Raw genomic sequence first — 115,343 nt, 5'->3', positions numbered from 1 at the left:
GATATCGTGCAATGTGTCGGGATGTACGGATTCAATTTTGTAGCTTCCTTCTTTTGGATAGGGAATCAAGCGCAAATTCTTGCGCTGATGCTTCTCCACGTCACGCAATACTTGCTGACTGACTAAGGCAGCAACGCCGCATGTTCCGTCACCGGATGGTTCAGCCATGACAAAGTATTTACCGCCGTCTACCTGAAAAGCAGTGGATTCGTAGGATTTGTTCTGCATGATTGAACGACGAGCTGCAGCCAAGCTGCTTTGGATTTGAGGATGGCTCAACAGACTTGTCTGAGCTTTGTCGCCTGTATAGGTGTTAGTCTTCCCGTCCCCAGTGTGAATCCACTGGAGCGTATGAAGATGACTGTGTGATTGCTGTAATGTGTGAGTAAACTTTCTTTTCTGATCGGCAGTTTTACCACTAAGCTCCCGCATTACGTATTGAATGTCCTGCCTTGCGTCCATCCGTGTGAGGGTATCTGTAGTGGACAGGTCAGAAGCCAACATTCCTTTTTTAAGCTGTTGTTCTTGCTGAGGTAACATTTTGGCCGTATATTCGGGCTGCGGTGTGTGGCGGTGATCACGGGAAGGTAGCATCAATGTGATGAGAAGCACTCCGGCAGCTGCTCCGAGCAAGGGTTTTAACCATTTTCGCCGAGACATGGGACCGTCCTCCTTGAGTATTCATAAATTTATGGTTTAGCGTGAGGAGGTTGGCATGTTTTTATACCTTTCAATGCTTATTTGTGGTAGGATAAATACTGAAAATTACAGCTCTTTCGGTTAGAAGGGACTATTTTCGGGTAACCAAATTGATGAACAAGCAACAAATAAGGGGGAGCTGCCTTGATGTCAGCAGTCAACGTACAAAAATTATGTGAGTCGGCGCAGGAGAAACTGAAAAATGCCGTGAAACGTGTGGAAATATTCCTCAATGAGCATGCTTTGCCACAATTGGCTGTGGATGGCAATGAGGAGTCCGTACTTTTTTACAAAGGTTTTTTGTCGGACCTCCGCCATGTCCTTGTTTTTTCCGAAGTATCCTATGAAAAGCTGGGTGTGGCTTTGCGCCGTGCCAACTTTGACGTCGATTTTGCGGAAAAGGCATTGTATAACGTTTACCATGACTGCGTGAACAGCTTTTTTTATCCCAAAAATGAATCTTACGCAGAGGACGGACGCTATGCTTATACGGGACAAGATGCTATCCGTTTCCGTAAAACGCCAGTGCCAGCCGCACGCGAAGTGATCATGGACATTACGAAAAACTTTGAAGAATTGCGTGACGATCTGACTTATTACGAAAGTGATTATTTGACACAGCGTCGGATGCAGACTCGCCGTACTCATGCCTAAAGCATTCAACCAATAACTTCCATTTCTAATCAAAAACTAAAACAAGACAAGCAAGCCGTTTTCTAATTGTTTCCTGCCAGTCTGGAGGAGGCGAAGGAAAGCGGCTTTTTTCGTATGTCACCAACTGCCATATGTCATGAACGCATAGGTGTAGTGCAGTGGGGGGACAATGAATCCGAGGTGATGATCATGAGCCAAGAGGCCAAGCCAATCGTAAAATGTAGCGTAGCAAATTGCCATTATTGGGGAGAAAACAACTTTTGCAAGGCAGATTTGATCATGATTGAAGTAGACGGTCATGCAGAGAAAAAATTTAAAGAAGAATACGCGGGGGAAAGCTTTAGTTCAGAAGAACGTGATAAGGCTGCTTCGTCTGCCGCAACCTGTTGCCACACCTTTAAGCCGAAGTCCCTGTAAATTTATAATGCGATTGATTTCACATTTGGAGGTGCAGTAATAATGGAAGATCATACAAACGACAAGCATAAGCATGAGGACCCTGTTAGCCGCCAACGTGTAGATTATCCCCGTCACGTTCAGGAACGCTCTGCCAAGCGTCATCATCGTGAGGAATATGCAGCAGAGGTTGCGCCTGGCTCGCCAGTGGCGACCCGAAATGAGGATAAGGGTGAAGATCAGGTTATCAACAATAGTGGCCGCATTTCCGGCTATGTTGGGCTCGCTGCTGGTATCGCATCCTTGTTTATGTGGTCTATTGTATTGGGACCCCTTGCTGCAGTGTTAGGTTTTTTTGCTTATGTGAATGGAAGTAAAACCACTGGCATTTGGTCAATAGGTCTTGGTGCACTGGCAACATTGAGTTACTTTGCTTTTATCCCGTTTGTGCGTTAACCCTGCGTAAAGGTTCTGTTATCTTCTGTATATATCTGAGGAAAATTATCCTAGTTATATAATTACATTAAGCTAATTTCTAAAGCTCCGTTGTCTTTTCGACAGAAACGGAGCTTTTTTTCATTAAAAAGTATGGAAGTACATAGTAAAAAGTTGTATCATATCAATAACGACAAGCTATTTGGGATATAACAACTATAGAAAGTTGGGAACACCACATGCAAATTGATCCGCGCGTGTCCAAGTCCATGTTAGACATGCAGCTGTTAAATAATATGAGTGCTACGACCCAGACGGGTACAGCGGATGCTTTTTCCGGATTACTGGAACAAGTAGGTCAGCTGGAAACAGATAATGCTGTCACTCAAGAAAATTCAGGCGATGTTACCAGAGATGAAAACGGCTTGCTCTGGCTTCAATTGGGACCCTCGAGGGGAACGGCTTCGTCATTGACAGTCTATCCTGCTTCTTCCAATACAGCAACGGACGGACCTACAAAAGCTACAGCGTATGATAGTTTGATTAATGAGGCTAGTCAGAAATACGGCGTTCCAGTAGCTTTGATTAAAGCAGTTATTGATACAGAATCTTCATTTAATCCATCAGTTACTTCTTCAGCCGGAGCCAAAGGACTTATGCAGTTGATGGACGCCACAGCTCAAGGTCTGGGAGTTAGTGACCCCTATGATCCTGCACAAAATATTGACGCTGGCGTACGCTACTTGTCTTACCAGATTAAACGTTTTAACGGGCAGGAAAATATGGCGCTGGCTGCATATAATGCAGGTCCCGGACGGGTGCAGCGGCTTGGTGTAAGTACTGATGAGCAGTTGATGTCTGTACTAGACAAGCTTCCGGTCGAAACGCAAAGATATATTACCAAAATACAGAATGCACGTGAAAAATATACAATCTAAGCCCTATAGCTTATGGCATAAAAGTGCGTAATTTCAAATTAGATGAGGTCCGCAGACAGGATCAATATGGGGAAAGGGTGTCGCTGTAATGAAGCGGCCTTTCCCTGTTTTGGTCTTTTTTTGTTGTAGCAGTTGCGGGGCAGAAAGGGGAGTTTAATGAAATATTTTGATTATGCGGCGACAACTCCGCCTTTTGAAGAGGTGATCACAACCGTTGCCGAGGTAATGAGGCGCCATTATGGCAATCCGTCTTCCATGCACCGATATGGAGAAGATGCGGATAAGTTGATCAAGCGCTCGCGCGAAGTATGTGCAACAGCTTTAGGAGTATCTCCTTCGGAGATTGTCTTTACATCCGGGGCAACGGAAAGCAACAATCTTGCCATTAAGGGAGCGGCTTTGCAGTATCAGACCAGAGGCAAACATATCGTTACTGTATCGACAGAGCACCCGTCTGTGTATGAAGCATGCAAACAGCTGACAAATTTGGGTTTTGAGGTTACTTTTCTGCCTGTAGACGAGGAAGGTCATGTGAGTGCCGAACAGGTTTGTGCAGCAGTTCGCAAAGATACGATTTTAGTCAGTATTATGCATGTCAATAATGAGACGGGAAGGATCCAACCGGTGCATGATATCGGAGCTGCGCTGAAGAAACAGTTCCCTCGTGTCCTGTTTCATATTGACGGTGTGCAGGGGTTTGGAAAGCTGCCTGTAGATATCCGGGGCTGGCAGGCTGATCTGTACAGCCTTTCAGCGCATAAGCTGCGGGGACCCAAAGGTACAGGATTGTTATTCGTTCGGGAAGGTGTGGAGCTTTTCCCCTTGCTTAGTGGTGGTTCTCAGGAGCAAGGGGTTCGTGCAGGTACCGAAAGTGTGCCGCTGCTTGTCGGTATGTCCAAGGCGGTACGTTTGGCGGGCGAACGACAAGCAGAGACAGCACAGCGCATGATCGAGTGGAGAGAACGGGTGGCCGCAGAAGTGAAAGCAATCCCGCAACTGCGGCTGAACAGCGGGGAAGAAGCACCGCATATTGTCCACTTTTCGTATCCAGGCATGAAGGCCGAGGTGCTGCTGCATACGCTGGAGCAATTGGGTGTGGCGGTGTCCACCAAATCGGCTTGCTCTTCAAAATTAGCCGAGCCCAGCCGTGTCCTGCTGGCAATGGGCCGCAGTGAGGCCGAAGCATCCGGCGGCATTCGTATCAGCTTTGGTGATGAACATACGGAGCAGGATATCGATGAGCTCATACTCGCACTTCGACAGGCTGTAGCCAAGCTGGAATCCCTTGAAAGGTGGAAACGTTAAAATGCACTATGATATGCTGTTGCTTCGCTTCGGCGAATTTACATTAAAAGGGAAGAATCGCGCTCGTTTTGAAAAGGCTGTATTGAAACACGTAAAGCTGCTGCTTAAGCCGTTCCCAGGTGCTTCACTACGCAAGGAATTTGGACGGATTTATGTGGTTCTCGGAGGAGAGCCTTATGAACAGATCATTCAAGTGTTGCAAAAGGTGTTTGGTATCACGACGATCAGTCCTGTCAAAATGGCTCCTGTTGAGCTGGATGCTATCATTGAGAGCGCTGTGGCTTTAATGCATGAGCTGAACGTGGACGAGGGAACGACTTTCAAGGTCAACGCTCGTAGAGTATGGAAAGGGTTCCCCCATTCTTCACAAGAGATGAATCACTTAATTGGTTCTCCTATATTGCGGAAGTTTCCTGCGCAGAGGGTCGATGTGCGTCAACCTGATATTGAGTTGCGTGTGGAGGTAAGAGAGCAAGCGGCTTATATTTTTAGTGATGTTATTATGGCTGTAGGGGGCTTTCCGTTAGGAACGAACGGCAAAGCTATGCTGCTGCTGTCCGGTGGCATTGACAGCCCGGTCGCAGGATGGTCATCCATGCGTAGAGGTCTGGAAATCGAATGTGTGCATTTTTATAGCTATCCCTTTACAAGCGAACGTGCGAAAGAGAAGGTTATTGACCTGGCAAAAGTATTAGCAGGCTACGCGGGTCAAATCAAAATCCACCTCGTACCGTTTACAGAAGTCCAGACGGCCTTTACACGCACGGGTCAGGATAATTTGATTATTACGTTAATGAGGCGGTCAATGCTGCGAATTGCAACGATGCTGGCAGAGCGAGAAGGAGCCCTGGCACTCGTGACGGGCGACAGTCTGGGTCAAGTTGCTAGTCAAACGTTATCCAGCATGAATGTGATTGGTCGTTCGACGGAACTCCCCTTGCTGCGACCTCTTGTCATGATGGATAAGCAGGAGATTACAGAAATCGCCAAGCAAATTGGAACGTATGATTTATCCATTCTCCCGTATGAGGATTGCTGTACATTGTTTGTTCCCAAATCTCCCACGACCAATCCAAATTTGTGGGTAGTTCAAAAGATTGAAGCCTCTATTCGAGATTTAAATGCTTTGATCGAGCAGGCTGTAGCTACAACGGAGACAATTATCCTTGAGGCAGGCGGAGCAGTAGAGGGGCGTAAAGAGGAAGTTATACAGGAAGATTGGTTTTAACTAAAGAAGGCAGACTCGCAACAATGTTGGGGTCTGCCTTCTTTAGTTGGCGTGTGTTCTTTTGAAACCTGTTTAGACGGCTTTTTCTCGACGGGATACTGCTCTGCGATTTTGAAGATATCCTGTGAGCAAAATACCAGCCATTACGGTAACAATAAACAAGATACGGAGCGCCGGATGCTCTGTAAAATAGGGCTCCAGCTTACGTTCCTCGGTGATCATATTAGAGGCCGTATAACCAAGCACAGCCGATCCTAAATAGATAATCCAGGGGAATTTATTGATCAGCTTGATAAAAAGAGTGCTTCCCCATACAACGATTGGCACACTGATTAACAGGCCTAGCACTACAAGTAGCAAATGCTGCTGGGCGGCGCCAGCAACAGCAATCACGTTGTCCAGGCCCATAGCTGCGTCGGCGACTATAATGGTGCGCACAGCACCCCATAGCGTGGTTCCAGCTTTAACTTCGGTATGGTCCTCTTGGTCCACGAGCAGCTTATACGCGATCCAGATTAGCATCACACCCCCGATAAGTAACAACCACGGTACTTGGAGCAGCCAGAGTACCACAATAGTGGCTGCTATGCGGATGAGCAGGGCACCCCCGGTACCGTATAGAATCGCTTTTTTTTGCGTTGTAGGAGGCAGCTTTCTGGCAGCAAGTCCAATGACAATCGCATTATCGCCTGCGAGCAAAAGATCAATAAATATCACATTAAGCAGTAGCCAAAAGAACTGAAGTCCAGACATTTCAATCGTTCTCATCTCCCTGATTAAACAGCCTCAAAACATTGCATGTTGTTTATGTTAATACCCGTTTATCGGAAATACGATTCATTATATTGCTGTTTGTTATTGGATTCAAGGTTTATACTCAACCAATTTGCCATTAGTTATTACTAAATGAACAATTATTCACGAAAAGCTTGCAAGCATAGCCTCGTCCGATCACGCATACATGTAGGATGGGGGTGTTTGTACATATGGAGCATGTCATCTTGCTGTTGAAAATATTAATGATTAATCTGGTCCTAAGTGGTGATAATGCAGTTGTTATAGCTATGGCGAGCAAAAACCTACCTGCAAGGCAGCGAAGTCAAGCGATATGGTGGGGGGCAGTCGGTGCGGTTCTTCTACGCTGTGTGTTGACTTTTGTAGCTGTTATTTTGCTGGGCATACCCTTCATTCAGGCGGCGGGTGGTTTGCTTCTGTTATGGATTGCGATTAAGCTGCTCTATGAGAATGATGATCATGCGGGGGTAAGGGCTGAAGCAACCATATGGAAGGCGATACAAGTGATACTCGTAGCAGACCTTGTCATGAGTCTGGATAACGTATTAGCTATTGCAGCTTTAGCTAATGGGGACATTGCTATTATTGTCATTGGTATTGCGATTAGTATTCCGATTGTTGTCTGGGGCAGCAACGTGATAGCAATCTGGCTTCATCGGTTCCCGATCCTTGTTTTGCTCGGATCGGCCATCCTGGCCTTCACGGCAGGAGAAATGCTACTGCGTGATCCCAAATTGGGCATATGGTTAACAAGCATGGGCGAGGTCATGCATGCATGGTTACCGGCTTTGTTGGCCGCAGCAGTTGTCATAGCAGGAATATACCAGCACCTACGTGCCCGTCATATTTGAACGTGGTTTTTTTGGAAAACATCGGCTAAACTAGACATAGGGTTTTGCGAATACCGGGGAGTCTGCTCGGTTTTTGTAAAAATTCTATATTCATAAAAGTGAACTTAAAAACAACTATATTTAATGACACAAAAACAAATCCAGCAAACAAAGGAGACCACGATGAATTCCGGAAAAGAGCGTATGATCGGAGTAGGCATTGTTGCCGTAGGATTGATTATTTTGTTGGGCAAATTGGGGATGTTTTCCTTCTTGGGACGAAACCTTTGGCCCTTGCTGATTTTAATACCAGGAATCGTGCTGCATGCAATGTACATGATGCGCAGAGTATCACCTTTTATGTTGCTGCCAGCAGGAATTTTGTCGGTATATGGCTTCCTCTTTTTTCTCTGCAATACTTGGGGCTGGCATTTAATGGCCTACTTATGGCCCTTGTTCCTTCTAGGTATAGCGATTGGATTATGGGGGTATGCCATTAATGATAATTCGCTTTCTCGCAATGTGTATACAGGGGGCGTACTATTAGGCCTGATATCGGTAATTTTATTGATTATTACCTTGCTAAGTACGGGCATTATGTATATTATTGCCGTTTTACTGATCGGAGCTGGAATCTGGCTGGTCGTCAACAACCGTAGCAAACGCAAATGGTAAACCGACAAGCTGTGCAGATTTCATGGCGGTAAATTACGGTACAGGCAATAATGTCTTGCTTTATGACATATTTCTACTATAATATAAGGGATATGATAAGAGCGTCGGAATGATTTCTGACGCTTATTTTAAGGTTTTCACGCGAATCGGAGAGAGAAGCTGTCTGTATAAAGCCTGAAACATATAGAAGGCTGACAGGGAGTGGGCCTAAAGAACGATTGTTAGCCTTGGAATGAGCACTACTTCAGGATAGAGACACTATTTTGATATACGGAAAGGATATGGATACAAACCATGCATGCAAGAGAGAACATTCGCAATATTGCGATTATTGCCCACGTCGACCACGGAAAAACGACACTTGTCGATAAGCTGCTTCAACAGTCCGGAACATTTAGAGAACACGAGGCTGTTCAGGAGCGCGCCATGGACTCCAACGATCTGGAGCGTGAACGCGGTATTACGATTTTGGCTAAAAATACAGCTATCACTTACAAAGATTACCTGATTAACATTGTAGATACACCGGGACACGCCGACTTTGGTGGTGAAGTGGAACGGATTATGAAAATGGTTGACGGTGTTTTGCTCGTCGTTGATGCGTACGAAGGCTGCATGCCGCAAACAAAATTCGTATTGCGTAAAGCGCTGGAGCAAAATCTGACGCCTATCGTTGTAGTCAATAAAATTGACCGTCCGGCAGCTCGTCCGGCAGAAGTTATTGATGAAGTACTGGATCTGTTCATCGAGCTGGGCGCAAATGATGATCAATTAGAATTCCCTGTTGTGTACGCTTCGGCGTTGAACGGAACCTCCAGCTTGGACCCTGAGAAGCAAGATGACAACATGCAAGCATTGTACGAAACAGTGGTAGAGCACATCCCAGCTCCAACTGAAAAAGTAGATGAGCCTCTTCAATTCCTCGTAACATTGATGGACTATAACGAATACCTGGGCCGAATTGCAGTTGGCCGTGTGAACCGCGGTATCATCAAGCAAGGACAAGCGGTCACAGTTATCCAACGTGATGGCAGCAGTAAATCAGCGCGTATTGAGAAGCTGTTCGGCTTCCAAGGACTGAAACGGATTGAAACGGATCAAGCGGGCGCTGGTGACATTGTGGCAATTGCGGGGATTAAAGACATCAACATTGGTGAAACCATTGCCGATCCCAATCATCCTGAGGCATTGCCTGTACTGAAAATTGATGAGCCTACACTGCAAATGACCTTCTTGGTTAACAACAGTCCATTCGCGGGTCGTGATGGTAAGTGGGTTACATCCCGTAAATTGCGTGAGCGTCTTCTGAAAGAACTCGAAACAGATGTCAGCTTGCGTGTTGATGAAACCGATAGCCCGGATGCCTTTATTGTGTCTGGACGTGGTGAATTGCATCTGGGAATCCTGATTGAAAACATGCGTCGTGAAGGTTATGAACTGCAAGTGTCCAAACCGGAAGTTATCGTCAAGGAAATTGACGGTAAGAAAATGGAGCCAATTGAACGTCTCCTCATTGATATTCCGGAAGAAAGCATGGGCGCAGTTATGGAAAGTCTGGGCTCCCGTAAAGCCGAAATGGTCAACATGATTAACAACGGTACCGGACAGGTTCGCTTGGAATTCCTGATTCCAGCACGTGGTTTGATCGGTTACACTACAAACTTCCTGACTTTGACTCGTGGTTATGGTGTAATGAACCATGCATTTGACAGCTATGGACCATTTGTTGGCGGTCAAGTGGGTGGACGTCATCAAGGAGTACTTGTATCTACAGAAAACGGCACCTCGACATTTTATGGTATGCTGGGCGTAGAGGATCGCGGTATTTTGTTCTTGGAGCCAGGAACTGAAATTTATGAGGGCATGATCGTTGGTGAGCACACACGTGATAACGACATTGTCGTTAACATCTGTAAAGAAAAACAATTGACCAACGTTCGTTCCGCAACAAAAGACGATACGGTTAAATTAAAAACACCTGTTATCTTCTCATTGGAGCAGGCGCTTGAATATCTGAATGATGATGAGTATTGTGAGATTACGCCTAAATCCATTCGTTTGCGTAAAAAGATCTTGAACAAAGGTGAGCGCGAGCGTGCGGAGAAACAACGTAAAACAGCACAAGCAAATATGTAATTAATTGGATGGTCTTTAGCCACAGCGGCGACACCTGGGAACGGGATGCGCCGCTGTATGTGTTTTAGGATTGTAAACTTGGAGAAAGCTATATTTTCTCAAAACGCAGGAAAAGGTGTTGAAGCATGAGTAATCTTTCGAACGGATTGCCTCCCCGGACACAAAGCGGGAAAAAATCCGCCAAACCGAAAAAAACGAAAAAGAAAAAAAGCTTTTTCAGATCGTTTATGAAGTTTGTCTTATTTCTGCTTATTATAGGGATCTTGGCGGCAGCTGGTTATACCTACTATATTTACAATCAGGTAGAGGATGTTTTGGATACTGGAATCAACAAGGAAGTACCCAAAACGCAATTGGCTGAGACTAAGCCTTTGACTATCTTATTGCTTGGAACCGACTATCGCCCTGACCATCCAACTTATTTGTCAGACGTTATTATGGTAGCTACATTGAACCCTAATACTAAATCGTCTACCATTGTGTCCTTGCCTCGTGATACGCGTCTAGAAATGGATGGGTATAAACCACGCAAGCTGAATGAGTATTATCCGGTGTTTAAGGCTAGAGAGAAAGAATCTGGCGAAGTTGCTGAAGAGCAAATGAAGAAGATGATCGGCAAATATTTAAACATTAATATTGATTATGTAACGGTTATTAACTTCCAGGGCTTTAGAGATGTAGTAGATAATCTAGGTGGCGTAGATGTAACGGTTGATAAAAACATGTGTTACCGAGACCGTGCTGACGGTACCGATATTAACCTGACAGCTGGGGCCAAGCATTTGAACGGTGATCAGGCTCTTGATTTTGTTCGCTACCGCAAATCGAATTGTCGTCCGAGAACAGCTGAATCTGACGACTTTGATCGCAATCGTCGACAAAATCAGGTACTTCATTCCCTAATTGACCAAATGCAAACCTTCAACGCTTTGACCAAGTTTAGTGCAATTATTAAATCGGTTGATAAGAATATGATGACGGATATCGAATCACAGCAAATGAAAAATATCGTACAAACCTATTGGAATATTTCCAAGCAAAATGTAAGATACACCCCCGTAGCAGGAACGTGGCGTAGCCCTTATGTATACATTGACGAGCAACAGCTCGATTCGGCCAAACAAGCGCTACAAGAGGAATTAGCCAAAAAAGCAAGCGACAGCCCTGAAGCTTCTTCCAATTCCTGAGTATGTATCTTTTTCCCTGCTTATGTTATACTCTCTGCGAGTAAAACTCTTATATAACATAAGGGGGTTGAGGTATGTCTAAATGTAGAGTGAACGCAATCTAGGTCCAGTGAGAAATCACTGGGCCTTTTGTGTCTAATTTTAAAATGTACAGGCTCTGAGACTATCTTCAGCTAGACTTTTCGTTTCCTTATGCTGTTTTGGAGTTCTTTTTTCAGGGAATCAGCAAGTATTGGGTAGCCAGTGAATAGGTATAGGTATGAAACACGAGATTGTCCACGCCGCTTTGGAGGGGATTTAATGAAGAAAATTTTTGTGCTGGATACGAATGTGCTGCTGCATGATCCGAAAGCCATTTTTACCTTCAAAGAACATGAAGTTATTATTCCAGCTGTTGTTCTGGAAGAAATCGACTCCAAAAAACGCAACGCGGATGAGATTGGACGGAATGCCCGCAATGTATCGCGATTGTTAGATGGGTTGAGAGAAGTGGGTCATCTTCATAGTGGCGTTCCACTTCCCCAAGGCGGTAGGCTTAAGGTTGAGTTAAACCACCGGAGCTTTTTGAAAGTTCAGGAGATGTTCGGGGAGGTTTCCAACGATAACCGGATTTTGGCGGTCGCCTTAAATTATCATTTGGAAGAACAGGAGCAATCTGAACCGCGTTCGGTGGTGTTGGTTAGCAAGGACGTATTGGTCAGGATCAAGGCAGATGTATTAGGACTGCTGACAGAAGACTACCTCTCCGATAGAACAGGCGATCCAAGTGAATTGTACCCCGGATACTCGGCAATACAGGTGCATCCGTCCATCATAGATGAATTTTACTCTAACCGTTTTTTACCAATCAAACCACTGAAGCTGCCTTATACGCTGTATCCACATGAATTTGTTATATTGAAAGATGAAATGGGCACTGGAAAATCGGCACTGTTAAAAGTAAATCAGGAGGCAGAACGATTAGAACCCTTGTACTTAAGCAACGAATCGGTATGGGGAATCAGCGCGCGTAATGCTCAGCAACGGATGGCATTGGAGCTTTTGCTTAATGATGATATTCCCCTGGTGACGATTACTGGAAAAGCAGGTACTGGCAAAACGCTGCTGGCGCTGGCGGCGGGGTTGCTTAAAGTAGAGGATGAGCACCGCTTTAAGAAACTGTTAATTGCTCGGCCTGTTGTTCCTATGGGTAAGGATATCGGTTATTTACCGGGAGAAAAGGAAGAAAAGCTTCGTCCCTGGATGCAGCCAATCTACGACAATTTGGAGTATTTGTTTGATGCCAAAAAATCAGGCGATATCGACAAAATTTTGATGGGCTTAGGCAGTATTCAGGTGGAGGCGCTCACTTATATTCGGGGACGTTCGATACCCGGGCAATTTATCATTATTGATGAAGCGCAAAATTTATCCCGACATGAAATCAAAACGATTGTTTCTCGGGTAGGTGAGGGGAGTAAGATTATACTGATGGGAGATCCGGAGCAAATTGATCACCCTTATCTGGATGCAGCCAGTAACGGCTTGACCTATGTGGTGGAGCGGTTCAAGCAAGAAGGGATTAGCGGGCATATTATGTTGGAAAAAGGAGAGCGCTCCAAACTCGCACAGTTGGCAGCTGATCTGTTATAGTCCCTGATCGTTATTACAAATCATTAAGACCTCGGGATGTTCCCGAGGTCTCTTGTTTTATATTATAGTAAGAATAATGCAGATGAGCAAAACTTACTTAAAGCTTAACTCCAGCTTAACTTCAAGAATACCTTTTAAAGCATGTACTTCTGTGGCTTTAACATATGAAATAAGCTGCTGCGGGTAGAAGCCGAGATCAAAATCTTTTTCCAGCTTATTGCGAGTTGTGTCCGGCAGTTCCAGTCCATTAAATACCAGTCGATCTACGTGGAATAAAATTGAATTTTTTGGTTCATTCTCTACTGTATAGTGACCTTCTACTCTTAATTTCATCGTTCCTTGCTGACCTTCTACCACAATCCGATCCTGCACAAAGGAGAAATTGAAGTGATTAAATAATTCACTCTCTGACTTCAAAAAACGGTTAAAATCTTCTTCACGAATGCTTATCGTAATTACTTTTCCATTGGTAACCATTGCCCCTTGCTGTTGTTGAATGAATTGGGGCAAATCCTGCATTGCTTGAGCTAATGCTTTAAAGTGTTTATTTACCTCGTAAACACCCACATTTTCCCAATAAGCTGTCATCTCGCCAATGAGCTTGCGTAAAGTTTCAGGGTTTTCACTGGCACTAACGCCGTCATTTACACGCGACTGGAGAAGGAGAATCCGTTGACGTTGTGCCAGTAAATTTGTTTTAACCGTCTCTAACTCCATCGTGGCTTGGGCGACTTGTTGCTCGGTTTTTTGCATAAATTGATAATTGGATTTGTATTCTTGAAGCACATCCTGATCGTGACTAATCAATAATAAATAATAATCGTACAAAGAGAGAAGTTGCTTTATACTTTTAGCCCCTAGCACTACACTCAGCAGCTTGTCCCTTTCCCCCATATAGTAAGATCGCAGCACGACACCTGCCCGCTTGCGTTGTAGGTTCATTTGCTCCTGTTGGTCAGCTAGACTACTACGCAGTTTCTGCTGACGCTGTAAAAGAGTCTGCTGCTCCTGACTGATTCGCTCGATTTCATGGTCAATCTCTACGATAGACAGGCTATCTTGTAAAATCTGATTTTCTTCAGGAGAGGGAGCGGCGAAAGTAGGACATACATATATGGAAGTCAGCATCACCATGAGGGCCAGCAGCGTGCAGATTGCGATTTTTATTCGTGTATTCATTTATTTTCCCCTTTTATGTATTACGAAAAAGACTAATGGTAATGTATATGTTCCTTTTTTATTCTTTAACCATTCATTTTATTGTACAGCAGTCAGAGCATGCTTGAAACCCGAAACTGCTTACTTCACGTATGAGTTCTGGCAGAAATGGAAATACAATTTAGTATCAAATAGATTCTATGAACTCTACGAGAGGCATAGGAATGAATAAACAGCTTTTATACCCTATTCAAATACCGGCAAGATCGGTTCATGAAGACGGTTATTTCAGGATGTTGTTAGGAGGGCTAGAGGCATGACTGCAATAAGACAAGATGCATGGAGTGCGGAAGATGATTTGATATTGGCGGAGGTGACATTGCGGCATATCCGGGAAGGCGGAACACAGCTGGCTGCGTTTGAGGAGGTGGGACAAAAAATCGGTAGAACCTCTGCGGCATGCGGCTTTCGTTGGAATAGCTGTGTGCGCAAACGTTACGATGAAGCGATTAGCATTGCCAAAGCGCAGCGCCAGAAGCGCAGTTATATTCGCAAGCAGAGCCCGGTAGGTGTATCGCAGGTGGCGACCTTTGCTACACTCGATACAGTCGAAGGGGGATACAGAACAGATGGCACGAGTGAAGATACGTTATCTATTGATGCAGTAATCCGCTTCTTGCGTCAATGGAAGGGGTCTATGCAGGAGACGAATCGGCAGATTAAGATGCTGGAGAAAGATTTGCGGGAAAAGGAAGAAGAATTAAATCAACTTCGCTCCATTAATGACCGGCTGTCCAAAGAAGTAAATGAAGTGCAGACGGACTATCGTGTTGTAAATGATGATTATAAAGCTCTGATTCAGATTATGGACCGCGCCCGGCGTTTGGCTTTAATCACTGAAGATGAGGAAGAACTTAAATCCAGGTTCAAAATGGACGCGAATGGGAATCTGGAGCGCATTGAGTAGCAAGATTACAATGGTTTTTTAAATAAAACGTCAACTATCGCTTGGCCATAGTTGGCGTTTTTGTTATTTCATTGGAGTGCATATGATATAGTAGAAAAAAAGATGGAAGCGAGACGATACAAAGTGATTGATATTATTGGAGCGGGTTCGCTGGGATTGCTGTTTGCCGGGAGATTGTCCGCCTCAGGTGCTGCAATAAGACTATGGACACGAACAATTGAACAGGCATGCGTTATTGCTCGTGAAGGGATTACTGTGCTTGATAAGGAGGGACAGGTGGCTCTTCATGTGTCGGGGGACAAGCTAAAGGTAGCGCCATTGGCAGATTGGCAACGGTTAAATTCACAGACTCCGGCACGGTGGATCATGTTTTTAACCAAACAGGGGGCGATAGGAGAAGTATTGGGACAGATCCAACCTGTAGCTCAAACGGAAAGAGATACAGGGATTATTTGTTTGCAAAATGGAATCGGCCATATAGAACGCATTAGACAGGCGTGGCCAAAAGCTGTAGTATATCCTGCTGTGACAACTGAAGGAGCCAAGAGACAAGGCGCAGCAACAATTGTACATGCAGGAGCGGGCTTGACTGAAATTGGATGTTTAAAGGATAGAGAGGAAGAACATCACAATGATTTCAAGCAATGTGTGCTAAATCGGTTGCTTGTAGCAGGATTTGACGTTTGCTTGTCGAAAGAAATCGAGAAAGGGATCTATCGAAAGTTGTTGATTAACGCTGTGATCAATCCACTGACGGCCGTATGGCGAGTTCGGAATGGCGAGCTGCTATCAGAGCCAGTACGAATACATATGATGCGCAAGCTGTACGATGAAGGCATACAAGTGTATGAAGCTCATGGTATTCGCTGGGAAAGCGAATGGTGGGATCAAATTATGGATGTTTGCCGAGCAACGGCAGAGAATCACTCATCAATGCTCGCTGATGTACTTGCACAGTCCATGACCGAAGTTGCTTCCATTAACGGGCAACTGGTGCAGATGGCAAAGCGAGCTGGAATGAGTGCGCCAACTCATGAGATATTGTGGCAATTAATTGAAGGAATGCGGCTAAAAGAGGGGTGATCAGTTGAGTCTTATACAAGGTACTATTATCACTTTCAGTATTCTTCCCTTTTTTCCGTTTTTAATTGTGTTTGTGGTTTGTCGCTACATTCTTAAAATGGAAAAAAAGAAATCATTGCTTACTTCTATGGATATCACCACTTTGTTTCTGATATTTTCCGTTGCAGCACTTTTTAATGTCCTGTTTACATCGCGATTCGGTTTTTATTTGATTCTACTGCTCCTGTTACTGGCATTGGGTTTAATTGGGGGAGCTCAAAACCGAATAAAAGGAAAGGTTGATGGTAAAAGATTATGTAGAGCGGTCTGGAGACTAACTTTTATGGCGATGACATTGGCGTATACTTTGTTGACTGTAGTTGGTATATTTAAAAATATATTCAACTCTATGTGATATAATGTGACATGAAATGGTGAAAAAATATGAATTAATCATGGTTTTTTGAAAAAAAAGCTCAATTTGAAGAAATGTAATGTAGATTTTTTTGACCGCTGGTTGTATAATCTATAAACATATACCACTTTAGAACTAGGGGGAAAACGCTAGATGAAAAGGAAAAGCTTTTTAGTCCTTTTGACACTCGTTCTTGCAGTTGGCGCACTGCTCGCAGGTTGCGGCGGCAAGAACGATACCAATGGTAAGGGCGCACAAGAAAACACCTCGACTACGCCGGCTGCGGCCGACAAGCAAATTTTGCGCATTAACCTTTCTTCCGAGCCGCCAACCTTCGATCCGGCACAAGCTCAGGATAGTCAAACGAACACGGTTCTGAAAACTTTGTATGAAGGTCTCGTACGTATGGGTCCTGATGGCAAAGAAATTCCTGGCGTCGCTGAATCTTGGAAAATTTCCGATGACGGCAAAACCTACACGTTCAAGCTTCGTGAAAATGCAAAATGGAGCAACGGCGATCCGGTCAAAGCAAGCGACTTCGTATTCGCTTGGCAACGGGTACTGGACCCTTCGACAGCCCCTGCACCTCCATATGCTTACCAATTGTACTATATCAAAAATGCTGAGGGCTACAACCTGAGCACTTCCAAATCCTATAAAGGAACTAAAATAAAAGATTTTAAAGATGTAGGTGTCAAAGCTGTTGATGACCATACATTGCAAGTAGAGCTGGAACACCCGACTCCTTACTTCCTTGGGTTGACTTCTTTCTATACTTACTATCCTGTTAATCCTTCTATTAAAGGAAATGACAAGTGGGCTGTTCAGAAAGATAGTATGATTACTAACGGACCTTTCAAATTAACGGCTTGGGACAGCGGTCAAAAGATCGAAGTAACCAAGAGCGAAAACTATTGGGGTAAAGACGAAATCAAGCTGAATAAAATTACGATGTCCCTTGTAAACAGCGGTGCAACTGAATTGGCTTCATACAGAAGTGGACAACTTGATTATGCTGGTATGCCAAACGGTGAAATTCCTACCGACCAAATTCCGGCTGTGAAAAAAGAATTGCCTAACGAATTTAAGGCAAAAGGAATTGCAAGTACGTATTACTATCTGTTTAATGTAACGGAAAAACCTTTTAACAATGCTAAAATTCGTAAAGCGTTTGCGATGGCTATTGAACGTCAACCAATCGTTGACAGAGTGACTTTGGGTGGCCAAATTCCTGCTTACGGCTTCGTACCTCCAGGTATCAAAGGAGTTTCTCAGGAATTCCGTTCCGAGCATAAAGATGATTATTTCAAAGAAGACTTCACTGAAGCGAAAAAATTGCTTCAAGAAGGTATGAAAGAAGAAGGGATAACTTCACTTCCTCCGATAACTTTTCTGTATAACTCTTTAGAAAGTCATCAAAAGATTGCTTTGGCAATTGCAGACATGTGGAAGAAAAACCTTGGTGTGGACGTTAAAATCCAAAATCAAGAATGGAGCGTATTTATCCAAAATCGTAACAAATTGAACTACCAAATTGCCCGTGGCGGTTGGTCTGCTGACTACAATGATCCGATGACATTCCTGGATATGTGGACAACAGGCAATGGTAACAACAACGCAGGTTATGCTAACCCTGCATATGACTCTTTGATTCAAGCAGCCAAAACAGAAACGGATCCAGCTAAACGTATGGAAGATTTCGCAAAAGCGGAGAAAATTCTGGTTCAAGATGATATGGTATTGCTTCCGATCTACTACTATTCAAATGTTTCCTTAACGAAACCGAATGTAAAAGATATCGGGCTTGACTTTAGTGGAGCAATTGATTTCACAAGAGCGTATATTACACAGTAACTAAAGCTCAATTCTGAAGTTTGATAGTTACTTCGGGATATATATGTGGATTGAACCATATATATCCCGTTTTTTTTGTGTGTCCTAGTCTTTTCCATCATCATGTAACCATGCAAATAAGTAGATTGGACAGTCCAATTCTATTTCGATAAAATCGAATGGTGTCGAAAAAATTTATGGGGGGTGTAAACGGGCAATGACGCGTTATTTGATCAGTAAATTCTTCTATATGTTGCTGTCTTTGTTCATTCTGATCTCTGCGACGTTTTTTCTCATGAAAGCTATTCCGGGTAACCCCTTCATGAGTGAAAAAGCGACTTCTCCTGAGATCCAAGCCCGGTTAATGGAGCAATATGGGCTGGATAAGCCTGTATATGTCCAATATTTTAAATACTTAGGTGATATTGCTTCAGGTGATTTTGGTATTTCTATGAAAAAGCTGAATCAAAGTGTTACTGACATTATCGGACAAACCTTTACGGTTTCCCTTAAACTCGGTTTTGTTGCCATAATCGTGTCGATAATTGTCGGTATCTTGCTAGGGATGCTAGCGGCACTATACCACCGCAGGCTCATTGATAACATTGCGATGATCTTGGCAATTATGGGGATTGCGGTTCCCAGCTTTGTCCTGGCGTCCCTGATTCAGTATTATTTCGCTCAGAATTTGGGATGGTTTAATGTTATGGGATTTGATGGTCCACTGGACTACGTCCTGCCTGTTGCTGCACTGTCAGCTCAGCCGATTGCATTTATCGCTAGGTTAACGCGCTCCAGTATGCTAGAAGTGCTTCACGCAGACTATATTAAGACTGCCAAGGCTAAAGGTTTGCAGCCCGTTGTTATTATGTTTAAACACGTAGTGCGGAATGCCATTCTGCCAGTCGTTACCTATGTAGGTCCAATGGCTGCAAATATTATTACCGGTTCAGTTGTTATTGAACGGATTTTCGGAATCGGCGGTATTGGCAAGGTATTTGTGGATAGTATTACTACCCGTGATTATACAATGATTATGGGAGTAACTATTTTTTACGGTATCTTATTGATGGTAGCACGCTTTATTACAGATATTGCATATGGATTTATTGATCCACGGATTAAGCTTACTGGCAGGAAGGAGGGATAACTTTATGTCTGTGAAAGATAATGCTGTGAACTTGGATAAGCTTCAGGTAAAACCAGAGGACTTTCAAAGAGTCGGAGCGGATGAAAAACAGTTTGAAGTTATTCAGCGTGAAAGCTTATCCGCTTGGCGAGATGCTTGGGAGCGACTTCGCAAAAACAAACTGGCAATGACAAGCCTAAGCATCCTGTTTCTTATTGTCCTTGGTTCGATAGTTGGTCCGATGCTGGCGCCATATGATGACCGCACGAATGATTTGTTGAGCACCAATCTTCCTCCTTCGGCAGAGCATTGGTTCGGAACAGATGAATTGGGTCGTGATATGTTTGTCCGTACTTGGATGGGCGCTCGGATTTCCTTGATTATTGGTTTGGCTGCGGCAATGATTGACTTGATGATTGGTGTAATTTATGGTGGAATTATGGGTTACTTTGGTGGCCGCGTTGATGAAATCATGAATAAATTTTCTGAAATCTTGTATTCCATTCCTTACTTGCTTGTTACAATCCTGTTGCTGGTTGTATTGGAGCCTAGTATCACCACAATTATTATTGCACTCTGTGTAACCGGGTGGATTAACATGTCGTGGATTGTACGTGGTGAAATGCTGCAACTTAAAAACCGGGAATTCGTACTTGCGTCCCGTTCAATGGGTGCTGGTGCAGGTCGCTTGTTGTTCCGTCACTTGTTGCCAAACGCGGTAGGACCCATCATTGTCACATTGACTTTGACAGTTCCAAGTGCAATTTTCTCCGAGGCATTCCTGAGCTTTCTTGGATTAGGGGTACAGGCTCCTCGGGCGTCGCTGGGTTCAATGATTGAAGCAGCTCTGACCGGATGGATGTATTATCCATGGCGGATGCTTTTCCCAGCAGGTTTGATCAGTTTGATTATGCTTGCGTTCAACCTTTTTGGCGACGGCTTGCGTGATGCGCTTGATCCGAAGTTGAAGAAATAGGAGGTGAGATCATGGTGAGCAGCAACAATTTAATTGAGGTTGAAGGTCTTAAAAAGTATTTTAATGTTGGCAAAAACCGTGTGCTCAAAGCGGTGGACAACCTGAATTTCTATATTCGCGAAGGTGAAACGCTAGGGATGGTTGGCGAATCCGGTTGTGGTAAATCTACAGCGGGGCGTACTATTTTGCGCTTATATGAACCTACAGCAGGTAGCGTACGTTTTAACGGTACTGATATTTACAAATTATCACCGAGTAAAATGAAAGCAATGCGTCGGGATATGCAGATGATCTTTCAAGATCCATATGCATCATTAAACCCACGTTTTACCGTATCAGATATTATTGGCGAGGCACTGGATATTCACAATATGGCGGGTAGCCGTGCAGAACGTAAAAAACGGATTGAAGAGTTGCTTGATCTGGTTGGTTTGAATCCTGACCATGCAACACGTTATCCGCATGAGTTCTCTGGTGGCCAACGTCAACGGATCGGTATTGCTCGTGCATTGGCTGTTAATCCTAAGTTCATCATTTGTGATGAGCCAATTTCAGCACTTGACGTATCTATTCAGGCTCAAGTTGTCAATCTGTTAAAAGAGCTTCAAGAACGTCTGGGCCTGACCTACCTGTTCATTGCGCATGATCTGTCGATGGTCAAGCACATCAGTGATCGGGTAGCTGTAATGTATAGAGGCAGAATGGTTGAGCTTGCTGAAAGTTCTGAATTATATGCCAATCCGATCCATCCATATACGAAAATGCTTTTGTCGGCGATTCCACTTCCTGACCCGGAAGTCGAAGCCAACAAAAAGCGAATTATTATGCCTGACGATCAAGGTGGACCGATTCATAACACGTCCGACAATAAAGCAGGGGCTTATAACCTAGAAAATGCCACGCTGATTGAAGTATCTAAAGGACATTTTGTGGCTGAACCCTACGCCTGATCTTGTTAAATATACCAACCGCCGAGTTATTCGGCGGTTTTTTTGTAGGAAGCTTTGACGTGGACATGGGCTTTCGGTACAATCAAGCAGTAAGGTTTTGGTGGAGACAGGAGGCAGACCCATGAAAATAATTCCGGAAATGCTTCGCGGAGGGTCGGCTTTGGCAGAAGACTACATTCAGGGTACAGGACGCGCAAGCGATTTGTATGAATATGATATTCTGCACGCCGATGCTTATGCCCAACGGGCGAAGTGGCTGGATAAGACGGAGCATCTGCGATTAAACCGTAAGGATGTCGTAGCATGTCTTCGTATATACAATGAGCAACACAATTCGCATGAGGCGGTTCATGCTTCATTGGACCGTTTGGAGAGTCCAGATGCTTTAGTAGTTGTTGGCGGGCAGCAAAGTGGACTTTTCACAGGTCCGATGTTGGTCATTTACAAAGCCGCTACGATTATTAAGGCAGCTAGAGAAGCTGAAGAGCGGCTTGGACGTCCGGTTATTCCGGTTTTCTGGATTGCTGGTGAAGATCATGACTGGGACGAGGTCAATCATACATACGTAATGGCAAAAGACCCGCAAGCAGTTAAAATCAAGCTGAATAAGCAGCCTGAACGTCGTTCTTCGGTTAGTGCTATTAAAGTCGATACGGCTGAGTGGAAGCAAGCGATGGCGGATATAGAGCAAAACTTGCCAGATTCAGAACATAAGACCGATATTATGCGTATGATTGAGCACGGTTTAACAGATTCATACGGACTAAGTGATTCCTTTGCCAGGCTGATGGGACGTTTGTTTGGCACCTATGGATTAGTGTTTATGGACTCAGCAGATCCTTCACTGCGCAAGCTGGAGACATCCATTTTTAGACAGTTGGTTCAGTACAATGATGAGTTGGAGACAACTTATCAGACTACCGCTGCGCGAATTATGGATTATGGTTATCATTTACAAGCGGATGTGCATGAAGGGGGGGCGAACCTTTTTTACATTCATGAAGAGGAACGCCTGCTGCTTTTCAAAAAAGCTGGATTATTTACAGATCGGCGTGGTTTGGTCGCGTTTACTGCGGATGAACTGCTTGAAGAGATAGATAGACACCCCGAACGTTTTAGTAACAATGTACTAACCCGTCCTCTCATGCAGGATTCACTCTTTCCGGTGCTGGCATCTGTGCTGGGACTAGGAGAAATTGCCTACTGGGCGATTACACGGGACGCTTTCGGGGTGCTAGGGATGCAGATGCCAATCCTGCTGCCCCGAATGTCTTTTACATTGATGGAGCCAGGTGTGGAAAAGCATATGCTTAAGTACGAACTAACTTTTGCTCAAGTTAGAGACGGGCTTGAGGAACGGAAAAAGCAATGGATTGCCACTCAAGATCAGCTTGGAATGCAGGATCAGTTTTCCGAGGCTAAGGATGCTTTTGTTCGTATGTATAAACCGCTGATACAGCAGGCAGGGATGATAGAAAAGGGTTTGCTACAGCTCGGAGAAACCAACTGCGAGAAAATTCTAGGGCAAATCGCCTATCTGGAGGCAAAGGTGCAGGAAGCACTGCTTCGGCAAAATGGAACAGCACTTCGCCACTGGGATCATATCGAATGGTCGCTTTTCCCATTTGGACAACCGCAGGAGCGTGCGTATACGGTCTATCATTTTCTGAACCGTTACGGTCTCGACCTGATGGATATGATTATGGATGTGCCATTGGATTTGTCAGGAACGCATCGTGTGATTTATGTATAAGGATCATAAACCCATTTAACCAATATATAGGAGGAAACAACGTATGACTTCCCATTCTCTGCAAAATAGCATTATTCACGATCTTAAACTGGCCCCAGAAGGTCATTTGAAAATTGATTGGGTAGAAGCCCATATGCCAGTATTGAACCGTATACGTCAACAATTCGAGCAAGAGCAGCCTTTTGCCGGTCTGAAGGTAACAATTTGTTTGCATCTGGAGGCCAAAACGGCTTATCTGGCTAAAGTGGTACAAGCAGGTGGAGCCCAGGTCACCATTACAGGAAGTAATCCATTGTCGACACAAGATGATGTTTGTGCCGCATTAGTTGAAGATGGTGTTACGGTATTAGCTAAATACAATCCAGATCCTGAGGAATTCAAGAATTTGCAAATCAAGGCGCTGGAAACCAAGCCAGATCTCATTATCGATGACGGTGGCGACCTGGTTACTCTGTTACAATCTGAACGTCCTGATCTGATTTCTACGATCCGTGGAGGAGCAGAGGAGACCACTACAGGGATTATTCGTTTGAAGGCCTTGGAAAAAGAAGGACAGCTTCACTTTCCGATGGTGGCAGTAAATGATGCTTACTGCAAATATTTGTTCGACAACCGCTATGGTACAGGACAGTCAGCTTTCGACGGCATTATTCGTACGACTAATCTGGTAGTGGCAGGAAGTACAGTAGTGGTAGTAGGTTATGGCTGGTGTGGCAAAGGGGTTGCTATGCGTGCAAAAGGGCTAGGAGCCAATGTGGTGGTAACCGAAGTTGATCCAATCAAGGCCGTAGAAGCCCATATGGATGGGTTTCATGTGATGCCAATGGTGGAAGCTGCTAAAGTGGGCAATTTCTTCATTACTGTAACTGGAAATAAAGCTGTAATTACAGGCGAACACTTTGATGTGATGAAGGATGGAGCTGTGCTGTGTAACGCAGGCCATTTTGATGTGGAGGTTAGTAAGCCTGAGCTTGCTAAACGCTCTGAATCCATTCGCACAGTGCGTCGTAATATCGAGGAATACCGCTTTAAGGATGGACGTAAGATGTATTTGCTCGCAGAAGGGCGCCTCGTGAATCTAGCTGCCGCTGACGGTCATCCTGCAGAGATTATGGACACGACATTTGCGCTTCAGGCACTTGGCTTGAAATATGTGAATGATCGTTATAACGAGCTAGGCAAAGCCGTGATTAATGTACCTTATGAAATTGATGAGCAGGTAGCTCGTTTCAAGCTAGATAGCCTGGGGATCAAGATTGATACATTAACAGAAGACCAAAAGGTCTATCTAGATAGCTGGAACGCATAATCATTTTCAGTAACGATGTCCGCTGCAGGAGTGTTGCATTTTTAATGCAAGTGCTTTTATAGGTTGACATATGGATCGAATATAAGCCCTTTATTCCATGTTGTTTCGAAACCTGATGCATATTGTCGGGGTTCGTTTTTGTGGGATAAGGGGCTTTTTGGCATCTTATGACGCAGGGCTACAATAACAGACAGCATGCCATGAATCTAGAATTATCACTTTTTCGTCATGAAAAAGAGGTCTTTGATTTTTTAAAGCGAATCTATTATGCTTAGGTGGTGGAAAGTGGGCCAAAGTGGGAGAATGGGGTAAGGGGTGACGAAACCAATGTTTATGGGGGAGTTCCAACATAGCATTGATGATAAGGGGCGGCTTACTGTCCCAGCCAAGTTTCGTGAACTTCTCGGTGCCTCGTTCGTGGTTACCCGCGGGCTGGATCAATGCCTCTTCGTGTATCCCATGGATGAGTGGGCTGTTATGGAGAAAAAACTTAAAGCACTGCCTCTGATGAAGGCCGATGCGCGGGCGTTTACCCGGTTTTTTTTCTCGGGGGCGACTGAATGCGAATTGGACAAACAGGGCAGGGTAAATTTACCGGGGAATTTGTGCGAATACGCCAAGCTTACAAAAGAGTGCGTCGTATTGGGAGTGTCCACCCGGGTAGAGATTTGGAGCAAGCACACTTGGGAGCAATATTTCAACCAATCAGAAGAAGCATTTAACGACATTGCTGAGAAATTGGTTGATTTCAACTTTGAATTGTAATTTAGGAGGTCAGCCGTTTGTTTCACCACATTACCGTACTCAAGGAAGAAGCAACACAGGCACTAAACATCAGGCAGGACGGGATTTATGTGGACTGCACGTTGGGAGGGGCAGGACACAGTTCCGTCATTGCATCACAGCTTGGTCCTGAGGGAAGGCTCATTGCCTTTGATCAGGACGACTGGGCATTGAACAATGCACGCGAGAAGCTGTCAGCCTATGAAGGAAAGGTTTCATTAGTGAAATCCAACTTCCGCCACTTGCAGGACAAGCTGGCCGAACTGGGATTGCCCGAAAAAGACGGCGTTCCGCAGGTCCAGGGTATTTTGTTCGACCTGGGTGTATCCTCGCCCCAGTTCGATGAAGGGGAACGGGGATTCAGTTACAATCATGACGCGCCGCTTGATATGCGGATGGATCAGAGCAGTTCGCTTACAGCATACGAAATTGTTAATGAATGGCCGGAAGCGGAGATTGCTCGTATCCTGTTTCAATATGGAGAAGAGAAGTTCTCCAGGCGGATCGCGAAGATCATGGTTGAACGTAGAATGAACAAGCCTATTCACACAACGGGGGAACTTGTCGATATTATCAAAGAAGGAATTCCGGCTGCGGCACGCAGAACCGGGGGACATCCGGCTAAACGCAGTTTTCAGGCTTTGCGGATTGCTGTGAATGATGAGCTGGGTGCACTGGAAGATACTTTGCATCAGGCAGTAAGATGTCTGGCTCCAGGGGGCAGAATTTCGGTTATTACGTTTCATTCCTTGGAGGATCGGATATGCAAGCATATTTTCAAGGAGTATTTGGCGAAAAGCATCTATCCGTCTGATTTGCCGATTCTGGATGACAAAATGGTAGGCGATCTGAAGCTGGTGAATCGTAAGCCGATTGTGGCATCAGAACAGGAATTGGAGCTTAATCCACGATCCCGGTCAGCCAAGCTGAGAGTTGCCGAAAAATTGTAAATTTAATGGAGAAGGAGAGGCGACATGGCTTATACACGCGGTAACTTGGCTGTGAAAGAAAGAGCCCGTCAGGAACAGGTTCAGCAACAACGGTATCGTGAAACCACTAAAGTCGTTACACGCCGTAGAGAGCTGCCGATTCGAGAAAAGCTGCTGTATCTATTGACACTTGTAGCATGCATTGTCATTGCTGGGACGTTGATTGGCAGGTATGCTCACATTTATCAAATTAATTATGCAATTAGTACAGCCAGCAAGGACATTTCCAAATTACAGACCAATATCGCCCAACTGAAGATTCAAAAGGAGCGTTTGGAGAATCAGATTGTTCCGACGGCAAAGGAACAGGGATATATCGAACCAACAAGAGAGCCCATTCGTGTGGAAAAGCAGGCTGCCAAATAGTTAAGAGCATAGCATCAAGCTATGCTCTGACATACATTTTTTGCAGAGAGGTTTGAGCTATGGTCAAAAGAATAAAGCTTCGCACACTGCTGATAGGGGGATGTATTACCCTCTTTTTTCTTGTTCTGCTACTTAAGGTATTTTGGATTCAAGTCGTGAGCGGGGAATATTGGCATAATCTAGTAGTTACACAGGTAGAAAAAGACCAGGTGATTCAACCCAAGCGTGGAACCATTATGGATCGTAAAGGGAATGTACTAGCTGCGGATGCACCGGCTTATACGGTGGTTGTCAATCCTAGCATCATTCAGGAGTATGACTTGGAGAATGAGGTTGTAGCCAAGCTTCATCAGCTACTCAAAACGCCCGAGGATGAGCTGAGAAGACATTTATCTGCAAAGGATAAAGAGGGGAAATACTTAAAAAACCGTGAGATTCGTAACGGGGGCTGGAAGGTAGACCCTGAGGTGAAGGCACAGGTGGATACGTTCAAAGAGTATCTAAAGGACAAGTATGGGGTAATTGGAGCTGTGGACACTGTTCAGGAATCCAAACGCTATTATCCGGAAAATAAGCTGGCTTCGCATGTGCTTGGCTATCTGAGTAAGGATGGCAAAGCAGGTATGGGGCTGGAGGCTTATTATGATAAAGAGCTTTCAGGTACGGCTGGCAAGCTTCTGTATCAGCGGGATCGAAAGGGAGTTCCTCTTCAGGGATCGGAAAATATCTATGAGCCGGCACAAAATGGGAAAAATTTAAAGCTGACGATTGATGACACGATTCAGTATTATATAGAGGATGCCATGCAGCAGGCGATTGCAACATATAATCCGAAAACGATGACGGTTGTAGCAGCTGATCCCAAAACAATGGATGTTCTCGGTATGGCAAGCTACCCGAATTTTAATCCCAATACATATGGGAGTGCATCTTTGGAAAATTTCCGTAATAATGCTACACAGTCGATCTACGAGCCGGGTTCTACGTTTAAAATTGTAACCCTGGCCGCAGCGGTTCAAGAAAAGGTATTTAATCCGAATGATAGATACCAGTCTGGTATCATTAGAGTCGGGGGCTGGGATATTCGTGATGTGAGCCGTAACTGGGGAACGTTAACCTATCTTGAAGGTGTCAAGCGCTCAAGTAACGTTGGGTTCGTCCATCTCGGACTGGATAAGCTGGGCGGTGAAAAGCTGAAGCGATATATCGATAATTTTGGCTTTGGTGTAAAAACAGGTATCGATCTCCCAAGTGAGTCTGCCGGAGCTATTACCTTCCATACCCAATATAAATCCGAAGTCGCCACGGCTTCCTTTGGACATGGACGTGTTCAGGTAACGCCGATCCAGCAGGTAGCTGCAATTTCAGCTATAGCAAATGGAGGCAAACTGATGAAGCCTCATTTGGTCAAGGAAATTGTGAATCCGGATACGAATGAAGTGCAGACGATACAACCGAAGGAGGTCCGCCAGGTGATTTCGAAGGAATCGGCAGACCAGACAAGCAACTATCTGGAGCAGGTCGTGTCTGACCAGGAGATTGGTACGGGACGTCTTGCCTATATCGACGGATATCGTGTTGCTGGTAAAACAGGAACAGCGACGAAAGTTGTCGGCAAAGTATATGACCATTCCAAGGATGTCGTGTCCTTTATCGGCTTTGCACCGGTCAATGATCCAAAAATAGCCGTCTTGGTCGTCATGGATGAGCCTAACAAATCGGTAGGCGGCGGTACAGCAGCAGCACCTGTGTTTAAAAAAATCGTGTCCCAATCGCTGCAATATATGGGAGTTCCCAAAACGGGGACCAAATCCAGTAAATCAGATGGGGCTGCGGTAAAGACGGTGAATTTGCCTACAGTGCCACAATTAACCGGTCTGGTAAAAAAGGATGCGCAAAACGCGCTGCTCAAACAGGGGATTGCCTATGTGACGGTTGGAAAAGGCTCCAAAATTGTTCGCCAATACCCTGAGGCAGGCGTCAAAATGAAGCCCGGGCAACGTATTTACTTACTGACTGAGGATGGTGCCACTATGACCATTCCTGACTTTACGGGTGTGTCTTTGCGTGACACACTTCAAGTCTTAACGCTGATGAAAGTTGGCGTTCAGGTAACCGGTGAAGGGTATGTTGCTTCTCAAAAGACACAAATGGTAAATGGCAAGCGGATCGTCAGTGTGACGCTTATGCCAGCCAAAGAAACAGTGACCGGCGTGAAGCTAGAGGAAGCACAGGACTCGACCACTGGAGTTGCAGCTAACCAGTCAGGCAGCTCAACTGGAACAGCGACCGATTCTAAAACCAAAACCGGTGCTACGGCGAATGCTGGAACAAACACGGTGACTCCTAAAGGAGGAATATCTGCAATAGCAGATGAGAAAAGCGCTGCCGCAATTAAAGGCGAAGATAACTGATAGCTTGTTCTAATGTTCGTTCTTTTGAATATTCATGAGGTAAGACATGTCATGAGTATTTGAGGAACGGAGGGGGCGCGTTTGAAAAAATCTAACGTGACCATGCGGCGCAGGCTGGTATGGGGGCTACTGGGATTGTTTGTACTGTTTGCGGCCTTGTCGATCCGGCTCGCCTATGTTCAATTGGGTAAAGGAAGCGAGCTTTCAGCCAAGGCTGAAGATTCGTGGCGCCGCAATATTCCTTTTGCCGCCAAGCGTGGCGAAATTTTGGATCGGCAGGGGACTGCGCTGACCTATAATATCAGCTCGCCGACGGTCATGGCGATACCAGTACAAATTAAGGAGCCGGAAGAAACGGCGCGCAGGCTGGCACCCTTGCTGGATATGAGTGAGGATAAAGTGCTCAAGCTGATTACCAAACGAACAGCAAGCCAAAAACTTCAGCCCGGCGGACGAAAAATTACGATGGAGAAAGCCCAAAAAATTCGTGATTTGAAGCTGCCGGGTATCGTTGTTGCTGAGGACAACAAACGCTATTATCCTTATGGTGATCTGGCGGCTCATATTCTTGGGTTTACTGGAATTGACAATCAAGGGCTGACGGGCGTAGAGAAGCAGCATAACAGCAAGCTTCGGGGAATCGACGGTAGCATCGCGTATTTGTCAGATGCAGGTGGCCGTCTGATGCCTGGTTCTTCTGAAAAGTACATTGAACCGAAGGATGGACTAAATCTGCAATTAACCATTGATAAGTCGGTGCAGTCCATTATGGAACGTGAGCTTGACCAAGCCATGGTCAAATTTCAGGCGAAGTCCGCGCTGTCTATTGCGATGGACCCCAAGACGGGTGAAATATTAGGCATGGCTGGACGACCAAGCTATGAGCCAGCGCTATATAAGCAATATGCGCCTGAAATTTACAATCGAAATCTGCCAATTTGGATGACATATGAACCTGGGTCTACTTTTAAAATTATTACACTGGCCGCTGCCTTGGAAGAAAAGAAGGTCAATCTAAAAAATGACCGTTTTTTTGATCCGGGATATATTGAAGTCGGTGGAGCACGCCTGCGTTGTTGGAAAAAAGGCGGGCATGGCAGCCAGACCTTTCTTCAGGTAGTGGAAAACTCTTGCAACCCCGGCTTTGTAACGTTGGGACAGCGCCTGGGCAAAGAAACATTGTTCAAATACATTCGCAATTTCGGCTTCGGCAGCAAAACAGGAATTGACATGATTGGTGAGGGCAATGGCATTTTGTTTAAGTTACCTCAGGTCGGACCTGTAGAGCTGGCTACTACGGCCTTTGGTCAAGGGGTATCTGTCACTCCGATTCAGCAGGTAACGGCCGTATCGGCAGCAATCAATGGCGGTAATCTTTACAAGCCTCACATTACCAAAGGCTGGATTCAGCCTGGAACGGGAAAGGTTCTAGAAAAAGTGGAGCCGCAACTGGTGCGTAGAGTGGTTTCAGAGGACACTTCTCGACAGGTAAGGGAAACGCTGGAAAGTGTCGTCGCTAAAGGTACAGGTCGTCCTGCCTTTATTGAAGGATACCGGGTCGGGGGTAAAACAGGTACAGCACAAAAGGTAATTAATGGACGGTATTCTTCCTCGGAGCATATTGTATCCTTTATTGGTTTTGCTCCGGCGGATGATCCGCAAATCGTCGTCTATACTGCTGTCGATAACCCGAAGGGCATTCAATTCGGCGGGGTGGTTGCTGCGCCAATCGTGCAAAATATTTTAAAGGATGCGCTGATTGCCTTGAAAATACCACCTCGCACCAATCAAATTGCCAAAGAGTACAAGTATGGCGAAAATCCGATTGAAACGGTGCCCGATCTGGTGGGTGCCACTGCAGCTGATTTATATGAAGATATGAATATGAACTTTATGCTCGTGAAATCCGGGTCAGGCCAGACGGTTGTGAGTCAGGCACCGAAGCCGGGCGCCAGATTAGAGCGGGGATCAACGATCCGTATATATATGGGGGATTGATAGGTTCTTTTTATACCATACTATGAATAATGAGAGAGCAATGGAGGAATGAAAGATGCAGCTTCAACAATTGGCTTCACTGCTGGCCGTCTCCCGTGTGGTGGGTGACGGTACAGTGGATTGCCGAGGAATCGGGGCGGATTCACGTCGCGTGCAGCCGGGAGACTTATTTCTGTGCTTGCCCGGTTTTACAGTGGACGGACATGACTATGCTGGGCAGGCCGTTGCGTCCGGGGCGTCTGCTTTGGTCGTAGAGAGAGAACTGGATGTACCCGTTCCGCAGCTTGTTGTTAAGGATGCGCGACATGCGATGGCGGTTTTGGCAGATTATATGTTTGATTCACCAAGCCGCCGCATGCGTATGATCGGCATAACTGGAACGAACGGGAAAACAACGATAACATATCTGATCGAAAAAATTATGAATGATGCCGGGGTAAACACCGGGCTGATTGGTACGATTCAAATGCGTTATAACGGTCAGTCTTATCCTATGTCCGGTACTACGCCTGAAGCAGTAGAACTGCAACGTTATCTTGGGAATATGGCAGAGCAGGGGGTTCAGTGCTGTGTCATGGAAGTATCTTCACATGCGTTGGAGCAGGGTCGCGTCAAAGGAACAGATTTTCGTACCGCTATATTTACAAACCTGACTCAGGATCATCTGGACTACCACAACACGATGGAGGAGTACCGTGCTGCAAAAGGGCTTTTGTTTTCCAGATTGGGAAATACCTTCTCTAGCGATACATCCAATAGTAAATATGCTGTTCTGAATGCAGACGATCCAGCCTCTTCCTATTTGCAGGCTCAAACTGCGGCCCAAGTGATTACATACGGCGTGGAAAAGGACTCGGATGTGCAAGCTTCTCGTATCACTATAAGTGCCAAAGGAACCTCCTTCCATGTGTCCACTTTTAAAGGAGATGCTGACATTGAGCTTCGAATGGTAGGCAAGTTTAATGTGTACAACGCACTGGCCGCCATTTCAGCTGCTTTGCTGGAAGGAATCCCGCTGGTGGATATCAAGCGGAGTTTGGAATCAATCGCAGGCGTGGATGGACGGGTTGAGCCTGTTGATGCGTGTCAGTCCTTTGCTGTAATTGTTGACTATGCCCATACGCCGGATGGATTGGAAAATGTCCTGCGCACTATAAAGGAATTTGCGGTTGGAAAAGTATGGTGTGTATTTGGATGTGGTGGAGACCGGGATCGTACAAAACGTCCGTTAATGGGGAAAATTGCTGCACGTTACAGCGATCATTCCTTTATTACTTCCGACAACCCGCGAACAGAAGATCCACTGGCAATTTTGCAAGATATCGAACAAGGGTTGATTGATGAAGGCGTACCTGCCGAACGTTATGAACTGATCGTGGATCGCAGAACTGCAATTCATAAAGCTGTTGAAATGGCAAGCCCTGACGATGTAGTATTGATTGCGGGAAAAGGTCATGAGACTTACCAGTTGATCGGAAACACGGTGCATGAATTTGACGATCGCATCGTAGCCAAAGAAGCGATAAGGGGTTTATCCAAGTGATGAAAAGAACAATCGGTCAGATTGTATCCATGTGTGGAGGGACACTTCACGCAGAGGCAGATGCCGAACGGATGGTTGAGGGCGTTTTTACAGATTCACGCAGGCCGCAGAGCCTGGGGTTGTTCGTTCCACTCGCAGGTGAACGATTTGATGGACATCATTATGTTCAGCAGATTATAAGCGATGGAGGGGCTACCGCGTATTTATGGCAAAAGGATCATGGAGCACCCCCGACCGTGAATGCTATTGAGGTTGAGGATACGTTAGAAGCCCTTCAACATCTAGCAGCTGCATACTTGCGCGAAACTGGCGTTTCTGTCGTCGGAATCACGGGAAGTAACGGCAAGACGACAACGAAGGATATTGTAAATGCTCTGCTCGGTACGACTTTTAAAGTACACAAAACCGAAGGAAATTATAACAATCATATCGGATTGCCGTTAACGGTACTGTCCATGCCGCAGGATACAGATATATTGATTCTGGAGATGGGTATGAGTGGGCGCGGAGAGATCCGTCTGCTGGCTAATATTGCTCAACCAGATGTAGCTGTCATAACCAACATTGGTGAATCGCATTTACTTCAGCTTGGTTCCCGCACTGAAATTGCTCGTGCAAAGCTGGAAATCGCAAGTGGGATTAAACCCGGTGGATTGCTTATCTATAATGGGGATGAACCACTACTTCCACAAGTGTTGGCAGAGCCTGAGACGGTCAAGCCTGAGGGATTAAAATTATTCACGTTCGGGTTAGCTACGAACAATGATGATTATCCAACTGAAATTACTTCGGATGGAGAAGGCAGTTTATTCATAACAGCTCAATCTGGCCAAGAGGCTTTCCGAGTTCCCTTGCTTGGACAGCACAATGTTGTAAATGCATTGGCGGCGCTGGCGGTAGCACGTCATTTCAATGTGGATGCAGACCATATACGTAAGGGATTGTCGTCTTTAAAGCTGACGGGTATGCGCATTGAAGTCGTGAAGTGTGCGGATGGACTTACCGTGCTGAACGACGCCTACAATGCTAGTCCGGCTTCCATGAAGGCTGCAATTCAGACGTTGTCTGCATATAAAACGGGTGGACGTAAAATCGCCGTGCTTGGTGATATGCTGGAACTTGGAACTGAAGAAAAGCAATTCCATGAGGAAATTGGGCGTTTTGCTGCAAAGCATAACCTAGAGACAGTGTTTACCTACGGTGAGTTAGGCGCTTCAATTGCGCAGGGTGCGCGTGAGACGATGCCAACTGGCAACGTACATGTTTATACAGATAAGCAAAAGCTGATCCAGCATTTGCAGGCTTATCTCCATGCCGATGATATTGTGCTGGTTAAGGCATCCAGAGGGATGCGATTAGAAGAAATTGTGGATGCGCTGAAAAACGGTCCGCTACAGAACTGATGTTGACGAGAGGGAGACTCCCATGGATATTCAATTATTACTGCTGACGATCGTCGTATCGTTTATACTGGCGGTCATTGCCGCTCCATTGCTCATTCCGCTGCTGCGGCGAATGAAATTCGGCCAGCAGGTCCGGGATGACGGGCCACAAAGCCATCTTAAAAAAATAGGTACGCCTACAATGGGCGGTATTGTAATCCTGCTGGCTTTTACGCTGACCTTTCTTAAGTTCTCAGCTATCAAAAATACGGACTTTTACGTTCTGCTGGTTGCTACACTCGGTTTTGGACTGATCGGCTTTCTGGACGACTATATCAAAATCGTATTTAAACGCTCGCTTGGTCTGACAGCGCGTCAAAAGCTGTTCGGGCAGTTATTGTTTGGAGCGATTATGAGCTGGCTTCTGATTAGCAATGATCACAGCACAGCAATTGGCATCCCGGGCACTTCATGGTCATTTGATTGGGGCGGCTGGTTTTATTATCCGTTCATTATTATCATGATGCTGGCGATTAGCAACGCAGTCAATTTTACAGATGGGCTGGACGGGCTGCTGTCCGGTACAAGTGCGATTGCATTTGCTGCTTATGCTATTGTGGCGATTCAAGCAACCTCGCTTCCGGCTGCCGTTTGCGCAGCGGCCATGATTGGGGCTGTACTTGGTTTTCTCGTATATAATGCTCATCCTGCCAAAGTATTTATGGGTGACACCGGCTCGCTGGGAATCGGCGGCGCCATAGGGGCCATTGCCATCGTTACAAAAAGCGAAATTCTGTTCATCATTATCGGTGGTGTATTTGTAATCGAAATGTTGTCCGTGGTCTTGCAGGTAGCCTCCTTTAAAACACGTGGCAAGCGTATTTTCAAAATGAGCCCGATTCATCATCATTTCGAGCTGTCCGGCTGGTCCGAATGGCGCGTAGTTATTACATTCTGGGCTGTAGGACTGCTGTTGGCAGGACTCGGACTTTATCTCAACAAGGGGTTGTAGACAAATGAATCATCCAGATGCATACCGAGATCAGGAAGTTGTCATTATCGGTCTGGCCAAAAGCGGCGTACAAGTTGCCAAGGTGCTGCACCAGGCCGGTGCCAAGCTCATAGTTAATGATAAAAAAGATAGGGAACAATGTCCCGAAGCTTCTGAATTAGAGGCTTTGGGAATTTCCGTTTTATGCGGAGGTCACCCGGAAGGGCTGATTCATCCTGGAGTGAAGCTGGTTGTCAAAAATCCAGGAATTCCATATACGGCCCCTCCCATACAGAAAGCTGTCGAGCTCGGCATTGAGGTTGTGACCGAGGTTGAGGTCGCCTACCATCTATGTAAAGCTCCGATCATCGGAATTACGGGCTCCAACGGAAAGACGACCACGACTACTTGGGTGGGCAAGCTGTTGGAGGCATCCGGCATGAATCCGATTGTGGCTGGTAATATCGGTACGCCGTTATGCGAGGCGGCTGTGGACGCCAAGTCGGACGAGTGGATGGTTGTGGAGCTGAGCAGCTTTCAGTTAAAAGGAACAAAGGACTTCAAGCCTGCTGTAGCCTGCTTGCTCAATGTAGCTGAGACCCATTTGGACTACCACGGAGGCATGGAGGACTACGTTGCTTCCAAGGCACGTCTTTTTGCCAATCAAACAGCGGCAGATACTGCGGTGGTGAACTGGGACGATCCCGTCTGTCGAGAGCTTGTGCCCTATATTCAAGCAAAGCTGCTTCCTTTCTCCATGACGGAACGTTTGCAGGAAGGGTTGTTCGCTGACCCGCCATACATACCGGATGTGATGGATGATATTGAAAGAAATATCGTTTATCGTGATGGCAATGGGGTACTGCATCCCATTATAGGCGTCAGCGATATTGGTTTACCGGGTCGTTTTAACGTAGAAAATGCTCTGGCTGCTTGCGCAATCGCCATTGCCGCAGGCGCAGAACCAGCAAAACTAGCGGAACCTCTAAGTACTTTTCGCGGCGTAGAACATCGGCTTGAATATGTTTTAGAACACGCTGGAGTGGCTTATTACAACAATTCCAAAGCAACCAATTCCAAAGCGACAATGATGGCCTTATCTTCCTTTAAGGAGCCCATTGTACTCATTGCCGGAGGATTGGATCGTGGCTCTGATTATGCAGAGCTTGTACCGTCTCTACAGGAAGGTGTGAAAGCCGTTGTGCTCATGGGTGAGACACGGCATAAGCTGGCAGATCGGGCTCGCCAAGCTGGAATAGAGCATGTCAAGGTCGTCGATAATGGGGAGGATGCCGCCGCTACGCTCGTGGAGGCTGTATACAAGGCAGCTGAACTTGCTGAGACGGGAGACGTGGTATTACTCTCACCTGCCTGTGCAAGTTGGGATATGTTCCAATCCTATGAAGAGCGTGGACGTATTTTTAAAGAGGCGGCGCATAAATTGTAAGTAGGGGGGTTGGATAAGCCCCTACTTTTATGCAAGGGGTGGCCTCCTGATGAAGCAATCTCGTCCGGCGCCAGATATATGGCTTTTCGTCTGTATTGTAAGCTTGTTAGCCATCGGCATGGTTATGGTATACAGCGCGGGCGCCGTCCTCGCTTTTCACGAGTACGGGGACTCCTACTATTTTGTTAAACGGCAATTGCTGTTTGCGGGGCTCGGCCTTGTAGCCATGTACTTTACTGCCAGAACGGACTATCGGATATGGCGGAAATATGCCAAGGTCGTATTGTTGATCTGCTTGGCGCTACTGGTCGCCGTTTTAATTCCAGGCATTGGTGTAGTAAGAGGCGGGGCACGGAGCTGGCTCGGTATTAGCTCTTTTGGCATTCAGCCTTCCGAGTTTATGAAGCTAGGCATGATTCTATTTCTATCTCAATGGCTCAGTCGTCCTGACTATGATATTAGCTCTTTCACGCGCGGACTGTTGCCCCCGCTTGGGCTGATGGGGCTGGCCTTTGGGCTCATTATGCTCCAGCCTGACTTGGGCACAGGCACGGTAATGATGGGAGCATCCATGCTGATCGTATTTACGGCAGGCGCACGTATGAAGCATCTTGGTCTACTGGCCTTGTCGGGGGCAGCGGGGTTTGCTGCACTGATTGCGGCTGCCCCTTATCGGCTCCAGCGTATTACCGCGTTTCTGGACCCTTGGTCAGATCCACTTGGCGCGGGTTATCAAATAATTCAATCGCTATATGCTATTGGTCCTGGCGGATTGGCTGGTCTGGGGCTCGGTATGAGCCGGCAAAAATACAGCTACGTTCCTGAACCACAGACAGACTTTATCTTTTCCATACTGGCGGAGGAGCTTGGTTTTATCGGTGGAATGACCGTGCTGGGGCTTTTTTTGGTCCTTGTTTGGAGAGGGATGCGTATCGCTATAACCATTCCGGATACCTATGGCAGTTTGCTTGCGGTGGGAATTGTCGGAATGGTAGCGGTACAGGTCGTTATTAATATTGGTGTTGTTATCGGACTAATGCCGGTAACAGGAATAACACTGCCCTTAATCAGCTATGGAGGTTCTTCATTAACCTTAATGCTAACTGCTTTGGGCATTTTATTGAATTTATCACGTTATGCGAGGTGAACGTTTATGCGCGTCGTGTTGAGCGGCGGCGGTACTGGAGGGCATATTTATCCAGCATTGGCTGTAGCCAGACAGTGCGAAGAAATAGATCCAGACGCTGAATTTTTATACATTGGCGGTCAACGAGGACTTGAAAGTAAATTGGTTCCTCAGGAAAAAATCCCGTTTGAAGCTATTGATATCACAGGATTTCGACGCAGCTTGTCTGTGGAAAATATAAAAACGATTATGCGCTTTTTCAAAGGAGTTCGCAGGTCTAAAGCATTATTAAAGAAATTTAAGCCAGATATCGTTATTGGGACAGGGGGATATGTATGCGGCCCTGTCGTCTATGCAGCTTCCAAGTTGGGAATCCCCAGCATAATTCATGAACAAAATGCGATTCCGGGGCTGACCAATGCATTTCTGAGTCGCTATGTGGATACAGTGGCTGTTAGCTTTGAAGGCTCGGAAGGGGCTTTTCCGAAAGCTAAAAATGTACTGTACACTGGGAATCCGCGTGCTACAACAGTTCGTTTGGCTAACCGGGATCGGGGATTTGCTACTATAGGGGTTCCGATGAATAGCTCGGTTGTCCTGGTGGTTGGCGGCAGCAGAGGGGCGAAGGCCATTAATGATGCCATGATTGCAATGGTTCCGCAACTTTCGCAACTGAAAGACGTCCATTTTGTATATGTAACTGGTGAATCTTATTATGAGCAAACGCTGGAAAGCATCCGAAATCAGATCGGCTCATTGCCCAATCATTTACACGTGCTCCCCTATATTCACAATATGCCCGAGGTGCTGGCTTGTACCTCTTTAATCGTTAATCGCGCTGGTGCGTCCTTCCTGGCGGAGATTACATCACTGGGCATTCCGTCCATTCTGATTCCATCACCCAATGTGACGAATAACCATCAGGAAGCTAATGCTCGTACACTTGAAAAGGCAGGGGCTGCTGTCATGATCACAGAAAAGGAATTAAGTGGCCCGGCTTTGTTTCAATCTATAGCGGAAATTATGAAGGATGAGAAAAGACGGAGCCGAATGGCAGAGTTGGCATCTGCGCTTGGCAAACCTGACTCAGCAAATATTTTAGTAAAAGAAATGGAGCGTCTTGCCCATAAAAGGTAGTCCGCAGCGCAGATTTGGGCGGTTGTCACACACCGGACGGTATTTACATAGGATACCCTATAGATTGTGACCATCACCCAGGCTGCCGGTTGTCAGGTGGGAGCCTTATAACTGTGCGGGGCAAGCAACAAGGAGGTTTCAGTACAATGCAGCAATGGATGCCATTATTAGCGGAGCATGATATCGGAAAAGTGCTGGAGCATGAGCCGCTGTCCAAATATACGACGTGGAAGATTGGGGGCCCTGCGGATGCTCTTGTGATCCCGGATACCAAAGAGCAGTTGGCAAGGCTTTTGAAGCTGGCTAGCGAGCACGGAATTCCCTGGATGCAGTTAGGGCGGGGCTCTAACATGCTCGTCTCTGACAAAGGGATTCGGGGACTGGTGATCAAGCTGGGACCAGGATTTGATTATGTTCGTTTCGGAGATGAACAGATCGTTGCTGGTGGAGGCGTTTCACTGGTCAAACTGTGTGTTATGGCTAGCAAGCAGGGGCTGTCGGGCCTTGAATTTGCTGGTGGTATCCCAGGATCGGTTGGTGGGGCTGTCTACATGAACGCCGGTGCCCACGGGTCTGATGTGTCACAAATATTCCAGTCCGCTGAGATTGTGCTGGATACAGGGGAATTGGCTGTGTACAATGCCGAGGATATGCATTTTAGCTATCGTCACTCCGTGCTGCATGAGCAACGTGGAATGGTGACAGAGGCAGTGTTCCAGATGAAGCGGGGGGACCGAGAGGAAATCTCAGCAGCACTTGCGGCTTTTAAAGACCGCCGTAGGCTGACCCAGCCGCTACAGTTAGCTTGTGCAGGAAGCGTGTTCCGTAATCCACCAGGAGACTATGCTGCCCGGCTTATTGAAAACGCAGGTCTCAAAGGCTTGAAGGCAGGAGGCGCTGAGGTATCTGTACAGCATGCTAATTTCATTGTAAATACCGGTCAAGCGACAGCAGAGGACGTGCTTACCCTAATGAAGCATATTCAAAGTACAATATCATCTCAAACCGGCATCAAGCTAGTTCCGGAGGTTTTCGTAGTGGGTGAGCGGTAAACTCGGAGGTGATACATTGGACAAATTGGTGATTGAGGGAGGCCGTCCCCTGTCAGGCACCATACGTATCCATGGGGCAAAAAATGCGGCACTACCTATTCTTGCAGCAAGTTTACTTGCCCAAGGCAAGGTGGAAATTCGGAATGTCCCCCATCTTTTAGACATTAAGGTCATGCTGCGTATTCTAGAAAGACTTGGTTGCACATGCCGACATGAAGAGGAAACGGTATATGTGGATACATCGTCCGTCCGAACGTTCCAAATTCCTGAGGATTTGATGAAGCAAATGCGGTCATCTATCTTTCTTATGGGGCCGTTGCTCGCTAGATATGGAGAAGTTTCCATTTACCAGCCCGGAGGCTGCGCGATCGGCGAGCGCAAAATTGATCTACACCTGGAGGGCTTAAAAGCCCTTGGGGCAGAGATCGAGGAGAAAGACGAGCAAATTACGTTTCGAGCACGCAAGCTGATCGGCTCAGACATCCACATGGATTTTCCGAGCGTAGGCGCAACGGAAAATATTATGATGGCTGCGGCGCTGGCCGAAGGACGAACAACAATTACCAATGCAGCGAGGGAACCGGAGATTCAGGATCTTCAAAACTTTCTGAATGCCATGGGAGCCCGCATTATCGGTGCCGGAACAGACACCATTACAATCACGGGGGTCAGTCAACTCAATCCATGTACGTATGAGGTCATTCCTGACCGCATAGTAGCTGGAACGGTTATGATCGCAGCCGCTGCTACACGAGGTAGTGTGTCGTTGACACACTGCAATCCCTCCCACTTGTCTGCTCTGATTCACGTCCTCAGGCGGGCTGGTGTTCAAATCGGCATCTTGAATGATATAATGACCGTAAGTTGTATGAGCCGTCCCAAAGCGGTAGAGAGGATCGTCACCTCTCCTTATCCTTCATTTCCGACGGATTTGCAGTCTCAGGTCATGGTTCTGCTTTCTTTGGCGGATGGCTTCAGTGTGATGAAGGAAACGGTCTTCGAAAGCCGATTTAAGCATGTGGATGAACTGAATGTAATGGGTGCTGATATTACGGTCGATGCGAATGCTGCTTTTATAAGAGGGGTTTCTCGTCTGTACGGGGCTACAGTAGAAGCTACCGATCTGCGGGCAGGGGCTGCACTGGTTATAGCCGGTCTAGCCGCTCAAGGACGTACCATTGTTGAGCAGGTTCATCACATTGACAGAGGGTATGACCGGATCGAACGTCTTTTCCAGGGATTGGGTGCGCGAATGAGCCGTCAGTCTCCAGTGCCCGAGCAACTGGATTTCGTAAATTAATGCCTATAATGTCCCTCCGTTAACGGGGGGACAAAGGGCTTTTGTGGAGAGAAGCTATGCCAAATGCTCAAATACCTGTTCTTAAAAAGAACAGAACGAAAAAAAGAACAAGCCGGAAGATTGCTATTCTTCTCATTTTGTTGTTTATTGTCCTGCTCGCTGTTCTCTTTTTCCGTTCTTCGTTGAGTAAGGTTTCTGAAATTCATTTTGATGGTAATGTATTTTCGACCCGGGAGCAACTTCTCAATCGAAGTGGTCTGGCTGTCGGAGATCAATATTTCGGAGTCAGTGCATCCGACGTCTCTGAGAAGCTGCGGGAAATTCAGTCGATTCAGCAAGTCACAGTGGACAAGCAGTTTCCAGGTATCATTACGATTCACATTAAAGAGTTTGCTACGGTAGCTTACGAGTTGCAAAATGACGGGAGCCTGCGTGCTATTTTAGCGAATGGGACAAGCGTGGGTGTGGGAAGCAGTGGGATCGCGGTAGAGAAGCCTATTTTGACTAAATGGAAATCAGATGATCCCTACAAAGCGAAGCTGTGTGATGCATTATCACGCATTCCGGGAGAATGGACAGCTGATATCTCGGAAATCATACCTGCACCAATTCCTTCTTTTCCAGACCGTATAAAAATGTACACGCGTTCCCAGTTTGAAGTTATTACAACCGTTTCGCTGTTGAACTCTAAAATTAGCTATTTGAACCAGGTGCTAGAAACAGAAGATCCTGGTGTGATCACAATGCTGGAGGCGGATTCCTACGTTCCCTTCAAACCAGATACGAGCGAAGAGAGCCAAGAAAAAGATACTACTCAGTAATGTGAAAAAATGCTAGAATTGATTTTATGGGTAATAGACTTGCCTCCTTCTTTTTTCTTCAAATTTTTATGTGACTGCAACCATAAATTGGCTTCTAAAAAATTTGTAGAAAAAAGAGGGAAAGCATGGAGTATGTTGAATATGTACAGAGTGTGTTTAAAGAACGAAATTCATTTTGGAGTCAGGAGGTGCCACAGACTTGAGCAACAATGACATCATTGTTAGTTTGGACATCGGTACATCCAAAGTTCGGGCTATTATTGGGGAAATGAATAATGGAACCTTTAATATTATTGGAGTTGGATCTGCCGACTCGGAAGGGATTCGCAAAGGTGCAATTGTAGACATTGATCAAACCGTGCAATCAATCCGTAACGCCGTGGATCACGCAGAACGCATGGTTGGTATTCAAATAACAGAAGTGTATGTGGGGATTTCAGGCAATCATATTGGTCTGCAAAATAGTCACGGCGTAGTAGCCGTATCCAACGAGGACCGCGAAATCGGTGAAGAGGACATTGAGCGTGTACTGAAGGCAGCGGAAGTAATCGCCGTACCACCGGAGAGGGAAATTATTGACGTGGTAGCCAAGCAGTATGTCGTGGATGGTCTTGAAGGAATTCAGGACCCTCGTGGTATGATCGGTGTTCGTCTCGAAGTAGAGGCTACGATTGTTACTGGAGGCAAGACCCCAATACATAATCTGTTGCGCTGCGTTGAGAAAGCTGGGTTGAGGATTAAAGATCTCGTCTTGTTGCCTCTTGGAGCTGGACAGTTGTCTCTTTCGAAGGATGAAAAGGTGATGGGTTCCGTGCTGGTGGATATTGGTGCAGGTTCTACGAATGTGGCCATTTTCCAGGAAGGAACGATTGTAGCTACATCAACACTCCCCATCGGCGGAGAATTTGTAACCAATGATATTGCCTACGGACTGAGAACCCTTACCGATCAAGCCGAAAAAGTTAAACTCAAATACGGCTGCGCTTGGTATGATGATGCAGCAGCCGATGTTGTCTTTAAGGTGACCCGTATCGGCAGCAATGTAGATAAGGAGTTCAACCAACAGGATTTGGCTGCTATTATCGAGCCGAGAGTACAGGAAATTTTCCAACTCATTCAGGCGGAAGTTAAGCGCTTGGGTTACACAGAGCTTCCGGGGGGTTATATACTTACCGGAGGCACCGTCTCCATGCCTGGTGTACTTCAGGTGGCACAAAGCGAACTGGCCGCTTCTGTAAGGATCGCTGTACCTGATTTTATCGGTGTAAGGGATCCGGGATATACGAGCGGAGTTGGTATCTTGCATAATGCTATCCGTTACTATCGCGGGAGATCGACTAGTGTCAGCAACAGTGGCAGTAGTACCAAGAAGCCGACTAACCGAACCAAGAGCAGCAGTCCCGTTGCGGAAGGCGAGCAAAAGCAGGGGTTGATTGAACGATTAAAAAATATGTTCAGTGAATTTATATAACGTTCATTGCTAATTATGCCAATCATGGACGGGCCATCCATGCACATTGAGGGGGAGATGGAATAGTATGTTGGAATTTGATTTTGAAATGGAGAGCTTGGCTCAAATTAAAGTGATCGGCGTCGGAGGCGGCGGCAGCAATGCAGTTAACCGAATGATCGAAAATGGAGTTCAGGGTGTAGAATTCATTACTGTCAATACAGATGCCCAAGCACTTCACTTAGCGAAGTCTGAGCATAAGCTTCAGATTGGCGATAAGCTGACTCGCGGTCTGGGTGCAGGGGCTAACCCTGATGTGGGTAAAAAAGCGGCTGAAGAGTCGCGTGAGCTCATTATGAATACGCTCAAAGGCGCGGATATGGTATTCGTAACCGCGGGAATGGGTGGCGGTACAGGAACCGGAGCGGCCCCTGTCATTGCTGAAATTGCTAAGGAATGCGGTGCGCTGACTGTAGGCGTGGTAACCCGACCATTCACATTTGAAGGGCGTAAACGCTCCAATCAAGCTGAACTTGGGATTGAGGGATTGAAAGAAAAAGTAGACACCTTGATTGTAATCCCGAATGATCGTTTGCTTGAAATTGTGGACAAGAAAACCCCAATGCTGGAAGCATTCCGTGAAGCAGATAATGTTCTGCGTCAGGCTGTACAAGGTATTTCGGATTTGATCGCTGTACCGGGTCTGATCAATCTTGACTTCGCTGACGTAAAAACGATCATGACGGAGCGTGGCTCCGCGTTGATGGGGATTGGCGAAGCGACGGGTGAAAATCGTGCGGCTGAAGCAGCGCGCAAGGCTATCATGAGTCCGTTGCTGGAGACGTCCATAGAGGGTGCACGTGGTGTCATTATGAACATCACTGGCGGCGCCAATCTGTCTTTGTACGAAGTCAATGAGGCGGCTGAAATTGTTACATCGGCTTCCGATCCGGAAGTGAATATGATTTTCGGTGCGATCATTGATGAAGACTTGAAAGAAGAAATTAAGGTTACCGTGATCGCTACTGGCTTTGAAGGTAAACCGAGCCAGCCAGCACCAGGACGTAGACCAGCTGCTAACCCAGCGGCTTCCGAAGCAACGGAAAAGTCCTCTCCTAATCTGCGTCCATTTGGTAACTCACAAAGCAGTGACCAGTTGGATATTCCGACATTCTTACGTAACCGTTCACGCAATAATAATAACGATAACTAGTTTAAATTCAGAAAGCCCGCATACTCCTTGGAGATGCGGGCTTCTTTCTGTTTTCTCCCCCTTCCGCATGGCTAGTCCCTTCTCCTCTTTCCGACAAAATTAGTCGGACCCCGTCCCCACCGTTAGACAGACTTTGAACCGTATGACTACTATACTTAAGCCTATCCTGCAAAATGCTGGGCGGGTGAATCCTTGGTTGTTTATATCGACTTGATATTTTTGGCCAATTTATTCATTGATGCTGTGTTGCTAATGGTTACCGCCTGGATGAGAAAAATTCGTCCGGTGTGGTGGCGATTGATGACCTCAGCTGGAATTGGTGCAATGTACGTAGTCATGATGTTTGTGCCGGAGTTGTCGTTTTTATTTACGTTTCTAATTAAGCTGGCCTTATCGGTCATCATGCTGCTGGTCGCCTTTGGCTTCGGCAGCATGCAAAAGTATCTTCGTACAATGGGTGCCTTTTACATGATCAATTTTGTAGCTGCAGGTGGCATTTTGGGGATGCATTATTTTCTCCAAAATACGGGGGAATTGTTTAATGGCATCTGGTACACCGCTTCAGGTGGAATGTCCTTTGAATTGAAAATCGCATTCTGGTTTATTTTATGCGCATTTGGCGGAGTGATGCTCTTCTTTCGTATTGTTCAGTCCTCCAAGCAGCGTACAGAAAGGATGAGTGGCTTTTTGGGGCAAGTACAGGTGTGGATTGGGCAGGATCATATTGAGTGTACAGGCTTGTTGGATACAGGTAACCAACTGCATGATCCTTTGACCCGAACCCCAGTGATGGTCATGGAGGCGGCTTTGTGGGAATCGTATTTACCCGCCTCCTGGCTCCAAAAATGTTCTGAGGGTAATGCAGACCAACTAGTGATGGATCTGGGCGAGGAATCGTTCAGCTGGCAGGATCGGGTTCGTCTCGTCCCTTATCGTGGGATTAACCGAAGTCATTCCTTTATGCTCGCACTCAAACCAGATCGAGTAGAGGTGGTGATGAATGGAGTCCATTTTGTACATCATCGAGTGCTGATTGGCTTGGACGGAGGAAAGTTATCGGCAGAGGGCAAATACCGTGCCATTATCCATCCAGATGTGACGGCACACGAAGAGGGGGAGGCTGATACAGACCTGAAACGAGAAGCATGTGCTAAGGATCATTTTACTGAATCAGGATAATGGGGAAGAGCACAGGACAAGGTTTACAGACGAAGAGAAACATTCAATGCTGGAATGGACGGAGCTCAGCAAGGCTTGACTTGCACTATTTTCAAAAGGGGGAGAATGATATGAAGGAACAAATGAATTTAAAAATGAAATTTAGGCTAGCATTGCAACTGCAATATTATCGTATTTTATTTTTATTCGGGCTGAAAAGTGAAGAAATTTATTACATTGGCGGTAGCGAGGCGCTCCCCCCTCCGTTAACCAGAGACGAGGAAGAGTATTTGCTTGGAAAGCTTTCTTCTGGAGATGCTGCAGTACGGTCGATGCTCATCGAGAGGAATTTGCGGTTAGTCGTGTATATTGCCCGTAAATTTGAGAATACGGGAATCAATATTGAGGATCTTGTATCCATCGGTGCTATTGGACTCATCAAAGCGGTGAACACCTTTGATCCAGAGAAGAAAATCAAACTTGCCACCTATGCATCTCGATGCATTGAGAATGAGATTTTAATGTATTTGCGTCGCAATAGCAAAACGAGAACAGAGGTTTCTTTTGATGAGCCGCTGAATATCGATTGGGATGGTAATGAGCTATTGCTTTCTGATGTGATGGGCACGGAAAATGATACCATTTACCGTAATATTGAGGAGCAAGTAGACCGTAAATTATTGCATAAGGCACTGGATAAGCTGACGGATCGAGAGCGTTTGATTATGGAACTGCGCTTCGGCTTACAAGACGGAGAAGAGAAGACACAGAAGGATGTTGCCGACCTGTTGGGTATATCGCAATCGTATATTTCGCGTCTGGAGAAACGGATTATAAAGCGCTTACGAAAAGAATTCAATAAAATGGTATAATGCTTGGGGATATCCGGAAGCGATGGAAACGGCGAATAAAAAAATGCCCTCAGGAGATAATGTACATTAATGTTGCTCCTTGGGAGGTAAGACACGATGACCCGAAACAAAGTGGAAATTTGCGGTGTGGATACCGCCAAACTGCCGGTATTAACCAATGCAGAAATGCGCGAGCTGTTCACATCACTTCAGCAAAATAATGAACGATCAGCCAGAGAAAAATTGGTCAATGGCAATCTCCGGCTCGTCCTGAGTGTAATTCAGCGTTTTAACAATCGGGGGGAGTTTGTGGACGATTTGTTCCAGGTTGGATGTATCGGCCTGATGAAGGCGATTGATAATTTTGACCTTTCGCAAAACGTAAAGTTCTCCACTTATGCGGTGCCGATGATCATCGGAGAGATTCGCCGTTATTTGCGGGATAACAATCCGATCCGCGTATCCCGTTCCTTGCGGGATATTGCATATAAGGCGCTTCAGGTGCGGGACAGTCTGACAAATCTGAACTCGCGGGAACCAACGATTTTTGAAATATCTGAGGCGCTGAATGTGCCTAAAGAAGATGTGGTGTTCGCATTGGATGCAATTCAGGACCCGGTTTCGCTGTTCGAGCCGATATATCACGACGGGGGCGACCCAATCTATGTGATGGATCAGATCAGTGATGACAGAAATAAGGACGTCTCATGGATTGAGGAAATTGCTCTCCGAGAAGCGATGCATCGCCTGGGCCAGCGTGAAAAGATGATATTGTCTATGCGCTTTTATGAAGGAAAGACGCAAATGGAGGTTGCCGACGAAATTGGCATCTCTCAAGCCCAGGTTTCGAGATTAGAGAAGTCGGCTATACAGCAAATGCAAAAGCATGTAAAGTCCTAAATGAAATGAGCGAAATGTTTGAATGACCCAGTGATAAAAACGATCCCTTGCGGATCGTTTTTGCGTTTAAAGGACATTTTTTAGGCTCTTTCACTCATATAGTGAAATAAAGGATGTGATGCGTGTGAGTGCACCGGAAACGTCAGTAATAGCCATGAAAATTTCCGAATTTCAAACCAAGGATGTCATTAACATTGTAGATGGACGACGTCTGGGACAAATCAGTGATCTGGAGATTGACGTACGACAAGGGAAAATTGAAGCGATTGTGGTTCCGGGGAGCAGCCGATTCATGGGCTGGTTTGGAGGGGGAAGTGAATTGGTTATTCCGTGGCGCAACATTGTGAAAATTGGCTCGGATGTTGTGCTTGTGCGACTGGAGGGATTGCATGAGCTACCGGATGAAAGGGAGGAAAGATCGTATATCGAACGTCAGGAACGGAATGACCGACGGAGCTTTTGAACAGCAGGTACTCGTAATTTAGTATGTTGTGAAGACACAGCGGCGGCTTTTTGGTACACTGGGCAGTAGAGGTGAGAGCGAAATGGAACCGTTTATAGTGAATACTGGGGCTACAGGGACTACGCCCATGCAAGATGGCGGACGTCCCGTGCCGGAGTTGTTATATATTCAATCCTGGAAGCAGCAGGTTCAGGGAATAACAGCGGGTTTTACAGGGCGTCATGGTGGTGTCAGCGAAGCGCCATACGACAGTTTGAACTGTGCGTTTCATGTAGGGGATGATCCCGAGAAAGTCATTCGCAACCGCCGATTGGTTGCTGAGCAGCTTGGTTTTGCTGTCGAAGCGTGGACATGTGGTGAGCAGGTTCATGGTAATCATGTTGCTATTGTCCAGGCTGCTGACCGCGGGCGTGGCTTTCTGGATCGTGCATCAGCCTTTCAGGACACAGATGGACTTTTGACGAATATACCGGGCATTTTGCTGACGTCCTTTTATGCTGACTGTGTACCCTTATATTTTTGTGATCCCGTGCATCGTGTGATTGGGCTGGCGCATGCAGGCTGGAAGGGAACGGTTGCGGAGATTGCGTTGAAAATGGTGCAGACCATGCAAACCGAATATGGATCTCAACCGTCCGATATACTAGCAGCTATTGGTCCTTCCATTGGTCCTGAATCCTATGAGGTAGATGAGCATGTGATGAACCAAATTCGGGTTTTAGAACATGATTGCCCGGGTAATGATAAATGGGAAGGTTCTGTTTATTTCCCCTTAATGAACGGAAAAACACTACTCGACTTGAAACAATGCAATCGACACATTATGATGAAAGCAGGAATATTGCCGAGCCATATCGAATGTACTACCTTGTGTACGAGTAGCCGCAGCGATTTGTTTTTTTCATATCGCAAGGAAGGCGGCGTTACAGGAAGAATGGCGAGCTGGATTGGTCTGGAAGAGAGGTGAGTCCTCCCGTGTCTTTGGAGGAACGAATTAAAGAAGTCAACGCCCGTATTGAAGCGGCATGTGCCCGCAGCGGACGTTCGCGTGATGAAGTAAATGTGATCGCTGTCACGAAATATGTTTCGGCGGCGGCAATGGCATCGGTATTGGATAACGACTTGGAGCATGTGGGCGAAAATCGCTGGCAGGATGCTGCGGATAAATGGGGCAAGTTGGGTGACCGGGGAACGTGGCATTTTATTGGTCATCTCCAAACAAATAAGGTTAAAGATGTAATTGGAAAATTTAAATTTATACATTCACTTGATCGCTTATCGCTCGCTCAGGAATTGGACAAGAAGGCAGCTGCACTGGGACTGCGAGTTCAGGCTTTTGTGCAAGTCAATATTTCCGGGGAAGTCTCAAAATATGGTTTATCTCCCGAGGCGGTTGCCCCCTTCTTGGAACAAATTCGCGAGTTCAAACATGTGGACGTCATCGGCTTGATGACGATGGCTCCTCATGAGGAAGACCCGGAGCATACTCGACCTGTGTTTCGGGGGTTGCGCGAACTGCGTGATCGGCTAAATGGACAAGCCTTGACTAGAGAACCCATCGTTCATTTGTCTATGGGGATGTCCAATGATTTTGAAGTGGCGGTTGAAGAAGGAGCGACCTGGTTGCGGCTTGGTTCCGTACTGGTCGGACGAGAGGAGGATTTTCAGTGGGCGTAATGAATAAGTTCATGAACTTTCTGGGGCTTCAGGAGGAAGAGGAAGTTATAGAGCGAGAGATTATGAATACGCCGGAAGATCAAGAAATTGAAACCCCAAGCTTTGATAAACGTAAGAACCAGAGGGGCACGAATGTTGTCAGCATCCACTCACAGAAAAATGTGAAAGTTGTTCTGTATGAGCCGCGTTCTTACGATGAAGCACAGGAAATCGCCGATCATATCCGTTCACATCGCACCGTCGTGGTTAACCTTCAACGAATTCGCAAGGATCAGGCCCTACGTATCATTGATTTTTTGAGTGGTACTGTGTATGCACTGAGTGGCGGCATTTCGAAGGTCGGTAACAATATTTTTCTGTGCACACCGGATACGGTTGAAATTCAGGGCTCCATTACAGAAATACTGGCTGACACTGAACAAGAACTTAACAGAATGAGGTGAGCTTTTCTTGATCGAGGTAATTTACTGGCTATTTCAGATTTATTCGTACATGATCATTGCATATGTTCTGCTGTCATGGCTTCCTAATGCCAGAGAGAGTGTGATCGGTGATTTACTTGCTAAATTTGTGGAACCGTATTTGTCTCCTTTCCGCAGATTTATACCGCCTATCTTCGGTATGATTGATATTTCACCTATTATAGCGCTGATTGCTCTGCGTTTTGCATCGTATGGTTTAATTTCTTTAATTGGCAATTTCGTCTAGGAGGATTTATGCGAACTGAGATTTATGAGCATTTTCACCCGGATGAACGGGATTATGTGGATCGCGCTTCCGAATGGATCAGTCATGCGGGAGCTTATCATGAGCAGAAACTGACTGATTTTTTGGATCCGCGACAACAGTACATATTGGAGACACTTGCTTCGAAGGAAGACAAGGTCACGATCAGGGTAGATGGCGGATACACAGCTTCAGAACGAAAGCGGGCGCTGATTGCGCCCGATTATTCGTATTTGGACGATGAAGAAATAGGAATTAAGGTCCTTTCCATTACTTCTGATGATCATAAACTCAATACCCTTGAGCATGGTGATTATCTAGGTGCCATATTGGGGCTTGGAATCAAGCGTGGAAAAATAGGGGACATTCACGTCCTGGATGATGGCTGTCATGTATTGGTAGCATCCGAGATCGGAGATTTTTTGACCATGCATTTGCAGCAGGTGCATCGTGTTCATGTATGGACGGAACTGTTGCCAGTAGCAAGTCTCCGAACGAAGGAAGTTGCATTAGAGGCAATGGATCTGACGGTGGCTTCCTTGCGCTTGGACGGGATTGCTAGCGATGTATACAAATTGAGCCGCAGTAAAATATTAGCACCGATTCGAGCAGGACGATGTCGGGTAAACTGGAAGGTGGAGGAGAATCCATCTACTTCACTTAAAGTGGGGGACGTTATTTCCATGCAGGGATTTGGGCGTTTCAAAATGCTTGAAACAGACGGAATGACAAAAAAGGGTAGATTCCGTGTCAAAATTGGTAAGTTTGTATAGCTGTAGGCAGGATTTATGAGCATTCTGTCGAAAGAATTAACCTATAGCGCAGAACTGGAACGATTTTGCTCTGTACAGTATTCACAAAACGGGTTATGATGACCGATAGATGATAATGAGCGTCGTGACGCGGAAAATGAATTTTTTGTCAATCTTATAGGAGGTGGACGGCATGCCATTAACGCCATTGGATATACATAATAAGGAATTTGCCCGCCGGCTTCGCGGTTATGATGAGGATCAGGTTAATGAATTTTTGGATCAGGTGATCAAGGATTACGAGGGCGTTATTCGAGAAAATAAAGAATTGAGCACCCAGTTGTTAAACGTACAGGAAAAGCTCGACCATTTCGCGACAATTGAGGATACGTTGAGCAAGACAATTATTGTCGCGCAGGAAGCAGCTGATGAAGTTCGCAACAACGCCAAGAAGGAAGCTCAACTGATCGTGAAGGAAGCGGAAAAAAACGCGGATCGTATTGTGAACGAAGCATTGTCCAAGTCCCGCAAAATCGCGTTGGAGGTTGAAGAGCTCAAGAAGCAGGCTTCAATTTACCGAGCACGGTTCCGTACATTGGTGGAAGCACAGCTCGACTTGTTAAGCCAAGACGGCTGGGAAGCACTTGAAAACCGGGAACGCGAAGTGCTGGAACGCGAGCGTGAAATGAAAGAAATTTACTAATTTTGATTTCTGACAAGCTTTTATTCGGTCTTGTTAGGGTTGACTTTTATCTTTAAACAGGCTATAACTGTAAATACTATATGGGATTCAACGATCATCCGTCTATCGGCTGATGGTTGTTATTCAAGGCAACGAAGTTGCTGGTTTGATATTTCGATGAATTTAACATGTTTAATTCGTTGATGGGAACGAGTACGTCATGATTTGTCCCTCAGAGAGTTGGCCTTCCGGTGCAAGCCAACGTTCAGAACATGACTGAAGATCCTCCCGGAGAAGTGGGCTGAAGCGCTTGATTTTATGGCGTGTGTAAGCAATCACCGTCTGCCATGCGTTATAATGGCGCCCTGCTGAAGTTGAGTAGGGCTCAGAGAGTCGTGACCGGATCGTCTTCTTCAGGATGGTCTGTTTACGAAATCAGGGTGGTAACGCGAGCACAGTCTCGTCCCTTTACAGGGATGGGGCTTTTTTTGTTGCTTTTTTTAGTGCGCTAAAACAATCAATGATGAGCAGAGAGGAAGTATGACGTTATGAACAGAGTGGATGTTAAAGAAAAAGCACGGTCCCGTGAACTACGCATCCTGAGCAAATGGAAGCAGGAAGACACATTCCGTAAATCCATCACCAATCGTGAAGGAAAACCTAATTTTGTGTTTTATGAGGGTCCACCAACTGCTAACGGCAAGCCGCACATCGGTCATGTGTTGGGTCGTGTAATTAAGGACTTTGTTGGCCGCTATCAGACCATGAAGGGATACCGTGTCGTACGTAAGGCTGGTTGGGATACGCATGGACTGCCAGTAGAACTGGGTGTGCAAAAGCAACTGGGGATCTCCCACAAACCTGAAATTGAAGAATATGGCGTTGAGAAGTTTATTAAAAAATGTAAAGCGAGCGTGTTCGAGTACGAGCAGCAGTGGCGCGATTTAACTGAAGCGATCGGATACTGGACAGACCTCGATCATCCATACATTACCCTGGACAATAACTATATCGAGAGCGTATGGAACATTTTGGCGACGATTCATGAAAAAGATCTGCTGTATCGTGGTCATCGTGTGAGTCCGTATTGTCCGGATTGTCAGACAACGCTAAGCTCCCATGAAGTTGCACAGGGCTATAAAGATGTGAAGGATCTAAGTGCCACGGCCAAATTCAAGCTGCATAGCAGTGGTGAATATGTACTTGCCTGGACGACAACACCTTGGACTTTGCCGAGTCACGTGGCGCTCGCGGTTAATCCTGAGCTGGAATACGCACGTGTCAAGCAAGAAGATGGTGTATACATCGTTGCCAAAAATTTGGTTGAGAACGTAATTAAAGGCGATCATGAAGTGATTGGCACGCTGTCGGGTTCAGAACTGGTTGGCCAAACTTATACCCCGCCATTTACTTATTTTCAGGTGGAAAAGGGTAACCAGATTCTGGGTGCGAAGTTCGTAACAGACTCCAGCGGTACTGGTATCGTTCATATGGCTCCGGCACATGGTGAGGATGACTATCGCGTATGCCGTGAAAATGGCGTTGGCTTTATCAACGTAGTGGATCTGGAAGGTAACTATGTAGATCAAATCACTGATTTTGCAGGTCGTTTTGTGAAAGATTGCGATGTAGATATTGTCAAAATGCTGTCCGAAAAAGGTTTGCTGTACAGCAAGGAAAAATATGAGCACAGTTATCCGTTCTGCTGGCGCTGCGATACTCCATTATTGTACTATGCGATGGACAGCTGGTTTATCAAGACAACTGCGATTAAGGATCAACTGATTGCTAACAACAGCCAAGTTGAATGGTACCCGGGTCATGTACGCGAAGGACGCTTTGGCAAGTTTTTGGAGGAACTGGTGGATTGGAACATCAGTCGTGATCGCTATTGGGGTACACCGCTCAACATCTGGGTTTGTGAGGAAACTGGAGAACAGTTCGCACCCCACAGTATTGCTGAATTGAGAGAACGTGCGATTGGGGACGTACCAGCGGATATCGAGCTACACAAACCATATGTAGATGATATCAAGGTCCGTAGCCAATGCGGTAAATACGAAATGACTCGCACACCGGAAGTTATCGACGTATGGTTCGATAGCGGCTCTATGCCGTTTGCACAGCATCATTATCCTTTTGAGAATAATGAAACGTTTGCGCAGCAATTTCCAGCAGATATGATCTGTGAAGGCATTGATCAGACTCGTGGCTGGTTCTATAGCTTGCTTGCAGTTTCAACGATGCTGACTGGCAAAGCTCCTTACAAAGCTGTCATGGCAACAGGCCATGTACTGGATGAGCAGGGGCAGAAAATGTCCAAATCGAAGGGAAATGTGATCGATCCGTGGGAAGTGATTGACGAGTACGGTACAGACGCTTTCCGCTGGGCGTTGCTATCCGACAGCGCACCATGGAATAGCAAACGCTTCTCCAAAGGCATCGTAGGCGAAGCCAAATCGAAGCTGGTAGATACGCTTGTCAATACACACGCATTTCTGACCTTGTATGCGGATATTGACGGATTTGATCCGGTACAGCACCCATTCAAGCCATCGGCACACAAGTTGGATCGCTGGATTTTGTCCCGTCTGAACAGCCTGATTTTGGTCGTGGACAAAGCATTGTCCGCCAATGACTTCCTGAACTCATCCAAAGCGATTGAGTCGTTTGTGGATGAGCTGAGTAACTGGTATATCCGTCGTTCACGCGATCGTTTCTGGGGCAATGGGCTTACAGAAGATAAGTTGGATGCATATCGTACACTGACCGAGGTGCTGTTAACGACGGCGAAGCTGCTTGCACCGTTCACACCGCTGCTTGCTGAGGATATTTATCTGAACCTGAGCAATGGGGAAAGTGTTCATCTGGATGACTATCCGTCTGCCAATGAATCCTTAATTGATCTGGAACTGGAACGAGATATGGAGACAGCACGTCGCGTCGTTGAATTAGCACGCAATGTCCGTAATGAAACGGGTTTGAAAACGCGTCAACCGTTGTCTGAGTTGATTCTGTCTATGGATCAGGATTTTGACCTGAGTGGCTATGAGGAAATCATCAAAGATGAGATCAATGTGAAGCATATCCATGTGGAGACAGACGATAGCGGGTTTGTAGATTTTACACTGAAGCTGAATTTGAAAGTAGCAGGCAAGAAATACGGCAAAAATGTCGGATTCCTACAAAACCTTTTCAAAGGAATGTCTGCGGAGGACACACGCTCTGTTGTAGAAAAAGGAGTGCTGAATGTGACTTCTCCAGAAGGGGAAGAGCTGCAAGTTACAGCCGAGGAATTGCTGGTGGAGAAAAAAGCGAAAGAAGGCTTCGCATCTGCTTCCGGCTATGGCTTAACGGTAGCGTTGAACACAGACATTACGCCTGAGCTTGAGCAAGAGGGCTGGGTACGTGAAGTGGTTCGCGCGGTCCAAGACTACCGTAAAAAGCTGGATCTGCCGATTGAAAAGTATGTGGCATTGACGTTGGATGTAGACAACGAACTGCGCCAGGCGATTGAAAGCTTTGACTCTGTGTTGCGTGAGAACGTATTGGTGACCACTGTGACATTTGGTCAAGCAGAACCAGCAGAACATGTAGAAGTGAACGGAAAAACCATCGGCGTTCACATTGGGGAATAATTACAAGCCCCCTGTCCCATAATACAATAACAGGCAGCATATAAAACGAGCCTAAGCATCGGAAACGGGTTTCCTCCGTTACGTGCTTCGGCTCGTTTGCTGCGTTCGGGGCAGCCATGGGAAAAGGGGGATTGTGCATATGACAGCACGGTCAAGGCGCAGACAGGGAAGGGTTCTCCAAGGGATGAGGGGAGAAAGAGCTGTCGTAGCCTCAGATAAGGGTTTAGCAGGTGACCAGGCAGAGAAATTAAATCGTGTGGAAAAGCTGGTACGGACTGTGTCAGAGCAGATGGAACGTACACGTATTGCAGATTACGCTTTGCTGCTGAACAAGCCTTGGCGATTACTTTGGCTAAATCTAATATCAGGAATTTCCCGGGGAGTCGGCATCGCGCTGGGCTTTACCTTTTTTGCCGCTACCATTATATATGTGCTCCAGGTGCTCGGAGCCCTGAATTTGCCGATTATCGGTGATTATATCGCTGATATTGTACGCATCGTACAGCGACAATTAGAGCTTACCACCTACTAGGACGTTTCACTATCAAGATTAAGATTCGTCCTCTTGTATATCTGGCTCCAGCAGACCTTCACCCTCGCCGTCTTCTAAATATCGCTGATAAATAGAACTGCGGACAATGGAGACATTTCTGCCATAAATGTCAGTAGCGACAAAGCTTTCATATGGCTCTACGAAGCCCATATTATCATCACCGGCTTCAATTTCCATATCATCATATCGGTGGATTTCTCCACTTTCCGCCATGGCCGGGGTATTGGAGGTCCCCCAATTTTCAACGATCTGCCAAGCATCTTCACCGTCAAAGCCGTTTTGTTCTTCACGCTCATCCAGGCTTGTTCTACCGAATGCAGGAGCGAGAAATTCCTCCTCTACCGGACGATTGTTGGATACTTCGGTTTCAGGACTGTATTCTTTGCAGTAAATAGTATAGGGAACAGCCAGCAGGCGTTCATAAGGAATGGGTTTACCGCTGGCAGCGCAGATCCCATAGGTACCCTTGTCCATAGCCATCAAGGCTGATTTGATCCGTTCCAATTGAAACTCGTCATGCTCCAGTAAGGAAATATCTTTGGCTCGCTCATAAGTTTCGGTAGCCAGATCGCCTGGATGGTTATCAATGGGGGAAAGCTCACCGGTTTGATCGCGTTGAGAATCGCCGAGTCCGTAATGGTCGTTGTTTTGCAAACGATGCTCAATTTCCTTTTTTCGTTCCAGCAGTTCGTTACGCAAGCCCTGCAACTGTTGCTCCGTCAATGGGGACATGGAATCCTCTCCTTGTTCAAGATTTACATGCATGCGTTGTATCAGGTATGCTCCTTGTAGTGTGCACAGGGAAGACCTCTTTTACATAGGAAATTCTAATCAAATGTGATCGAGTTCATTCCATGTATGGACTGTGCTGAATACCTACGGGACTCGTGGACGATCTGAGAAGGCTTATGCTACAATAAATGGGTTCGACAACGGATATAAGCGGATCGGAGTGACGAAGGACTGTGATTTATTTTGGTATTGCGTTAATTATTTTTTTGATTGATCAGGGAGTCAAATATTTGGTAGCTACGCGGATGGAATTGTATGAGCAAATACCGGTCATCGGCAATTTCTTTTTAATCACTTCCCATCGTAATCGTGGAGCTGCTTTTGGGATTTTGGAAGGGCAACGCTGGCTTTTTATCGTGATTACAATTGTAGTCGTGATCGGGATCGTGTGGTACCTGAGAAAAACAGTCAAAGCTGGGCAGAAGCTGTTGCCTGTGGCGCTAAGTTTGGTGCTTGGGGGAGCGGTCGGTAATTTTTTGGATCGGGCTATCTCGGGAGAAGTGGTTGATTTTGCGCAGTTCAATTTTGGAAGCTACACCTTCCCGATTTTTAATGTGGCAGACTCGGCTATTGTCATCGGTGTTGCACTGATTATTTTGGATACATTGCTGGAATCACGTCGGGAAAAAGGGAATGGCAATGATAGCGTTGAAGGGAAGTCATAGCATGAACGAAGTGAATGAAAACAGCGAATCCACCGATCTGTCTTATGAGGACGAACTGGAGGGTGAATCTCTGGAATGGACAGCAGATTCGGGAGATGTCAAAACACGGATAGACAAATACATCGCCGAAGAAATGAAGGGTGTGTCTCGTTCCCAGATCCAGCTGTGGATCGGGAATGGTCGCGTGCTGGTAAACGGTGCAGCGGTCAAAGCGAACTACAAGCTGGCTGAAGGAGACCATATTGTACTATCGGTACCTGAGCCAGAAAGTGTAGATATTATGCCGGAAAATATTCCGCTAGATGTCGTATACGAGGATTCGGATGTTATTGTCATTAACAAGCAGCGTGGTCTAGTCGTGCATCCTGCACCAGGACACTCGTCAGGAACACTGGTCAACGCACTGATGTACCACTGCCAAGATCTTTCCGGTATTAACGGGGAATTACGCCCCGGTATTGTTCACCGTATTGATAAGGATACATCAGGACTGCTGATGGCTGCTAAAAATGATCAGGCCCACGCATCACTTGCAGCACAGCTTAAGGATCATAGTGTGACTCGGAAATATATAGCATTGGTCCACGGTCATTTGAGCCACGATCAGGGAACCGTAGATGCTCCAATCGGTCGTGATGCAGGTGATCGTAAAATGTTTACGGTGACGGAACGCAACAGTAAGCATGCAGTTACCCATTTTCTCGTTATTGAACGGTTGGGGGATTATACCTTGCTTGAACTTCAATTGGAGACAGGGCGCACACATCAAATTCGTGTTCACATGAAATTCATTGGGCATCCATTGGTTGGCGATCCTATGTATGGACGCAGTAAAGGAGTTCGTATGGAGGGCCAAGCCCTGCATGCAGCGGTACTGGGATTTAAGCATCCAACCACGGGAGAATACTTGGAATTTAGCAGACCAATCCCTCCTGATATGGAGGACGTATTAACGTCCTTGCGTAGTCGCTAATACAACGATGAACTGCTTTTCTATTCAAAAACTTGAATAAATCATTAATTTAGACCGCCTAAATGGCGGTTTTTTTATTGCGAGACAAGGAATGGGTAAAAACAACTATGGATAATTATACAGATATGATGTATATTTATTAAAGTGCTTCCGGTGGTTCCGGTTGAACGGGTGTTGACACGAGATTTTCAATCTGTCATACTTCTTGTAGTTGCGATGAACTTTGTCCAAGAGATGGTTAGCCATCTCGCACTATAAGAAGCAGGACAAAGGAAATCCTGAATAGCACCTTTAAATCAGTCCCGTGAGGCTGGCAAGGTAACGTGAATGGATCACTGATCAGTGCATCCGCTGCGGCGGTATGTCTTCAGTGTATCCGACAGATCGGAGAACAGTGAAAGACTGTTCATACGAGACTCCTTGCCAAACTTAGGCAAGGAGTCTTTTTTGTATCCGAACACGGGACCAGGTCTGAAGGGAACATCACCTGAGGAGGCTGGAAGCATGAGTCATGAAACACATGTACTGATGGATGAAATCGCGATTCGTCGGGCATTAACGCGGATTGCACATGAAATTTTGGAGAAAAACAAGGGGATCGACGATTGTGTGCTAGTAGGTATTCGCACACGCGGAGTTCATTTGGCGCAGCGCTTGGCTGAAAAAATTGCTGAGATTGAAGGCGCACCGATTCCATGGGGAGAGCTGGATGTCACAGCCTACCGGGATGACCGAAGCAACGTTGCCGAGGCGAAAGGAAATGGAAAAGAGCTTTTGATGAATCCTGCCGACGTATCGGTTCATGATAAGAAAGTCATTCTCTTTGACGATGTGCTGTACACAGGCCGCACCATTCGCGCGGCGATGGATGCATTGATGGACTGCGGACGACCGCAAATGATTCAGCTGGCTGTGCTAGCAGATCGCGGACACCGTGAGCTTCCGATTCGTCCGGATTACATCGGCAAGAACATCCCGACCTCCAAATCTGAGGAAATCGTAGTAGCACTTCAGGAGACGGACGGTAAGGACGAAGTGACGATCATTCAGAACCGGGGGGAATAGGTATGATCACAACAGCCAGTCAACTTAGAGAACGTAGCCTGCTCGGATTAAAAGAACTTAGTCGAAATGAAATTGAGTCGATTCTGGATCGTGCTCATTATTGGGAATCACAGTCGCAAAAACTGATTCCAGTTCTACAGTCACGCTTCGCGGCCAACATGTTTTTTGAAAATAGTACACGCACACGCTTTTCTTTCGAAATGGCGGAGAAGCGCCTAGGCGCTCAGGTTTTGAACTTTTCCGCTGCGGCTTCCAGTGTGGAAAAAGGGGAGTCCATCTACGATACGGTGCGTACGCTCGAATCCATGGGCATAGATGCTGGAGTCATCCGGTTAAAGCCAGCCGGAGTGCTGCAAGAGCTTGCTGAGAAGGTCAGTATTCCGCTGGTTAATGCGGGGGACGGCAACAATGAGCATCCAACGCAGGCTCTGCTGGACCTTTACACCATGCGCAAAACTTTCGGTGAGCTGAAAGGCTTGAGAGTATCCATCATAGGCGACATTCTGCACAGCCGTGTAGCTCGCTCGAATCTGTGGGCTTTGCAAAAATTCGGAGCCAAGGTTAGCTTCTGCGCACCGGATAATATGCAAGCACCTGATCTTGCAACGTACGCTCCTTATGTACCGATGCAAGAAGCTTTGCAAGCAGACGTAGTTATGATGCTGCGGGTACAGCTGGAACGGCATGCTGAAGGAATGTTGCGCTCAGCGGATGAGTATCGAGAGCAGTACGGTTTGACAGAAGAAAGAGCAGCGAGCCTTAAGTCCGGAACAATTATCATGCACCCGGCTCCAGTGAATCGGAATGTGGAGATCGACAGTGCAGTGGTGGAAAGCGAGCAATCGCGAATTTTTCCGCAAATGGCCAACGGAGTTCCGATCCGTATGGCGGTTATGGAACGGGCAATGAAGCTGTGAAGCTGTCAGCGGAATCGTAGAAAAAGACGCAAAAAACCTGAGCGGAGGAATATTTCAGATGAAACAATTAATTATGAATGCAAGCGTATTGAACGAGCAGGGCGAGACAGAATTAAAATCCATTCTCATCGCTGACGGAAAAATTGTGGCTATCGCAAATGCGGAAGCCGGGATTAGCCTCATTAAGGAAGAAGGGGCATCCGGGCAAGAGCTCGAAGTCGACAAAATCGACGCCCAGGGAAAGCTGGTCATCCCCGGTCTAATCGACATGCATGTGCATCTGAGAGAACCTGGCTTTGAATATAAAGAAACCATTGAAACAGGCAGTCGCGCTGCGGTGAAAGGTGGATTTACCACGATTGCCTGCATGCCAAACACACGTCCGGTGACGGACAATGTGGACACGGTTCAGCTGGTGCTGAAAAAGGGGCAGGAAGCTGGGCTCGCCAAGGTGCTTCCTTACGCAGCCATCACGAAAAACGAGCTGGGACGTGAACTGACGGATTTTGAAGCGCTCAAGGCAGCAGGTGCCATCGGCTTTACTGATGATGGAGTCGGAGTGCAAAGCGCACAAATGATGAAGGATGCCATGTCACGAGCCAAAGCGCTGGATATGCCGGTCATTGCACACTGTGAAGATAACACACTTGTTGTAGGAGCAGCAGTGACAGACGGTGAATTTGCCAAGCGTCACGGGCTCAAAGGTATACCCAATGAATCTGAAGCCATCCATGTCGGACGTGATATCCTGCTATCCGAGGCAACCGGGGCACATTATCATGTATGCCATGTGAGTACAGAGCAATCGGTGCGATTGATCCGCCATGCCAAATCCTTTGGCATCAAGGTCACTGCTGAGGTATGCCCGCATCACTTGGTACTTTCTGATGAAGACATTCCTGGACTGGATGCTAATTGGAAAATGAATCCTCCGCTCCGCTCTCCGCGTGATGTTCAGGCATGTATTGAGGGGCTGCAGGACGGTACGATTGATATCATCGTAACTGACCATGCAGCACACAGCGAGGAAGAGAAGGCAAAAGGCATGGAGCTGGCGCCATTTGGAATCGTCGGATTTGAGACAGCCTTTCCGCTGTTGTACACCAAATTCGTAGCTACCGGAAAATGGACGCTGGACTTTCTGGTACGCCGTATGACAACTGATCCAGCGCGTGTCTTCCGACTTGATACGGGACGCCTGGAGGAGGGAGCACCCGCTGACCTGACCATGATTGATCTGGAGCAGGAGCAGGCAGTTGATCCACAAACGTTTGCCAGCAAAGGACGCAACACTCCTTTTACAGGCTGGAAGCTCAAAGGCTGGCCTGTGAAAACTTGGGTAGACGGAAAACTGGTATGGTCTGCCGACGAAGCGCAATAATACACAACTACTAAAAAATAGAACCTAATAGCAGGAAACAATATAGAGGAGTGAGACGGGATGCAGGCAAGATTGTTACTTCAGGACGGCACGCTGTTTACAGGCACATCATTTGGTGCGGAAGGTGAAAAAACAGGCGAGGTCGTTTTCAACACAGGGATTACAGGCTATCAAGAGGTGCTGACGGATCCCTCTTATTGCGGACAAATCGTAACCATGACTTACCCGCTGATTGGAAATTACGGAATAACTCGTGATGATTTTGAATCGGTACGGCCTTATGTCCACGGCTTTGCTGTTCGACATTACGAGCCAGCGCCAAGTAACTGGCGTGCTCAATACAGCGTGGGCGATTTGCTGAAGGAATATGGCATCATTGGCATTAGCGACATCGACACCCGCATGCTCACCCGGATTATTCGCCATCATGGCACGATGAAGGGCATTTTGACGACTGGTTCCCAGCCGTTGGAAGAACTAAAAGAAATGATGTCCGACTTGACCATCGAAGAACTACGTAATCAGGTTCCTTTGACCTCTACTCCTCATCCGTACAGCAGCCCTGGCAACGGAGAACGGATCGTATTGATTGACTATGGTGCCAAAAGCGGCATTTTGCGCGAACTGAATAAACGGGACTGCGATGTGGTTGTTGTTCCACATGATACAACGGCTGAGGAAATTCGCCGTTTGGACCCGGACGGTATCCAGCTGTCTAACGGCCCTGGAGATCCGAAAGATGTGCCTCATGCTGTTCGTACGATCGCTGAGCTGTTAGGGGAATACCCGATTTTCGGAATTTGCTTGGGACACCAGTTGTTCGCCTTAGCTTCGGGAGCAGATACGGAAAAACTGAAATTCGGACATCGCGGTGGTAACCACCCGGTGAAAGAACTGGAGAGCGGACGCTGCTTCATCACTTCACAAAATCATGGCTACACAGTGAATGAGGAATCGATTCAAGGAACGGAGCTTGAAGTGACGCATATTAACAACAACGATAAAACGATTGAGGGTCTTAAACATACCAAGTATCCCGCGTTTTCAGTGCAATACCACCCAGAGGCTGCGCCTGGTCCTTACGATAATGGCTACCTGTTTGATCGCTTTCTGGAAATGATCCGTGAGCACAAAAGAAATCAACCCAAGCAACCGCGTCAGGCTGCTATCGCCGCCGCAGTGAGAGGAGAGCGCTAATATGCCGAAAAATACAGAACTTAAAAAAATACTCGTGATCGGTTCCGGTCCTATCGTCATCGGTCAGGCAGCAGAATTCGATTACGCTGGTACACAAGCTTGTCAAGCGCTCAAAGAAGAAGGCGTCGAGGTAGTACTGATCAACAGTAACCCGGCAACCATCATGACAGACACCAATATGGCAGATAAAGTATACATCGAGCCGATTACACTTGATTTTGTAACACAGATTATCCGCCAGGAGCGTCCGGATGGTCTCCTTCCTACGCTGGGAGGGCAGACAGGTTTGAATATGGCAGTGGAACTGGCTCGCGCTGGGGTGTTGGAACGCGAAAACGTGAAGCTGCTGGGAACTCAACTGAATTCAATTGAAAAAGCTGAAGATCGGGACTTGTTCCGCGACTTGATGCGTGAGTTGGAACAGCCAGTACCGGAAAGCGTAATTGTAACAACACTGGAAGAGTCACTGGAATTTGCTAACGAAATTGGTTATCCCATTATCGTTCGCCCGGCTTATACGCTCGGGGGAACAGGCGGTGGGATCTGCGCCACAGAAGAAGAATTGCGTGAAACAGTGAGCTCTGGCTTGCGTTACAGTCCAATCGGGCAATGCTTAGTGGAAAAAAGTATCGCGGGTATGAAGGAAGTCGAATATGAAGTTATGCGTGACGGCAATGACAACTGCATCGTTGTCTGCAACATGGAGAACTTCGATCCGGTCGGCGTGCACACTGGCGACAGTATCGTTGTAGCGCCGAGCCAGACGCTGTCAGATCGTGAGTATCAAATGCTGCGCTCCGCTTCTCTGAAAATTATCCGCGCCCTCAATATCGAAGGCGGCTGTAATGTACAGTTTGCGCTGGATCCGCACAGCTATCAATACTACGTGATTGAGGTCAACCCACGGGTGAGTCGTTCCTCGGCATTGGCTTCCAAGGCGACAGGATATCCGATTGCCAAAATGGCGGCCAAAATTGCATTAGGCTACACATTGGATGAAATTGTGAACCCAGTAACAGGACAAACGTATGCTTGCTTTGAGCCGACATTGGATTACATCGTGAGTAAAATACCACGCTGGCCATTTGACAAGTTCATTTCTGCCAACCGCAAGCTTGGCACGCAGATGAAAGCAACCGGTGAAGTCATGGCCATCGGACGTACATTTGAAGAGTCTATCCATAAAGCGGTTCGTTCTCTGGAAATTGGTGTGCATCGCCTGCATCTCAAGGGTGCCGATCAACTATCTGATGAGGTGCTCAAGGATCGCCTGCGCCAAGCAGATGATGAGCGCTTGTTCTTGGTAGCCGAGGCGTTCCGCCGCGGCTGGAAGCAACAGGATATTCAAGATATAACCCAAATTGATTGGTGGTTCCTTGATAAGGTAGAGGGAATTGTTAAGTTCGAATCCATTATCGCTGGAGAGTCTGAGCTGTCCTCGGAAACACTTTATCAGGCCAAACGAAAAGGTTTTACCGACCGTTCCATTGCCGAGATTCGCAGTATGGGCCAACGCAAGAGTATGACAACCGAGCTTGAGGTTCGTGAATTCCGTCTAAATCAAAACCTGCGTCCTGTCTACAAAATGGTAGATACGTGCGCAGCCGAGTTTGAAGCCACAACTCCGTACTACTACTCCTCTTATGAGGTGGAAAACGAAGTCATTCCATCTAACAAAGAGAAAGTCATTGTACTCGGCTCAGGACCTATTCGGATCGGTCAAGGGATTGAATTTGACTACTCCACAGTGCATGCGGTATGGGCTATTCAAAAAGCGGGTTACGAAGCGGTAATTATTAATAACAACCCAGAGACCGTATCTACGGACTTTAACACGTCGGACCGTCTCTACTTTGAGCCACTTTTCTTCGAAGATGTAATGAACGTCATCGAGCAGGAAAAACCGATCGGTGTCATCGTCCAGTTCGGCGGTCAAACGGCGATTAACCTGGCAGCCCCACTTAGTGCGGCAGGCGTAAATATTTTGGGTACGAGTCTGGAAAGTATCGATGAAGCAGAAGACCGGAAAAAGTTTGAACAGCTTCTATCTCGCCTTGCTATCGCACAGCCTAAAGGCAACACGGTCACCTCGGTAGATGAAGCGGTAGGAACTGCCCAAGCATTGGGGTATCCGGTTCTGGTACGTCCATCCTACGTCCTGGGCGGACGCGCTATGGAAATTGTGTACTCAGATACGGAATTGCTGCGGTACATGGAAGAAGCGGTTAAAATCAATCCGGAACATCCCGTGCTCATCGACCGTTATATGCTGGGCAAAGAAGTTGAGGTCGATGCCATCTGTGACGGTGAAACGGTTCTGGTACCAGGGATCATGGAGCATGTGGAACGGGCAGGGGTTCACTCAGGTGACTCGATCGCGGTATATCCGCCACAACACTTGTCTGACGAGCTAAAGCAAAAAGTCGTCGACATTACGATCAGCATTGCCAAGGAATTGAAAACGATTGGTCTGGTAAACATTCAGTTCGTCATTCATCAGGGTGAGGTGTATGTCATCGAGGTTAACCCTCGTTCCTCACGGACGGTTCCTTTCCTGAGCAAAGTTACGAATATTCCGATGGCAAACCTGGCGACACAGGCCATTTTGGGCGGTAAGCTCAAAGATGCAGGCTATACAGATGGACTATGGCCTGAAAGTAATTATGTCTCGGTTAAGGTTCCTGTATTCTCCTTTGCCAAGCTGCGTCGTGTAGAGCCGACACTGGGGCCTGAAATGAAATCTACAGGTGAAGTTATGGGACGCGATATCCAGTACGCCAAAGCATTATACAAAGGACTCGTAGGCGCAGGTATGAAAATTCCATCCACCGGAGCGATCATCATCACGGTAGCCGATAAGGATAAAGAAGAAGCGGTCGAGCTGATGCAAGGCTTTTATAGACTAGGCTATAAAATTATTGCTACAGGTGGAACGGCAGCTGCATTGGAACAGGCCCACATTCCAGTGAACACTGTTAACAAGCTAAGTGAGGGCAACCCGAATATTCTGGATATGATCCGCACAGGTGAAGCCAACTTTGTCTTCAATACGCTGACCAAAGGCAAAACGCCAGAGCGTGACGGGTTCCGCATTCGACGCGAAGCGGTTGAGAACGGTGTTGTCTGCATGACCTCGCTGGATACAGTACGCGCTTTGTTAAAAATGCTGGAGACGATTAACTTCACATCCGAGTCGATGCCAGTTCTCAGCAACTAACGAGTTATAAATAGATGGCAAAATAAGTAGTAATGGGAAGGACATTCATCAGCTTTTGCTGGCGGATGTCCTTTATCACGGGCACATATACCCGAAATGATGTGAAAAGGGGGATGTAGAACGGTGAACGAAGCATTTCAGCAGATGGCAGGACGGCTGATGGTTGCGTTAGATTACCCGGATGCACAACAGGCTGAGCAGTTCATTCGGCAGCTTGAGGGAATTCCTTGTTATATAAAAGTGGGGATGCAGCTGTTTTATAGCGCAGGACCAGTTTTTGTAGAACAATTAAAATCAAGAGGTTACTCCGTATTTCTGGATTTGAAAATGCATGATATCCCCAACACGGTACGGGGAGGAGCAGAGAGCATTACCCGCCTAGGCGTGGATATGTTTAACGTACACGCTGCTGGAGGACGCAGTATGATGTCTGCAGCCAGAGCCGGAGCCGAAGCAGCGATTTCCGCAGACAGCTCGCTTGCCATGCCGCTAATTATTGCAGTCACACAGTTAACCAGCACGGATCAGACGACCATGAATACGGAGCTGGGCATTCCTGGCACGGTGCAGGATGCAGTCGTCCGTTATGCACAATTGACACGTGAAGCTGGACTGGACGGTGTGGTAGCATCCCCATTAGAAGTGCCTGCGATTCGTGCTGTATGCGGATCTGACTTTAAAACCATAACCCCGGGCATACGCCCGGCAGGCAGCGCTATAGGTGATCAGTCGCGTGTGCTAACACCCGGACAAGCCATTGCCCAAGGCAGCAGCTATATTGTCGTTGGACGACCGATCACGGCGGCACCAGATCCACGCGCCGCAGCAAAACATATTATTGAGGAGATGTTACACGTATGACTACATTAAACAATATACCAGAGCAAATTGCATCCCATCTGTTGCGCATTCAGGCAGTGGCGCTGCGTCCACAGCAGCCTTTTACTTGGACATCAGGTATTAAATCGCCTATCTACTGTGACAACCGTCTGACCATGTCCTATCCGGAGGTGCGTGAATTGATCGCAGACTCTTTTGCGGCTATCATCCGTGAACAATACCCCGAAACAGAGGTTATTGCCGGCACAGCCACAGCAGGGATTCCTCATGCTGCCTGGGTGGCACAAAAGCTAAATCTGCCAATGGCTTATGTCAGAGACAAAGCTAAAGGACATGGGAAAGAGAACCAAATCGAGGGTCGCATCAGCGCCGGGCAAAAGGTTATAGTTATCGAGGATCTCATCTCTACCGGGGGAAGCTCCATTAAAGCAGCCCAGGCTGTAGAGCAAGCAGGCGCTCAGCCGTTAGCTGTACTGGCTATTTTCAGCTATCAATTGGACAAAGCCACTCAAGCTTTTGAAGAAGCAGGAGTGAAGCTGCAAACCTTGTCCAATTACACCGCCTTAATGGAGGTCGCCTTGCGTGAAGGAACCATTCAGGAGGAAGAAATGGAGCTGCTGCGTTCCTGGCGCCAGGACCCGGCTTCCTTTGGTAAATAAGGCTAAAGCATCTAGAGATAGCAGAGCTAATAAATCGTGGCAGTACAGTCACTTTGCATTCAGTATCGATTGTTATAAATCAAGCTGTGTAAATCGAATTCGATCCGGTTACACTAACTCCTACTATCATGTGAAAAGGGGAGTTCGGATGTATTGGGTTTACTATGGCAGACTGTACACGACTAAGTTCCAGGCAGGATGTCTGGCAAAAAGGCTGGAACATGATGGCTGGATGTATGGTTACAATGACCCCCGCGCAGTGGAGGTGTACCGCTCGCGCAAAGGTCGTTATGGTGTCCGATTTATTCTATAGGTTCATAAAAAAAATAAAAAGAAAATTTCGAAAAACTATTGACGAAACACAAGAAAATGTTGTATATTAATTAACGTTGCTGTTACAAATATGTAGCGTGAATATACATATTTTTTTGAGGGCCCTTAGCTCAGTTGGTTAGAGCGGTCGGCTCATAACCGATTGGTCGGGGGTTCGAGTCCCTCAGGGCCCATTTTCTCAAAAACCCTTGCCTAGCAAGGGTTTTTTTGTTGTTCATATGCTTTATTGATAGGATTTGTTTTGGAGAGGTACGTCGTTTATCCTAGTAAAAGGAAAATCAAGGAGTGAGGTAATGAAAACACTGGATGGTCTCTAGCTTCCCATAAGGAGGTTAAAGACAAATTGAGTAGAAGTGTGAAAAGGTCACCTGTTAAGAAGGATCAGGCTACACGTTGGGTAAAGCGACAAGCAAGTAAGGCAGTACGCAGATATACTCAAGGAGTATCATCAGGAAGTTGGTACAAAAAAATTTATTGTTCTTGGAATATTTGCGATTTTAGAATTCTTGAAACATACCAGCAAGCCATGCATGATTGGGAAATCAATCATACTTTATGGAACAAACAAATGAGTTATCAAGAGACTGCTAAAGAGTGGGCCAAATATCATAAGTGGAAATAAAAAAGATCGTTGGTCATGGGAAGCACCAATGATCTTTTTAAAGTTCAAAGAATGGGACATTGAGTAGCAATCAGGAGAGGTGACCTCAGCCCGTCCGTTTTTCCTAGTTTACCTTAACGGTATACACCATTCTCAATTTACCGTTACCGGCGTAAATCTCAACTCTTGCATTCGTTGCAGTGGTGGTGGTTACCACGCCGGAAGCGGAGACGGTAACATTTCCGCTCGCCACTTTATAAGTATCCCCTGGGTAATTTGACAGCGCATAGGAATAATTACGTGGCAACGTAGCCGTTCTGTAGTATACTCCGTTAACTTCTACAATAGGTGTAATTTCTGGAGAAGGACCTACTGATGCGGACGCGCTAGGAACGATAATACTTCCAAGGAGCCCCAAAGACATAGCTGTTGATAATAATATTTTCTTAGTATTCATTAAAAAATCCTCCTTATGTATGATATGGACTCCTAAAATATACCATGTAAAATTATTGATTTCACTTCATTCGACAAATGTTGTCAAAGTTATACAATAAAACGAATATAAAGTCCTATAAGATACAAAAGAATTAAAATATGACAATTGAAGAAATACATTTTAATATATTTAATTTTCTTGGGCTATTCTCTATATCTGAACCAAATTTGTCTATAACAGAATAAAAATGGACATCGGAGTGATTCGCCCGAGGTCCGTTTTTTGTATGTGTATGTGTGGCACTTGATATCAGTTGACAAGTTGGTGCGCAAGCGTCTCACTGCGATCTAGATTTCTTTCGACCATACGTGGTTTTAATGCAGACAGCTCCGTACTTTGACGAATCGCCTCAGCTACCAACTGGGCGATTTTCCTTGCTCCTTCGTCAGAAAAATGAGTATTATCTGCTATACCAGCCGGGTAATTAGGATGCGTTTTTTCAGGCAAATGCATAAATAGAAGCTGGGACTCTTTTTCACCCATGGAACGATAAAGCTGCTGTGATGCTTCGAAAATATCGAGCAACGGCGTCTGAGTTTCCTTGGCTACTTGTCTCATGGCAGCGGGATAGGCTCCTACAGCCAGCGGATCAGGCTCACCGTCTGCGGTAAAGCGGCGGCGGCTGACCGAGGTCAACAGCACTGGAATTCCGCCACGTTCCCGAGCGGACTGAATGAATTGAATTAAGTTTAGACGGTACTCTCCATCAGGATCGGTGTAGCGCGCGGGGTCTTCTTTTTTCTCATCGTTGTGTCCAAATTGAATAAACAGATAATCACCAGCTTGAATATCTTTTTCAATATCAGCTAATCGCCCTTCTGCTATAAAGGATTTGGTGCTTCGTCCGTTGACGGCACGATTGTCCACATGCACAGCTGGGGCAAAATAAGCTTGCAAATGTTCGCTCCAGCCTGTCATCGGTTTTTCGGCTGCTCCTTTTTGGGCTGCAGTAGAGTCCCCTGCGATAAACAGTCGGGTTGTCATCTGCTGTCTTGCCTGCGCATATCCATGTTTTTGAAGCCATTTTTCCGCCAGGTCGAGCCATTGTCGGCATTCATGGTTGTCTTCAGACAGTCCCAAACCGTGCCGCCCTTCTTCAAATACATGCAGTTCAAACGGAATACGCTCCCTGGATAATGAGAAAGCGAACAACAGGCTATTTTCTACCGGTACAGCGCCATCATTAGCCGTTGTCCACATAAAAGTTGGGGGTGTCTGTGCAGTCACTTGCCGATCGGATGAAAAGGCTTGAAGCTGCTCCGAGGTCGGCTGTTCGCCTAAAAAATGCGTACGGCTTCCCATATGCGTATAAGGCTCATGAAATGATATTACAGGATACCCCAACATCAGAAGATTTGGTTTTTCCGCTCCAATCGTGGAGACAATGGAGGCCAAGTGACCGCCTGCTGAAAAACCGATGAGACCCACTTGATCAGGGATCACTAGCCAGTCATGTGGGGTTTGGCGAATCCACTGTAGGGCATGTTCAACATCCTCCAGCAAGGAGGTAACCTCGAAATTGCCAACCTGATACTCCAGCACACCCGCGTGAATACCTAAATCATTTAACCACCGGGCGATCGGCTCTCCTTCATGTGAGGCCAAATGCTCGTAGCCACCGCCAGGTAACACCAATACAAAAGGACGAGCTTGACGTACCGCTACGGGATAGAGGGTGAGGAAGGAAGTATTTAACGGAAATTCTTCTTTTACAATCTGTTCCTGAGCACTAACGAGATGTAACATAAGAGACCTCCAAAGTTCTTTTTAACTGCCGTTAAACCAAATAAAATCAATATAAATTGGAAGGATACGGATGTAAAAAACAATGCACACGTGAAAAAAATGATTTAAACCTCGTGATGAAAGCGCTATAATTTGGTGTAATACCAAGAACCAAAGGGGGAGCGCAATGAAAAAAGGAAGAATGTTCTACACTATTTTTATTACGATTCTGGTTTTGGGAATAGGATTGGTGGCCAGCTTCGGCAGCTATATCTATTTTACAACAATTAGCTCCGTTGTGGAGAGAGTTTCCAATACCAAGCAAAGCTACATGGCACAGATCAGAAATAGCCTGGAACAGAAAATCCAAACGATTGAATACGCTTTTAATACGTATAGCACGACCAGTTCCTTTAGTGAAGTTGTCAAAAATCCCATTACAGAAAAAGATTTTGTAGCGTATCGGAATGTAAATACCCAGCTCAATTATATTGCTACGATGGGATTGGAAGGAACTGAGTATTCACTGATCAGTCTAAATCAGAATTGGAGAATCTCCAATGGAAGCCTGTCTTATTTGACGACAACGGAACGAGAAAAGCTGATCAGTACCTATATCGATCACCAAGAGAAGGGACTCTTCTGGATCAAAACAGATAAAGGAATCCGCTTTGTGAATACCTTGCCTGTGTTTTCCAAAAAGAAGCAGGCGATTGCGCTGTCTGATATTTCGTCGCAAACGTTAAGTCGTACCATTCAAACAGAGGACCATATGCCTGTGTTTATTTTGAATAACCAAGGCAACTTAATGTACGAAACGGAGCCTGCTACTTCCTTATTGTCCGCTCAGCAGCTTCAGCACATTTCAGAAGTGACGGCTAAATCAGACAACACAGGCATGCTCACATTGGAGAAAACGGAGCGTCAGCCTGCACGACAAATCATTTATGCCAAATCTGCCTATAACAATTGGACTTACTTAACGGTATTAGACAAAAAAGAGATTGCAAACGCGTTTCAAACGACCAAATTTGGGATTATCATGATGGGCGTTGTTTTAACGCTTTTAATGGTGGTCGTGGCCTACATCATTGCCATTTACTTTACCAAGCCATTTCAGCAAATAAAACGCAGCTTGCCCAAAAATCCTAATTTGGCTTTCAAAAATGAACCTTCCAAAAATGAAATTGAGTGGATTATTAATTCCATCGACAATATTGTAACCGAGAAGGAAAGCTTGGAAAGTCTCATACAGTCCGAAATGCCACAGTTGGAAACACAATTGATTCTCAACCTGTTTCGCAAACGTATTTCCGCAGAAGAATTGGCACGAAAAATGCCACGTCTGGGCTACCCGCAGATCGAGAATCAAATGTACATTACCTTGTTGGTTCAACTGGATAATCTGGGGGATCGCGAACCTTCGGATAAAGATGTTTTACTGCTGGCCATTAACAAAATCGTAGAAGAAACGATTCCAGAGCAGCAGCGTATGCTTCCCATCATATTGAACGACAACACCCAGGCTACCATATTAATACTGGCAAATAAGAGTGCACAGGAAATGAGAAAGCAAGTGCTGGATCATGCGTCCCTTTTGATTCAGAATGTAAAAGAGTATCTAAATGTATCCATCAGCATCGGTATAAGCACAGCGTATGATAACTTGTTAGACAGCAAAGAAGCTTGTGAGATGAGCAAGCAAGCATTGCATCACCGTTTGAATCTGGGTAAAGAGTCGATTATTTTTTATGAAGATATTTCCATGGTCATTTCAGGGCCGGTGCTGCTGCATTATCCTGCAGAATTGGAGTCAAAATTGTTTGATGCCATTCGTATAGGGGATGAAGAGCAGGTACATCATACCGTACACTCTTTATTGGCGGAAATGATGACAAAGAACAATCATTCCATGAACTTTGAAGTACTGTTAGTACGGTTTGTGAATAATCTCATCCAATTAGAGCAGCTGTTAGGGATTGAAGTGCTGCTGACGCAAGACAATCATGCCCTGTATCACCGTTTGCTGGACATTCGTAACCCGGAGGAGATAGAACGCATGCTGTTAGAGCAGGTTATTCTCCCCATGGTAAAAAGCATGAAGGAGAAGACCAATCAGCAATTCCGTTGTCTCTCTGAGAAAATAGCCGCGATTATCCGTGCTGAATATGACCAGGAATTATCATTGGAACTCATTGGAGATCGACTGCATTACAATCCGAATTATTTAAGTAGCATTTTCAAAAAAGAATACGGAACGACGTTCAGTGAATATTTGATGGGCTATCGCCTGCAAATGAGCAAAAAGTGGCTCGTTGAGACAGATATGACGATTAAAGAAATCGCCGAGCGATTGCAATATCATAATTCGCAAAACTTCATCCGCTCTTTTCGGAAAAAAGAACAGGTTACACCAGGGGCTTATCGAAAGATGAAGCAGGCCAATTAACCTTTAACCGCCCCCAACAAAGCTCCTTTGACAAAATGCTTTTGCACAAATGGATACACGATTAACATCGGAACGGTCGCTATGACAATGACCGCCATCTTAATCGTCTGCGCAGGCGGGATGACATCTACCGCGGTTCCTTCTGCCTGCATACCACTGGAGACGATAACAATTTGGCGAAGCAGGACTTGAATTGGCCATTTGGCAGAATCATTGATATAGAGAATGGCATGCATGTACGTATTCCAGTAGGCAACAGCATAGAACAAAGAAATAGTTGCAATAGAAGGCAGGGCTAAGGGCAACATGATTTTAAAGAAGATTCCAAAATCGTTGCACCCGTCCATCTTAGCCGATTCCTCCAAATCATCCGGCAATGCCTGAAAAAAGTTACGCATGATAATCAGGTTAAATGCATTGATGGCTACGGGCAGAATCAAGGACCAATACGAATTGATCAGCCCCATGCTTTTGACAACGAGGAATGTAGGAATCATCCCCCCGCTAAACAACATAGAGAACACGACAATAAAATTAATCGTATTGCGGCCAAGTAGATATTTTCGGGATAATCCATAAGCCATAAAAGCGGTAAAAATCATACTTACAACTGTACCCACGATCGTTACTCCGATCGAAACCCCAAGTCCTCTAAAAATCGTTGGAGTGGAGAGAATATAGCGATAAGCATCTAGAGAAAAAGTAACAGGGAATAAAATGAACTTCTTGGCCACTACTTCCTCAGTTGAAGCAAATGAGCTGGCGATGATATTCAAAAAAGGCAAGAGACAAGTGAGAGCAATAAGAATCAAGAGTGTACTGTTAACAATGTTGAAAATACGACTGCCCAGCGATGCTTTTTTTCGTGATTTTGGTTTGAGTAATGGCTGTTCCAATGTGGGTGACCTCCTTGTAATCGTTTACATTTAAACCTTATCAAGAGGATAGAATTCCGTATATAATCAAAACTTGAGGTGTTCTCTAAGGGTGGAAACAAGAGGATAATCATTAAGTTGTGAAGTAATCATTATCTGAGGTGAAAAGGGTATAAAGTAGGCTGTTCGCCCATTTTTGTAAACGCTATCATTTGATGATTATATGCGGAATGCTGAAAATCACGTACTCTTGAAAGCGTATACAGTAACGTTTGAAGGAGGTCGAGCTACTAATGAAAGTCTCAAGTGTCCCCGCACCAAATATGAAGACGAAAATGAAAAAGAACAAAAGAACGACGGAAAGCCTTTTACGAATGCAGAAACACAAGCTGCTCTATCTAATGGTTTTACCCGGGCTGGTTTACTTCATTATTTTCAAGTATTTCCCTATGGGGGGATTGGTAATTGCATTTCAGGATTATCAAGCTTTTCAGGGAATCACAGGCAGTCCATGGGTAGGAATGAAGCATTTTATTCGTTTGTTTACTGAGCCTACGTTTTTTATGTTGCTTCGCAATACGCTGGTTTTATTTGCACTGAATATTGTAATCTTTTTTCCATTGCCGATCATATTGGCGCTTATGCTGAACGAGGTTAGGAAGATGTTTTTCAAAAACATTATTCAAACCATTATCTACATTCCGCACTTTATGTCATGGGTTATCATCGTTTCGATTTCGTATGTATTCCTGACGGTGGACGGCGGTGTGCTGAATGAAATGATTGCCGCGCTGGGCGGTGAAAAGATCAGCTTCTTGACATCTCCGCAATGGCTGCGAACAGTCTATATCGGGCAAGTGATTTGGAAGGAACTCGGCTGGTCTACCATCATTTATTTATCTGCAATTACAGTGGTGGATACACAATTGTATGAGGCCGCAGAGATGGACGGCGCTGGACGTTTGCGAAAGACATGGCACGTTACGTTGCCAGCGATCCGCCCGGTTATTATTACGTTGTTAATTCTGAAAATCGGTAGCACGTTGGATTTGGGTTTTGAGCATATGTATCTGTTATTGAACTCATTAAACCGCGAAGTTGCCGAAATCTTTGACACCTATATTTATACTGCGGGCTTAAAAAATGGACAGTTAAGTTTCAGTACGACAGTAGGACTATTTAAAGGTGTAGTAGGTTTGATTCTGATTATGTTCTCCAATCGACTCGCTAAGAAATTTGGTGAGGACGGCGTTTACTAATGACGACGGGAAGGATGCAAAATGGTACGGTTTGTAGAAAACATGAACAAATGGTGCATGCGCCTGTTACGTCTGGTCTACCTGAACTTGCTGTGGACCACTGCGACGATCCTGGGCCTCGGTTTTATAGGTGTGGGACCTGCAACCGTTGCTATGCTTAGTATTTTAAGGCAATGGATTCGGGGCAATGAAGAAATCGCCATTTTCTCGACGTTTGTACGTTACTTTAAAGAAAGCTTTAAAGAAGCAGCTATCATTGGCGGGCTCTACAGCCTTGTGGGTTACGTGCTCTACGTGGATATCGTCAACGTCTCATCCTGGTATGTTCGTGTGGTGACACTGATGGGTGCCTTTTTGTATCTTATCTCTTTGGCATACATTTTTCCGTTGCTGGCTCACTATGATTGGAAAGGCATCAGACTGAAGATCAAGATGTCGATTGTCATTGGATTTTCGTATTTACAATATACACTTGTTCTTTTTGTAGCCATTGTCGTGCTTTATGCATTGATTCTAGGCTTGTACCCAGGAATTCTGACTTTTGCCGGAGCGAGCATCATCGGTTATCTCGTGATGTGGATGACGCATCAGGTATTCAGCAAAATAGAGCGAGAGGTTCTGGTGAAAGAGGAAGATATGGCATAAATATACAACAGAAAAGGAGCAAACACGATGAAAAAAGGTACCAAGATGAAAAAGGGAGTATCGGGTCTTCTTGCCGCACTTATGGTCATGAGTGTTTTTCTAGCGGCTTGTGGTGACAAAGGGGCAGAGGAAAAAAGCAGCCAAACCTATGATCCCAAATCCAAACTGGAATTTACCTGGCTGAACGTACTCCACACAGCCTCCCCGCCTACTGAAACGATTAAAAATAAAATCGAAGAATACACCAATTCCAAAATTACGTTCAACTGGGTGCCGGATGCTTCCAAGGAAGAGAGAATTACCACCGCACTGGCTTCCGGTGAATTGGCAGATATGGTGACTTTGACAATGATGACAAATTCCTCAGTGCGTAGTTCATTGAAATCAGGACTATTCTGGGATGTGGGCAAATATTTAGATGATTATGAAAATTTAAAAAAGATCCCGCCTGAAGTACGCGAAGCCGCTTCCATTGAAGGGGTGCTGTATGGGGTTCCATTCCAGAAGAATCTCGCCCGCGCGGGTCTGGTCATTCGTCAGGATTGGCTGGATCGCTTAGGACTGAAAGTGCCAACCACACTGGATGAACTGTATGAAGTTGCGAGAGCGTTTACAGAAGACGATCCGGATGGCAATGGAAAAAATGATACGACTGGGTTTGTTGACAGATCGGATCTGCGTTACAGCAGTTTCAAAACGTTAAGTTCCTACTTTGGAACACCTAATGGCTGGAAAGTAGATGAAAACGGAAAGTTTACGCCAGAGTTTGATACTCCTCAATATATGGAGACGTTAAAGTATTCCAATAAATTATACAAAAACGGGTATCTCTCCAAAGACTTTGCCGTAACCGCTAAAACGGACCAGCAGCAACAATTTGCACAAGGTAAAGCAGGGATTTATACAGGCATGATCGATATCTCTAACCTTAGAACCTTGTCTCAAGGCTTACAAAAAGGTCTGAAGCTGGTGCCTGTTAACAAGATTTCGAATGGAGATGGACAATATCACGTATGGTCTGAAGGAAGTGGTGTAGGAGGCTTGCTGGCCTTTCCGAAATCTGAAGTAAAGACGGAAGCTGAGTTGAAGAGACTGCTGCAATTTGTAGATGATTTAATTGACAAAGATGTATATATGTACATGACCGGTGGTATTGAAGGTACTCATTATAAAATCGAAAAGGATGGTTCCTTCAAAATTATAGATACAGATTTGTGGCAAGCAGACGTACAGCCGTTTTCAAGCTCCAGACCAAGTGAAGTCACTTATAACTTAAAGGATGCCAATCCGGAAAAGGAAATGGCTAATGAATTAGTGCGCGAAAATAATAAGTTTGCTGTTCTGGACCCGACAGTGCCGCTGGATTCAGTCACTGCTAATGAGCAAGGAACAGAGCTGGAGAAAATTATTACTGACGCCTCCTTCAAATTTATTATGGGTGAACTTGATGAAGCCGGATTTAAAGCAGCTGTGGAAAATTGGAAAAAATCAGGCGGAGCACGAATTACCGCTGAGTATGAGGAAGCGTATAAGAAAACGAAAAAATAAAGACAGGAGAGAACGAAATGCAATTGTATAACATTGTAGATTATGGAGCAGTTCAGGGTGGTACAACGATGGCAACAGAAGCCATTGCGGCTGCCATTGAGGCGGCCAGTAATGCTGGGGGAGGGACTGTTTTGGTTCCGTCTGGAACGTATCTGACGGGTGCTATTTTTCTGAAAAGTAACATTGAGCTGCATTTAAGCCCTGGTGCAATTCTTTCCTTCAGTACGGAACTGACTGATTATCCTGTAGTAGAATCCAGATGGGAGGGTGTTCAGCGGGAAGTACATGCCTCATGCATTTATGGAGAGAACCTAGAGAATATTTCGCTTACAGGTAGCGGAACGCTGGACGGGAATGGTCAGCCGTGGTGGGAAAAGCATCGGAATCACTCTGAAGAGTTGCAGTACCCGAGACCCAAATTAATCAGCTTTGACCGCTGTCAGCGGATCACCATTAAAGATCTCATGTTGAAAAATTCCCCAAGTTGGACTGTAAACCCCATTGCTTGCTATAACGTTACGATTGATAATTTGTCCATTCTTAACCCGGCAGACTCACCCAATACAGATGGTATTAATCCCGAATCCTGTTCCAATGTTCGTATCAGCAACTGCAATATAGATGTAGGCGATGACTGTATTGCGATTAAAGCAGGAACCGAAGATACCCAAGAGCGGATTCCTTGTGAAAATATTACGATTACCAACTGTACAATGGTCCACGGTCATGGTGCTGTCGTACTTGGAAGCGAAATGAGCGGAGATATTCGTAATGTTACGATCAGCAATTGCGTGTTCAAGCAAACAGATCGGGGCATACGTCTGAAATCAAGACGGGGACGCGGTGGAATCATCGAGGATATCCGCGTCAGCAACATTGTGATGGAGGAGGTCATTTGTCCATTTATTTTGAACCTGTATTATTTCTGCGGACCCCGGGGCAAGGACAAATATGTGTGGGATAAAAATCCTTATCCAGTTACGGATGAAACCCCGTGTTTTAGACGAATCCATTTTTCCGATATCACGGCACGTCAGGTTCATGCGGCGGCTGGCTTCTTATACGGACTTGCCGAGCAATATATCGCTGAAATTACTTTTTCCAATATTGATATTTCTATGGCTAAAAATGCGATTCCCGGTCGTCCGGCCATGATGACAGGGATTGAAGATATGAATAACCGTGGTTTTTATATGGGTAACGTGAAGGACATTCGTTTTCAACAGGTTACGATTGAGAATCACGAAGGTCCTGCCTTTTATATTGAGAATGGGGAAGACGTTGAAATCAATCGCTGCCACTCGAAAAATACAGCTCAGCCTGAAAAGCTGATAGAACAAGTAACGATACAACCTTCTGAACAAAATGTGCTGAAATAGGAGGGGATGAAAGGAGCATACAACATGGATAAGTTGCAAGCATTGCTGGGGGACCTTCCGGCAGATCGCCCTATAACGGCAACTCTGCTGAATCAAGAAGAGCGGGAGGGATATCGACTGGAGTGTCTCCTGCTGGACTTGAACGGGATCGAGTCTGTGCCTGCTTATGTAGCTACACCAATACAAGGGGATGGTCCGTTCCCATTGGTCGTTTTTAACCATTCGCATGGGGGCAATTATACCAATGGACGTAAGGAGCTGCTCCATAGTAGTCCTTACCTGCAGCAGCCCTCGTTTGCTACAGTTCTGACAGACATGGGATATTGCGTGTGCTGTATCGACATGTGGGGCTTCAATGAGCGTGGAGGCAAAACCGAGAGTGAGCTGGTAAAAGAAATGCTCTGGCAGGGCCAGGTGCTGTGGGGCATGATGCTGTACGATAACCGTCGTTTGGTAGATTACATGTGCCAGCGTGAGGACATTGATGCTTCCCGTATCGCGACGATCGGCATGTCGATGGGTGGACTCATGGCATGGTGGCTGGCTGCTTTAGATGAACGGATACAGGTCACGGTTGATATCTGCGGACAGGTAGACGCCCATACACTGATCGCCAAAAGGGGATTGGATCATCATGGCTTCTATTCCTATGTTCCCGGCTTGTTAAAGCATTTCACCACCTTGGATATTCAAAAGCGGATCGTACCTCGTCCACGGATGAGTATAACAGGTCAAAATGATCGGATGTGTCCTATTGAAGGAGTCGAGCATTTGGCAGAGGGGTTGTTGGAAGCTTACCAGAAAGCAGGTCACCCTGAGCATTGGCAGCCTGTGATTGCGGGCGGTGGACATATGGAAACCATGGAAATGCGAATGGCTTGGCAGTCATTTTTAGCTGAACACTTGTAAATCAAATGAAAGGATCGGGGTAACCATGCTAGTCGGAAAAGAATCCTTTTGTGATTTCCACACCATTCAGGAGGCGATTAATGTATTGGAGCAATCGCCTTCCAACGAAATGGAAACGCTAACTATTTTATCGGGTACCTATGAGGAAGAGGTGCGGATTTACCGTTCAAATCTACATATCATAGGCATCGGACAGGTAGAGATTCGAATGGGGCGGTATGCTAGGGAGCGGGATGAAGCAGGTGAGGAAATAGGAACCTTCGCGACGCCAACTCTATTCTTAGGCGGCAGCCATCTGACCCTGGAAAATCTCATCATCTCCAACACGGCTGGACAGGGAGAACACATTGGGCAGGCCGTTGCGGTAAACGCTCATTGTGATCAAACTGTCTTTAGAAATTGTACCTTTAAAGGGCACCAGGATACGTTATTTACAGGCCCTCTACCTCCTGCACCGAAAGAGCGATTGCAGTTTGGTGGAATTCCTTTGAAAGAACATCATGCACACTATCGCCAGCTCTATCAGCATTGTTATATCGAGGGTACGATAGATTTCATTTTTGGCGGGGCTACCGCCTACTTTGAAGATTGCGAGATTCGCAGTTTGCGTCATCATAAGAACCATACAAGCTACGTTACAGCCGCCTCTACGCCGCAAGGACAAACGTACGGCTATGTATTCGATCATTGCTATTTAACCGCAGAGCCTGAGATTACCCCTGTTTTTTTGGGCCGTCCATGGCGGGAGTATGCCAAAACCGTATTTATCGAATGTAAAATGGGTGACCATATAGACCCACGCGGTTGGGATAATTGGGGGAATATCGCGAATGAGAAAACCGTCTGCTATCAGGAATATGGTGGTGGATCTGATGAAATAGCTTCTTTACGTCAGCAACGTGTTCCGTGGGCGGATTGTTTTGAAGCGAGGGCAGAAGAATGGAGCAAGGAACAGGTTTTTGAGGGAGTCACATTTTGGAAGAGCAAGGAGAAGTGATGTCTCATGATGATCCAAAACCCTATCTTAAAAGGCTTTAATCCCGATCCGTGTATTACGCGAGTAGAAGATACTTACTATATTGTAGTGTCATCGTTTGAATGGCTGCCTGGAGTACGGGTGTATCAATCCAAAGATTTGGCTCATTGGGAGCACTGCACGGATATTTTGACTGACCAGGTTGATTTGAGAGGCAATCCAAAAAATTGTAGCATTTGGGCACCGCAGCTAAGCTATGCGGATAACCTGTTTTATCTGCTCTATACCGATGTGAAAAGCACCAAGCGTCCATTCAAGGACGTTCATAATTTTGTGATAACGGCGCCTACGATCCATGGACCATGGTCGGAACCTGTTTATCTGAACAGTAGTGGATTTGACCCGTCTTTATTTCACGATGAGGATGGACGCAAATGGCTGTTGAATGCATTGTGGGATTATCGCATGTTGGAGAGCAATAAGTCCTCGGGTATCGTCATGCAAGAGTATGACAGCCAGCAACGGCGACTTATTGGTGAGCCTGTTAAAATTTTCGATTGTACTCCACTGAAGAAGACAGAAGCGCCCCACATCTACAAGCAGAACGGGTATTACTACCTGGTTACAGCGGAAGGTGGAACGGGTACGGGGCATGCAGTGACCATAGCACGCTCCAAACAGATATCCGGTCCGTATGAAGTGGACCCACATAACCCAATGCTTACATCTCGTGATCAGTTGAATTTCCCGTTACAATGTGCAGGACATGGCAGTCTGGTACAAACACCGGACGGTGAATGGTACATGGCTCATTTATGTACACGTCCGGTGGAGGGGAAATATGCCATTTTAGGGCGCGAGACAGCTTTGCAGCAAGTCTTTTGGAATGATGAAGGCTGGCTGCGATTAACCGCCGGGGGCCATACACCTCAACTGGAGGTGCCTGCGCCTCAAGGGGCAATTTCGGTTAAGCAAGAGCAGCAGGAGTATATTTTCGAAGACTTTTTCGAGGACCCCACACTTGACAAAACGTGGAACACATTGCGTATCTTGGCGGACGATAGCTGGTGTTCATTAAGTCAGCGTCCGGGCTACCTTCGGATTCATGCTGGAGAATCCATACAAAGCCTGTTCCAGCATCACGTGCTTGCCATTCGGCAAACGGATCATCATTTTCGGGTAGAAACAGCGCTGGAGTATCAGCCAACCAGCTATTTGCAAATGGCAGGGCTGTTGCTGTACCTCAATGAAGAGGACTATTTGTATGCGTATATTAGCTATGAAGAGGGGTTGGGAAAAGTACTGCGCATGATGCGGTGTGAAGCTAATTCATTTACGTTAGTTCCACAAGTGATTGCGCTTCAGAGCGATCTCCCTGTTCATTTGGCTGTAGAGGTCCATGCATCCCATGCGCAATTTTATTATGGAGTCGGAGATGAGCCTGCCTGGAAGCGACTTTTTGAAATACAGGATATCAGCTTTTTGTCCGGAGGATTTACAGGGAACTTTGTAGGTATTGCTGCTCATGATATGCAACAATTCCAAGGGAGCTACGCTGACTTTTCCCATTTCTTATATCATGGTAAGGATCATCTCTCCTCATAAAAAATAAAATACTGACTATATTGCAAGCACCTTAATGGGTGCTTTTTTTTCTGCACATTACCTTTTCACACTATAGTCTCGCAAAATCTCCAAAAAAGCGGTGGTTGCCTTTGTCTCAAATACCACAGATGGAGTGAGGAAAGAAAATTTCCGAATGAACGGAAGATTAACAATATCCAACACTTCTAAGGTTCCTAAAGCCAGTTCCTTTTGAATCACCCACTGGGACAGCAAAGAAATTCCCAAGCCTGCTTCTACAGACTCTTTGATGATCTGTGTACTGCCAAAATTCATCATATGAGAAGGATAAAATCCGAGCTGTGCAAACATCCTTTCAGCTGCCTCACGGGTTCCGGAGCCCTCTTCCCGTAGAATCCAGATGTCTTCTTGCAGCTCACTTATATCCACTTGAGATGTACCGGCCAAACGATGATTTTGCGGAACGACGATAACCATTTCATCATCGGCGAAGGATTCAATATGTAAATGCTCATGCTGAAATTCTCCTTCGATAATGCCTACATCCAGTTGATTATGGATCACGAGCTTTTCGATTTCCAGCGTATTGCCGATGATAATGGAAGGCTGAATGAGTGGGTACTGGATTCTCATTTGCGCAATTACATGCGGCAGTACATATTCACCATACGTATAGCTTGCTCCAATAGACAGGTTACCCTTTGCCGTATGCATCAGCTCGTCCACCAAGTACTGCATACGTGTATGGAGTCGAATAATTTCCTGGGCATGATGGTACACAATTTCTCCTGCTTTAGTTAAGCGCACATATTTATTGCTTCGCTCTAGAAGTCGGGTTCCTACACTGCGTTCCAGTGTTTGAATATATTGGCTTACCGCAGGCTGGGTCATATGTAGCGCCTCAGCAGCTCGTGTGAAGTTTTGTTTTTCCGCGACTTTAACAAATACAATTAAAGACTGGTCCAAAAGTTATTCCTCCAATTTCATCATGCCTATTTACTTATGATCATTATTATAATGATTTATTTTTCTTATAACAAAATACATATTAAGCTGTATGCATGTAGAACTGGAGGGAGTCAGCATGAAAAGTCATATTCAACACGTCAAATTTTTATTGAACAAAGGTCGATTGTTTCGATTTTTATTCGGCATTGTGCTAACGATGATCTTTGCACTGGCAGGGTACGGTCTAAATGAAGTGCCAGGCTTTCATTATGTAGGCCCATTGGCATGTGCGATGTTTCTCGCTATACTATACCGACAGTTGTGGGGATACCCTGAAGCTGTACGCTCAGGAATTGAGTTCTCAGCCAAGAAAATACTGCGCGGAGCTATTGTTTTATATGGACTGAAGCTAAATATGGATGATGTTATTCATCATGGGCTGGGTTTGCTTTTGCGCGATGTAGGCACTGTGGTATTTGCCATTTTGTTTACGGTTTGGCTCGCCAAACGATTTAAGGCAGATGCTTCGCTTTCACTTCTTCTTGGGATTGGAACCGGGGTTTGTGGGGCAGCAGCCATTGCAGCTGTTTCTCCTATATTGAAGTCCGACGATGAGGATACAGCTATAGGTGTTGGACTCATTGCCTTGGTTGGCACGGTATTTGCCATTTTGTTTACAGTGCTTCGGCCTTGGCTTCCTCTGACAGATATACAGTATGGAATCTGGTCAGGCATCAGTTTACATGAAATTGCACATGTGGCTTTAGCGGCAGCACCTGCTGGACAGGATGCTCTTGCCATGGCCTTGCTAGCCAAACTGGGACGTGTTTTCTTACTCATACCGCTTAGCTTTATTTTAATGTATTGGATGAAACGTACTGGAAAGATGCGTACAGGTACTAATGTGGAATTCCCCTGGTTTCTCATCGGTTTTATAGTGGCAAGTATTCTGGGGAGCTACGTTTTTGGAAAATATATTGTCGTTTCACCTAAGCTAATGAACGAACTTTCCCAGCTTACCACCTTTATGTTAACAATGGCTATGGTAGGCATGGGGCTGAATGTGAGCTTTAAGACTTTGCGAGAAAAGGCCATGCTGCCCTTACTTGTACTTTCTATTACTTCGATCATTCTTGTAGGACTAACCTTTGTAACTGTATGAATAACTGGAATGAGCTCTGCTTGCGTATAGCTGGTAGAGCTTTTTAGTACTTTCGTATGATTAGGCTGAAATATATAATGAAATTATCGTAACTTTTTACATAGGAGTCGCGTCTATCAAAATGGAGGGTTCTGAGGGCCATAGAAAGTAAGATTTTTATAGCGAAAAATTAGAGAATGGTAGGGTACATATGAAGAAAATTGGTTTATTTGCTTTTTTGTTTCTGTTTCTATTAGCATTTCCAGGAGAAAGTCACGCGGCGTCTTCAAATTCGCATATTCAACTGGATGGTAAAGATATAAGTGTCGGTAAAGGAGCGCAGATTCAGCAAGTAAAGGGCAATGTGCTGGTTCCACTCCGTCTTATTGTAGAGGAGTTGGGTTATAGCGTAAATTGGGAGTCCAAGACAGGGACCGTAACTATACATAAGTCAAATATTAACCTGAGCCTTCAGGTCAACAATCCTATTGCCTCAGTTAATGGCCAACCGATAGGGCTGGCTGTAGCTCCTTTGCTGAACGGGGGAACGACTTATGTTCCGCTTCGCTTTGTATCTGAACAGACGGGAATGGAAGTGTCCTGGAACAACGAGCTTAAAACCGTGTTCTTGACGACTCCGCCTGCTTCAAGCGGAAACAGCGTGACCACCTCAGCTGCAAGTGATACTACAGCTAGTGAACGTACGGCTATAAATCAAATTAGCTTCAATAATCATCAATTAACGATAACGGTGGATGGAAAGGTAAGCCCCAAAGTAACCACGTTGACCCAACCTGATCGTATTGTTGTAGACATACCTGATGCGAAGTTTGGTGAGGAATTTCCAGCATCGCAATCTTTTAATAATGGAGGACAAGGAAGTTTTTCAGTTACTGACGACTCAGATGCTTCCAAAGTGAGATACTCTATGTTTAGTACAAGCCCAGCCTCGGTACGTATTGTGGTCGATCTTGATCACAGCACACCCTTTCATCTAATCAATGCTGATGATGGTAAAGTTGTCATTGCATTGGATCAGGCATCTGAAGAGCCAGCATCTACCGAGACTGTTACTACTGTACCTGTTGATCCTACAATTTCCTCCAACGGTCACGCACAGGGGATAGACGTTTCTCACTATAATGGCAATATTGATTGGCAGCAGGTGGCGGCGGCAGGCAAGACGTTTGCTTTTATTAAAGCTACAGAGGGCACCAAATATCAAGACAATCAATTTTTAGCTAATGTCCAGGGGGCCAGAGATGCTAACATTCTGGTTGGGGCCTACCACTTTTTGAACGCAACTACCGTGGATGGAGCTCGTCAGGAAGCAGCTAATTTTGCCAAGGCTTTAGATTCAGCAGGAGGCAGGCTGGATTTGCCCCCTGTGATGGATTATGAAAATAATCCTAAAGGCCTTACACCCGCACAAATCAGTGAAGTGGCTCATGCCTTTTTGGATGAGATGGAGAAGCTTACCGGACGTGAGCCGATCGTATATACGGGAAATGTCTTTGCTTCCAAGTTTGATCCTACGTTTTCTATGTACAAATTGTGGGTAGCGCGATACAGCACTACGCAAAAGCCGACCGCGGTTCCAGCTTGGAATAGCTGGTGGGCTTGGCAGTACAGCAGCACAGGCAGTGTTCCTGGCATCCCTGGTCAAGTCGACCTAGATGAATACAATGGAACGATAGACGAGCTTCGTGCTTCACTGGGACTGTAGGAGGGCTTGAATAGCAGGGTGTTTGTTTAAAAGATTAAATCCTCGCGAATCCGGATCAGGATCTGCGAGGATTTTTGATGTCTGCTTTGTTTAGCTAGGCATGATCCATACAATTTCGCAGATTCGAACAAAGAATTTTTTTCCGTATACATCCAAGATGACATGGTCAGGCTTACAATCCACTACACATCCATCAATTCTGCCGCGTGTTGTTTCCAGTACAACGTACTTGCCGATCACCGATTTTAATGTCTCCACGACGTACGGATCTACGGGGGACACCACGATATGGTGGGAAGTAGGATGGTGAGGGAAAGGTTGATTAACGTTGTAGCTGAACATTTGATTTGAATTCAATTGCTTCACTCCTTCAGGATTAGTTGTGATATCCTATGCTCTTGCCTAGGAAAGGTGTAGGCTAAGGCCCAGCGGCGAAAACATTCATAACATTGCCAAAAAGCCCGGTCCATAGGAAGACTCCATACATAAGCTATGTTGTACCTTAAATAAAGGAGGCAATGATCATGAGTGATTGTGACAGAGGTTGTGGTGGCGGTTCAGTAGGGGGCTACCCAGGCGTTTGGACATCAACAGGAGCTATTCTGGTATTGTTCATTCTGCTCGTTATCATTACAAAGTCTTTTTGGATCTAAATTAATTGAGTAGTTTAACCCCCCATTGGTATATTACCGGTGGGGGGTTAAGTGTTTTTAGCGAATGGATCGTATGATAAAGCACCCCAAATAACAGCGCACAAGCCGTACACAAATCGTGTGGGGCCGGGGTAACTGTCATTTGAGGTGCTTTGGCATCTATAGGTAGGTACGGACAATGGATTCGGGATTAAATTAAAGCAATCGCCAACAGGGTGAACAGGCTCAAAGTCAAGATTTGATTACCATACCCGTAAGGATAAAAGGCAGACGTTTGTACACGTCCGTTCCGTTCGGTTTTTAAGTACACATTATTACGATCCACATCCATAATGGTTCCTTCGTACTGTTTTCCATCAACCGTAAGAATACGCACCCTTTTATTCATACAGCTCAAACAGTTGTAGTAAGCGTCCATTCCATCACCCCCTCTTATACACATTGGCATTTTATGAGAGGGAAGGTCTTACGGTAACGGCGAACATACAGAGAGAATGGATTCCGTTGTTTTTGAGGTCTGACCAGGGTTAATCTTGCACTTGATAGGGGTTAAAGGAAAAGCCAGGATATTCATGGGTATAGTTATAATCTCCTTGGGGGGCGATCCGATGTTGTGGAGAAGTATCGGCAAACCTTACATGAATCCCTGGTTTACGGGGGGACTGCTGCTTACGGTCATTGGGAGGACCGATGATGACAGGTTTTTTAATAGGAGCAAGCGCTTCCTGAACCTTCTTCTCATCCAGACAGTAAGTATGAGCCATAATGTTGCTTGGCGTTAGCCGCAAAATATCGGAGCCCAAAATGATTTCGGGGATTGGAACGTTAAAAATCGCCAATAAGTGAGTGTTATCCACCGTGGCGACTAGATAATGCCACCATCCCTGAGGGACGTTAGCCACCTGACCAGGTGTGATCGGGAAATGTCGTAACTCGCGGGTAAAGGGATTAATCAGTGACACGGTCACTGCTCCAGAGATGCAGTATATTAGTTCTGTGGCATTTTGATGATAGTGAGGCTCTACGACATTAGCAGTGCTGAGACGGATATCTAGTAGCGATACATTCGCTAATGTATTGAGCTGCTGGATCGACAGCTCGTTGATCGAGTTCTGAGCATCTTTCCGAAACAAAACATTGTCTTTTAAATCATAGGCGAACTGTACAGTGGAAGAGGTGTAATCCATATCTGACTTCACGTGTCCTTTCCTGCCTTTCTATTAGTCAAAATGGAGATCGTACGCTACCCTATGCATTCGCCTATACATATGTGCACGGAAATGTGATTGAAAAAAGCAGATGTTAGGTCTAGGTCCTGGGTAGATTGAATCGAAAAATAGCGAAAAAAGTCACGTATTCAAGTGTAGTAAAAATATGGTTTATTGCTTCTCATACACGTCATCCCTTTATGGATAACGTTTTATTAACCGGGATATTCTTAGGACCAGAGCCGGATGATACGTAAATGCGGCTTGTGGTATACTGCAACGGACGTGTGAGAGCATCAATATCCGATTCCATATGTAGCCACACGTCATTTCCGCAGCTAGTCATAAGATATGGCACAAGAAACATCGTCGGATAAACGTCCCTGAGTTGTACAGGCCGGAATGGTTGCACCGGACAGAACATGAAAGAGGAGGTTGTCTGGAATATGAAAAAATTATCTATTTTAATCCTGTCCTGCGCATGCATGTTAGGTACCGTATTGTCAGTCGCACCAGCACAAGCACAGGCACAATCGTCAGCTTTAAAGAAAGGGATTCAAAGCGAACGGGTACTGGAGCTTCAACAGCAACTTTATTCACTCGGTTATTTCAAAGCTGGTTTTACGGGATACTATGGCTCTTTGACCAGCAAAGCGGTGGCTCGTTTTCAGCGGGATAACGGCCTGACGCCTGATGGTATAGCCGGAGCGGCAACACAGGCCAAGCTGAACTCGTTCGGAAAGGTTCGCGTAACCGCGCTAGATCAGCTGGCACGAATCATTTATTCCGAGGCGCGGGGAGAATCGTTTGAAGGACAAGTAGCTGTCGGCGCTGTCGTATTAAACCGAGTGCAGTCCAGCGAATTTCCAAGCTCAATCCCGGACGTTATTTTGCAGCCGGGTCAATTCACCGCTGTACAGGATGGACAATACCGCCTCAAACCTAACAAAACTGCGTACCGAGCAGCCAGACAGGCACTTAATGGGGCTGACCCGACCCATGGGTCCTTGTTTTATTACAACCCGGCCATTGCCACAGCCAAATGGAGTAAAAGCCGTCCGGCGGTCGTCTCACTGGGTCGTCATACATTTACGAATTAATTACACACGAGCATATGCGATTTTCAGCCGTCAGTAGCTTCTTTGAGAAGCAGTGACGGCTTTTTTTGGGTATTCACTAATTTGTAATATATTAGAGTACAAGTACCTTGTTTCATATTAAAAATTCTACCTATTATTCCGATACTCTTAATAGACAAAAATTGAAATCAAAGGAGTCTTTCTAAAATGAGTCAACATCCTTATACCATCGAAGTAGATCAAGTCATTAAAACGGTACATATGGCAGTGAATGGAGTTTTTAGCCAAGAGGAGTATGACAGCTTTGTCAAGGAGTATATAGCCAAAACTTCATCCATTCAGGCATCGAGTTTTACACTCAAGATAGACTGCACCCAAATGGCACTTTTGGGACCGGGTGAAGTAGAGAAACTGAAGGGGTCTTTTGTACGTTATAAAGAAACTGGATTTGCCAAAATCATCTTTGTCATCAGCCTCCAGCAAACGATTATTAAAATGCAGCTTGGTCGCGTAGCTCGTGAAGCAGGATTAAACAACGTAGATATTATAGTACAGTAATGTGCTGACGTATGTGTAAGGGGGGGACCTGATGAGCCATATCAGAATAAAAGCGCTCGGAGTATATCATCCTTCCCATTCGTTTGATAACGAATATTATATTCGCCATTTCGACGAGCGGGGAAAGGATATTCGACGCTTCATGGAGCATATGGGTAGAAAACAGCGTTATATCATTGATGACCCGCACGAAAACGGTCTAACCATGGGGATAGCAGCTGCACAAAAAGCTTTGGAACAAGCCGGTATGACAGGCCGTGATGTGGATATGATCGTGTTCTCCACTCAAGTTCCTGAGTCGCTGTTTCCGATGAATGCCTTGTTTGTTCACCAGGCGATTGGGGCCAGACATGATGTGGCAGTGATGGATTCCAATGCGAATTGTGCAGGGATGACAGTAGCTGTCGATCAAGCCAGTCGGTCGATGTTATCTAATCCCGATATGCGGACTGCGCTTATTATCGGTTCGGATTATAATTCACTCATTTCCGATCCTGCGGATGAAATTACTTATGCGAACTATGGGGATGCTGCATGTGCAGTTATTTTGGAGCGTACAGAAGAGGACGCTGGATTTATAGATTCCCTTTATTTTACAGACCCTGTCAATATAGATAAAATACTGTACCCGGCCCAGGGGTTAGCGGCAACACTCCAAAGGAATGCACCCGGCAAATATATTCAGTGGCTTCCGTTCGACGCCAATATGGCCTTGCCTCCAACATTTGAGCTGCTTGAACGCATTTTACAAAAGAATGGGCTGACGCCTCAGGATGTACGAGCATATTGTCTGTCTCAATTTTCATTGGCTAATGTGTTGAAGATCCAGGATCACTTGGGGCTAGAGGATGACCAAATGATTTATGTGGGTGATCGTTATGGTTATACAGGTACCAGCAGCCCGTTCATTGCTTTATCTGAAGGGATCGAGTCAGGGCGTATTCGGCGCGGCGATTATGTGCTGTTCTGGACGATTGGAGCTGGATATCAACTGGTTGCTATGTTGTTTAAATATTAGAGATAGGAGACCTTGCAACCGCAAGGTCTTTTTGTGTATCGGACCACGACAATTGTAATGATTTGGTTGTGTTAGGTATGATTATTTTGTAAAATTTAAACATTGAATTCATAAGAGTGAGCTTGTATTGCGGACATTGGATAGCTGAAAAGAATAAGAGAAAACATGGTACACACTTCATACTAGGAGCTGAAGGATCATTAAAATCGAAAATTTATTTTACGGGGAACGAATAAAACTGGCCGCAGTCAGGGAAGAAGATGCTGAAGTGATGTTCAAATGGGGTGAGGATGCGAAGTATTTGCGCAATGTAGATACGGATTTGGCGATTCCTTACACATTGAAACAGATGGAGTCAGAAGGATCTCCTAACTCTAACGAGGTTTATTTTCGATTAAGAACGTTGGCAGATGATGTCTTGATCGGATTTGTTGCTATACATGGGATTGAGTGGAATAATCGCTGCGGGCAGCTGGCAGTAGGTATAGGTAATTCAGACTATCGTGGCAAGGGGTTTGGAGCTGAGGCTGTACGCCTCATTCTTCGTTATGCGTTTTATGAGCTAAATTTAAATCGGGTCGGCTTGGATGTGATTGAGTATAATACCCAAGCGATCCGTACCTATGAGAAGGCAGGGTTTCAGCTTGAGGGTAGAGTTCGTTCCGCTGTTCTCCGTGATGGTCACAGTTATGATCGCATCATGATGGGCATCTTGTACTCTGAATGGAGCTCGGCTCTTCAAGTAAAATAGATACACAATTTGTTCATAAAACATTCCATAATAAGCCTTTTAATAATGTGAAAAGAGGTTTATAGTTAAGGGGTCACATGCCCAAATCATTATTAATTTGAGTATGAGTCAAAGCTGAGGAGGAATTTACATGGCAAACGTTGTAAGGTCCGTTACTTCACCCAAGAAATTTATTTCTGGACAAAATCTGCTCTCGTCGTTAAATGACTACATTAAGGATTATGGCGATAAGGCCTATGTTATTTGCGATGAGTTCATACTTGAAAGAGCCCAAAAGGAGGCAGGTGCTTCGATTGAAGCAGCTGGTAACCAGGTGGTTTTTGAGAAATTTCAATATGAATGTACAAAAGAAGAGATTGATCGTAACCGTGAATTAGTACGCAAACATGGTTCGAACATCATTATAGGGATTGGCGGGGGAAAAACGCTGGATACCGCCAAGGCAACAGCATACTATGAAAAGCTGCCTGTTGTTATTTTTCCAACGATTGCTTCTACAGATGCCCCTTGTACCGCGCTTGCGGTAATTTATAAGAAGGATGGCTCCTTTGATGAATATTTGTTCCTGCCTACGAATCCGGATGTAGTACTTGCGGATACAGGTATTTTGGCAGCGGCACCTGCACGCTTTTTCGCAGCTGGTATTGGTGATGCACTGGCAACCTATTTTGAAGCTCGTGCCTGCTACCAGGCCAATGGGGACAATCTGGTGCTGAACAAGCCTTCCACTACAGGTCTGGGGCTTGCTCGCCTTTGTTATGATACATTGCTGGAAAATGCCGTGAAGGCAAAACGTGCAGTGGATCGTAAAGTATACACTCGTGCAGTTGAGGATACGATTGAAGCAACCATTTATCTGAGCGGTGTCGGAGCAGAATCAGGCGGATTGGCAGCGGCACATGCTATTCATAATGGTATGACGGCTGTTCCTTCACTTCACAAAGCACAGCATGGTGAGAAGGTTACTTTTGGCTTGTTAACTCAGCTGGTACTGGAAAACGCACCAAAAGAAGAGCTGGAAACCGTGATTAAGCTGGTTAAGGATGTAGGTCTTCCATTAACACTTCGTGATCTGGGTGTAGAGGAATTTGTTGAGGCTGAATGGCGTCAGGTAGCTGAAGCTGCTTGTGCATCGAATGATACGATGGTCAACATGCCGTTCCCGGTTAGCCCTGATGATGTGTATAATGCAATTATCGCAGCGAACGCGATTGCCGAATCCTATCAAGACTAGTTTCTCTCTAGTCAGAAAAATGGGTTTACAAAGACGGGCCTGTCATAACATTGACAGGTCCGTTTCGTTTACGTGTACTCCCCACTGAAACGAAAGAAGGATACCAGGGACTTATATCCTATCTTGTTCTGACCGATATAGAAGTAACAGGGAAATTAGGTTGGCACACAGCAGGAGGAGATTTGATGTTGGTACATGGTAAAACACGTAGAGGCAACTTGTACATCCATATGTCCAGCGGTTTTCACAAGATTGGGGATTTTCGGGAAGAATATTCCGTAGCACCAGGTGATCGACTGATGTCCAGATTAACCAAGCGGATTTACACCATTGTATCCGTACATCTCGGCGAAGAGGCGTATGCCGATCTTGATCTTGAAGAGGTAATCAGAAATAGTTAGAGAGCTTCATTTGGCTAGGTATGAAAAAAGCTTGCACTCCGCTCTAGTAGCAAAGTGCAAGCTTTTTTCTTTCAACGGAGGGACTCATGGAGATGATCTCGGGTAATTATATTATTTTGGTTCATAAAATGTCTGATGGTTGCCTGTGAATTGGTTGTCGACAGTTCCTTTCCCCATGTCATGGCATAGGCCCAAGCTGGCTGATTCTGCAGCACCTTCGCACTTGGCAGAATATCACTTTCTCCAATTCCCATAGGCTTGCCCTGTGCAAGCTTTAATAATTCAGTGTAGTAAGAGGATTGGTAATCATTATTATAGATATCGGCTGCAAGCACATCTACCCGGTTAATGCCTGGAAAGGACAGATTATAGGAAGTGCTATATGCGTTTGGAGCATTGGGACTCCAGACCCACAACAAGTTATCTAAATGATGGACATGTACGAATCGATCATACATCAGATTCCACAGCTTAGCGTAATTTTGTTTGTTCCCCCACCAAAACCAGTTGCCGTTCATCTCATGATAGGGTCTCCATAAGACGGGTACATCTGCGTCCCGTAAAGTTTTAAGGGACAGCGCGGCCTCGTCCAAATCGGCGATGAGTTGTTTATATTGCGGAGTACCCGGGGTGATGTAACGATTAAATTCAGCCTGAGTAATTTTGGCTTGTACGTTTTTCCATGTTTTTGGTTTGCCCGGCAACGCCTGATGAAAAGTGATAGCTACGATTCCACCGTCCTGGCTCCATTGAATAGCACTATTCACAACACGCTGACGTTGCTCTCGTAGGGCAGTACGGGACTGATTAGCCAGCCCTCCCAACTCATAGCCGTGAAGTCCTGCATATTGTCCGCTGATTTGCTGCAGTTTGTTATTTTGTTCATCCGGAGCCTCTAAGTAATCATGCTGTCCGGAGATTAGCATACCATCCGGTACATTGGTTAGGTAAGCAAGTAATTGCCTGGCTTTGGCAGAGGCATGAGCATTAATCGGCGGTGCGGCGTCGGCAACAATGAAAGATTGTTGAGAGACACTGAAGAGTAAAACAAGCATTAGCAGTAGCACCCTCTGTAACCAAAAGCGTTTTGAGTGAGATTTCATGGCGCTCCTCCTTTGATGCTGGTAATAGGGTTAAGATTTTTCTTTTTGTTTTCTAAGTTGTATGTAGGCGCTAATCGTGATCACTACCAGGCTAATCATGGTCCACCCATTAAGTTCTTGCGAGTACATCCAGTTGTTCCATACAAGAAAGCCAGCTAGTAAAACCAGCAAACCCATTGTAAGGTACATTTTGGTTTGTGCTGGACGGCGGGTACGTTTAGAAACCCACTGTATGATGCCTAAAATGATAGCTGCCTGAAATAAGAATATGCCCATCATCATTAAACTAGCTACAAAAATAGAGGACATCCGTATTCTCCTCCTGGGTCTACAAACAGAATATGCAGGTTGTAACCGCGGATGTGGATTTTCTTAGATGCAGTTTTATGACAGGGTGAGTAACCTGTTGTGTTCCTGTTTATGATCTTGAACAAGTTGACTAAATTATACCATAACTACCGTCCTGCAATGAAAGGCGTCTAAATACCCACTCTACCATGATTCGCCATCATACTTTATATTCAGTGAAATATCGACATATGATTTGCACATTTCACACCTATGAACCTATGTTTGGAAATTGCCGTAAAGAATAAGCATAAATGCAACGCGAAATTGACGGAAAAGTTTGGTATGATTACATTGGATTGAAAAAGGAGGCCTTCATATGAATGAAGAACACAGACCATTTTCGCAGATGCTGAAGGAATCAAAGCAAACTTTGATGCCAATCAGCGGAAGCTTCACTCCGAGGGAGCTTCTAGCCTATGGCGTCAGGTCAGTAATCTGCTTATTTTGGTTGGCGTAATTGCATTAATTATTATAGGTCGATTGCTTTAATGAGATGACTGAAAGTCAAAAAAATTAGGATGTGAAATGGTGCTAAAGGCAGCTTTACTTTTTATTTTGGCAGGCATCGCTGAAATCGGAGGTGGATATTTGATCTGGCAGTGGCTGCGTGAAGGCAAGACATGGTATGTCGGACTTTGCGGCGGCGTGATTTTAGCGATCTATGGAGTCATTGCTACCTTTCAGGTTTTCTCCTCCTTTGGACGTGTATATGCAGCATATGGAGGTGTTTTTATTATTCTTTCCATTGCATGGGGCTGGTGGATTGATAAAAAAACACCCGACTTGTACGATTTTATTGGTGGGTTGATTTGTTTAGTAGGGGTAATTGTAATTCTATTGCCACGCTCTGGATGAGATGATAGGACGAAAACCCCTTTTTAATTTTGAAAAACATGACTATAGGTCTACAAAAACAAGCTTCATATTCCGAAATAGAACTTAAGGAGGGGGTTCTATGAACTGGAATCAAATGAAGCTTAGATTGAAAATTGGTAGTGCTATGCCGAAGAGCGAAGGTAATTTCTCTTTTGGTCTCTTGTGCGGACTCTTCATCAGCATTGTGCTGTGGATCTCAATTATTGGTTGGATCATGCTTATCTTCAAGTGATACTTAACAACCTGTGACCTATAATTCATGCTTTATTTTGTAAAATCTTTGCGCAATTTGTCTATTCCTCGACCTACGGCTTCATCAATCATATCGGTAGCTGCAGGTGAATCGGCATCAGGTTCAGGAAGCCGATCAAATCCTGGTTCAAGCTGGTCCAGAGATTGTTTATATTCGATTTGATCGTCAGTATGAATCTTTTTATCAGAACTATTTTTTCTCATAGCACATTCACGCTCCTTCTTAAGCATGATCAGATTCTACACTTTACATAAACGCCTATGCTTCGTCTTAAACGCCTATAAAATAAACCGGGAAGGATAAATCCCGCCCGGTACTTTCCAAACAACTAGCGATGCTCAATCAAATCAATCGCTCCCAGAACAACATGAGCTAGTCCGAAACCGAGAATGCCTGTAGCTGCAAGTTTGTACTTACTGCTTAGCAACACAGCGCCTGAAGCCGATACTACCGTCCCAAGAACAGTTGGAATCATACCTTCACGCATTCGTAACACCCCTTCTGGTGGTTTGGAAAGACGTTTATTAGTGTAGATCAAATGTGCACAAGTTATACAAAAAGAAAATTTAATTATTTTTTTAAAAAAACACTTTACAATTTAATAAAATTGTCGTATTATAAGTTGGTGCCCGGTTGAACGACATTTACATAGCGAGAACATTTCAATAAGCATGCTTCTCAGATACTTGTAAAACAAGAACAAGTAAGTGTAAAATAGCGTTCCCAAATGCTTGCCGGGGTGGCGGAATTGGCAGACGCACAGGACTTAAAATCCTGCGGTAGGTGACTACCGTACCGGTTCGATCCCGGTCCTCGGCATACTAGTTTAAAGCAAAGAACCCTTGATATTCAAGGGTTCTTTGCTTTTTTAGATATTGAGATCATCACCCATATCACAGGGAGCAAGGACTTTTCCGCTTTTGGGGGAGAATGGGGGAAAAACGCCGGTGACCTCAAGCAGGTGACCGGCGTTTTCATATTAGCGTTTCGGCATTTTGCTCTCATCCATGTACAGGAGGTTCCAGCGGTGACCATCCAGGTCAGCAAATCCTGCACCGTACATCCAGCCGTCAATTTCACTCGGCTTGCCAAAGATATTTCCTCCGGCAAGCTCTACTTTTTGAATAAAGGCTTCTACTTCTTCTCTGCTTTCAGCGCCTATAGAAAATATTACTTCTGCGGTATGAGAAGTATCTGCTGTTTTTGAGCCTGTAAATTTTTCAAACGCCGCCTCCGGGAACAGCAGAATTGTTGTTTGCCCTATGGCAAGCTTGGCTCTCTCGTTACCAATGCTCTCCGCATGGAATCCAATCTCATTGAAAAAGTCAGTTGACCTCTCAACATCTTTGACCGGCAGATTAACCCAGACTTCCTGTGACATGGTTGTAGCCTCCTGGAATATATTTTCGACTATTATTACTATACGCTACTTCTGACTGCAGAAGCGAATCTTATAAAAGAAACCGCAGGGCATAGCCTCTCAACTTAGTGTATTCTAAAGGTACAGCAAGAGGGTGGAAGACTAAAGATAAGTGGGAGAGTTTAATTGCTACTGAAACTGGACATACCCTAACGTTACGATGAGAATGAAACTGATCGAAAAAAGGAATCTCCAGGGGAAACCTTCTTATTTGTCGAAACTTCATTATGATTAGAAGATGGGGATATATATCAGATAGAGCATAGATCCCTGACAACATTAACGGCTAAACCAGATGCTTGTCATACTATTATTTTGACTATGCATTAAATTTCCGAATTTTAATGAAAGCACCCTTGCGGTGCTTTTTCTTTTGCCTTAAATGACAAATATGAGCCGTTTTTAGCATTCCTTATTATTACAGGTGAATGAAGGAGTAAACAGCAGAGAGAGAACACATACGCTCTGACAGCCTGTTAGCCACCCACCCGAATATGGAAACCAATTCAACTCAAATAACCTTTTGAACACTTACACTACCTCTTTCATAGTATATGGCAGTTGATAAAGGAGGTGGCTATTGATGGAAATACCAATAACAGGTTTTGTTGTTCATTCCGGTGATTCTGATTCTAACCATTCGCATAAGCTTTTTATTAATTCGTGGGACGGTAGACCAGTTAATGTTCACGTACATCCTTTTAAAGGGAACACATCATTTGATGTGGGACACTGTCACCATTACGCTGGAGTAACAGAACCAGCTCCAAGTGGAGTTCCGCATGTTCATAATTATTATGCAGAAACATCATTTAACGATCAACATACGCATTTAATTAGAGGAACTACAGGACCAGCCATTCACTTGGCATGCGGTGGGCATTACCATCATTTTGAAGGGTATACTACAGTAAACGGGAGCATTCCTCATGCCCACAGGTATAGTGGAAATACTGGAGATGAGAAAGAGTGTCGATATTAACCACAGGCTACTGAAGATTCGACTTTTATGAGTACAGTGTATTTGGTCAAACAATTTAAAATCAATAGTAATAATGGCGAGCTTCAACTGGCTCGTCTTTTCTTGTTTTAAGGTGCTGACACTTGGAAAGCAAATTGGATGGGAGTTTTAATTTTAGCTTAACTTTCTGTCGGTGTGTTTTTGTTTACCCATAAATCCATTCCCTAAACAATTCCTCGCATAACCTATGAGTAAATAAGGAGGCGTAACGTGTGAGGGAAATTGGAAGAGGTTGCGGGAAGGCTGCCAGGAAAGTTTGGACGTCGATAACTGTTATTCTGGCACTGTTTGTTTTGTTGGTAATTATCTTAACATTAATCCTTTAATAAAAATTTTGGGCTCTGCTGGTTTATCTGGTGTGAGCCTTCGTTTTGTTTTCTTGAATGCCCTGTCACAGAACGTATTTATACATATATTAAGGTGTACAATAGGTAAAGGAGGTCAAAGCTATGGGAGCATATGCGGGTGATGGTTGCGGTGCAGGTAGCGGTACAGGTCCAGTTGTTGGTGGTGTTTGGACTTCTACAGGAGCAATTTTAGTGCTCTTTATCTTGTTGGTTATCATCTCTAGAGCATTGTGGGTTTAATTGTAAAAAAAGCTGTTGGGCCACACTTCTTTCATTCTACTCAGTATAAGTTTTGAATCAACTCCTGAAAAACGTGTAACACCCTACTGACTGAAGTACACCCCTTAAAATAGTCATTGGAAGCTCCTCTTGGTTATTCCGATGAATTCTAGGGGGTGTTTTTCTACATAATTAGCAAAAAAGATATTAACAACTAGTTAATTTTAGGGGGATAGTAACTAGAGGTTTTGTTATTATGTATAGCGAAATTCGGGTAGTAACAAGCTCGAATGAAAAAGAAGTACTTTCCTTAAGCATAGCTAAGGACCAGCGACCGTTTATAGAATCCATCTCACAATGCTTACAAGAGGCTAAGGAGGATACTCGTTTTGTACCAGTAGGCTTATATAAAAATGGTGTACCCGTGGGTTTTGCTATGTACGGTAAATTTGAAGACGAAGTCTGATTCGATCGGTTTCTAATCGATGAGCGATTTCAGAGAAAGGGCTTGGGCAAATATTTTATGGAAAAGCTTATTTTATTTCTAGAAAATAAGTACCCTGGCCACCATATTTATTTAAGTGTTTATGAAAATAATACACATGCAATCCGATTGTATAAACAGTTGGGATTTATCTTCACAGGTGACTTTTATAAACCAAAAGAAAAAATAATGAATAAAAGAAATGAATGAGATTGATAATTAATGAGCATAGGAAACGATTATACGCATATCCGCGGATACATTCCAGATTCGTTACTAATTCTCTCTAGAAGGATACGTATATTACATTCGAATTCCACAGGTACACTGGGAGGATGCTCGATTTACCGTGCAATTTGCTTCGAAATGAAGCTTGCTAGGGATGATCATAGGAAGATTACAATCCACAAAGTGAGGTATTATCTCCTAAGTATAGGATTCGCTTCAGCTTACATGATGGATCTTGTCATGATTCGCCTAATGAAGCGGATATACGCACTTTCTTTGCAACAATATCATATGTTCCGAATATTGCATACGTGTTATCAAGTTCTGGACTAAGTCTGATAGTTATTGTATTTTGTTTGTATGTCGTAGAATACACGGGTCGATACGTGAATGCGTAAGCTAACGTGGTAATAATGCTATTAACTGGTAGATGAATTCTCGAAACGAAGATGTTTACAATGGTAGGGTATAACTGCAAAAAGGAGATTAAACGTAATGCATGTTAAAAAATATTTAGGTATCATGATTTTTATTTTAGTGACCATCCTGTTTACAGGCTGTTCGCCCCAAACGATTCCATTAAAGGATTCGACACACAACACTTCTACCTTAACGCAATTTGATGAAGTTGCTAAATATATTTCGGAGCATCATGATCTTCCGGAGAATTATATAACCAAGAAAGAGGCCAGGAAATTAGGGTGGGAGCCTAGTGAAGGAAATCTGGAAAAAGTAGCCCCAGGCAAAAGCATAGGCGGTGATGTCTTCCAAAATCGAGAAGGGTTGTTGCCCAAGAAAAGAGGGAGGATTTGGTACGAAGCAGACATTAATTACTCAGATGGAACTAGGGGAAGCGACCGAATTCTTTACTCCAATGATGGTTTAATCTATAAAACAACCGATCATTACCGTACGTTTGAGCAATTAAAAGAATGAAGGGGGCTTTAAGGTGATTGTAATTATAAATGGGAATAACATTCATGGAAAAGAAGAATTACATGATATACTTCAAGCCCAGCTTGGATTAGACCAAACTTATGGTCGAAATTTAGATGCATTATGGGATTGCTTAACTGGTTCTATCCCGATGCCACTTACAATTCAGTGGCTTGATTTTCACGCAAGCAGAAGATTCCTTGGAGAATACGCCGATCGTTTGTTGGATTTATTGCGTGAAGCCGAAGAAGAGTTGGAGAGTTTTACTTTTGACGTGGAAGTATAAATATCTTTTTAAAATTTTTACTTTTAGTTAGCAAAACGAAGATGAATTAGAGTGTTTTACGGAAAAGCTCTGCTAACCTTAATTGGTCAGTAGAGCTTTTACTGTTCACGCCTCTTATAGTGTATCAAGGTATTCTTTCTGAAATTCGATAAAATCTTGCACACTATCGTGATAGGTAAAACGACCGCCATTTTTATCAATAATCCAGTTGATCTTTTCGTCATTTAACAAGACTCCATACATGCAATGGTGAAGCAGTTCAATTTGCTTTTCATCCCTAATTCTGATCAAGTGTTTTTCTTGTTCGTCAATGAGGTACCATTTCGTTTCTGTTTCATCTACATCTGCATCCACATATAGTATTGATACCGACAAGGGGAATGGCCAGTTAAACCATTGTTCTCGTTTGTCTTCTCCATAACCTTCAAATGCCATGGTTGTTTCCTCCTACTTGGATAATTTCCTGATAGTTTAAATGTATCTAATGTGCTGCGATTGTACACTTTATTGAAAAACTCTGTTTTTTGGAACACACAGCATTCTCAGCCTTTGGTATCTTGGCACCAATGCGGTGAATGACCGCTATTTGGGTTGGCTGAAACTGCGATGCGTCTGTTTAGGCTGAGTTAATTGGGGGGCCGAATTTTATTGTAAATCCCTCATTTACTCAATTTGTAAAGGCAATGGTGGTTCAAGGGATAATTTTAGGTAGCCCCTTTTAGCAAGGGATGACGAAGGCATTTAGGAATATACACATTAAATGTACTGCTGTTCTTCTCTTATCCAACTGGCTCAGGAATATCGCCCCCATAATCTTTCCATGGCTTCACGTGCGCTGTCGTAATCTTCTGCAAAACGGAAACGCCAGGTAACTAAGAAGTTGAACGCTTTGTTCCCTGATTTGAACGCTAATATGAATACTCTAAATGATTCTGCTGAGCGAAGACGGGTACGCTCTATATTGTAATCATAGAGGGCTGGGATGGTGACCAAAAGATCATTACATTTCCTTATCTGGAAATAGGCATTTTACGGTATTAAACCTCGAATGATCTGGAGTTTATTTTTTGTACTCAGCATATAATTCGTACATAACACATCAGGAGGCTACATATAGAGGAGGGAAACTTGAGAGTAACGGTAACGATGCATTACACCCGCATCAAGTTAATGAAAGAGGCTTACAGATTGGTACAAGACTCCTATGGAGGAGCCCACTTTTACAGAAAAAGCCTGATGAGCTCCAACAATATCGCGCTGTGCCAAGATAACGTTTACTTCGCTAGCGAAAAAAGGAATCAATTCGTTCTATGGACTCTTGCTTGTCGTGCCTGGAAGCATAACAAAAGAGGCAGGGGGGGCCTGCCTTCGGCGTTTTATAATTCTACGTCTGAGAAAAGCGGAGTGGACAAATAACGCTCACCTGTATCAGGCAATATAACGACGATCGTCTTGCCTCTGTTTTCCGGAAGCTTCGCAATTTGTGTTGCTGCATAAACCGCAGCCCCCGAAGAAATACCAACAAGCAACCCTTCTGTTTTGGCAAGCAGGCGTGCAGTTTCATACGCATCTTCGTTTTTAACTTTAAAAACCTCATCCACATATTCTTCATTAAAGTTATTTGGAATAAAACCAGCACCGAGTCCTTGTAGTTGATGTGACCCTGGACTACCGCCAGACAGTACGGGTGAATCGAACGGTTCGACGGCTATCACTTTTACAGAAGGTTTTCGTTCCTTCAATACTTGTCCAACGCCCGAAATCGTTCCACCTGTACCTACGCCCGCGATAAAAATATCTACACTGCCGTCTGTATCTTGCCAGATTTCCTCCGCTGTAGTTTTGCGATGAATTTCTGGATTGGCAGGATTGCTGAATTGCTGTGGTATGAAAGAGTTGGGTGTTTCGGCAGCCAAGAGCTCAGCACGCTTGATAGCGCCTCTCATCCCCTCGGATCCTGGTGTTAACACAAGCTCAGCACCAAACGCAGTCAAAAGCTTGCGACGTTCGATACTAAATGTTTCAGGAAGTGTAATTATAAGTTTATATCCAAGAGCCGCGGCTGCAAATGCAAGTCCGATCCCAGTATTGCCACTTGTCGGCTCGATAATAATGGAGTCTTTATTGATTAAGCCTTTCTCCTCAGCGTCTTTAATCATAGCATATCCAATTCGGTCCTTAACGCTCCCGGCCGGATTTAAATATTCCAACTTTGCTACTACGTGTGCCTCAATATTTTGAATTTGGCTGTAGTTTAGCAGTGCTAACAAAGGAGTATTTCCAATTAATTCTGTCAACTTCTGGTGAATTTTAGTCAAACTTATCCCTCCAAACAATTAACTCATATCTACTTACTGTGACATAGATATTATCACGAATTTGTCTGCATAACCATGTCTTGTTAATTCAGTGCGGAGCCGAAAAGGAATGCAGACAGTCTATGCCTAAAGTTAGCGTCTGCCGCAACCTTTTCAGCTTGAACCACGTCAAGAAAGTTGTTAATGGCCAAGCGGCCTAATTCAACTACAAGGTGGAACTGAACATGAGCATGAGAAAAAGTGCAATTACAGCCCTTACGACCGTAGCTCTATTGTCCTTCTCAATTGGAGGTCATTTGTCTGCGGCAGCCAGTTCATTCAAGGATTTGGATCACGTAAGCGGTAAAGAAAAAATCATATCCCTTAAAGATCGGGGGCTACTTAAAGGTGCCTCTGACACGCAGTTTCTCCCCTCATCTAAAGTGACCGCTGCCCAAGGCATTCAGTTGATCTCGGGTGGACTTCAACTCAGTTTGGCTGCCATTGATGTGAACAAGGCTCCGCAAGCAAGTGGACTGTTCAGCCAGGTTAAAGATACCGCATGGTACGCAGAAGCTTTTATCAACGCGTATTATAACGGTGTAGACATTCCAAAAGATATCAATCCCAGCAAGGCTTTGACCAAGGAAGAGTTCACCCATATGCTGATTCAGGGTATGGAAAAAGCAGGTGCTCTCCCCATGATTAAAATCGCACCTGCGAATATTGCAGATGAAAGCGAGCTGGAGCCTTCTTACCAAGGTAGCATTCAACGCTCGTTAGTGTACAAGATCAACATCCTGGATGGGAATGGGAAGTTTCATCCGAAAAGTGAGATTACACGCGCCGAGGCGGCTGTTATGTTATATAATGCATTGGAATACCTGAAGGCTCATCCAAAATCGTAACAAATACAGCAATAAGGAGCTAGTTTCCGCACGGTTATAAACACACATTTGCTTGACATCAATACCGTGAATGCTATAATAAGGAAATCGAATTTAGACCCCGCGGTAGTTGACTATCGTAAGAAAACTTTTCTGGTCCTTCGGCATAGAAACACAAGTAACGAATAAATAAGCTGGCTCCGGATGAGGGGTCAGCTTTATTTGTTTGTACAAAAGTTTACAGCTTTCACAGATTTACATATTGAGAGGAGACTGCGGTATGTTCGGCAATGACTGGGATGATGTACTACGAGAAGAGGTCGAAAAGCCTTACTTTAATGAATTAAGGTATACGTTAGCCCGAGAGTACAAGTTACATAAGGTATACCCTCCAAAAGAAGATTTGTTTTCAGCACTCAAATTAACGCCATATCATCTGACCAAAGCGGTTATATTGGGACAAGATCCATATCATGGAGAGGGACAAGCTCACGGATTGAGCTTTTCTGTTAGACCCGGTGTCCGTACACCGCCCTCTCTACAAAATATATACAAGGAGCTGCGCGACGATGTCGGCACTCCCATTCCGAATCAGGGCTACCTCGTTCCTTGGGCAGAGCAAGGTGTGCTGCTGCTGAACAACGTGCTGACCGTGCGTGAAGGTCAACCGCAATCTCATCAGGGGATAGGATGGGAACGTTTCACGGATGCGGTCATTGAAGCGATTAATGAGCGTGAACAGCCGGCCGTGTTCATTTTGTGGGGGAGCCATGCTCAGAAAAAAGCCAGCTTCGTGAATACCAGCAAGCATTTGGTGCTGAAATCCGCTCATCCGAGTCCATTGGCGGCTCATAGAGGTTTTTTTGGCAGCAAGCCTTTTTCGCGTACCAATGCATTTTTGCAGGAGCATGGAATGGAACCGATTCGGTGGGAGATCCCTAACCGCTAGCACGGGAGGTGTGGACATGCGTCAATGGAAGGGACGTCAGGTCATTTTATATCACGGCAACAACGGTCATACCCAGAAGGTGCGTGGCACACTTGAAAAATGGGATGATATCCGAAAGTGCGTTATTTTAGGCCCGAAAATGCTGGCTTTTCCTTTTGAAAATATTACGCATATTACCATGCTTCCTCCGGGGCGTGAGCGTAAAAGCCGCCAGCCAGCGAGGCTGAACGCTTTCGGTTATGTCATGAACGTTCCATTACAGTTTGACAATGCCATTCATTTTCAGTCGGCGGTGACAATTTGGAGAGACGATCAACTGATTGCCTACAATGTAAAGCTGGTTAGTCACGCGGCAGACCATGTGACGCTTGAGGATGGACGAACCTTATCCAAGGAAGGGCATTTGTTTGTAGTGAGGTCACTGCGTGGAGAGCTTTAACTGTTATAATTCACCTTTTTTTGATGAAGGGTTCAATTTAGTTAGCTGCTTACCGATAAAAGATAATGGGATTGTTAATAATATCCTGTTTTATAGAATGAAACCAAGGGAGAGAAACGAATGAAGCGTATGAAGCGTATGAGCAAACGGAGTACCTTCTTACTTGCTTTGCTGATGTTTGTATTCGCAGCATGGCCAGCAGGTTTGATCCAAGCGGAAGAGAACACGACGTCCACGGTACAGTGGGACAGTCAAAATCCGACTACAGTTAATCTGGGTGGAAGCCCCGCTCAATTAAGAGTATGGGCTGTGTCGGGAACTGGCAAAACGGATGTAACCGACAAAGCTGAATGGATCTCCGGGGACTCCAGTATCTTAAAGGTAGAAAAGGGACTCATTACCCCAGTATCCAAAGGGCAGATTAAGATTGTCGCTACATATGACCAGAAAACGGTAAGTACGACAATTACAGTGAAATCGCCTTACAGCAAGCTGCAATTAAATCCGGCGGGTCCTCTGAATCTGACCATTGGCGGAGAATCGAAGCAACTGACGGCTCAAGGTGTGCTTAGCGGAGGCGGCACGGAAAATGTGTCCGGTGTGGAATGGACATCCACGAATGAGGCCGTGGCTACTGTAGAGAATGGACTTGTACGTCCTCTTGCCAAAGGCGTGACTTACATTAAAGCCGCCAAAGATGGACTGAATGCACAATTGATCGTGTATGTGCGTTCTTCATCCCAGGCACTGGTGCTGAGTGAGTCTGGCTCCAAATCGGTCTATATGGGTAGCTCCCCAATTCAGGTTACTGCAACCGATGTGAACCTGACTGGCGGCAAAACAGATGTGACCAACACGGCAGAATGGACTTCCTCGAATTCGCTGGTTGCCACTGTAGAGCAAGGGAAAATCACACCGATGGATGTAGGAAATTCGACCATTACAGCTTCCTATCACGGTTTGAGTAAGACTCTGAAGATTAATGTACTTCCAACTGTCGAAAAACTGGTCTCAAGCAAAGCCAGTCTGGCACTCGAAACTGGCAGCAAAACATCTCTTCCGAGTATATCTGCTTATTTGGTCAATGGGGCTAAAAAAGCAGTTCAATCTGATGTGAAATGGAGCTTAAGCAGTGAAAGTGCAGTCAAGATTGCAAATGGTAAGCTGGTTGCAGTCAACCCAGGTAGTGCAACATTGACAGCGACAGTAGGTGCACTCAAGCTGGACATTCCAGTGACCGTACAGTATAAAGTTCTCAAGCTGACGGCTTCTGAGAAAAAATATGTATTGGTTGCAGGCCAAGAAACGAGTATTCCGACGGTAAAGGCACAAATGGCTGGTGGTGGAACAGTGGATGTTACCAACCAGGTAAGCTGGGTAGCTACAACAGCCGCAGTTACAGTAGGAAATGGAAAAATAAAAGCGGTGAATGGTGGTAACTCGGGAATCAAGGCGATGTATATGAATAAATACGTGAAGGTGCCTGTCATTGTGGAGGGAGCCATTTCTACACTGACACCGAGCTTTTCGAGTGCTGAAATGAATTTGAAGGGAAGTAAGTCCATCAAAGTCGTCGGCAATTATACGGATGGCAAAAAAGTTACGCTGAGCAGTAAAGTGAAATGGACAACATCGAATGCTTCTGTAGTGGTCGTAAAAGGGTCTTCCATTAAAGCTGTTGGGATTGGAACAGCAACCATTACGGGCACGTACCAGGATAAGTCCTTTAACGTGGAGATTAAGGTTACACCTAAGCTGCTCAAGCTGGTATTGAGCAATAAAAACCTAAAGTTGCCTAAGGGCTCATCACAAGTGCTTAGCGTGAGTGCAGTTTATGATTCAGGCGCGACTGCGAATGTGACCAATTCAGCGGTATGGACATCCTCCAAACCGTCGATCGTACAGGTTACAGCTGGTCAAGTAAAGGCCTTGGATAGCGGAAGCTCCAGTATTAAAGTAACCTATGGTGGTAAGAACGTAACGACATCTGCCAAAGTGTTAAAATAGTCTACGTATATAGCCATATTCGGTCTATACCAACAAATAACCCCCGGTCCGAAGACCGGGGGTTATTTGCAGCTTATTCTACGCCGTCCTGATAATGGTTTTTCCAGTGCTTATCGCCTTTGTGCGCGAAATCTTCAACTGTTTTCTCCAGCGTAGCTACCAGTTGGGCTTTAATCTCAGCGATGGTGTCGCGAAATAATCTTTCTTCCGTACCATTAATTTTTTCACCATATAAAGCTTGAGCAGCTACAAATTGACGATGTTGCTCTACAAAACTGTCAATCGAATGCAATGCATGCTCCACGTATTGTGAAATGCTATGATGCTCGTTAGGGAGCTGTAATTTTAATTCCTTCACTCTATTTAATAATGCCATGATGATCACCTCGTGCGTTTTATTATGTCAATAATTATACATCATTTTCGGAAAAATTTCATTAAATTTCGGTTAAATTGTGACTTTTATTATGTCATGATTGCATTTTCATTGGTGATCAGGCCTGATTCCGGAATTTTACGATTTTTTTCTTGGTATCGTGATTTCAAAATTTAAAATATATGGCACAAAGACAATGTAAGAGCAAGTTGCGACAGCTGTCTTTCCGACATGCTATAATGAGGAAAAAGTCCAGTCGGAAAGGTTGTCAGTATGGTATGAAGCTTTTTAAAGGTTTATTTTGGGGAATTCTGATCAGTCTTCTCCTGTGGTGCGCCTTGTTTGGGCTTGTCCGCTGGATGACTCATTAAGTTACTACCTGTATCCTATACAATAACTCTTGCGACTGTATCCACGTCATTAACGGAAATCGTATATACGTGTTCGTCATCGTAGAGCTTAAATTGCTGAGTTTCCTGGTCAGATAGGAGCTTAGGCCAGCCAATTACGGTATTACCATTCAGTAACCGGATTACAACAGCTTGCATTTGGCTTACAGCCAGTTTGATTTCATCGTTCATTCGTCCAACCTCCTCTCTATACTATTTGTCGTCGGAGATTTAACCTTTTTTTATAGTCAGTAAGGGGTTACAAAAAATAAAGTCTGGGGATTGCCTTAGCTGAAGGCCATTTACTGGAATAGCTTGAAAGGAAGAGTAAATTGAAGAAAAAGTTGCTAAGTTTTATAGTGTTAGTGGTTCTAGCTGTGAGCGCGTATTGGTTGGAAGGAGACAATCTTCTTACGAAAATAACAGGAGAGACCCCGCCATCGTCAGCTCAGGTAACGCTGAAATTTCCGTCAGGTCGTTATCCTGAAACGGCACAGCATATTAAGGAAGCCATTCAGGCGGGAAAATCACCAGTATGCACAATTGACCGTGAAGGAGCCGAGCAAAATCGTAAGCATTCACTTGCGGGTGTTCCCACTCGTAAAGGGTTCGATCGGGATGAATGGCCGATGGCTATGTGTTTAGAAGGGGGCAAGGGTGCAAATGTCAAATACATAGCTCCTAAAGATAATCGTGGGGCAGGATCATGGGTCAGTCACCAGTTGGATCAGTATGAGGATGGGACTCGTGTAAAATTCGTTGTTAAGTAGTTTTATCTACTACTTTTATTTTTTTTATCCTTAGGTGGTTCTTGCTTGGCTTTAATCAGCGCCAGAAAATCAAAAAAATCACCTAATGTAGTGAAGCCTGCACCTAAAATGGCCAGGTCTTCAGCGGATAGTTGATTTATCCATTCCATTTGCTTGGAGTCAAACATATTATCACCGCCAACCCTTAATAATGTATAGTATGTAATGGCGGCAACAAAGGTTAGGGCTCTGGCATACCTTTTAAGTATGCCTGTTTTTTGTGCAGAGGATGTGTGAAATTTATGTTTAAATTTAATTTTTATACTAAAATTGTGTCCATTGTGATCGTGTTGCTGATACCTGTGCTGATCCTGTATGTCTACTCTAATAAGACAACGACTGACGTACTGCGTGAAGAACTGAATCAATCTAATTATAATCAGCTGACTTTTTTTCAAAACCAGGTGAATACGAATATTGAAATGCTTTCTTCCTGGCCGCATCTGCTGATTCATGATCCCGATGTAGCCAGTTTCCAGGCGATCTTTTTGAAGGACAAAACTCTTAACCTAGATGGAATTAACCTTGTCAAGCGGATTCAAACTAAGCTTGGGCTGCAGGAAAGCTCTTCTAATTGGAGAACAGGCTTGAGTATATATTCTCCTTCGCTTGGACGAGTTGTATCGGAGAATGGAGCCGGTTTTTATGACCAGAAGGCATTAAACCAATCGATTACAAACGGCTGGCAGGTATCTAAAAAAAGAGTGTACGGGAAAGATCAATTTATATTTTCATTGTATACATTATCCCCGTTTTCCTCTCTAGCTAATCCGGAAACCGCTAACACGATTATTAAAGTGGAATTCGACAGCAGCAATATTCAGGATATGCTTGACCGCTTTAAGGGTGATGGACGAAAGGAGCCTTTTTATTATAAAAAAGGCGTAGGCGTGATTTATAACCGCTCTGCAAATGAAGAACTATCGGGTCAGCTCATTACAAAACTTGAGAAATTGGGACTGCATGAAGTTGATAATCTAACCGTGAAAATGGGAGACGAAAGTTACCTGGTTCACGCCGTTCGTTCGCAAACGACCGGTTGGTATTTGATTGACTACATGCCTTTGTCCGATATGATGTCTCCGATTTACTCGTCTAACCGACTGTTTTATATAACTGTTGCTGGCTCGCTATTGGTAGGGATCATTGGTGCGTATCTCCTCCATTCACAGGTACAAGTTCCGATTCTCCAGCTTGTGCGGGCATTTCGGAGATTAAAGGATGGAGACTATGCTGTTCGTTTGAGCCCTAGGGGAAGTCATGAATTTGCATTTCTCTCACGTCAATTCAACCTGATGGTCGAACAGATTCAGGAGTTGTTTGAGAAAGTTTATGTTGAGAAGCTGCATGTGAAGGAAGCCCGTCTAAAGCAGCTCCAGTCTCAAATCAATCCTCATTTCTTTTATAATTGTTTTTCCTTTATTACGAGCATGGCAAAGTTGCGCAACCATGAGGCGGTCGTAGCCATGGCCCATAATTTGTCCAAATATTATCGCTATACGACAAGACAGGAAAGAGATCGGGTTCCTTTATCGGATGAAGTCGAGTTTGTGCAATATTATTTAAAAATTCAACAGATGCGTATGCCGCGATTAACGTTCACTATAGATATTCCTTCACAGGCCAATAGTCTGCTGATTCCACCGCTTGTGTTGCAGCCCTTGGTGGAGAATGCGGTGCTGCACGGAATAGAACCTCAGGCGGAGGAGGGAATCATCCGTATTAAGACGGAGTGTGTTGGCTCATCCATGTACTTGATTGTAGATGATAACGGACTCGGTTTGAGTGGGGAGGGGATAACGTCCCTAATATTAGCACTGGAGAAGCCTGTAGAAGAAAAAAGCGGCTATGGCTTATGGAATGTGCATCAACGAATGCGATTACATTTTGGCGAAGATGCTGGGCTGGACTTCTCGTTGTCTCCGTTAGGAGGATTGAGAGTGATTTTAAAATGGCCACTGTCAATGGAAGAAGGTCAGCAAGACGGTTTGATCCATTCTTCGTCAAATTCAAGAAATAGTTAAATTGGAGGGTACTGATGGTTCAGATATTATTAGTGGATGATGAGAGCTATGTTACGGAAAGCCTGGCGGCTACCATACCGTGGGAGGCATTGGGAATCGAGAGGGTACATCAAGCAGCTTCTGCCTTGGCTGCTGTAGATGTGCTGGAAGCGTTCGATATTGATATTCTAGTTACGGATATTCGTATGCCAGGCATGACGGGATTGGAGCTGATTGTTGAAGTAAACGAGCGTTGGCCGCATATTCGCAGTTTATTACTGACAGGCTATGCCGATTTTGAATACGCTAAAAAAGCGCTTCAGCTTAAGGCTTTTGATTACATTTTAAAACCGGTGGATGATGAAGAGTTTATCAAATGTGTGTCAGCTGCCATGGATTCGCTAAAGGAAGAATGGGAAGCATTCGACAAGGTTCATCAATTACAATATAGTCGCAGAAACGATTTCGGTGTACTGCGAACCCATTTGATGCATGATTTGCTACTCGGGCGTGATTTGACTGTACAAAAAATAAAGGACAAAATGTCCGAGTACGAAATTAAGCTAACCACGGAACATCCTGCCAGTATGCTGCTTATTCAGCTAGGCAAGCATTTTTCTGATATGGACTATCACTCTGTATCGTTAATTGAGTATGCGATTGGAAATATTGCAGAAGAAGTGTTCGCACCTGATTTTTATGTTTGGCATTGCAAGGCACCACATGATTGCCTAATCGTATTAATAGAAGGGAATTGCGATTTGTTCGCTGCACGAAGTGTGGACGAGCAGAATCATATTTTACGTGCGGCGATTGAAACCTTTCGAAAAAATGTGAGCAATTACTTGAAAGGAGAAATTTACGTTACCCTAACCAATTGGTTTAATTTTCCCGATGAGCTACCTAAGCTATATCAGACAGCAATCAGATCCTTATATTGGAACCAACAGGAGGAGACGAATCCACTGCTCTTCATAGAAGAGCAGACAGAACAGTCACACAGCTCAGTGAAGTCGCTGGAGGGACTTTATATGCACCCTACGCTTACTCATTTACTAGAGTCCAGACAATGGGAAGAGGCCGAGGAGAAATTGAGCGGTGTATTTGGCAAAATCGAAGAGGCGGGATTTACACGCGAGCATTTATATGAACTGTTTATTTCGGTGACAAGCGCCTTTATGTATATGGCGCACAAACAAGGACGTTTCATAACACAGATGGATCAGGTAGGCTTCGATCCGTTACATGCACAGAAATTAGTCCATTCGTTCCCTCATCTCAAAGAGTGGATATTTTCCATGATGAATAAGCTTAAAGCCGAGTGGTCCGCAAGCGAGCAAAGCGCCAAAAGCTTTGTAGTCAAGCAGGTGCAGGAGCTAATTGCCCAGGATAAAGGACAGGAGCTGTCTGTTAAGTCGATTGCCGATCAGGTTTACCTTCATCCCGTCTATTTGTCCAAAATCTATAAAGCTGAAACTGGAGAAGGTCTGGGAGATTATATTATTCGAATGAGAATGGAACGGGCTCTTTATTTGCTCAAATATTCCAACAAAAAAATATATGAAATAACAACTGAACTCGGCTATCAGAATCCCCAATATTTCAGTAAGATGTTCAAAAAGCATTATGGAATGACACCGCATGAATTTCGGGAGCAGTAAAGACAAAGGAGTAAAGATCAGTTGGGAAAGGTGCAGAAATATTTATTTTGTGACATAGGCTGCCAAGAAAAGCCCTCTTATAATAAAAGAGTAGAAAATGATTTTTAGAGGGGGAACAAGATGCGAGTTCATTCGAAAAAAAAGCTATTGTCGTTACTCGCCGCAACGATGGTATTGGGAGTTGGCCTTGTGGGCTGCTCAGGCACAGGAAATGATGGAAATGCGGATAGCGCAGCTAAAACTGAAAACGTATACAAAGAAAAATACAGCCCTGAAGTAACCATTTCCACGGTATGGGGGGTAGATCCCACCTTAAAATTTAAAAATGGAGAATCTATCGAAAATAACGTTGCGACAAAATGGGCAAAAGAGAAATTCGGGATTCATGTAAAATCACTATGGTCTGTCACGGATACAAACGGTGCATTTGCTACCAAACTGCGTTTGGCGATGTCCTCCGGCCAGGAGATGCCTGACGTCGTTGTATTGGGAACGGAGAATGAGCAACTGGCTCAGGATATGATCGATTCCGGTATGTTCGCTGAGGTTGGTCCATTGTTTGATAAATACGCCTCGGATTCCTGGAAGCAGGCCATGAACCAGGATACGAACGTATGGAATCAGTATAGCCGGGATGGTAAAAAAATGGGTATCCCTGTGCTTGATTTCGCCTATAACCACGATTATGTATTGTGGGTACGGCAAGATTGGTTGGATAAGCTGGGTATGAAGGCTCCTGAAACGATGGATGATCTGGAAAAAGTGATGGAGGCCTTTAAAAACAAAAACCCGGATGGACTGGCTCCAGACAAAGTAATTCCGCTCAGCATCGGGTTTAAAACATCCATGAACACTTGGATGGGTGACCCATCCTGGGTTTTCGGGGCTTATGGCACACTACCCCAGCAGTGGAACAAAGGTGCAAACGGCAGCCTGGAATATGGCTCTGTGCAGCCTGGCATGAAGCCGGGTCTGCAAAAGCTAAGCGAGTGGCTCAAGAAAGGGTATATCCCTCAGGAAGCAGCATTGTGGGATGAAAATAAAACGGCAGAGCCTACAGTTGCAGGGACAGCCGGTATGATTCCGGGGCCGTATTGGATGAGTGGCTGGCCGCTTCAGGATACAGTTAAAAATGCGCCGAGTGCTGTATGGAAGCCGATCAAGATTCCAGCAGGACCGGACAACAAAGCCATGCGCCATGGGACACAGTACACTAATGGCGTCGTACTTATCAACAAACAGATGCAGCATCCTGAAGCTTTCTTCACATATCAAAATTACTTGTTTGACCATTATGCAAATGCCAAACCGGACGGTGATTTGTCGAATGGGTTGTTTAAGGGTTACGATTATGATTTAGATGCCAATGGAAAGCTGATGTCTATTGATAAAATACCGGGCGGTTATGTGAACTCTATTCGTTATTTGCTGGTTCGGGATGGCGCGCGTATACCTGATGCCCAAATGAAGGCTTTGTTAAGCTTGGCTAACGGCGCAGAACCAAAAACCAGGCTGGAAAAGGATGTAATGGTGAATTACGGGAAAGACACTCCTGCTGCAGCCAAAGTGCTTATGGAACAGAAGGATATCTCTATGAAAGATCAGTTTACAGGACCTACCACGCCAGCCATGAAGGCTAAAAAGGATTATCTAGATAAGATTGAGAGCCAAACCTTCAATGAAATTATTTATGGCAAACAGCCGATTTCTGCTTTTGATACCTTTGTACAGACGTGGAAAGCCGCTGGTGGCGAACAAATTACAAAGGAAGTAAATGAATGGTATAAGAGCGTCGAGAAGTAAAACCATTGTTGTTGCAAAACCAATTAGGAGGGCTGTCCCAAGGTGGACAGCCTTTTTACTTCAGCTTCACTGGCTTAAATAAAAATGATTGCTTTTGTGCCATGTATGTTGGTTTTTTGAACTGTTGGGACTGCGAAAACGCTTTTATAATTGAGGTATACCATGAGAGTTACAGGAGGAACTGCAATGAGAAGTCTGCAACGTACGTGGCCATTTCATATCATGTTGCTGCCAGCCATCATTTTCTTAATTGTATTCAGCTACATTCCGATGGGCGGCATCGTGATGGCCTTTCAAAATTACAAGCCATGGCTAGGCATAACGGGTTCCGAATGGGTTGGACTGGATAATTTCCGCTTTTTGTTCCAACGGGAGGACAGTCTTCAGGTTGTCTGGAACACGCTGATTATTGCGGTGTTAAAGATGTTTTTCAACCTGCTGGTGCCGTTTGTTTTTGCTATACTGCTGAATGAAATTCGCAAGGTCGGACTTCAGCGCTCTATTCAGACATTGGTATATTTGCCACACTTTCTGTCATGGGTGATCTTGGGCGGAATTCTGATTGATCTGTTGGCTACAGATGGATTTATGAACCGAATTCTTGGAAGCATAGGGATTCAGCCCATCTTCTTTCTAGGAGATAATAACTGGTTTCGTTTTACCGTCATTGTATCGGATATATGGAAGGAATTTGGCTACAATACGATCGTATTCCTCGCTGCACTGGCGGGTATCAATCCTTCGTTATATGAGGCTTCTGAAATGGATGGAGCAAGCCGGTGGAGACAGACGCTACACATTACAGTACCTTCATTGATTCCGATGGTGGTCGTTGTTGGAACACTTGCACTTGGCAATGTTCTGAATGCTGGTTTTGACCAGATTTTCAACCTTTATAATCCGCTGGTATACCAAAAAGGCGATATCATTGACACATTTGTTTACCGGACAGCATTAATCAATGGGGAGATGGGCTTCGCTACCGCCATTGGATTGTTCAAATCCGTAATCAGTATGATTCTCATTCTGATATCTTATCGGCTTGCTTACAAATGGGCAGGTTACCGCATATTCTGATTCCACAAGGCTGAAAGAGGGAGAGTCATGTATCATAAAACAA

The 115,343-nt window shown here is 45.2% G+C and carries 114 protein-coding genes, 2 tRNA genes, 1 pseudogene and 1 other annotated feature (2 of these 118 only partly in view); of the genes and pseudogenes, 96 read left to right on the top strand and 21 right to left on the bottom strand.

Annotated features, from left to right (window positions below; genetic code table 11):
* Positions 1-660 carry the 5' end (the start) of a S8 family peptidase gene (locus ACQQ6X_RS06565; RefSeq protein ID WP_305164663.1) on the bottom strand. 1,221 nt of this gene lie to the left of the window's left edge, so the window shows 660 of its 1,881 coding nt (coding positions 1-660); its start codon is at positions 658-660; its stop codon lies off the left edge, out of view.
* 186 nt (positions 661-846) lie between these two features.
* Here ACQQ6X_RS06565 and ACQQ6X_RS06560 point away from each other — a divergent pair, with 186 nt between their 5' ends.
* From ACQQ6X_RS06560 to thiI, 6 genes are all read left to right on the top strand, one after another.
* Entirely contained in the window at positions 847-1,353 is a 507-nt protein-coding gene (locus tag ACQQ6X_RS06560) for a YpuI family protein (protein ID WP_305164662.1), read from the top strand.
* A 189-nt stretch (positions 1,354-1,542) separates the two neighbouring features.
* Positions 1,543-1,770, top strand: a complete 228-nt coding sequence (locus ACQQ6X_RS06555; protein WP_063210251.1) for a DUF1540 domain-containing protein — start codon at positions 1,543-1,545, stop codon at positions 1,768-1,770.
* A gap of 42 nt (positions 1,771-1,812) precedes the next feature.
* A complete protein-coding gene (locus tag ACQQ6X_RS06550) occupies positions 1,813-2,205 on the top strand; it encodes a hypothetical protein (protein WP_305164661.1) in 393 nt (130 codons plus the stop codon).
* A gap of 218 nt (positions 2,206-2,423) precedes the next feature.
* Entirely contained in the window at positions 2,424-3,122 is a 699-nt protein-coding gene (locus tag ACQQ6X_RS06545) for a lytic transglycosylase domain-containing protein (protein ID WP_305164660.1), read from the top strand.
* A 156-nt stretch (positions 3,123-3,278) separates the two neighbouring features.
* A complete protein-coding gene (locus tag ACQQ6X_RS06540) occupies positions 3,279-4,427 on the top strand; it encodes a cysteine desulfurase family protein (RefSeq protein ID WP_305164659.1) in 1,149 nt (382 codons plus the stop codon).
* Between the two features lies 1 nt (position 4,428).
* Complete coding sequence (thiI, locus tag ACQQ6X_RS06535) at positions 4,429-5,655, top strand: tRNA uracil 4-sulfurtransferase ThiI (RefSeq protein WP_305164658.1); 1,227 nt, start codon at positions 4,429-4,431, stop codon at positions 5,653-5,655.
* A gap of 72 nt (positions 5,656-5,727) precedes the next feature.
* Here the strand turns inward: thiI and ACQQ6X_RS06530 are convergent, their stop codons facing one another.
* Positions 5,728-6,423 carry a TerC family protein gene (locus tag ACQQ6X_RS06530; RefSeq protein WP_305164657.1) on the bottom strand — a complete coding sequence of 232 codons (696 nt, stop codon included), beginning with the start codon at positions 6,421-6,423 and terminating at the stop codon, positions 5,728-5,730.
* Positions 6,424-6,641: 218 nt separating this feature from the next.
* Between ACQQ6X_RS06530 and ACQQ6X_RS06525 the strand changes: the two genes are divergently transcribed.
* The 5 genes from ACQQ6X_RS06525 (at position 6,642) to ACQQ6X_RS06505 (ending at position 12,910) form a co-directional block, all read left to right on the top strand.
* Positions 6,642-7,301 carry a TerC family protein gene (locus ACQQ6X_RS06525; protein ID WP_305164656.1) on the top strand — a complete coding sequence of 220 codons (660 nt, stop codon included), beginning with the start codon at positions 6,642-6,644 and terminating at the stop codon, positions 7,299-7,301.
* A gap of 162 nt (positions 7,302-7,463) precedes the next feature.
* On the top strand, positions 7,464-7,955 hold the full coding sequence (locus ACQQ6X_RS06520) for a hypothetical protein (protein WP_305164655.1): 492 nt from the start codon (positions 7,464-7,466) through the stop codon (positions 7,953-7,955).
* Between the two features lie 294 nt (positions 7,956-8,249).
* Positions 8,250-10,091 carry a translational GTPase TypA gene (gene typA, locus ACQQ6X_RS06515; protein WP_064796046.1) on the top strand — a complete coding sequence of 614 codons (1,842 nt, stop codon included), beginning with the start codon at positions 8,250-8,252 and terminating at the stop codon, positions 10,089-10,091.
* A gap of 125 nt (positions 10,092-10,216) precedes the next feature.
* Positions 10,217-11,278: an LCP family protein gene (locus tag ACQQ6X_RS06510; protein WP_305164654.1), complete on the top strand. Its 1,062-nt coding sequence runs from the start codon at positions 10,217-10,219 to the stop codon at positions 11,276-11,278.
* Between the two features lie 300 nt (positions 11,279-11,578).
* The gene (locus tag ACQQ6X_RS06505) at positions 11,579-12,910 is read left to right on the top strand and encodes a PhoH family protein (protein ID WP_063210122.1); all 1,332 of its coding nucleotides are present in this window, start codon (positions 11,579-11,581) and stop codon (positions 12,908-12,910) included.
* A gap of 93 nt (positions 12,911-13,003) precedes the next feature.
* Here the strand turns inward: ACQQ6X_RS06505 and ACQQ6X_RS06500 are convergent, their stop codons facing one another.
* Positions 13,004-14,089 (bottom strand): coiled-coil domain-containing protein, encoded by a 1,086-nt coding sequence (locus ACQQ6X_RS06500; protein ID WP_305164653.1) that lies wholly within the window; start codon positions 14,087-14,089, stop codon positions 13,004-13,006.
* A 295-nt stretch (positions 14,090-14,384) separates the two neighbouring features.
* Between ACQQ6X_RS06500 and ACQQ6X_RS06495 the strand changes: the two genes are divergently transcribed.
* From ACQQ6X_RS06495 to ACQQ6X_RS06315, 37 genes are all read left to right on the top strand, one after another.
* Positions 14,385-15,035: an RsfA family transcriptional regulator gene (locus ACQQ6X_RS06495; RefSeq protein ID WP_063210124.1), complete on the top strand. Its 651-nt coding sequence runs from the start codon at positions 14,385-14,387 to the stop codon at positions 15,033-15,035.
* A gap of 102 nt (positions 15,036-15,137) precedes the next feature.
* Positions 15,138-16,118, top strand: coding sequence for a ketopantoate reductase family protein (locus ACQQ6X_RS06490; protein WP_305164652.1), 981 nt, complete (start codon positions 15,138-15,140; stop codon positions 16,116-16,118).
* 4 nt (positions 16,119-16,122) lie between these two features.
* Complete coding sequence (locus ACQQ6X_RS06485) at positions 16,123-16,512, top strand: DUF3397 domain-containing protein (RefSeq protein ID WP_305164651.1); 390 nt, start codon at positions 16,123-16,125, stop codon at positions 16,510-16,512.
* A gap of 153 nt (positions 16,513-16,665) precedes the next feature.
* Positions 16,666-18,366, top strand: coding sequence for a peptide ABC transporter substrate-binding protein (locus ACQQ6X_RS06480; RefSeq protein ID WP_149033670.1), 1,701 nt, complete (start codon positions 16,666-16,668; stop codon positions 18,364-18,366).
* A gap of 196 nt (positions 18,367-18,562) precedes the next feature.
* Complete coding sequence (locus ACQQ6X_RS06475) at positions 18,563-19,495, top strand: ABC transporter permease (RefSeq protein ID WP_149033669.1); 933 nt, start codon at positions 18,563-18,565, stop codon at positions 19,493-19,495.
* Between the two features lie 4 nt (positions 19,496-19,499).
* Positions 19,500-20,450 carry an ABC transporter permease gene (locus ACQQ6X_RS06470; RefSeq protein ID WP_305164650.1) on the top strand — a complete coding sequence of 317 codons (951 nt, stop codon included), beginning with the start codon at positions 19,500-19,502 and terminating at the stop codon, positions 20,448-20,450.
* Between the two features lie 11 nt (positions 20,451-20,461).
* On the top strand, positions 20,462-21,400 hold the full coding sequence (locus tag ACQQ6X_RS06465) for an ABC transporter ATP-binding protein (protein ID WP_063210130.1): 939 nt from the start codon (positions 20,462-20,464) through the stop codon (positions 21,398-21,400).
* A gap of 121 nt (positions 21,401-21,521) precedes the next feature.
* On the top strand, positions 21,522-23,153 hold the full coding sequence (gene bshC / locus ACQQ6X_RS06460; protein ID WP_305164649.1) for a bacillithiol biosynthesis cysteine-adding enzyme BshC: 1,632 nt from the start codon (positions 21,522-21,524) through the stop codon (positions 23,151-23,153).
* 43 nt (positions 23,154-23,196) lie between these two features.
* Positions 23,197-24,462, top strand: a complete 1,266-nt coding sequence (locus ACQQ6X_RS06455) for an adenosylhomocysteinase (protein ID WP_305164648.1) — start codon at positions 23,197-23,199, stop codon at positions 24,460-24,462.
* 327 nt (positions 24,463-24,789) lie between these two features.
* Positions 24,790-25,227, top strand: a complete 438-nt coding sequence (gene mraZ, locus ACQQ6X_RS06450) for a division/cell wall cluster transcriptional repressor MraZ (protein WP_025677696.1) — start codon at positions 24,790-24,792, stop codon at positions 25,225-25,227.
* Positions 25,228-25,244: 17 nt separating this feature from the next.
* On the top strand, positions 25,245-26,195 hold the full coding sequence (gene rsmH, locus ACQQ6X_RS06445; protein WP_149033666.1) for a 16S rRNA (cytosine(1402)-N(4))-methyltransferase RsmH: 951 nt from the start codon (positions 25,245-25,247) through the stop codon (positions 26,193-26,195).
* A 24-nt stretch (positions 26,196-26,219) separates the two neighbouring features.
* Positions 26,220-26,600: a hypothetical protein gene (locus tag ACQQ6X_RS06440; protein ID WP_063210134.1), complete on the top strand. Its 381-nt coding sequence runs from the start codon at positions 26,220-26,222 to the stop codon at positions 26,598-26,600.
* A gap of 59 nt (positions 26,601-26,659) precedes the next feature.
* Positions 26,660-29,014 carry a penicillin-binding transpeptidase domain-containing protein gene (locus tag ACQQ6X_RS06435; protein ID WP_305164647.1) on the top strand — a complete coding sequence of 785 codons (2,355 nt, stop codon included), beginning with the start codon at positions 26,660-26,662 and terminating at the stop codon, positions 29,012-29,014.
* Between the two features lie 81 nt (positions 29,015-29,095).
* A complete protein-coding gene (locus tag ACQQ6X_RS06430) occupies positions 29,096-31,012 on the top strand; it encodes a stage V sporulation protein D (protein ID WP_305164646.1) in 1,917 nt (638 codons plus the stop codon).
* A gap of 55 nt (positions 31,013-31,067) precedes the next feature.
* Positions 31,068-32,555 (top strand): UDP-N-acetylmuramoyl-L-alanyl-D-glutamate--2,6-diaminopimelate ligase, encoded by a 1,488-nt coding sequence (locus ACQQ6X_RS06425; protein WP_305164645.1) that lies wholly within the window; start codon positions 31,068-31,070, stop codon positions 32,553-32,555.
* Positions 32,555-33,958 (top strand): UDP-N-acetylmuramoyl-tripeptide--D-alanyl-D-alanine ligase, encoded by a 1,404-nt coding sequence (locus ACQQ6X_RS06420; protein ID WP_305165063.1) that lies wholly within the window; start codon positions 32,555-32,557, stop codon positions 33,956-33,958. Before ACQQ6X_RS06425 ends, ACQQ6X_RS06420 begins: the two co-directional genes overlap by 1 nt.
* A gap of 22 nt (positions 33,959-33,980) precedes the next feature.
* On the top strand, positions 33,981-34,949 hold the full coding sequence (gene mraY / locus ACQQ6X_RS06415; protein WP_149033662.1) for a phospho-N-acetylmuramoyl-pentapeptide-transferase: 969 nt from the start codon (positions 33,981-33,983) through the stop codon (positions 34,947-34,949).
* Between the two features lie 4 nt (positions 34,950-34,953).
* A complete protein-coding gene (gene murD, locus ACQQ6X_RS06410; RefSeq protein WP_305164644.1) occupies positions 34,954-36,375 on the top strand; it encodes a UDP-N-acetylmuramoyl-L-alanine--D-glutamate ligase in 1,422 nt (473 codons plus the stop codon).
* A 49-nt stretch (positions 36,376-36,424) separates the two neighbouring features.
* A complete protein-coding gene (gene spoVE, locus ACQQ6X_RS06405; protein WP_305164643.1) occupies positions 36,425-37,522 on the top strand; it encodes a stage V sporulation protein E in 1,098 nt (365 codons plus the stop codon).
* Between the two features lie 6 nt (positions 37,523-37,528).
* A complete protein-coding gene (gene murG, locus ACQQ6X_RS06400) occupies positions 37,529-38,638 on the top strand; it encodes an undecaprenyldiphospho-muramoylpentapeptide beta-N-acetylglucosaminyltransferase (RefSeq protein ID WP_305164642.1) in 1,110 nt (369 codons plus the stop codon).
* 146 nt (positions 38,639-38,784) lie between these two features.
* Complete coding sequence (murB, locus tag ACQQ6X_RS06395; RefSeq protein WP_305164641.1) at positions 38,785-39,690, top strand: UDP-N-acetylmuramate dehydrogenase; 906 nt, start codon at positions 38,785-38,787, stop codon at positions 39,688-39,690.
* On the top strand, positions 39,680-40,990 hold the full coding sequence (gene murA, locus ACQQ6X_RS06390; RefSeq protein WP_305164640.1) for a UDP-N-acetylglucosamine 1-carboxyvinyltransferase: 1,311 nt from the start codon (positions 39,680-39,682) through the stop codon (positions 40,988-40,990). The genes murB and murA overlap by 11 nt, the downstream gene beginning before the upstream one ends.
* A 56-nt stretch (positions 40,991-41,046) precedes the next feature.
* Positions 41,047-41,811 (top strand): cell division protein FtsQ/DivIB, encoded by a 765-nt coding sequence (locus ACQQ6X_RS06385; RefSeq protein ID WP_305164639.1) that lies wholly within the window; start codon positions 41,047-41,049, stop codon positions 41,809-41,811.
* Between the two features lie 199 nt (positions 41,812-42,010).
* Complete coding sequence (gene ftsA / locus ACQQ6X_RS06380; RefSeq protein ID WP_142613750.1) at positions 42,011-43,282, top strand: cell division protein FtsA; 1,272 nt, start codon at positions 42,011-42,013, stop codon at positions 43,280-43,282.
* A 67-nt stretch (positions 43,283-43,349) separates the two neighbouring features.
* The gene (gene ftsZ, locus ACQQ6X_RS06375; RefSeq protein WP_305164638.1) at positions 43,350-44,474 is read left to right on the top strand and encodes a cell division protein FtsZ; all 1,125 of its coding nucleotides are present in this window, start codon (positions 43,350-43,352) and stop codon (positions 44,472-44,474) included.
* Positions 44,475-44,666: 192 nt separating this feature from the next.
* A complete protein-coding gene (gene spoIIGA / locus ACQQ6X_RS06370) occupies positions 44,667-45,653 on the top strand; it encodes a sigma-E processing peptidase SpoIIGA (protein WP_305164637.1) in 987 nt (328 codons plus the stop codon).
* A 110-nt stretch (positions 45,654-45,763) separates the two neighbouring features.
* Entirely contained in the window at positions 45,764-46,504 is a 741-nt protein-coding gene (sigE, locus tag ACQQ6X_RS06365; protein WP_149033656.1) for an RNA polymerase sporulation sigma factor SigE, read from the top strand.
* A 96-nt stretch (positions 46,505-46,600) separates the two neighbouring features.
* Positions 46,601-47,383, top strand: a complete 783-nt coding sequence (gene sigG, locus ACQQ6X_RS06360) for an RNA polymerase sporulation sigma factor SigG (RefSeq protein WP_007431182.1) — start codon at positions 46,601-46,603, stop codon at positions 47,381-47,383.
* 118 nt (positions 47,384-47,501) lie between these two features.
* On the top strand, positions 47,502-47,846 hold the full coding sequence (locus ACQQ6X_RS06355) for a YlmC/YmxH family sporulation protein (RefSeq protein WP_305164636.1): 345 nt from the start codon (positions 47,502-47,504) through the stop codon (positions 47,844-47,846).
* An 82-nt stretch (positions 47,847-47,928) separates the two neighbouring features.
* Positions 47,929-48,813 carry a peptidoglycan editing factor PgeF gene (gene pgeF, locus ACQQ6X_RS06350; protein ID WP_305164635.1) on the top strand — a complete coding sequence of 295 codons (885 nt, stop codon included), beginning with the start codon at positions 47,929-47,931 and terminating at the stop codon, positions 48,811-48,813.
* An 8-nt stretch (positions 48,814-48,821) separates the two neighbouring features.
* Positions 48,822-49,523, top strand: a complete 702-nt coding sequence (locus ACQQ6X_RS06345) for a YggS family pyridoxal phosphate-dependent enzyme (RefSeq protein WP_305164634.1) — start codon at positions 48,822-48,824, stop codon at positions 49,521-49,523.
* Positions 49,514-49,966 carry a cell division protein SepF gene (locus tag ACQQ6X_RS06340; protein WP_063210149.1) on the top strand — a complete coding sequence of 151 codons (453 nt, stop codon included), beginning with the start codon at positions 49,514-49,516 and terminating at the stop codon, positions 49,964-49,966. The genes ACQQ6X_RS06345 and ACQQ6X_RS06340 overlap by 10 nt, the downstream gene beginning before the upstream one ends.
* A gap of 7 nt (positions 49,967-49,973) precedes the next feature.
* On the top strand, positions 49,974-50,231 hold the full coding sequence (locus ACQQ6X_RS06335) for a YggT family protein (RefSeq protein ID WP_063210150.1): 258 nt from the start codon (positions 49,974-49,976) through the stop codon (positions 50,229-50,231).
* An 8-nt stretch (positions 50,232-50,239) separates the two neighbouring features.
* Complete coding sequence (locus ACQQ6X_RS06330; protein WP_305164633.1) at positions 50,240-51,022, top strand: RNA-binding protein; 783 nt, start codon at positions 50,240-50,242, stop codon at positions 51,020-51,022.
* A 172-nt stretch (positions 51,023-51,194) separates the two neighbouring features.
* Entirely contained in the window at positions 51,195-51,704 is a 510-nt protein-coding gene (locus tag ACQQ6X_RS06325) for a DivIVA domain-containing protein (protein ID WP_149033651.1), read from the top strand.
* A 170-nt stretch (positions 51,705-51,874) separates the two neighbouring features.
* Positions 51,875-52,154 (top strand) — a binding site (T-box leader).
* Positions 52,155-52,231: 77 nt separating this feature from the next.
* Positions 52,232-55,321 (top strand): isoleucine--tRNA ligase, encoded by a 3,090-nt coding sequence (gene ileS, locus ACQQ6X_RS06320; protein ID WP_305164632.1) that lies wholly within the window; start codon positions 52,232-52,234, stop codon positions 55,319-55,321.
* Positions 55,322-55,460: 139 nt separating this feature from the next.
* Positions 55,461-55,853: a DUF5665 domain-containing protein gene (locus tag ACQQ6X_RS06315; protein ID WP_305164631.1), complete on the top strand. Its 393-nt coding sequence runs from the start codon at positions 55,461-55,463 to the stop codon at positions 55,851-55,853.
* Between the two features lie 18 nt (positions 55,854-55,871).
* Here the strand turns inward: ACQQ6X_RS06315 and ACQQ6X_RS06310 are convergent, their stop codons facing one another.
* Positions 55,872-56,606: a TraR/DksA C4-type zinc finger protein gene (locus tag ACQQ6X_RS06310; RefSeq protein WP_063210153.1), complete on the bottom strand. Its 735-nt coding sequence runs from the start codon at positions 56,604-56,606 to the stop codon at positions 55,872-55,874.
* Between the two features lie 233 nt (positions 56,607-56,839).
* Between ACQQ6X_RS06310 and lspA the strand changes: the two genes are divergently transcribed.
* The 12 genes from lspA (at position 56,840) to ACQQ6X_RS06250 (ending at position 68,535) form a co-directional block, all read left to right on the top strand.
* Positions 56,840-57,331, top strand: a complete 492-nt coding sequence (gene lspA, locus ACQQ6X_RS06305; protein ID WP_063210154.1) for a signal peptidase II — start codon at positions 56,840-56,842, stop codon at positions 57,329-57,331.
* Position 57,332: 1 nt separating this feature from the next.
* Positions 57,333-58,304: an RluA family pseudouridine synthase gene (locus ACQQ6X_RS06300; protein WP_305164630.1), complete on the top strand. Its 972-nt coding sequence runs from the start codon at positions 57,333-57,335 to the stop codon at positions 58,302-58,304.
* A gap of 504 nt (positions 58,305-58,808) precedes the next feature.
* Complete coding sequence (gene pyrR / locus ACQQ6X_RS06295) at positions 58,809-59,369, top strand: bifunctional pyr operon transcriptional regulator/uracil phosphoribosyltransferase PyrR (RefSeq protein ID WP_305164629.1); 561 nt, start codon at positions 58,809-58,811, stop codon at positions 59,367-59,369.
* Between the two features lie 2 nt (positions 59,370-59,371).
* Positions 59,372-60,286: an aspartate carbamoyltransferase catalytic subunit gene (locus ACQQ6X_RS06290; protein ID WP_305164628.1), complete on the top strand. Its 915-nt coding sequence runs from the start codon at positions 59,372-59,374 to the stop codon at positions 60,284-60,286.
* A gap of 58 nt (positions 60,287-60,344) precedes the next feature.
* Positions 60,345-61,667, top strand: a complete 1,323-nt coding sequence (locus tag ACQQ6X_RS06285; RefSeq protein ID WP_305164627.1) for a dihydroorotase — start codon at positions 60,345-60,347, stop codon at positions 61,665-61,667.
* A 60-nt stretch (positions 61,668-61,727) separates the two neighbouring features.
* Entirely contained in the window at positions 61,728-62,864 is a 1,137-nt protein-coding gene (gene carA / locus ACQQ6X_RS06280) for a glutamine-hydrolyzing carbamoyl-phosphate synthase small subunit (RefSeq protein WP_305164626.1), read from the top strand.
* A 1-nt stretch (position 62,865) separates the two neighbouring features.
* Positions 62,866-66,081 carry a carbamoyl-phosphate synthase large subunit gene (gene carB / locus ACQQ6X_RS06275; RefSeq protein WP_149033646.1) on the top strand — a complete coding sequence of 1,072 codons (3,216 nt, stop codon included), beginning with the start codon at positions 62,866-62,868 and terminating at the stop codon, positions 66,079-66,081.
* Positions 66,082-66,204: 123 nt separating this feature from the next.
* Positions 66,205-66,942, top strand: a complete 738-nt coding sequence (gene pyrF, locus ACQQ6X_RS06270; RefSeq protein WP_305164625.1) for an orotidine-5'-phosphate decarboxylase — start codon at positions 66,205-66,207, stop codon at positions 66,940-66,942.
* Positions 66,939-67,580: an orotate phosphoribosyltransferase gene (gene pyrE, locus ACQQ6X_RS06265; protein WP_305164624.1), complete on the top strand. Its 642-nt coding sequence runs from the start codon at positions 66,939-66,941 to the stop codon at positions 67,578-67,580. The genes pyrF and pyrE overlap by 4 nt, the downstream gene beginning before the upstream one ends.
* A gap of 148 nt (positions 67,581-67,728) precedes the next feature.
* Positions 67,729-67,893, top strand: a complete 165-nt coding sequence (locus ACQQ6X_RS06260) for a hypothetical protein (RefSeq protein ID WP_167669737.1) — start codon at positions 67,729-67,731, stop codon at positions 67,891-67,893.
* 119 nt (positions 67,894-68,012) lie between these two features.
* Positions 68,013-68,086, top strand: a tRNA-Ile gene (locus ACQQ6X_RS06255).
* Positions 68,087-68,256: 170 nt separating this feature from the next.
* Positions 68,257-68,535 (top strand): hypothetical protein, encoded by a 279-nt coding sequence (locus ACQQ6X_RS06250; RefSeq protein WP_149033643.1) that lies wholly within the window; start codon positions 68,257-68,259, stop codon positions 68,533-68,535.
* Between the two features lie 103 nt (positions 68,536-68,638).
* Here the strand turns inward: ACQQ6X_RS06250 and ACQQ6X_RS06245 are convergent, their stop codons facing one another.
* Positions 68,639-68,971, bottom strand: coding sequence for a hypothetical protein (locus ACQQ6X_RS06245; RefSeq protein WP_305164623.1), 333 nt, complete (start codon positions 68,969-68,971; stop codon positions 68,639-68,641).
* A gap of 291 nt (positions 68,972-69,262) precedes the next feature.
* A complete protein-coding gene (locus ACQQ6X_RS06240; protein WP_305164622.1) occupies positions 69,263-70,759 on the bottom strand; it encodes a GDSL-type esterase/lipase family protein in 1,497 nt (498 codons plus the stop codon).
* 166 nt (positions 70,760-70,925) lie between these two features.
* Between ACQQ6X_RS06240 and ACQQ6X_RS06235 the strand changes: the two genes are divergently transcribed.
* Entirely contained in the window at positions 70,926-73,187 is a 2,262-nt protein-coding gene (locus tag ACQQ6X_RS06235) for a helix-turn-helix transcriptional regulator (RefSeq protein WP_305164621.1), read from the top strand.
* Here the strand turns inward: ACQQ6X_RS06235 and ACQQ6X_RS06230 are convergent.
* On the bottom strand, positions 73,184-74,083 hold the full coding sequence (locus ACQQ6X_RS06230) for a carbohydrate ABC transporter permease (protein WP_305164620.1): 900 nt from the start codon (positions 74,081-74,083) through the stop codon (positions 73,184-73,186). The genes ACQQ6X_RS06235 and ACQQ6X_RS06230 overlap by 4 nt on opposite strands.
* Before the next feature lie 272 nt (positions 74,084-74,355).
* Between ACQQ6X_RS06230 and ACQQ6X_RS06225 the strand changes: the two genes are divergently transcribed.
* The 7 genes from ACQQ6X_RS06225 to ACQQ6X_RS06195 are packed head-to-tail and all read left to right on the top strand — an operon-like array spanning position 74,356 to position 82,383.
* Positions 74,356-75,321, top strand: coding sequence for an ABC transporter permease (locus tag ACQQ6X_RS06225; RefSeq protein ID WP_149033639.1), 966 nt, complete (start codon positions 74,356-74,358; stop codon positions 75,319-75,321).
* A 21-nt stretch (positions 75,322-75,342) separates the two neighbouring features.
* Positions 75,343-75,966 (top strand): YesL family protein, encoded by a 624-nt coding sequence (locus ACQQ6X_RS06220; protein WP_305164619.1) that lies wholly within the window; start codon positions 75,343-75,345, stop codon positions 75,964-75,966.
* A 27-nt stretch (positions 75,967-75,993) separates the two neighbouring features.
* Complete coding sequence (locus ACQQ6X_RS06215; protein ID WP_305164618.1) at positions 75,994-77,514, top strand: extracellular solute-binding protein; 1,521 nt, start codon at positions 75,994-75,996, stop codon at positions 77,512-77,514.
* Between the two features lie 17 nt (positions 77,515-77,531).
* Positions 77,532-78,893, top strand: a complete 1,362-nt coding sequence (locus tag ACQQ6X_RS06210) for a glycoside hydrolase family 28 protein (RefSeq protein ID WP_305164617.1) — start codon at positions 77,532-77,534, stop codon at positions 78,891-78,893.
* A gap of 24 nt (positions 78,894-78,917) precedes the next feature.
* A complete protein-coding gene (locus tag ACQQ6X_RS06205) occupies positions 78,918-79,802 on the top strand; it encodes a dienelactone hydrolase family protein (RefSeq protein ID WP_305164616.1) in 885 nt (294 codons plus the stop codon).
* A 25-nt stretch (positions 79,803-79,827) separates the two neighbouring features.
* Positions 79,828-80,799, top strand: coding sequence for a pectinesterase family protein (locus ACQQ6X_RS06200; protein ID WP_305164615.1), 972 nt, complete (start codon positions 79,828-79,830; stop codon positions 80,797-80,799).
* 6 nt (positions 80,800-80,805) lie between these two features.
* A complete protein-coding gene (locus ACQQ6X_RS06195; RefSeq protein ID WP_305164614.1) occupies positions 80,806-82,383 on the top strand; it encodes a glycoside hydrolase family 43 protein in 1,578 nt (525 codons plus the stop codon).
* A 57-nt stretch (positions 82,384-82,440) separates the two neighbouring features.
* On the opposite strand, the gene ACQQ6X_RS06190 is transcribed toward ACQQ6X_RS06195, so the two are convergent.
* Complete coding sequence (locus ACQQ6X_RS06190) at positions 82,441-83,328, bottom strand: LysR family transcriptional regulator (protein WP_063210180.1); 888 nt, start codon at positions 83,326-83,328, stop codon at positions 82,441-82,443.
* Positions 83,329-83,446: 118 nt separating this feature from the next.
* On the opposite strand from ACQQ6X_RS06190, the gene ACQQ6X_RS06185 reads away from it, so the two are divergent.
* A complete protein-coding gene (locus ACQQ6X_RS06185; protein ID WP_305164613.1) occupies positions 83,447-84,472 on the top strand; it encodes a YeiH family protein in 1,026 nt (341 codons plus the stop codon).
* A 190-nt stretch (positions 84,473-84,662) separates the two neighbouring features.
* Entirely contained in the window at positions 84,663-86,177 is a 1,515-nt protein-coding gene (locus tag ACQQ6X_RS06180; protein ID WP_305164612.1) for a GH25 family lysozyme, read from the top strand.
* Between the two features lie 90 nt (positions 86,178-86,267).
* On the opposite strand, the gene ACQQ6X_RS06175 is transcribed toward ACQQ6X_RS06180, so the two are convergent.
* Complete coding sequence (locus tag ACQQ6X_RS06175) at positions 86,268-86,534, bottom strand: YuzF family protein (protein WP_305164611.1); 267 nt, start codon at positions 86,532-86,534, stop codon at positions 86,268-86,270.
* Between the two features lie 167 nt (positions 86,535-86,701).
* On the opposite strand from ACQQ6X_RS06175, the gene ACQQ6X_RS06170 reads away from it, so the two are divergent.
* Positions 86,702-86,830 carry a hypothetical protein gene (locus ACQQ6X_RS06170; RefSeq protein WP_269203172.1) on the top strand — a complete coding sequence of 43 codons (129 nt, stop codon included), beginning with the start codon at positions 86,702-86,704 and terminating at the stop codon, positions 86,828-86,830.
* Between the two features lie 190 nt (positions 86,831-87,020).
* Here ACQQ6X_RS06170 and ACQQ6X_RS06165 read toward each other — a convergent pair whose 3' ends face one another.
* Both ACQQ6X_RS06165 and ACQQ6X_RS06160 read right to left on the bottom strand, forming a co-directional pair.
* Positions 87,021-87,248 carry a hypothetical protein gene (locus ACQQ6X_RS06165; RefSeq protein ID WP_305164610.1) on the bottom strand — a complete coding sequence of 76 codons (228 nt, stop codon included), beginning with the start codon at positions 87,246-87,248 and terminating at the stop codon, positions 87,021-87,023.
* A 109-nt stretch (positions 87,249-87,357) separates the two neighbouring features.
* Entirely contained in the window at positions 87,358-88,029 is a 672-nt protein-coding gene (locus tag ACQQ6X_RS06160; RefSeq protein WP_305164609.1) for a cupin domain-containing protein, read from the bottom strand.
* A 455-nt stretch (positions 88,030-88,484) separates the two neighbouring features.
* Here ACQQ6X_RS06160 and ACQQ6X_RS06155 point away from each other — a divergent pair, with 455 nt between their 5' ends.
* From ACQQ6X_RS06155 to ACQQ6X_RS06130, 6 genes are all read left to right on the top strand, one after another.
* Positions 88,485-89,138, top strand: a complete 654-nt coding sequence (locus tag ACQQ6X_RS06155) for a cell wall hydrolase (RefSeq protein ID WP_305164608.1) — start codon at positions 88,485-88,487, stop codon at positions 89,136-89,138.
* A 186-nt stretch (positions 89,139-89,324) separates the two neighbouring features.
* Complete coding sequence (locus ACQQ6X_RS06150) at positions 89,325-89,675, top strand: hypothetical protein (RefSeq protein ID WP_305164607.1); 351 nt, start codon at positions 89,325-89,327, stop codon at positions 89,673-89,675.
* 31 nt (positions 89,676-89,706) lie between these two features.
* Positions 89,707-90,693, top strand: coding sequence for a ketoacyl-ACP synthase III (locus ACQQ6X_RS06145; RefSeq protein WP_305164606.1), 987 nt, complete (start codon positions 89,707-89,709; stop codon positions 90,691-90,693).
* Positions 90,694-90,892: 199 nt separating this feature from the next.
* A complete protein-coding gene (locus tag ACQQ6X_RS06140) occupies positions 90,893-91,444 on the top strand; it encodes a GNAT family N-acetyltransferase (RefSeq protein ID WP_305165062.1) in 552 nt (183 codons plus the stop codon).
* Between the two features lie 130 nt (positions 91,445-91,574).
* Positions 91,575-92,678 carry a glycerol dehydrogenase gene (locus tag ACQQ6X_RS06135; protein WP_305164605.1) on the top strand — a complete coding sequence of 368 codons (1,104 nt, stop codon included), beginning with the start codon at positions 91,575-91,577 and terminating at the stop codon, positions 92,676-92,678.
* Positions 92,679-92,863: 185 nt separating this feature from the next.
* Entirely contained in the window at positions 92,864-93,079 is a 216-nt protein-coding gene (locus ACQQ6X_RS06130; RefSeq protein WP_013371960.1) for a hypothetical protein, read from the top strand.
* A gap of 71 nt (positions 93,080-93,150) precedes the next feature.
* Here ACQQ6X_RS06130 and ACQQ6X_RS06125 read toward each other — a convergent pair whose 3' ends face one another.
* Positions 93,151-94,182, bottom strand: coding sequence for a glycosyl hydrolase (locus ACQQ6X_RS06125; protein WP_305164604.1), 1,032 nt, complete (start codon positions 94,180-94,182; stop codon positions 93,151-93,153).
* Positions 94,183-94,212: 30 nt separating this feature from the next.
* The gene (locus tag ACQQ6X_RS06120) at positions 94,213-94,491 is read right to left on the bottom strand and encodes a hypothetical protein (protein ID WP_305164603.1); all 279 of its coding nucleotides are present in this window, start codon (positions 94,489-94,491) and stop codon (positions 94,213-94,215) included.
* A gap of 570 nt (positions 94,492-95,061) precedes the next feature.
* Here ACQQ6X_RS06120 and ACQQ6X_RS06115 point away from each other — a divergent pair.
* Positions 95,062-95,388: a YnfA family protein gene (locus tag ACQQ6X_RS06115; RefSeq protein ID WP_142614919.1), complete on the top strand. Its 327-nt coding sequence runs from the start codon at positions 95,062-95,064 to the stop codon at positions 95,386-95,388.
* 100 nt (positions 95,389-95,488) lie between these two features.
* Positions 95,489-95,641 carry a hypothetical protein gene (locus ACQQ6X_RS06110; RefSeq protein WP_167669754.1) on the top strand — a complete coding sequence of 51 codons (153 nt, stop codon included), beginning with the start codon at positions 95,489-95,491 and terminating at the stop codon, positions 95,639-95,641.
* A 32-nt stretch (positions 95,642-95,673) separates the two neighbouring features.
* On the opposite strand, the gene ACQQ6X_RS06105 is transcribed toward ACQQ6X_RS06110, so the two are convergent.
* The gene (locus ACQQ6X_RS06105; protein WP_305164602.1) at positions 95,674-95,865 is read right to left on the bottom strand and encodes a hypothetical protein; all 192 of its coding nucleotides are present in this window, start codon (positions 95,863-95,865) and stop codon (positions 95,674-95,676) included.
* A 125-nt stretch (positions 95,866-95,990) separates the two neighbouring features.
* Complete coding sequence (locus ACQQ6X_RS06100; protein WP_013371953.1) at positions 95,991-96,149, bottom strand: hypothetical protein; 159 nt, start codon at positions 96,147-96,149, stop codon at positions 95,991-95,993.
* A gap of 246 nt (positions 96,150-96,395) precedes the next feature.
* Here ACQQ6X_RS06100 and ACQQ6X_RS06095 point away from each other — a divergent pair.
* A tRNA-Leu gene (locus ACQQ6X_RS06095) sits at positions 96,396-96,481 on the top strand.
* A gap of 160 nt (positions 96,482-96,641) precedes the next feature.
* Here the strand turns inward: ACQQ6X_RS06095 and ACQQ6X_RS06090 are convergent.
* Positions 96,642-97,043, bottom strand: a complete 402-nt coding sequence (locus ACQQ6X_RS06090; protein ID WP_305164601.1) for a VOC family protein — start codon at positions 97,041-97,043, stop codon at positions 96,642-96,644.
* A 622-nt stretch (positions 97,044-97,665) separates the two neighbouring features.
* On the opposite strand from ACQQ6X_RS06090, the gene ACQQ6X_RS06085 reads away from it, so the two are divergent.
* From ACQQ6X_RS06085 to ACQQ6X_RS06060, 6 genes are all read left to right on the top strand, one after another.
* Positions 97,666-98,064 carry a YmaF family protein gene (locus ACQQ6X_RS06085; protein ID WP_063210212.1) on the top strand — a complete coding sequence of 133 codons (399 nt, stop codon included), beginning with the start codon at positions 97,666-97,668 and terminating at the stop codon, positions 98,062-98,064.
* Positions 98,065-98,552: 488 nt separating this feature from the next.
* Positions 98,553-98,690: a YjcZ family sporulation protein gene (locus ACQQ6X_RS06080; RefSeq protein WP_305164600.1), complete on the top strand. Its 138-nt coding sequence runs from the start codon at positions 98,553-98,555 to the stop codon at positions 98,688-98,690.
* A gap of 235 nt (positions 98,691-98,925) precedes the next feature.
* Positions 98,926-99,135: a hypothetical protein gene (locus ACQQ6X_RS06075; RefSeq protein WP_430493536.1), complete on the top strand. Its 210-nt coding sequence runs from the start codon at positions 98,926-98,928 to the stop codon at positions 99,133-99,135.
* 15 nt (positions 99,136-99,150) lie between these two features.
* The gene (locus ACQQ6X_RS06070; protein WP_430493598.1) at positions 99,151-99,363 is read left to right on the top strand and encodes a GNAT family N-acetyltransferase; all 213 of its coding nucleotides are present in this window, start codon (positions 99,151-99,153) and stop codon (positions 99,361-99,363) included.
* A 513-nt stretch (positions 99,364-99,876) separates the two neighbouring features.
* Complete coding sequence (locus ACQQ6X_RS06065; protein WP_149033615.1) at positions 99,877-100,317, top strand: ribonuclease domain-containing protein; 441 nt, start codon at positions 99,877-99,879, stop codon at positions 100,315-100,317.
* A 13-nt stretch (positions 100,318-100,330) separates the two neighbouring features.
* Positions 100,331-100,603 carry a barstar family protein gene (locus ACQQ6X_RS06060; RefSeq protein ID WP_305164599.1) on the top strand — a complete coding sequence of 91 codons (273 nt, stop codon included), beginning with the start codon at positions 100,331-100,333 and terminating at the stop codon, positions 100,601-100,603.
* 114 nt (positions 100,604-100,717) lie between these two features.
* On the opposite strand, the gene ACQQ6X_RS06055 is transcribed toward ACQQ6X_RS06060, so the two are convergent.
* Together ACQQ6X_RS06055 and cysK are read right to left on the bottom strand one after the other, a co-directional pair.
* The gene (locus tag ACQQ6X_RS06055) at positions 100,718-101,038 is read right to left on the bottom strand and encodes a hypothetical protein (RefSeq protein ID WP_305164598.1); all 321 of its coding nucleotides are present in this window, start codon (positions 101,036-101,038) and stop codon (positions 100,718-100,720) included.
* Positions 101,039-101,979: 941 nt separating this feature from the next.
* Complete coding sequence (gene cysK, locus ACQQ6X_RS06050) at positions 101,980-102,921, bottom strand: cysteine synthase A (RefSeq protein WP_305164597.1); 942 nt, start codon at positions 102,919-102,921, stop codon at positions 101,980-101,982.
* Positions 102,922-103,145: 224 nt separating this feature from the next.
* Between cysK and ACQQ6X_RS06045 the strand changes: the two genes are divergently transcribed.
* The 4 genes from ACQQ6X_RS06045 to ACQQ6X_RS06030 all read left to right on the top strand — a co-directional run bounded on the left by ACQQ6X_RS06045 (position 103,146) and on the right by ACQQ6X_RS06030 (position 107,182).
* Complete coding sequence (locus tag ACQQ6X_RS06045; RefSeq protein ID WP_305164596.1) at positions 103,146-103,808, top strand: S-layer homology domain-containing protein; 663 nt, start codon at positions 103,146-103,148, stop codon at positions 103,806-103,808.
* Positions 103,809-104,067: 259 nt separating this feature from the next.
* Positions 104,068-104,736 carry a uracil-DNA glycosylase gene (locus ACQQ6X_RS06040; RefSeq protein ID WP_016822424.1) on the top strand — a complete coding sequence of 223 codons (669 nt, stop codon included), beginning with the start codon at positions 104,068-104,070 and terminating at the stop codon, positions 104,734-104,736.
* Between the two features lie 16 nt (positions 104,737-104,752).
* Positions 104,753-105,175, top strand: coding sequence for a hypothetical protein (locus tag ACQQ6X_RS06035; protein ID WP_305164595.1), 423 nt, complete (start codon positions 104,753-104,755; stop codon positions 105,173-105,175).
* A gap of 120 nt (positions 105,176-105,295) precedes the next feature.
* Entirely contained in the window at positions 105,296-107,182 is a 1,887-nt protein-coding gene (locus ACQQ6X_RS06030; RefSeq protein WP_305164594.1) for an Ig-like domain-containing protein, read from the top strand.
* A gap of 73 nt (positions 107,183-107,255) precedes the next feature.
* On the opposite strand, the gene ACQQ6X_RS06025 is transcribed toward ACQQ6X_RS06030, so the two are convergent.
* Both ACQQ6X_RS06025 and ACQQ6X_RS06020 read right to left on the bottom strand, forming a co-directional pair.
* The gene (locus ACQQ6X_RS06025; RefSeq protein WP_013371923.1) at positions 107,256-107,558 is read right to left on the bottom strand and encodes a hypothetical protein; all 303 of its coding nucleotides are present in this window, start codon (positions 107,556-107,558) and stop codon (positions 107,256-107,258) included.
* Positions 107,559-107,944: 386 nt separating this feature from the next.
* Entirely contained in the window at positions 107,945-108,139 is a 195-nt protein-coding gene (locus ACQQ6X_RS06020) for a hypothetical protein (RefSeq protein WP_016822421.1), read from the bottom strand.
* Positions 108,140-108,279: 140 nt separating this feature from the next.
* On the opposite strand from ACQQ6X_RS06020, the gene ACQQ6X_RS06015 reads away from it, so the two are divergent.
* On the top strand, positions 108,280-108,717 hold the full coding sequence (locus tag ACQQ6X_RS06015) for a NucA/NucB deoxyribonuclease domain-containing protein (protein ID WP_305164593.1): 438 nt from the start codon (positions 108,280-108,282) through the stop codon (positions 108,715-108,717).
* 2 nt (positions 108,718-108,719) lie between these two features.
* Here the strand turns inward: ACQQ6X_RS06015 and ACQQ6X_RS06010 are convergent, their stop codons facing one another.
* Positions 108,720-108,884, bottom strand: coding sequence for a hypothetical protein (locus ACQQ6X_RS06010; protein WP_305164592.1), 165 nt, complete (start codon positions 108,882-108,884; stop codon positions 108,720-108,722).
* 114 nt (positions 108,885-108,998) lie between these two features.
* On the opposite strand from ACQQ6X_RS06010, the pseudogene ACQQ6X_RS06005 reads away from it, so the two are divergent.
* The 5 genes and pseudogenes from ACQQ6X_RS06005 to ACQQ6X_RS05985 form a co-directional block, all read left to right on the top strand.
* Positions 108,999-110,820, top strand: a pseudogene (locus tag ACQQ6X_RS06005) (sensor histidine kinase).
* A complete protein-coding gene (locus tag ACQQ6X_RS06000) occupies positions 110,795-112,420 on the top strand; it encodes a response regulator transcription factor (protein WP_305164590.1) in 1,626 nt (541 codons plus the stop codon). Before ACQQ6X_RS06005 ends, ACQQ6X_RS06000 begins: the two are co-directional and overlap by 26 nt.
* A 120-nt stretch (positions 112,421-112,540) precedes the next feature.
* Positions 112,541-114,223, top strand: coding sequence for an extracellular solute-binding protein (locus ACQQ6X_RS05995; protein WP_305164589.1), 1,683 nt, complete (start codon positions 112,541-112,543; stop codon positions 114,221-114,223).
* A 186-nt stretch (positions 114,224-114,409) separates the two neighbouring features.
* Positions 114,410-115,300, top strand: a complete 891-nt coding sequence (locus ACQQ6X_RS05990) for an ABC transporter permease (protein ID WP_016822416.1) — start codon at positions 114,410-114,412, stop codon at positions 115,298-115,300.
* A gap of 27 nt (positions 115,301-115,327) precedes the next feature.
* A protein-coding gene (locus ACQQ6X_RS05985) for a carbohydrate ABC transporter permease (protein ID WP_149033604.1) crosses the window boundary here: on the top strand, positions 115,328-115,343 show its 5' end (the start). 863 nt of this gene lie beyond the right edge of the window; only the first 16 of its 879 coding nucleotides appear in the window; it begins with the start codon at positions 115,328-115,330; its stop codon lies beyond the right edge, outside the window.

The sequence above is a fragment of the Paenibacillus ottowii genome (assembly GCF_050516475.1).
Classification (GTDB): Bacteria; Bacillota; Bacilli; order Paenibacillales; family Paenibacillaceae; genus Paenibacillus; species Paenibacillus ottowii.
The sequence above is the reverse complement of the archived record's forward strand: the minus strand, read 5'-3'. Positions and strand labels throughout refer to the sequence as shown.

Coding starts and splice junctions, on each gene's coding strand:
- ACQQ6X_RS06560 (WP_305164662.1), top strand. CDS start 847: ATGTCAGCAGTCAACGTACAAAAATTATGTGAGTCGGCGCAGGAGAAA.
- ACQQ6X_RS06555 (WP_063210251.1), top strand. CDS start 1,543: ATGAGCCAAGAGGCCAAGCCAATCGTAAAATGTAGCGTAGCAAATTGC.
- ACQQ6X_RS06550 (WP_305164661.1), top strand. CDS start 1,813: ATGGAAGATCATACAAACGACAAGCATAAGCATGAGGACCCTGTTAGC.
- ACQQ6X_RS06545 (WP_305164660.1), top strand. CDS start 2,424: ATGCAAATTGATCCGCGCGTGTCCAAGTCCATGTTAGACATGCAGCTG.
- ACQQ6X_RS06540 (WP_305164659.1), top strand. CDS start 3,279: ATGAAATATTTTGATTATGCGGCGACAACTCCGCCTTTTGAAGAGGTG.
- thiI (WP_305164658.1), top strand. CDS start 4,429: ATGCACTATGATATGCTGTTGCTTCGCTTCGGCGAATTTACATTAAAA.
- ACQQ6X_RS06530 (WP_305164657.1), bottom strand. CDS start 6,423: ATGAGAACGATTGAAATGTCTGGACTTCAGTTCTTTTGGCTACTGCTT.
- ACQQ6X_RS06525 (WP_305164656.1), top strand. CDS start 6,642: ATGGAGCATGTCATCTTGCTGTTGAAAATATTAATGATTAATCTGGTC.
- ACQQ6X_RS06520 (WP_305164655.1), top strand. CDS start 7,464: ATGAATTCCGGAAAAGAGCGTATGATCGGAGTAGGCATTGTTGCCGTA.
- typA (WP_064796046.1), top strand. CDS start 8,250: ATGCATGCAAGAGAGAACATTCGCAATATTGCGATTATTGCCCACGTC.
- ACQQ6X_RS06510 (WP_305164654.1), top strand. CDS start 10,217: ATGAGTAATCTTTCGAACGGATTGCCTCCCCGGACACAAAGCGGGAAA.
- ACQQ6X_RS06505 (WP_063210122.1), top strand. CDS start 11,579: ATGAAGAAAATTTTTGTGCTGGATACGAATGTGCTGCTGCATGATCCG.
- ACQQ6X_RS06500 (WP_305164653.1), bottom strand. CDS start 14,089: ATGAATACACGAATAAAAATCGCAATCTGCACGCTGCTGGCCCTCATG.
- ACQQ6X_RS06495 (WP_063210124.1), top strand. CDS start 14,385: ATGACTGCAATAAGACAAGATGCATGGAGTGCGGAAGATGATTTGATA.
- ACQQ6X_RS06490 (WP_305164652.1), top strand. CDS start 15,138: ATGGAAGCGAGACGATACAAAGTGATTGATATTATTGGAGCGGGTTCG.
- ACQQ6X_RS06480 (WP_149033670.1), top strand. CDS start 16,666: ATGAAAAGGAAAAGCTTTTTAGTCCTTTTGACACTCGTTCTTGCAGTT.
- ACQQ6X_RS06475 (WP_149033669.1), top strand. CDS start 18,563: ATGACGCGTTATTTGATCAGTAAATTCTTCTATATGTTGCTGTCTTTG.
- ACQQ6X_RS06470 (WP_305164650.1), top strand. CDS start 19,500: ATGTCTGTGAAAGATAATGCTGTGAACTTGGATAAGCTTCAGGTAAAA.
- ACQQ6X_RS06465 (WP_063210130.1), top strand. CDS start 20,462: ATGGTGAGCAGCAACAATTTAATTGAGGTTGAAGGTCTTAAAAAGTAT.
- bshC (WP_305164649.1), top strand. CDS start 21,522: ATGAAAATAATTCCGGAAATGCTTCGCGGAGGGTCGGCTTTGGCAGAA.
- ACQQ6X_RS06455 (WP_305164648.1), top strand. CDS start 23,197: ATGACTTCCCATTCTCTGCAAAATAGCATTATTCACGATCTTAAACTG.
- mraZ (WP_025677696.1), top strand. CDS start 24,790: ATGTTTATGGGGGAGTTCCAACATAGCATTGATGATAAGGGGCGGCTT.
- ACQQ6X_RS06440 (WP_063210134.1), top strand. CDS start 26,220: ATGGCTTATACACGCGGTAACTTGGCTGTGAAAGAAAGAGCCCGTCAG.
- ACQQ6X_RS06435 (WP_305164647.1), top strand. CDS start 26,660: ATGGTCAAAAGAATAAAGCTTCGCACACTGCTGATAGGGGGATGTATT.
- ACQQ6X_RS06425 (WP_305164645.1), top strand. CDS start 31,068: ATGCAGCTTCAACAATTGGCTTCACTGCTGGCCGTCTCCCGTGTGGTG.
- ACQQ6X_RS06420 (WP_305165063.1), top strand. CDS start 32,555: ATGAAAAGAACAATCGGTCAGATTGTATCCATGTGTGGAGGGACACTT.
- mraY (WP_149033662.1), top strand. CDS start 33,981: ATGGATATTCAATTATTACTGCTGACGATCGTCGTATCGTTTATACTG.
- murD (WP_305164644.1), top strand. CDS start 34,954: ATGAATCATCCAGATGCATACCGAGATCAGGAAGTTGTCATTATCGGT.
- spoVE (WP_305164643.1), top strand. CDS start 36,425: ATGAAGCAATCTCGTCCGGCGCCAGATATATGGCTTTTCGTCTGTATT.
- murG (WP_305164642.1), top strand. CDS start 37,529: ATGCGCGTCGTGTTGAGCGGCGGCGGTACTGGAGGGCATATTTATCCA.
- murB (WP_305164641.1), top strand. CDS start 38,785: ATGCAGCAATGGATGCCATTATTAGCGGAGCATGATATCGGAAAAGTG.
- ACQQ6X_RS06385 (WP_305164639.1), top strand. CDS start 41,047: ATGCCAAATGCTCAAATACCTGTTCTTAAAAAGAACAGAACGAAAAAA.
- ftsZ (WP_305164638.1), top strand. CDS start 43,350: ATGTTGGAATTTGATTTTGAAATGGAGAGCTTGGCTCAAATTAAAGTG.
- sigE (WP_149033656.1), top strand. CDS start 45,764: ATGAAGGAACAAATGAATTTAAAAATGAAATTTAGGCTAGCATTGCAA.
- sigG (WP_007431182.1), top strand. CDS start 46,601: ATGACCCGAAACAAAGTGGAAATTTGCGGTGTGGATACCGCCAAACTG.
- ACQQ6X_RS06355 (WP_305164636.1), top strand. CDS start 47,502: ATGCGTGTGAGTGCACCGGAAACGTCAGTAATAGCCATGAAAATTTCC.
- pgeF (WP_305164635.1), top strand. CDS start 47,929: ATGGAACCGTTTATAGTGAATACTGGGGCTACAGGGACTACGCCCATG.
- ACQQ6X_RS06330 (WP_305164633.1), top strand. CDS start 50,240: ATGCGAACTGAGATTTATGAGCATTTTCACCCGGATGAACGGGATTAT.
- ACQQ6X_RS06325 (WP_149033651.1), top strand. CDS start 51,195: ATGCCATTAACGCCATTGGATATACATAATAAGGAATTTGCCCGCCGG.
- ileS (WP_305164632.1), top strand. CDS start 52,232: ATGAACAGAGTGGATGTTAAAGAAAAAGCACGGTCCCGTGAACTACGC.
- ACQQ6X_RS06315 (WP_305164631.1), top strand. CDS start 55,461: ATGACAGCACGGTCAAGGCGCAGACAGGGAAGGGTTCTCCAAGGGATG.
- ACQQ6X_RS06310 (WP_063210153.1), bottom strand. CDS start 56,606: ATGTCCCCATTGACGGAGCAACAGTTGCAGGGCTTGCGTAACGAACTG.
- ACQQ6X_RS06300 (WP_305164630.1), top strand. CDS start 57,333: ATGAACGAAGTGAATGAAAACAGCGAATCCACCGATCTGTCTTATGAG.
- pyrR (WP_305164629.1), top strand. CDS start 58,809: ATGAGTCATGAAACACATGTACTGATGGATGAAATCGCGATTCGTCGG.
- ACQQ6X_RS06290 (WP_305164628.1), top strand. CDS start 59,372: ATGATCACAACAGCCAGTCAACTTAGAGAACGTAGCCTGCTCGGATTA.
- ACQQ6X_RS06285 (WP_305164627.1), top strand. CDS start 60,345: ATGAAACAATTAATTATGAATGCAAGCGTATTGAACGAGCAGGGCGAG.
- carA (WP_305164626.1), top strand. CDS start 61,728: ATGCAGGCAAGATTGTTACTTCAGGACGGCACGCTGTTTACAGGCACA.
- carB (WP_149033646.1), top strand. CDS start 62,866: ATGCCGAAAAATACAGAACTTAAAAAAATACTCGTGATCGGTTCCGGT.
- pyrE (WP_305164624.1), top strand. CDS start 66,939: ATGACTACATTAAACAATATACCAGAGCAAATTGCATCCCATCTGTTG.
- ACQQ6X_RS06260 (WP_167669737.1), top strand. CDS start 67,729: ATGTATTGGGTTTACTATGGCAGACTGTACACGACTAAGTTCCAGGCA.
- ACQQ6X_RS06245 (WP_305164623.1), bottom strand. CDS start 68,971: ATGAATACTAAGAAAATATTATTATCAACAGCTATGTCTTTGGGGCTC.
- ACQQ6X_RS06240 (WP_305164622.1), bottom strand. CDS start 70,759: ATGTTACATCTCGTTAGTGCTCAGGAACAGATTGTAAAAGAAGAATTT.
- ACQQ6X_RS06235 (WP_305164621.1), top strand. CDS start 70,926: ATGAAAAAAGGAAGAATGTTCTACACTATTTTTATTACGATTCTGGTT.
- ACQQ6X_RS06225 (WP_149033639.1), top strand. CDS start 74,356: ATGAAAGTCTCAAGTGTCCCCGCACCAAATATGAAGACGAAAATGAAA.
- ACQQ6X_RS06220 (WP_305164619.1), top strand. CDS start 75,343: ATGGTACGGTTTGTAGAAAACATGAACAAATGGTGCATGCGCCTGTTA.
- ACQQ6X_RS06215 (WP_305164618.1), top strand. CDS start 75,994: ATGAAAAAAGGTACCAAGATGAAAAAGGGAGTATCGGGTCTTCTTGCC.
- ACQQ6X_RS06210 (WP_305164617.1), top strand. CDS start 77,532: ATGCAATTGTATAACATTGTAGATTATGGAGCAGTTCAGGGTGGTACA.
- ACQQ6X_RS06205 (WP_305164616.1), top strand. CDS start 78,918: ATGGATAAGTTGCAAGCATTGCTGGGGGACCTTCCGGCAGATCGCCCT.
- ACQQ6X_RS06200 (WP_305164615.1), top strand. CDS start 79,828: ATGCTAGTCGGAAAAGAATCCTTTTGTGATTTCCACACCATTCAGGAG.
- ACQQ6X_RS06195 (WP_305164614.1), top strand. CDS start 80,806: ATGATGATCCAAAACCCTATCTTAAAAGGCTTTAATCCCGATCCGTGT.
- ACQQ6X_RS06185 (WP_305164613.1), top strand. CDS start 83,447: ATGAAAAGTCATATTCAACACGTCAAATTTTTATTGAACAAAGGTCGA.
- ACQQ6X_RS06180 (WP_305164612.1), top strand. CDS start 84,663: ATGAAGAAAATTGGTTTATTTGCTTTTTTGTTTCTGTTTCTATTAGCA.
- ACQQ6X_RS06170 (WP_269203172.1), top strand. CDS start 86,702: ATGAGTGATTGTGACAGAGGTTGTGGTGGCGGTTCAGTAGGGGGCTAC.
- ACQQ6X_RS06165 (WP_305164610.1), bottom strand. CDS start 87,248: ATGGACGCTTACTACAACTGTTTGAGCTGTATGAATAAAAGGGTGCGT.
- ACQQ6X_RS06155 (WP_305164608.1), top strand. CDS start 88,485: ATGAAAAAATTATCTATTTTAATCCTGTCCTGCGCATGCATGTTAGGT.
- ACQQ6X_RS06150 (WP_305164607.1), top strand. CDS start 89,325: ATGAGTCAACATCCTTATACCATCGAAGTAGATCAAGTCATTAAAACG.
- ACQQ6X_RS06145 (WP_305164606.1), top strand. CDS start 89,707: ATGAGCCATATCAGAATAAAAGCGCTCGGAGTATATCATCCTTCCCAT.
- ACQQ6X_RS06135 (WP_305164605.1), top strand. CDS start 91,575: ATGGCAAACGTTGTAAGGTCCGTTACTTCACCCAAGAAATTTATTTCT.
- ACQQ6X_RS06130 (WP_013371960.1), top strand. CDS start 92,864: ATGTTGGTACATGGTAAAACACGTAGAGGCAACTTGTACATCCATATG.
- ACQQ6X_RS06125 (WP_305164604.1), bottom strand. CDS start 94,182: ATGAAATCTCACTCAAAACGCTTTTGGTTACAGAGGGTGCTACTGCTA.
- ACQQ6X_RS06120 (WP_305164603.1), bottom strand. CDS start 94,491: ATGTCCTCTATTTTTGTAGCTAGTTTAATGATGATGGGCATATTCTTA.
- ACQQ6X_RS06110 (WP_167669754.1), top strand. CDS start 95,489: ATGAACTGGAATCAAATGAAGCTTAGATTGAAAATTGGTAGTGCTATG.
- ACQQ6X_RS06105 (WP_305164602.1), bottom strand. CDS start 95,865: ATGAGAAAAAATAGTTCTGATAAAAAGATTCATACTGACGATCAAATC.
- ACQQ6X_RS06100 (WP_013371953.1), bottom strand. CDS start 96,149: ATGCGTGAAGGTATGATTCCAACTGTTCTTGGGACGGTAGTATCGGCT.
- ACQQ6X_RS06090 (WP_305164601.1), bottom strand. CDS start 97,043: ATGTCACAGGAAGTCTGGGTTAATCTGCCGGTCAAAGATGTTGAGAGG.
- ACQQ6X_RS06085 (WP_063210212.1), top strand. CDS start 97,666: ATGGAAATACCAATAACAGGTTTTGTTGTTCATTCCGGTGATTCTGAT.
- ACQQ6X_RS06080 (WP_305164600.1), top strand. CDS start 98,553: ATGGGAGCATATGCGGGTGATGGTTGCGGTGCAGGTAGCGGTACAGGT.
- ACQQ6X_RS06075 (WP_430493536.1), top strand. CDS start 98,926: ATGTATAGCGAAATTCGGGTAGTAACAAGCTCGAATGAAAAAGAAGTA.
- ACQQ6X_RS06065 (WP_149033615.1), top strand. CDS start 99,877: ATGCATGTTAAAAAATATTTAGGTATCATGATTTTTATTTTAGTGACC.
- ACQQ6X_RS06055 (WP_305164598.1), bottom strand. CDS start 101,038: ATGGCATTTGAAGGTTATGGAGAAGACAAACGAGAACAATGGTTTAAC.
- ACQQ6X_RS06045 (WP_305164596.1), top strand. CDS start 103,146: ATGAGCATGAGAAAAAGTGCAATTACAGCCCTTACGACCGTAGCTCTA.
- ACQQ6X_RS06040 (WP_016822424.1), top strand. CDS start 104,068: ATGTTCGGCAATGACTGGGATGATGTACTACGAGAAGAGGTCGAAAAG.
- ACQQ6X_RS06035 (WP_305164595.1), top strand. CDS start 104,753: ATGCGTCAATGGAAGGGACGTCAGGTCATTTTATATCACGGCAACAAC.
- ACQQ6X_RS06030 (WP_305164594.1), top strand. CDS start 105,296: ATGAAGCGTATGAAGCGTATGAGCAAACGGAGTACCTTCTTACTTGCT.
- ACQQ6X_RS06025 (WP_013371923.1), bottom strand. CDS start 107,558: ATGGCATTATTAAATAGAGTGAAGGAATTAAAATTACAGCTCCCTAAC.
- ACQQ6X_RS06020 (WP_016822421.1), bottom strand. CDS start 108,139: ATGAACGATGAAATCAAACTGGCTGTAAGCCAAATGCAAGCTGTTGTA.
- ACQQ6X_RS06010 (WP_305164592.1), bottom strand. CDS start 108,884: ATGTTTGACTCCAAGCAAATGGAATGGATAAATCAACTATCCGCTGAA.
- ACQQ6X_RS06000 (WP_305164590.1), top strand. CDS start 110,795: ATGGTTCAGATATTATTAGTGGATGATGAGAGCTATGTTACGGAAAGC.
- ACQQ6X_RS05995 (WP_305164589.1), top strand. CDS start 112,541: ATGCGAGTTCATTCGAAAAAAAAGCTATTGTCGTTACTCGCCGCAACG.
- ACQQ6X_RS05990 (WP_016822416.1), top strand. CDS start 114,410: ATGAGAAGTCTGCAACGTACGTGGCCATTTCATATCATGTTGCTGCCA.